Genomic DNA, 115343 nt, shown 5'->3' with positions numbered 1-115343 from the left:
GGTCGAGATTGACAGCTCCAACGATCGGGCATGGCGACAGACCCAGCTCAAGGTGGCGGAGCTGCTGATTGAGCGCCAGCCAGAGGTGGCTATCGGCTATCGGCTGCGTCGTCACGCCATCTGGGCCGGCATCACCACCCCGCCGATAACGGCGCAGGGGAACAAAACCCAGCTGGCCTCAATGTCGGCAGACATGGTGGATGAATATCGCGCCGCCATGGGCACGCCAGATCTGGCGCTCTGGCAGCGCATCGAGCAGAGCCTGACGCTGGCCCCTTACTGGTTCGAGGGGCACAGGCTCTCGGCCGAGGTGGCCCAGAAGCTGGGATATGGCGCGGTGGCGCAGGCGATCATGGCGGAGCTGGATGCGTTTTTGCAGCGCCTGCCAGCGCTGCGGGATCTCACCTTCAGCGATGGTTCCCCGTTTCTCTCCCCCGAGTGCAGCCGCTGGTTGCAGCCTGCCAAGAGCAGTGGGGGCGGCAGCGGACAGGCCGAGCTGGCCGAGGAGGTCGCCTTGCGTCATGGGGAGCAGGGGATTGCCGCCGCGCTCGCCCTGCTTGATGAACGGATGGCACAGATGAAAGAGCCAAGAGCCCGCTTCCATGCCTTGCTGGTGCAGGCGGAGTTGTTGGAGCAGGAAGGCATGGAGGCGCTTGCGCGCCAGCAATATCAACACTTGTGGCAAGAGGCGGAGCGCCTTGGGTTGTCGCAGTGGGAGCCCGGGTTGGTCAGCCGCCTGGCCCCCTATGCCACCCATTTGCCGAAATAAGTGCCGAAATGAGTCATTGAGTCGGAGTTGGATCACATTTTATGTTCAAAACCATTTTTACCTTTCTGCGGCAACAGCTGCCGAAACTGAAACCCTCCTGGCCCCTGCTCGGTGTGGTGCTGTGGGTTGTCGCCCTGCTCCTGGTGTGGTGGCTGGGGCCTCGCATCGAGATCCGTGATGCCAAGCCATTCGAGCCCTTGTGGGGGCGGGTGGTGTTTACCCTGCTCTGGCTCTGGTTGCTGCTGGGGGTACTCTCCTGGCGGGTATGGCGCAAGATGAAGCAGCTCAAGGCCGAGCGCCAGCATGAGGTGCTGCTGGAACAAGATCCGGTCAAAGGGCTCATCGACAAACAGGCGCAGTTCCTCGAACGTTGGTTGCAAGCCTTGAATGAACACCTTGGCAAGGGGGCGCTCTACGCCATGCCCTGGTATCTGGTGCTGGGTCTGCCCGGCAGCGGCAAGAGCAGCCTGATCCACCGTGCCAATCCGGCCAACAAGCTCAATCCCAGACTCGATACCGAACTGCGGGACGTGGCGCAAGGCCAGCTGGTCGATTGCTGGCTGGGGGAGCAAGCCGTGATGCTGGATCCGGCCGGTGCACTGTTGTCACAAGCCGAGCCCGAGCTGGACCCGCAAGCTCGCAAGCATGAGCGGCTCTGGTTGCATCTGCTGAACTGGCTCAACGAGCACCGTCGTCGTCAGCCCCTTAATGGTCTGGTACTGACCGTTGATTTGGCATGGCTGTCTGCGGCCAGCGTGGCCGAGCGCAAGGCGTATGCCCAGCTGATGCGTGCCCGGTTGCAAGAGGTGTCGGCCACCATGAATACCCGGCTGCCGCTCTATGTCACCTTCACCAAACTCGACATGCTGCGCGGCTTTGATGTGGTCTATGAACAGCTGGATAAAGAGGCCCGTGACGCCGTGTTGGGGGTGACCTTCAACCCCAGCAGCAGTCAGGGCAAATCCTGGCAGCAGGATCTGGCGCTGTTCTGGGATCTGTGGGTCGACAATCTCAACCGCAATCTGCCGGAAATGATGCTGGCCCGGCTCGATGCCGCCCAGCGCAACGCCCTCTTCTCGTTTGTTCGTCAATTGGCGGGTCTCAAGGATTATGTGACCAGCCTGCTCGATGAAACCCTGACCATTGAAGAGAGCAAGCCACTGCTGGTGCGCGGCGTCTATATCAGCTCCGTCTATCAGCAAGGTGTCCCGTTCGATGCTTTTGCTCAGGCCGCTTCCCGGCGTTACAGCTTGCCCGAGCCGATCCACTCCGCCCTGCGCGGGGAGTCCAACACCTATTTCGTGCGCAAGCTCTTCTCCTCGATCATTTTCCCCGAGGCCCATCTGGCCGGAGAAAACCGGCTGCATACCCTCTATCGCCGCCGCCGGATGACCATTGGCCTCGGCTGTTTGTCGCTCTTCTCTGCCGCCCTGATCGGTGGCTGGCACTACTTTTATCGGGTAAACGAGGAGGCGGGTCGCAATGTCCTGACCAAGGCGCAGGCCTTTATGGAGACGAATGAGGTGGCCGATGCCCACGCCTTCGGGGTGAGCCAGTTGCCGCGTCTCAACCTTATTCGCGAGGCGACCCTCTCTTTCGGCAACTACCGCGAACGGATGCCGCTGGTGGCAGACCTTGGTCTCTATCAGGGGGATGAGATTGGCCCCTATGTGGAAGGCTCCTATCTGCAACTGCTGGGGCTGCGTTTCCTGCCTGCCCAGATGCAGGGACTGCTGGAGGATCTGAACCGGGCGCCGGCTGGCAGCGAGGAGAAACTCGCCATTCTGCGGGTGATGCGGATGCTGGATGATGCCTCCGGCCGCAACAAGGAGCTGGTGGAGCAGTACATGGCCAGCCGCTGGCAGAAAGCGTTCCCGGGACAGGGGGCGGTCCAGGAGCAGTTGATGGGACATCTTGACTATGCCCTTGATCATACCGACTGGCACGCTGCTCGCGCCGCCCGGGATCAGGCCGCCATCACGGCATTTGTGCCATTCAAGGAGCCAGTGTATGGCGCCCAGCGTGAACTGGGCAAATTGCCCATGTATCAGCGGGTCTATCAGAATCTGGTGGTGAAGGCGGGTGATGTGTTGCCGCCGGATCTGAATGTCCGTGACGAGGTGGGCCCCACCTTCGACACCGTGTTTGCCCTGCGCAACGAGAGTGCTGGTCAGGTGCCGCGTTTGCTGACCTGGCCCGGGTTCAGTGATTTCTTCCTCAAACAGGACAAGGCGCTGATTGATCTCACCGCCATGGATGCCTGGGTGCTGGGCCAGCGCAAGCTGAGCCAGTTGAGCGAGGCCGATCGCAAGGATATCACCCGTCAGGTCAACGATCGCTACGTCACCGATTATGTCAACCAATGGCAAACGTTGCTGACTAACCTTGACATCCAGCCTCTCTCCAGCCCCGAGCAGGCGCTTGATGTGCTCTCCACCATTACCGGTAATGATCAGCCGTTCCTACGGGTGCTGGCTGCGCTGGATGACAACACTCGTATTCGCAAGATCTCCGATGCGGAAGGTGATCCGGCGCAGGCGATCACTGCCCGGATCGGTCGCCCCTTTATGGCCACTAATGGCGTCTTGACTGGCCGTGGGGAACAGGGGCCGCTCATTTCTGAAGTGAACCAGAAGCTGATTGAGCTGCAGCATTATATGGAGCTGATCGTCAATGCCACCGAGCCGGGACAGTCAGCCCTCAAGGCGGTGCAACTGCGTTTGACCAACAAGTACGCCGACCCGGTCTTTGCTCTGCAGCAGTATGCCCGTGGCCTGCCAGAACCACTCAATCGCTGGGTGGGGCAGCTGGCGGATCAAAGCTCGCAACTGGTGGTCGATCTGGCCATGTCATCCCTCAATCAGGAGTGGCAGGCGAAGGTGCTGGCACCGTTCAACAGCCAACTGGCGGATCGCTATCCGTTCAATCCGGGTTCTGCCAAGGATGTGCCGCTCTCCGAGATGGAGCGCTTCTTTGCCCCCGGTGGCACCCTGGACAGCTTCTATCAGGTCAACCTGAAACCCATGGTGGAGGGGGGCTTGATGGAGGGAGAACTGAGCTCACCTATTCAGGCGGAGCTGATCAAACAGCTGGATCGCGCTGCGCGGATCCGCCAGATCTTCTTCAGCCAGCAGGGCAATCTGGAGGTGCAATTTGCCCTCGAGCCCATCGAACTCACCGCCAACAAGCGGCGTAGTGTGCTCAACCTGGATGGCCAGTTGCTGGAGTATGCCCACGGCCGTCGCAACAAGATCCCGCTGGTGTGGCCAAACACCATGCGCGACGGGGCCGAGAGCAAGATCACCCTGGTACCGGCTGCCCGCGAACGTTCACCGCGCAGCGAGGGCTTTGTCGGTCCCTGGGCCATGTTCCGCCTGATGGACAAGGGGGAGCTGACTCAGGTCAACGAGGCCACCTTTGATGTGCGCTTCCCGGTGGATCAGGGTGCCATGACCTATCGGGTCTATACCGACAGCGCCCAGAACCCCTTCACCGGCGGCCTGTTCAGCCAGTTCAGCTTGCCTGAATCCCTCTATTGATCATGTTGGGGGGCGTCATGCCCCCCCGCATTTTGGAATCCGATATGTCACAGAATCAACAAGGCCAGCAGGCATTGAAAGTGGGGCGTGACCCCAGAATGTTGCCGGAGTACGAGGCGCTGCGCGCCGAGATCAACAAGCTTAGCCACGCCTCCCGCCCCGAGGTGGATTGGGTCAGGATTCATCAGCTTGCCAATCAAATCTTTGAAAAGCACGGGGTGGATCTGCAGACCGCCATCTACTTCACTCTGGCGCGCTCCCGCATTCAGGGGCTGAGCGGCTTTACCGAAGGGTGCGAGTTTCTCGCCAACCTGATCGTCACCCAGTGGGAGAGTTTCTGGCCACCGGTGCATCAGGAGCGGGCCCGCATCGAGATGCTCGACTGGTTTATTGCCCGCATCAGCGACGTGATCCGCCAGTACCAGATCAGCCACGAGGACAAGCGGTTGATCTACCGCTGCGAGCGGGCACTGCAACTCATCAGCGAGAAGTTGCACAACGCCGGTTTGAGCCGCATCCCCCGGGTCGAGAATCTGGTGCACTTTATCGAGGGGTACACCCATCTGTTTGACGAGACCGAGATTGTCATCGTCTCCGATGAGCCGGGCCTCAAGGATGAGCTGCAGATCCCGCCGATGGTCTTCTTCAAATCGGACATGGACCACGATCACGGAACGCCGATGGCATCGGTTGCCCCCGCTCTGCCGCAGGGCAGCATTCTGGTGGGGCGCGAGAAGGGGCAGATGAAGCCGACCGTGCTCAAGATTGAGCAGCACCGCAAACAGCGGCCGGCCTGGTTCTGGTTTGGCTGTGGCCTGCTCACCTGCGCCTTGCCCATGATGGGATGGCTTGGTTGGCAACATCAGCAGCAGGAGAAGGTCATCGCGGCGCAACGGTTGCAACAACCCGCTGCAGCGTTACCGCAGGCCCTGAGTTATGACGACATTCGCCAAGCGCGCATCGTGTTGGGGGAGCAGACCTTGCAGGGGATGGAGAGCGAGCTTGTATCGCGTTATCAGGCCCAACTGGATTGGCTGGAGCAGACCTCTCCCCTCTACTGGTACCGTTATGGCGAGGGGCTGCGCAATTCGCTGCAGATGCTCTATCCCGACTCGCTGGCGGTCAAGGCGCTGGACAAGCAGTGGCAGACCGCGCTGGCCGGCCAGCAAGGGGATCTCAACCGGGTGCCGACCTATCTGGAGGCGCGCGCCGGGGTCGATGCCCTGATCGATCAGCTGCTGGAGCTGGAGCGTCAGCGCAAGACGGTCACGATTTCCTACCTCAAGTCTCAGCTCTACGAGGTACAGAAGAACCTGATGCAGGAGGTCCCGTTCAGTTTACGTCTGAGCGAACTGGAGGCGCGAAAAGCGTCGCAGGAGCCTATTACGGCTGCCGAGCTGAAAGGGATAGAGAGTGACTTGAAAGCACTCAACATCCGGCTTTACCAACTGCAACAAGGGCTATCCGGTAGCTGATTGCTCTGTTATGCGCAACCAGTTGCGCATACTACAGATGGTTGCACTGCAGATGCAATATTTTGCAGGGGGATTGCCCAGTTTGCGCAATCCCTTGCGAATGGATAACCCTGTCATCTATCGAAAGAGGTTAACCATTTGATTTTATTTGGCTAATTTCGCCAGCGCTGAATGGCATAGCCTGTGCTGTGGCCTGTTCTGTTTATCCGCTGTTTATCAAAATCGCCTGTGCCTGGTGCGTTCCATCGGGCACAGGGGCAGAGGGATGATGTCTGTGCGTCTACCCGCTCATATGGAGAATGACTATGTGCCCCGCTATCGCACTGCTCGGTGACATCGGCACCGACCACGATGGCTTCCCACCGACCCCGGTGATAGCTGCCAGTCCCGACGTGTTCCTAGATGGCAAGCCTGTGGCTCGTCAAGGTGATCCACTGGCGCCCCATGACAAGCCCAACAACCCGCCGCACCCACGGGCCATTGCCGGTGGTGTTGGCTCTGTGCTGGTGAATGGCAAACCCATCGCCGTCACCGGCACGGCAGTGGATTGTGGTGGCGTGGTGATTGGTTCGGGCAGCGGACAGGCCGGTTAGAGAGAATGGCCACAGTTTGGCTCGGTTATGAGGTAAGGCCGTCAATGATGGCTTTATCTCATCATCGAACCACCAAGTAGCGCGCCGCGGGCGTGCGGTAGCTATGGAGAAGGCACAAGATGGCCAATAGCACAGGATTACAATTCACCGCCAAGGTGGGGGCGTTGCCAGAAACCACCTTCGTTGTCGCTGCCTTTGATTTGCATGAGAGGCTCAGCGGACCGTTTGTTCTGACGCTGGAGCTGGCAAGCAGCCAACCCGATATCGACTTTGGTGCCGTGCTGGACCAGCCGTGCGAGCTGCTGGTGTGGTACAACGGCGAGCTGCAACGCCGGGTCTGCGGGGTAGTGAGCGAGTTTGCCCAAGGGGACAGCGGTTTTCGTCGCACCCGCTATCAGTTGCAAGTCAAACCGGCCATGTGGCGGTTGGGATTGCGCCAAAACTCCCGCATCTTTCAGACACAGAAGCCCGAGGAAATTCTTTCCATTCTGCTGCAAGAACACGGTATCACCGACTACGCCTTTGCCCTGAAAAATGAACATGCCCAGCGGGAATACTGCGTTCAGTATCGCGAAACTGACCTCGACTTCCTCAATCGCCTTGCCGCAGAAGAGGGGCTCTTCTACTTCCACGAGTTTGAAGCAGGCAAACACCGCATCGTCTTTGCTGACGATGCCGCAGCCCTGACTGCTGGCCCCGAGCTCTTTTTCAACCTTGGCAACCGCTCGCTGGAACAAGGTCCTTACGTGCGCCAGTTCCACTACCGTGAGGCGGTACGGCCAAGCGATGTAGAGCTCAAGGACTACAGCTTCAAGACGCCGGCTTATGGCCTCTCCCACAAAAAGCAGGGCGCAGAGCTCGAGCATCAGCGCGATACCTATCAGCATTTTGACTACCCGGGTCGCTACAAGCAGGACGGCAGCGGCAAGGCCTTTGCCCAGCACCGGCTCGATGCCCTACGCAACGATGCAGTGGCGGGCAGCGGCAAATCGAATAGCGCAGCCCTTATGCCGGGGCTGTTCTTCTCACTGACCGAGCACCCCAACGATAGCCTCAATACCGACTGGCAAGTCGTCCATATCCGCCACACCGGCGAACAGCCGCAAGCGCTGGAGGAGGAGGGCGGCAGTGGCCCGACCGTTTATCACAACGAATTTGGCGTGGTGAAGGCGAGCACTACCTGGCGGGCGCGTATCGGCAGCCCAGAGGCGCCAAACAAGCCCATGGTGGATGGCCCGCAAATTGCCATGGTGGTTGGTCCCGAAGGGGAAGAGATTTACTGCGACGAGCACGGCCGGGTAAAACTGCAATTCCCGTGGGACCGCTACGGCAATTCCAACGACCAGAGCTCCTGCTGGGTACGGGTGAGTCAGGGCTGGGCTGGCGGTCAGTACGGCATGATGGCCATCCCGCGTATCGGCCACGAGGTCATCGTCTCGTTTCTGGAAGGAGACCCCGACCAGCCTATCGTGACCGGCCGCACCTACCACGCCACCAACCGGCCACCTTACGAGTTGCCACTCAACAAGACCCGCACTGTGCTGCGTACCGAAACCCACAAGGGTAAGGGCTTCAACGAGCTGCGCTTTGAAGACCAGGCGGGACAGGAAGAGATCTATCTCCACGGTCAGAAAGATCTGAACGTGCTCATCCAGAACGATGTCGTTTGGCATATCAAACACGACGAGCATCGGGATATCGACAACGAGCGGGTCACTCGCATCAAGGCCAACGACCACCTGACAGTCGAAGGCGAGAAGCGCGACCAGATCAAGGCGGACTACTCGCTGACGGTGGATGCCTCCATGCATCAGAAGCTGGGGCAATCGCTGCTGATTGATGCCGGCCAGGAGGTACACCACAAGGCAGGCATGAAGATCGTGTTGGAGGCCGGTGTCGAGCTGACCCTTAAAGTGGGTGGCAGCTTCGTCAAGGTCGATGCTGATGGCGTGACGATAAGTGGTGGCTCCATCAAGATGAACTCTGGCGGTAGTCCCGGTTCTGGCTCCGGTTGGGCTGGGCAGATGCCTATCCTGCCTGATGATGTCGAGGCGGTGCCCCCGCTGCCCCCGGTCGACACGGTTCGCCAGATTGCGACTCTGAAATCGGCCGAGCCGGTCTGCGAGATATGTGAACAGCTGGCCAAGGAGGGCAACTAATGGTATTGCCAGCGCTCACCTTGGCAGAAGGTGAACGTCTTTATCTGTTGCTCGATGGCGGGCAGATCCCTGAGCTCGAACGCCAACTATTTGAGGTCAGCGACTGCCCGGCTTACCAGCCGCTCTATCTCTACGCCCCCTGGGATAGCCTGCGGGAGGTCTCTCCCTGTCTGGTGGAGGCCAGCGAGCCCTTGCTCGGCTGGTTCAAGAGCCTGTCAGCCAATACCGGATGGTTGCTCGCCTCCGCTTTGCCTCTCTTGCCGCTGGCGGATCAGTTGCGCCAGCTTATCGAGGTCGAAAGCCCTTACGGCAGCCGCATCTTGCTCAAACTGGCCGCCCCGGAAACCATGGCATGTCTGATGGTGGATGCAGACCCCTGGCTGTGGCGGAAAATTGCACAAGTCTGGCTGCCAACCCGCACCGGTTGGCGCCATTGGCAGGTCAAAGAGACGCTTGCCGAGCCGATGGGCGACACATGCAGACTCACCGATGTGCAATGGGCCCGCTTGGGCGAAGTGAGTTGGCAAAACCAGTTGGATGCGACTTATCGCCATATGCAGGTGTGGTTTTCTGAGAGGCTGGCGCAGCAGTCCGACCCAAAGGCATGGATTGCCCACTGGGCCAAACAGGCTTATCAACTGGGATTTCAGACCGAACGCGACTTGCTGCTGTTTTTCAATGTGCTGGGCTTCCTGGGCGAGTCATGGTGGCAGGGTGATGCCTACCCGATCGTGAGCAGGTTGTTGACTACCCCCTCGGCACAGACCCCGTCACAGCGTGTTGAACAGGCAGCCAACTGGGCAGAGCAACACGCCATTGCACAGGAAATAACGTCATGAGCACCCCGAACCAAGCAGCTGGAGCTGCCGGCAACAAGGATTGCAAGAGCCCGGTTGGCACCTGCCCCTTTAAAAATAAAGAGATTGCCCTGGTACCGGTGCGCTATGCCCTTGATGAGCCTTTCGCACCTCCTCAGAAGCAGCAGCATCCATTGCCCGCCGGAGCGGGTTTTGTTTCACCGCTCAAGTTCAAGGAGAGTTGTTATGCCCTGCGCCAGCTGCGCGATGGCTGGCTCTATGTCTATGACGAAAAAGCCAAGGTGTTGGATGAATATGAAGTGAAAGATGCCATGTTCATCAGTCAGAGCAAGGGGAGCAAGGGCCATCTGCTCTACCCGGCGACTCATTCGTTGTCCCTCATTTACTCTCCCCAGCGTTGGACCGGGCGTATCAAGAAAGAGATGGAGAAGAACAACGGCTTGCGCAGTGCCTGGATGCGGCAGGTCAAGCTGGGCAGTTTTGCAAGCACCATGAAGGCCGCACATTGTGGTTTGCCTGATGCTCTAGATAAGGTTGCGGATCTCGGTATGCCAAATAACGGCTTTGTGCTCTCTTGCACTCCACTGGCCAAGCCAGCCGAAGAGGATAAGCAAGGTATCAAACTGTTGGTACACAAGCCCGCGGCTTCACCAGCCGCCTACAAGGCGGGAATGCCGGATCCCCAAAGCGCTATGGTAGTGGCTCTGGAGGATCCGTTGGCCGATCTGGCAGACCTTTCCATGAAGGTCAATCAACTGCTGGCCAAGCGCGAAGCTTTGATGGGCAAGGATGAGAAACTGCGCAAGGCAAACACGCACAAGTTGATGATGGCCGAGGTGACGCGCAATCTGGCCCGAGTGCGCCTCGATGAGAAAGAGTTGCCCGCCTCCGTCAGGGGCAATGTAGCCAAGGTTCATGCCTTTGAAGAGGCGCTGGATGATTATCTTGGGAATCGCTATCTAGCCGATATGGAGAACATGACGGCAGAGCCGGGTGTAATAAGGCTGGATTCTCCTCTGGAAAAACAGGCCGAGGCCAAGTTGAAGGTCCTGCGGGAACAATATGGTTTCAATCCATCCCACAAGCAGGTCAGTCAGTGGAAAGAGCGCGCAGCGTTCCAGGACGAGGTCAATTGGAGTGGCCTCAATGCCTTTATCAAGCAGTATCAGGGGCCACTCAATGAACTGGATCTGGCTGTGGGCCGTGCCCATGAGGACTTGCGCAATGGCCTGACCCGCCTCAAAGCCGATCCGCTGCCCTTGGGGCTCGACAACTGCACGGCCGAAGGGCAAGCCTACCTGCAAACCCTGTTCGCCGAGGCGGGGCAGGCTCTCTCCCTCAGTTGCAGCACAGAGGGCAACAAAAAAACGCTGGAAAAACTGCTCGGCGAGAAGGTCAATGACAACTTGCTGGCGCTGGCCCCCTATGGTTTTGATGCGGCGCTGCACAAAGGACTGAGTGAACAGACGGTCGACAATGTCTGGCTCAGCACCTCCTCTGGCGATATGACGGCACTCTTCGGTAGAACGGCCGACCTGGAGGCGCTACTGGGTGATGACGGGCTCAAGCAGAAACCCTGGTTCCAGGCTGCCGAAGCCGTGATTGACGCCATGAAGGCGGCAGCAACGTCATTGGCCAAGGGGGCACATGCCCAGATCATGGCGGCCATCTTGCCCCACGCCTGGAAGAACAGCCTGGCAGGTAATCTGAGGCTGGTGCTGCTGGAATCACTGCTCGGTGATCAGCCGCTGCAGGTCAACAGCGGCTATCGCCTGCTCTCCAACAGCTTCCAGCAGAAGATCTGGTCCATTACCAAACAGATGGCATCCATCAGCTCACCACCGCCAGGCCACAACACCACAGTGCAGGCTATCAACGGCGAACTGCGCAGTCTGCAGCAAAAGCTGGATACCTTGATCGCCCGTGAGATGCCCATGCTGGTGAAACTCAAAGGCGATCTCTACCAGCAGCAGGCCAGGCAATATATCGGCGACTATCTGGCAAGTGTGCGCAGCGGCGTAAATCAGCGCATCACCGCCATGAACGAGAGAGTCCCCAATCTGACGACCTTTGGCGGCTTGGTGGCCCTGCTTAACCTCTGGAATCTGACGGTGGTCATGGCGGCTACGGCGCAAAATGCCCAGTCGGTTGGCCGGTTGCGCGCCAATATACAGCTGGGCTCGGCCTTCGCTTGGACCGGCAATGCCATCGCCGCGCTCTATCAGGGGGTGGTTTGGGAGCAGTTGAAGCCATTGTCAAGAAATGGCGAGCCATTACTTAGGATGTCCTTGAAAGAAGCTGGTGTCGGTGAGCATGCCGCGCTGGTGAAAACCTTCTCGCTGCGTATGCTGGCCTTCTCTGGCCTGGGCATGGCGGCGGCCGGGGCTGAGTTTTGGGATACTTTGCAGGCTAGTAAGGACCCCTTGATAAGCGGCATGGAGAAGACGCTCTTGCAGATGAAAGTGGGCGTATTGGGCGGACAATTCTTAATTTTTTTGGCACAGTTTGCGCAATTAGGCATCAATGGCTTGCTGGGCTATTCATCCATCGCAGCCATCTGTGCAAGCTGGATGGGCATTGGCTTCTTTGTGCTGGGAGCCGCCTATCTGGTCGTGACTGTACTGCTCAATATCTTTAAAACTTCGGATCTGGAAAAGTGGTTATTGCAATCCACTTGGGGCAATAACCCTGCTGGCTGGTCTGCCGAAGAGGAGCTGGCCCGCTTCGAGCTGCTAGTCAATAAACCGGGGGCCAGCCTGAGTGTGGTACGCACGCCCCCCCAGGGGTGGATGGACAGCGGCCGCGCCCAATGGCAATTGCAGCTCTCGCTGCCTGCGCATTTGCGCGGGCAGACCATCGGGCTGAAGGTCATTAGCCAACCGCTCGCCAAGGCTGGCCAGATGATACCTGCCCGCACTAAAGAGGATGTGGCACGCTATCAGGTCGCCATGCAGCCCAAAACCCTGGAGACACAGCGCGGACGTTGGGATGAGCTGGTCTATACCTTGCCGCTGGGGGTCGATATCAATAGCGCCATCAAGCTGGAGCTGGGTTATCTCGGGGGCATGGTGCAGCAAGAATTTATCTTCAAGGGCAGCAGTAGCAGTAGCGGCCCAATCACATTGGCGACAAGCTCCGGCGGCTTGGGTACCATGCCCGCGCTGTTGGTTGGCAAGCAAGGGAACAGATAATGGACAACGCAAACGAAGTCATTGAGGTGAGCGAGCAGGAGACCCCTTTTCATCTGCTACCGCAGGAGGAGCAACAGCGCATTCTCGATGCCAATCAAAAAAGGGTGCGTGAAGCGCCAACCCTCCATGAATGGGATATCAGGGTTCCCACGCCATTAGCCTGGATTATCATCATAATAATGTGCCTCTTCTCGACACTATTTCTCGGGGGGGGAGGGCTGTTATTGACCGCGGGTGAGGATTGGAGCGGGGTATATATTATGTTGAGCGTCTCTGCTGTAATGACACCTTATTTTCGCTATTTGGTTATGGCAGATAAGGATTACCACTACCGGTTAACCACTGAAGGTGTCATCGTTACTTATCAGGATGCGATACCCGAAGCAGCCTATACCATAGTCCGTGGCTTGGCGTGGTTTGGCGTGGTGGTATGTGTGCTCGCGGTCGCCCTACTGGGGCCATTGGCCCTGGTGGGTGCCGGTGGCATGGCGCTTTTCGCTATATTTTTCACTGGTTTCCAGAAAGAGGTAACGACTCTATATCTTGGTTTCAATAAAAACTGTACTTATGTGTGTAAGGTTGTGAAAAAAAAATCTTTGATTAGATTTGAAACGGTTCCTTTCGAAGATGGTGCATTTTCAGATTTACACTGTGAACATAAGGATTTCATCTTCATCCTTAAGCTGCTTATGTCAGAACTTGATTGTAAAGAGTATAGGGAGTTCAATACCGAATTTTCCCTTCGCAGATCCCCTTTAGGCGTCCTTGATGTCGGCCTTAAAAGAAATTTTGATAAATAATGAGCTGTATTGGCAGGGCGAGATATCGAACGTTTTTCAGGCTAATGTCGAGCCAAAAAAACAGAGATGGTTCATCAAATAAGCAGCCCAAAACCCTGGAGACACAGCGCGGACGTTGGGATGATCTGGTCTATACCCTGCCGCTGGGGGGCGATATCAATACCGCCATCAAGCTGGAGCTGGGTTATCTCGGGGGCATGGTGCAGCAAGAATTTATCTTCAAGGGCAGCAGTAGCAGTAGCGGCCCAATCACATTGGCGACAAGCTCCGGCGGCTTGGGTACCATGCCCGCGTTGATGGTCGGCAAGCAAGGGAACAGATAATGGACAATGCAAACGAAGTCATTGGGGCTAATGAGCAGGAGACCCCTTTTCATCTGCTACCGCAGGAGGAGCAACAGCGCATTATCGATGCCAACCAAAAAAGGGTGCGCGAAGCCCCGACTCTCCATGAATGGGATATCTGGGTTCCTACACCATTCGCTTGGCTAATGATTCTAACAGTTACAACAATTATGACGTTGTTCGCTGTGGGTTGCGTATTGCTTGCTGGTGATGGTGATTGGGGGTTTGCTTATCTAGCATTCTGTGTCGCTATGGCAATGACACCGTATTTTCGCTATTTGGTTATGGCAGATAAGGATTACCACTACCGGGTAACCACTGAGGGTGTCATCGTCACTTATCAGGATGCGATTCCCGAAGTGGCCTATACCATAGTCCGTGGCTTGGCATGGCTTGGTGTGGTGGTATGTGTGCTCGCGGCCGCCCTGCTGGGGCCATTGGCCCTGGTGGGTGCAGGTGGTATGGCGCTCTTGGCTGTATTTTTTACTGACTTTAAAAGTGAAGTGACAGAGCATGAAACCATGTTTAAAAAAGAGTGGCCCTACACGCTGTCTATTTCCAATAGGAAAAAAGCTCTGAGATTTGAATCCACCCCCTTTAAATCAGCACATAGCGATAACATATATTGTAAACCTGAGGATTTTGAATGGGTCGTTGAACTGATTAAAGCGCAGATTAGATGCGTCGAGATAAAGTTTATAAAGGGCCATCCTGTCACGTAAAGTTATTCACTAATAACAAGCATAGAGTCGATATGTAAATTAATCTGGGCTTGTTATTTAGATATTGAATGGCGGAGGACAAGCTGGCCCGCTTCGAGCTGCTGGTCAATAAACATTAAGCCATGGGGCAGAGAGGCTGCAATTCAGCTTTTCTGCCCCTTGATTGACCAATAATGGCACTACCTGTAACCGGCCCTGTTTTATTCGCCCCTTTTTCACTCTGCGAAGAATTTCTCATGACCCATCGAGTCCTATGGCTGGCACTGACCGCCAGCATCTTAACCGCCTGCTCTGCCACTGCGCCACGCACTGATACCGAGCTATCCCAAGCCGCAAAGCAGGGGGATGGCCGCGCCCAGTATGAACTGGCCAGACGGCTTGCAACCCAACCCGATTACCCCAATGCCATGCACTGGATGCAGCAAGCGGCCGAGCAGTCTGGCCCCTTGGCCGCCGATAAACAGATCCGCGCCAATGCTGCTTGGCAAGTGGGTGACTGGTATCAGGCCGGGCTCGGGGAGCCCAAAAACCCGACGCTCGCTACCCAGTGGTGGCAGCGCTCTGCTCGCCTTGGCAACAGCAATGCCAGCTATCAGCTGGGCCTGATGTGTCAGGAGCAGCATCAGGGCAAGTTGGTCAGTGAATGCCTCGACTGGTTCGAGAAAGCCGCCAGACGGGATCATGCCGACGCTCAGTTGGTGTTGGCACGGTGGTACAGCACACAACCGGGGGCAGATAGGGACGCCGTCAAGTGGCTTGAGCGTTCTGCAGAGCTTGGCAACCGTGATGCCCAGTACCTGCTGGGCGAGCGCTATGCGCAAGGTAAAGGGGTCGCCAAACGGCCGGATCTTGCGCAGCGCTGGAACGACAAGGCAGCAGCCCAGCAGCAACCGGACGCTTTGCTAAAGCAAGCCAGACAGGCCGCCCCCATCCATGGGTTCGCTGCCTATCAACGGGCGGCCAATGCCGGTTCTGCTGAAGCCGAGCTCTGGCTTGGCCAGGCTTATCTGGCCGGGGAGCTGGTATCAGCAGACCCTGCTTTGGGCCGTTACTGGCTGGAGCTGGCCGCTGCACACGGTTCCCATGAGGCCGAATATCAATTGAGTTTGCAGCAGGTAGACCGGGAGCAGCAGATCCACTGGTTAATGCGTGCTGCTGACGGTGGTGTGACCAGGGCATGGTTAGATCTGGCAGCACTGCAGCAGGAGCAAGGTGAACTGGAGCAGGCCAGAGCCAGCTATGCCAAGGCCGCCCGGCAAGGGAATAGGGCTGCACTCTATGCCTACGGTGAAATGCTGCGTTTGGGGCAAGGGGGCAAAGAAGATTACGCGTTGGCACTCAAGCAGTATCGGCTGGCGGCCCAACAGGGTGATCGTATGGCACAATACCGGATGGGAACCATGCGTGAAGAGGGACTGGGGGCTCCGCGCAACCGGGTACATGCCTATGCCTGGCTGTCATTGGCGGCAACAGAAGGGATGCCGGAGGCGGTGCAGGCTCGTGACGAGCTGGAAGCAGCGATGACCAGGCCGGAAGTCAAACAGGCGCAGAAACTTTCAGAGCACTGGTTTGGCAAGATGCCATCACCGGCGAGGAAAAGCTAAACAGCGTAGCTGCGGGCTCCGGCCTTTTTCTGAATCGAGGTCAGAACGATACGATCGCAGCCCCTCTTCAGCGGGAAGAGGGGCCGCAATAGTGTTCCCAGGCGGGCCGAGTTAGCCGAGGCTGGCCCAGGCCAACCGCAGTTTCAGTCCCGGGCCCGAGCTCCAGCCAGTGGTGGAGCTCACCACTTTACCCTGCTTGATGATGAGGAAGCTGGGGGTGACGCTCACCTGCCAGCGGGCGGCAAGGTCGCCATGCTCATCATTGTGGGTCGGGAAGGTCAGCCCCTTCCTGGCCATCCCCTGCTGCAACCTGGCTTGGTCGCCGGAGCGCAGCGCCACTGTCAGCACGTTTTCGCCGTCTCGCCATAGCTGCTCCACTGTCGGTGTGGTAACACGGCAGACTGCGCACCAGCTGGCCCAGTAATAGATCAGCAGTGGTCTGTCCCGACTCATTGTCTGCAGGTCGGCCAGAGTGCCATCTTGCAGCAGCAGTTGAGGCAGCGGGCTTTCCTCTGGCAGCGCCGGACTGCGCCAGAGGTCCAGCGCTGTCGAGATAATCACCGCCAACAGCAGCAGCCAGAGGGCTTCCTTGCTCCAGCGGCGCAGACGGAGGATCCGGGATGATGTTGCTGTCATGACTCCCCCTTGATGACCAGTGCGTTTTTGACGTTGCGCCCGAGCGCTACATGAGGGAGATCAGCCGATTGCCGATAATTTCCCCCTTGCGCTGCGGGTATGCCCCGCTCTCCCGGCAGGGTCTGTATGAGCAGGATATATCTCATCTTGTTTCTCCTTGAACAGGGGCGTGCGCAGCTTGCTCCAGAGTGGCCAGCAGAGTTGCACGATCCAGCAGCGGAGAGAGGATCTCGCCACCTGGTAGCCCGGGGCCATAGATTTGGTTGAAAGGAATGGCCACACTGCCGCGTTGGCGCAAGAAGCTGGCGATGCTGTCGGAGGGGCGGCTCCAATCCCCGCGCAAGGCCACCACATCGGGGGCACTCAGGGCTCGTTGCACATCATCGCGCAGCAGCACGTTGAATTTGTTGGCTTTGCAGGTGATGCACCAGTCAGCGGTCACATCGACGAAGACCCGCTTGTGTTGTGCCAGTGCGTCCTGGATGGCCAGCTCCGAGAGAGGCTGCCAGTTGACGCTATCCTGTGGTGGTTTGCCCTCCATGGTGAAGGCGCCGCCGAGCAGCAGGGCGGCGACTAGCAAGCAGCCCAGCGCCAGCCCCAGGGTTACACCGCGAATACCGTGGCGCCATACGACAGCCAGCAGCAGGGCCACCGATATCAGCACCATCAGGATCACCACCCTGTTATGGCCGATATGGTTGCCAAGCAGGCTGAGCAGCCAGAGGCTGGAGCCCAGCATCATCAGGCCGAGCAGGATGCGCAGGCGCCCCATCCAGCGTCCCGGTTTTGGCAGCCAAAGCGCGAGACGGGGCAGGGCGGCGATGAGCAGCCATGGCATGCTCATGCCAATCCCCAGTGCGGTAAAGACAAGCCAGAGTTGACCGGATGGTGCCCCGAGCGCAAAGGTGACTGCGGTGCCAAGGAAAGGGGCGGAGCAGGGGGTTGCCAGCAGAGTGGCAAAGCAGCCCTGCAGAAAGTGACCGGCCATGCCGTTGCCACCCGCGGTTGCCAGGCGGGTGTTGACATTGCTGGATAACCTGATCTCGAACAGCCCCAGCAGGTTGGCACAGAACAGCAAGGTCACCACGACCATGAAGCCGATAAACCAGACGCTCTGGAACTGGATACCCCAGCCGACGGCCCCCTGGGTGGCGCGCAGCAGGGTGCTCATCAGTGCCAGCGTCCAAAAGGAGACCAGGATACCTGCGCTTGCCGCCAGGAACTGCAAGCGAACCGGGCGACGCTCACGGGTCTCCAGTTGCAGTACTGATCCCAGCTTGAGGGCCAGCACCGGCAACACACAGGGCATCAGGTTGAGAATAAGCCCACCAAGCAGTGCAGCTCCCAGGATCCAGCGCAGCGAGTGGCCACCAGCGGGTAGTGGCAGGGGATCACCTATGGTGACCTGGCGCTGCCAGGCTTCATCACCATTGACCAGTACCACGCCCAGTTGCTGATGACGGATATCCGGTGCATCCCCTTGCCAGCCATCGCTGACCGGAATGCGGGCAATCAGGGTATTGCCCTGCACCTCCAGGCTGGGCTCGCCAAACTCGACCCCCTCCAGCTGCTGGATGAAAATCTGCGGAGCCCGCCACCCCTCTTGCTGCTTAGCGCTCAGCTGTAGCCGGTTTTGCTGGTAGCCAGCCTGGAGGTTGACGCTCTTGGGCATGGCTTGTGGCAGCTTGCTCATCGCCTGTGCATAGGCAAGATCGAACCCGTCCGGTGCCGTACCATCCAGAGCAAGGGCAAAAGGGTAGTCGGTCAGGATGCAGACGTTGCTGCAGGTTGAAAGGCGTAACGTGCCGGTCAGCTCCTTGCGGTTGCCATGGCCAAGGCTTATGGGAAAGGTAACGGCCTGCTGATACCCCTGGGTCGACATGCCGCTGACCGCGAATCGCTCTGGCACTGGCCAGTGCCATTGTTGAGTGAGTTGGGGATCATCCCAGAGAATTTCAGGGGCAATTCCCCCTTCACCCGGGTTTTGCCAATAGGTTTTCCAGCCGGACTCGAGTGCCAGACTGAGCAGCACCCGGGGCTGTGCCGGATCCCGGCTATCTGCTTGCAGCCGGATTTGTGCGTGATCGTTGCGGGGGCTGGTGAGCCAGCCGGTATCGCTGGCCAATCCGATGGATTGCCACAGCAGGCTGCCCAGCAAGAGGGCAGTCTTGAAGATGTTTGACATGGTGTTGTCTCTTGAAAATGAAAGTCAGGGTTGTTTAAGCCGCGACTGACTCATTCTCGCCAGACACAAAGGGTGAGATGAAGCCGCCGTTCTGGCGGGGAGATATTTCTGGGTGGGGGGAGGGGGGGCGAGCAACGGGGCAGTGGTGCCAGCAGGGCGATCAGGAATGCGATGGCAAAGAAGAGCTGTTCGGCGCATTGCAGGCTGGCGGCACTGAGCCACTTGCCGTTGAGCTGGCAACTGCCGGGTTGCGGCGTTGCGGCGCGGCCATCCTCATCGACATCGATGGCGGAGGATGGGGCGGTCAGCATATGGCAGCCAGCGGCTATCTCCAGCTGAGCCAGCCTGGTCAGCGGCTGGAGTGCACAATTGAGCAGCAGAATGCAGACCAGCAGCAGGAGTCTTGTCGCCACGCGTTGTCGCAAAATCATGTTGCTCCTGCCCTCTTGGAATGGGGCACATCCTATCGATCAATGACAGCCCGGGCAAGCCGGTCGGATGAAGCCCCGTTTCTTGCAACCGGTGAGTCGCCACGTTTGCCCTCGTAGCTGGCCGAGTACCGAGCGTGCTGGCCAGATCAGTCTGCCAATGCTTCGGACAAGGGGGGAGTCGTTCAGCTGCCAATCGCCGATAATGCCCCGCGCATTCCGGCGGTCGGGGCCAACAGCCCCCTCGAGCCCTGAATGGAAATGGGTATATGGGATCCATGCCGCGACGAGGAAGGCCGGGTTGGAGATGGTTCATTTGGTGCAAGATCATCTCTTTAGGTCGTCAAAAATTGAAACCGTTTTCAGAAATCCTTTTCAATTGTGATCCGCTTCAAAGCTTTTTAATACGTCAACCTCTAGCATTGGCCCCACGAATTAGGGGCTAGCGCTCCCGATTTTCCCGCTGTGGGAGGTAACCGGATGATCCGGCTATTTCCTTCGTTACTTTCGACGGTCATCACGGATGGCCGTTTTTTTTTGAGTTATTTCACGGTAAAGGGTCGAGTGGGCGGCGCTTTACCGTTAAAATTCCGCTTTTGCATCTGCCCGTGAGTTTTGATGTCTGCCTCCACCCTCTCTTCGGATAGTTATCTCCTGCTCAGTGCCTTGCAACTGCAGCGTGTCGCCAGTACCCGTCTGTTACAAGAGACGCTCGGCGCGGGCCATGAGCTCGCCGGCCACCTGACCCGGCTGCACGATGCCGGCCTGATCAGATTGCGCGGGGAGCAGCAGTGGAGCCTGACTGCCGAAGGGACGCTGGCGCTGATCCTGGGGGTGCGGGCCGGTCTCTGCCCGGCGCCGGACTGGAGCAGGGTCTCCTCGGTGACCGGCCAGGATCTGGTTCACGGGCTGGTGCGCGAACTGTGTCGGGGCAAGGCGGGGGAGATCCCGGCCTTTTTCTCTTCCGGCGATCTGCTCACCCTGCTCGATACCCCCGATGCCCATCAGCTGCTGGCGGGCTCCAGCCCCGCCTGGCAGCAACTGCTGCTGGAGCACTTCTCGCTGCAACTCTTGCTCGATGCCCCCTATGAAGAGCGCTGGCCGCTGGCCAATGCGCTGGTGCGCTGCGCCCCCGAGGTGCAGACCCGGGCCAAAGCGTTCGAGGCGGAGTGGCGCTGGCTCTGCGGGGATGGCGAGAGCTCCGATTCCAGCCTGTTGTGGCCTGCCCTGCAGGCAGTGGCCTCGCAAGGGGAGTGTGGCCCGCTGGGTGAGCGGTTGCTCACCGCACTGGGCCAGTGGCAGGCAGAGGGTCATGAGGGACAGTGGCCGCGTGCCTTTAGTGCCTTGCTCTGGCTTGGCTGGTTACAGCAGGCCGATCCCGTCATTGCCAGCGAGCAGCGCAAGAAGTGGCAGCGCAGTCTGACTGGCCAGTTCCCCCTGCTTGCCGACTTGCTCAGCCAGTGGGCGGGCGATCGCCACGGTCAGGCGGTCGGGCTGTTCGATACCCTGCAACTGCCGGTGGAGGAGCTCCACTGGGGCTACCTCTGGCTCGATCTCTGCTCGCTGGCCCGTCACGGCGCCCAGAGCGCGCAGGTGGCCATGCTGCACAAGTGGGATCTCTCCCACCTGCTTGACGCCGACCCTCATCATCGGCTGATGGCGTTTTGTCAGGATCTGCTGCGCCTGCTGCTGGGAGAGGGAGCCAAAGGGGCGCCACTTGGCCAACTGCGCAACAGCGAGGCCGAAGACGAAGAGTCAGAAGAGGACGCCGGCGAGGAGAAGGGGGCCGCCTCCGCCAGCTGGCTCAACTGGTTGCAGGGGCTGGGACGCTCCAGTGGTGTACGCAAGCCGCAGGAGCGGCTGGTGTGGCTGCTTCACGCCGACGGCCCCGAGCTGGAGTGCAAGATCCAGAAGCTGAGTACCAAGGGGGAGTGGACGGCAGGCCGCCGGGTCGATCCCACCCTGCTCTCCACCCAGTATGCGGCGCTGCTCGATGAGCACGACTGGGCAGTGGTGCGCACCCTGCCGCGGGTGATGGGACGCTTGCCCCGGGATGTCTGGGCGCCGCTGGCCGATCACCCCCGCCTGTTCAACGCCAAGGGGCAGAAGCTGCAGCTCGCCATCACGGCGCCGCTGCTGCAGATTATCGCGACCGAAGAGGGGATGAGTGCCTTGCTGATCCCAGATGCAGCCGCCCGCGGGGCCCATATCATGCCGCTGGCGCAGGACCTGTGGCAGCTGATCCTCACCCCGCAGCCGCTGCTCGACCGCTTGCCAGCGCTCGAATCCATCCCGCTGCTGCCCGCCGAGGGGCTGGCCGAGCTGCAACGCACCCTGGACGCCATTCCCGAGCTGCCCTGGCACAGTCAGGTTGCGGGGCTTAGCGGCAACGCCGAATTGGCTCCCTGGCCGGGCATTCCTTCGGTGCAACTGGATTGGCAGGATGGTCAGCTGTCGGTCAAGCTGGTGACCCGCTTTGAGGATCTGCCGCCCCAGCCCCTTGGCAAGGGGGAGGCGATCGTGCGGCAGGGGATCAAGGCGTACCACTACTGGCAGCGGGATCTCGGGGCCGAGAAGCTGCAGGCCCAGCTACTGCGCAATCAATTGCCCATCGGCCTGCCCGGCAGCGAGTGGCTGCTGCAGGGGGAACAGGCGCTGGCGCTGGTCAATGCCCTGCCCGAGCTGGTGGATGCCGGTGTGGTCATTCACTGGCATCAGGACAGCGCTCGCCTCAAGAGCCTCGATGAAGCGGCTCTGAGCCTGCGCATCGAGCGGCGGCAGGACTGGTTCCAGGTCGAAGGGGCGCTGGCCCTCGATGAGCACCAGATCCTCGATCTGCGCCTTATTCTGCGCCAGATGACCCCGGGGCAGCGCACCGTTGAGCTCGACGAGAAGACCAGCCTGATGCTGAGCGACAAGCTGGTGGAGCGGCTCACCATGCTGGGGGCCATGCTCGATGAAGAGCAGCGCATCAACAACAAGCTGGCCTATCCGCTCACTCGCCTGCTCTCGGTCATTACCACCGAAGGGGATGCAGCGTGGCAATCCCTGCAGCAGGAGTGGCAGCAGGAGGTATCCTGCCCACCGGAGCTGCTCACCGCGCTGCGGGATTACCAGAAGGAGGGGGTTCGCTGGATGGCGACCCTGGCCCATCACGGTTTTGGCGCCTGTCTGGCCGATGACATGGGCCTTGGCAAGACGTTGCAGGCGCTTATCGTGCTGCGGATGCGCCAGCACCTTGGCCCTGCGCTGGTAGTGGTGCCCAAGTCGGTAGTCACCAACTGGCAGGAGGAGGTGGCCCGTTTCGCCCCCGAGCTGGAGGTGGTGATCTTTGACAATCCCGCCGAGCGCGAGCGCATTATTCGCGAGGCCAAGGCCGGTCAGGTGATCCTCATCAACTACGGCATGCTCGGCAGCCTAGCGGAGTCGCTCAAGTCCCGCCGCTGGTCCAGCATGGTGCTCGATGAGGCGCAGCAGATCAAAAACGCCGGCACTCAGCGCGCCAAGCTGTTGTTCCAGCTGGAAGGGGATTTTCGCCTCGCCCTCTCCGGCACGCCCATCGAGAACCATCTGGGGGAGTTGTGGAGCCTCTTCACCTTTATCAACCCGGGGCTGCTCGGCAGCCTTGGCGAGTTCAAGCGTCGCTTTGGCAAGGCGGTCAAGGATCCCCAGCACATGGCGCTGCTGCGGGCGGTGATCAGCCCCTTTATCCTGCGTCGTCTCAAGCAGCAGGTGCTGACCGAGCTGCCGGACAAGACCGAGATCATTCACCACATCAGCCTCTCCCCCGAAGAGCGCCAGCTCTACGAGGCGACTCGGCGGGAAGTGGTGCAGCAGGTGCAAAGCGCCGATGGCCGCGCCCTGATGCATGTGCTGAGTGGCCTGACCCGGCTGCGCCGCCTCTGCTGCTCGCCGGAGCTGGTGATGCCAGAGTGGTCGCAAACCAGCAGCAAGTTGGACGAGGCGATGGCCCTGCTGGAAGAGGCGATCGACGGCGGTCATCGGGTGCTGGTGTTCAGCCAGTTCGTCGATCTGCTGAGTCTGTTGCGGACCCGCATCGAGCAGAAGTCCTGGGACTACTGCTATCTGGATGGGGGCTGCTCCGCCAAGTCCCGTCAGGACTCCATCCTGCGTTTTCGTCACGAGGAGGTGCCGCTGTTCCTCATCAGCCTCAAGGCGGGGGGCACCGGCCTCAACCTCACCCAGGCCGATACCGTGCTGCACCTCGATCCCTGGTGGAACCCGGCGGTTGAAGATCAGGCGAGCGATCGGGCGCACCGGATGGGCCAGACCCAGCCGGTGACCGTGTACCGGCTGGTGTGCGAGCAGACGGTGGAGGAGAAGATTGTCGCCCTGCACGACGAGAAGCGGGCGCTGGCCGATGGCCTGCTGAGCGGCCAGTCCGAGGTGCGTGGGCTGGATGTGGAGAGCCTGCGAGCCCTGCTGATGGGCTGATTGGCGACGCCGCCTTTCATACCGCCTATCGAGATAGAAAAGGGGAGAACATCCAGAGATGTTCTCCCCTTTCTCGTTTGGGACGCAGATATGGGGTACTCGTTTATCGCGGCAAGGCGGCCCAGCTATTCCTGATCCAGTCACCCCTGATAGAGATAGAGGTGCAGCCGCTCGATGATGGGCTCGCCGCCAATCTTGCGATCTCGCCGCGCCTGCCGGCTCTTGGGGGGATAGTTGCCCAGATGGGTGACTGCAGGCGGGGTATCCGAGCAGAGCAGCAGAGGCAGGCTCGCCTTGATCTGCTGCTTGCGCGGGGTGCGCTCCAGCCAGAGCAGGTTGATCATCGGGTGGGTCTTGACCGGGCGGCGGATCCGCAGCTCGGCATCGGCAGGCAGACGGCGAATGTCGTACACCTCCTGATCCACCATCTTGCTCCACTCCTCGTTGTTGGAGAGGGCCGGTATGTAGCGGCGGCTGCGCTCCAGCATCTCCAGCACCTGTTCGCGGGTGAGGCGATTGATGGTCTGCTTGTCAGCCCAGGTAAAGCCGAGGGATTGCAGCTCCCCCGCCAACAGGGTCAGCTTGCGGTAGACCTGCAGGGTGATCACGCCGGGCAGGGCGGTATGTACCAGCTCGAACTTCTCATCCCGTCCCCCCGCCTGTTGCACCAGCCCCTTGAAATCAAGCTTGCGCTGGTTGATCTCCTCAACCAGCGGCTGGAGCTGCGGGGCGGCGGCGGCAGGAAAGCGCAACCAGCCGGGCAGCCGGTGAGTCGCCTTGGTGGAGCAGCCGGGGCGGGCGCTGTGGTCCCGATAAGCGGCGAGGGTGGCCGCCAGTGCGGCTTCACCGTTGAGATAGCCCACCTCAATTTGCTCGATCGGGTCGTGCTCTTCCCCCTGCGCCACCGGGGGGAGGGGATAGACATGGGCCTCCTGCAGCTCGAGCTGGCCAAGCAGATCGGCCAGCTGGTTGAGAGAGGTTTCAATGGCGGCCATCTGTTGACGCAGGGCGGCGGTAGGGGTAAAGGTATCCATCGATGATCCTGTGGTCTGACCCGCTGTTGACGACATCAGGTATGACATTGCTGCGGGTAGCAAAACTACTGTATAAATAAACATACCAGCATGCGGTTGGAGTGCCAAGAGGCACTTTGAGGAGGGGGCAATGTGCGCCTCTGAATGGGGATGTGGTAATGGTTTTATTTATGTTTCAGAGTGTTAAATAAAGATCACCACAAGATCATTAAATTAACAATCACGTGTAGCTCCGCTGTTGCCAGCTGTTCACACCTTGTCCATCCCTGCATATGTAAAGCAGTAAAATGCATATATAGATGGGTGCCATGCAGCACAATATGCTGTGCGACTCTGCTGGCCAACTGTTAAAATAATTATTTGTTTAAAATCAAAGCGTTAAAATTAAATCCTGCCGTTTTTAGACATTAGATTTACTAATGTAACGTATCAAAATTCGTCAATTGAGTCGGCCCTGTTCCCTGACTAAGCTTTGCGCATCAAATAAAGCCCAGTGCGTAAACAAATATTCAGAGGAGCCACATCATGGCCAACATGGCTTATACCGAAACCGGTTACCAGCATTCCAGCCAATTGAATCTGGTTGCTCGCGTTAAAATGACCGTTCTGACCTGGCTGGAGCGCAGCCGCAGCCGTCGCCAGCTCTCCGAGCTGCCCGAGTACCTGCTCAAAGACATCGGCCTGAACGAAGCTGACCGTTATCAAGAGACCACCAAGCCGTTCTGGCGTGGTTGATCTACCGGGCATGGATGCCTTGTTTTTCTGCTGAGTCGTTTGCTGTTCTGCCCCTGTGGGGACCAACTGCCAGGTCTGTTATTGTCTGTTTTATCTCCCCCCGTTTTCCCCCTGTTATTTGTTGATCCTTTTTCCTCTCCTCTTTATTCCACATCGCTACTGTCATTGCTGTCATCGTTCGATTGTTATCACATTTGTATCGTTAATGTTTGAATTTGTTTAAAAAATGATTTTAAGCCACGATGCCTTGCGTATAATCCGGCCATAGTATTCCAGAGCGAGAGGGTGAGACGGATGATTCCCCAGCACGATTTTTTGGCCTTGACCCGCAGCCATGAGTGGCAGCTTGAGCCCTTTGAATTTGCCCTGCCCGATGGTGCGCGGGTCAGCGTCTGGGATACCGGCGTGCTCTGTCTGGAGCCTGCCCGTGGCGCGGGCGATCAGCCGGGAGGACGCAAGGATATCGTCCTCTCCTGCGGTATCCACGGCAACGAGACTGCCCCCATCGAGATCTGCAACCAGCTGCTGAGCCGTCTGCTCTCAGGCGAGCTGAGCGCCCGCCATCGGGTGCTGTTCCTGTTTGGCAATCCGGCGGCGATGAATCTGGGGCTGCGAGAAGTGGAGGAGAACATGAACCGGCTCTTCTCTGGCGCCCACAGCAAGGGGGAGGGGCTCTGCAATCGGGAGCGGATCCGTGCCATGCGCCTCGAGCAGTATGTTAGCCGCTTCTTTGCCGATCCGGCTCGTCCCCGTTACCACTACGACCTGCACACCGCCATTCGCGGCTCGCGCCACGAGAAGTTTGCCGTCTACCCCTTCCCCCACGAGCGGCCTCACTGCCGCGAGCAGGTGCAGTTCCTCGGCGCCTGCGGGGTGCGTACTATTCTGCTCTCCGCCAGCCCGACCACGACCTTCAGCTACTACAGCTCCCGCCAGCATGGCGCCCATGCCTTCACGGTGGAGCTGGGCAAGGTGCGCCCGTTTGGCGAGAACGATATGACCCGCTTTATCGAAACCCGTCAGGCGCTGCAGGAGCTGGTCACTCAGGATGAGGTGGCACTGGAGCCGTGGCGGGCGGATGATTTCACCCTGTTTGCCATCGATCGGGTGATCACCAAAAAATCGGCGGACTTTCGCTTCCTGTTCGCCAGCGATGTGGACAACTTCACCGAATTCCCCCAAGGGTTCGTGCTGGCCGAGGATGGTGAGCTGCGTTACACAGTCGAGAAGCCGCGTGAGGCGGTGGTCTTCCCCAATGCAAATGTGGCGATCGGTCAGCGCACCGTGCTGATGGTGGTGCCGACAAGGCTCTGGGAATAGCGGTGATAGTTTTGCCTGCAGAGCGGTGATGCATCCGCAGGTGGCGCCAAGCCATTGTTTTAGTCGGCGGCTCAGACACAGCAGCGGTTAGCAGCAGTAATAATAAAAAACGGGGCCAGTCAGATGACTGGCCCCGTTTTTTATCGGGTTCAAGCGGTGAGGCTTAGCTGTTGTTCTTCACAAACAGGGTCAGCTCCTGACCGGGCTTGAGGTAATCCCCTTTATCCAGCTGATTCCAGCGCATCACATCGTTGATGGCCACCTGGAAGCGAGCAGCGATGGAGGAGATGGAGTCGCCACGGCGAACCTGATACACCATCGATTTGTCGCTCTTCTTCCCTTGCTTGGGATAGACCACCAGCTTCATGCCTGGCTTGAGCGCCGACTTGGCATTCAGACCATTCCACTTGGCGAGCTCTTCGTGGGAGACGCCGTGTGCCTGGCTGATGCTCCACAGGTTGTCACCCGAGCGCACCTTGTAACTGACTTTGGCCTTCTGGCTGCTACCACGGCTTGCCAGCTGCTGCGGTTTGCTGGCGGAGCTGGCCTTGCTGCTGACCTGACCGTGGGTCGGGATCACCAGTTGCTGACCGCGACGCAGGTTGTTGCTGCGCAGATTGTTGGCCAGCTTCAGCTCGTTCACGCTGACGCCATGATTCTGGGCAATGCGCGACAGGGTATCGCCACTGGTGACCTGATAGGAGCGGGTTCGAATACGCTCACTCTTGGGCAGATCGGCCAGTGCCAGCTCCAGAGTATCGGCATACTCTACCGGTACCAGCAGGCGGTAAGGGCCACGGGGCGACATCACACCACGGCTCAGGGCCGGATTGACCTCCTTGAGCTGTGAGGTACGCAGACCGGCCAGTTGGGCGGCCACATTCAGATCGATCTGGCTGCCGGTCTCCACCACTCGCAGCTTCGGCTCGTTGGCGAGCACCGGCAACTGGATATTGTACTTGTCCGCATTACTGATCATGTCAGCCATGGCGAGGATCTTGGGCACATACATCCGGGTTTCGCGGGGCAGATCGAGCGACCAGTAGTCGGTCGGTTTGCCTGCGCGCTGGTTACGCTGTATGGCGTTGCGCACCCGTCCTTCCCCGGCATTGTAGGCGGCCAGCGTCTGCAGCCAGTCACCGTCAAAGAAGCGGTTCAGGTACTCCAGATAGTCGAGCGCCGCATTGGTGGAGGCCAGCACATCGCGCCGTCCGTCATACCAGTTGTCGTGGCGCAGACCGAAGTTTCTGCCTGTCGCTGGCACAAACTGCCAGAGTCCGACGGCATTGCTGCGGGATCGGGCATGGGGATCAAACATGCTCTCGATCATCGGGACAGTAATAAGCTCCATTGGCAGCTCACGCCGTTCAATCTCCTCTACCATCAGATAGAGGTAGGGTTCAGCCCGGCTGGCAATGGTCGCCAGATGCTTATCATTGCGCAACAGCCACTCACGTTGCTGGCGGATGCGCGGATTGTCCGGAGTTTCCAGTTGCATATCATCGCTGATACGCACCCACAGATTGTCCGTATCTTCCATTTCGTCCAGCTGTTCATCGCCAAACAGGAAATGGGAAGAGTGTTTTTTATGCGCTTTTTTCTTGACCTGGGGGGACTTGATCGGCTCGATTGCCGTTAGCGCCCGGTCATCCTGATGGCTCAGGTTTTGGCAGCCGCTGAGCAACAGCGCTGCCAATAAGGCCGTTCGTACCTTCATCTCGTTCCGGTCATTTTTAGGAAAAACAGCTCGCATCATAAGGGGCAATGGCCCCCTGATCAAGGTTTGTTCAAAAAACGTCCTTCCACTGACGCAGGATGGTGAAGGTATCTACCGGATTTTCCACGCATTTTAGCCCATGTTTTTCAGCAGAAAATTTCACTGAATCCTGTTCGCATCGCAGAAAAATGTTGAAAGTGCGTTCGTCACCCAGCCGGGTTGGCAGACTTGGCAGCCCTTGTTGCCGCAGTTTGCTGATCAGCCCGATCTGGCGGCGGATCGCCGGATTGTCCGGTTCAACTGCATAGGCAAAGCACAGGTTGGAGAGTGTGTACTCATGGGCGCAGTAGATCAGGGTCTCGTCGGGCAGGGCGGCAAGGCGCTGTAACGAGTGGTACATCTGTTCCGGCGTCCCTTCAAACAGGCGGCCACAACCGGCCGAGAAGAGGGTATCGCCACAAAAGAGCATGCCGTTGCCGTGGTAGGCGATGTGGCCGCGAGTGTGCCCGGGCACATGGATCACCTCGAGGGCGAGGCCGTGCCAGTTGATCTGATCGCCATCTTCCAGCCACTGACCGTGGTGATCCGGCATCGGGTCAAGTTTGGGGCCATAGAGCCGGGCGTGGGGGAAGTGGGCAAGCAGCTCGGTGACGCCCCCGACATGGTCGTTATGGTGATGGGTCAGCAGGATGGCATCGAGCACCAGCCCCAATGCCTCAAGCCGCTCTAGCACGGGTGCGGCATCGCCCGGATCGACCACCAGGCAGTGATTTTCGTGGCGGATCAACCAGATGTAGTTGTCATTAAAGGCTGGAACTGTGATCACTGGATACATGAGTCTGCTTCTCTTTAGGGAGGGTATCTTATATAACAGGATGGCGTTCGAAACCCCGAGTTGAGCCCTATTATGCAGGTGGCACGTACCGAACAACAAATCGAGATCCCGACCAGCTGGTCTGCATTGCCTATGGGGGACTGGGTGGCGGCCGAGATCCAGGAGCGGCTCGACAGCTGGTGCCCCAACTTGTTCGGGTATCACTTGCTCAAGGTCGGAGCCCTGAGCGCCGAGCTCTCCTGCAAATGTTCATCCATTCGTCATCAGGTGGGTGTCGCGCCTGAGGGACGACTGCTGGACATCTATGGCGATCCCCTCGAGCTGCCGGTGCGAACCGGCAGCGTCGATGCCTGTCTGCTGGCTCACTGCCTCGATTTCTCCGCCGATCCCCATCAGGTATTGCGTGAAGCCGAAAGGGTGCTGACCGATGATGGCTGGCTCATCATCAGTGGTTACAATCCGGTGAGTCTGGTGGGAGTTGGCCACTGTATCCCTTTTTTACGGAGCAAGTTGCCCTGGTCTGCTCGGATGTTTACCCCTGGGCGGGTGACGGACTGGCTGCATCTATTGGGGTGTGAAGTGATGTTTGACGAGCGTTTCGGTTACTCGTTTATGGGTAAACAGAGCTGGCACAGCTGGTGGCGGGAGAGTATCGGGCGGGATTATTGCAAGGCGTTTGCGTCGGTATACGTGATTGCTGCCCGTAAACGGCGTTTTCCACTGATCCCGGTGCGGCGGCGCTGGCAACTGCCAAAGTCCCTCGCCACACCGGGCATGGCCCGTCAGGGCTGGTAACCGGTATCCTCGGCCAGATCCTTGCCGCAGGCGGCATCTCTGGCCAACTCGTCGCACCGTTCGTTCTCCGGATGGCCGGAGTGGCCCTTTACCCAGAGCCACTCAATCTGGTGGCGACCCACTTCTGCATCCAACTCCTTCCAGAGATCGACGTTCTTGACCGGTTGCCGGTTGGCGGTCATCCACCCCTTCTTTTTCCAGCCGATGATCCACTGGGTGATCCCCTGGCGCACATATTGGCTATCGGTGGTGAGGCGCACCTTGCAGGGCTCGTTGAGGGTTCGAAGCCCCATGATGGCTGCCATCAGCTCCATCCGGTTATTGGTGGTCAACTTGAATCCGGCGGAAATTTCCTTGCGGTGCTTGCCGTAGACCATCACGGCCCCGTAACCACCCGGGCCCGGATTGCCGAGGCAGGAGCCGTCGGTATAGACATCAATCTGTTTTAACATGAGCAATCAATCTGTTTTAACATGAGGCTTGGGGTAAACTAGCGAGTAAGTAAAGCCGAAGTTTGACATAGATTGGATCATGAACACACCCCAACTGAATCGCCAGATCATTCTGGATACTGAAACCACAGGTATGAATACGGCGGGCGGCCCTGTCTATCTGGGGCACCGCATTATCGAAATCGGCTGTGTGGAGGTGATCAACCGCAAGCTGACCGGTAACCACTATCACGTCTATATCAAGCCTGATCGTCTGGTCGACCCGGAAGCGATCCAGGTGCACGGTATCACCGACGAGTTTCTGCGTGACAAACCGTCGTTCAGCCAGATCGCCGACGAGTTCCTCGAGTTCATCCGCGGCGCCGAACTGATCGCCCACAACGCGCCGTTTGACGTGAGCTTCATGGACTACGAGTTCAGCAAGCTCGGACTCAACTTCAAAACGGCGGATATCTGCACCATCACAGATACCCTGGCGATGGCGCGGGATCTCTTCCCCGGCAAGCGCAACAACCTGGATGCGCTGTGCGATCGTTACGGTATCGACAACTCCCACCGTACCCTGCACGGGGCTTTGCTCGATGCGGAGATCCTGGCGGACGTCTACCTGCTGATGACCGGCGGCCAGACCAAACTCAATCTGGCCACCGAAAGCAACGAAAACGAAAGCAATCAGGACACCAGTATTCGTCGGTTAGAGAGCAACCGACCCGCCCTCAAGGTGGTGCGTGCCAGTGCCGAGGTTCAGGCCCTGCACGAGGCGAGACTGGATCTGGTACAGAAAAAGGGAGGAAGTTGTCTGTGGCGGCAATGAGCAAGTGGTGTGCCGGTCTGCTGTTGTTGCTCTCGCTGGGGGCGATGGCGACCGAGGTATTTGCCCCTTCCGATATTCCGCTGCTGGATAACCGCTTTCGCATCGATTACGGCGTGAAGGAGATCACCTTCATCATCAAGCGCAAGCCGGGCACCCCGTCCGTGATCCTGGTTCGCCCCGATGGCAGCAAGCTTTACGTGGGCAAGGTCAAACCCGCAGATGTGGGTTGGCTGGCGCTGCCGGAGCATGATCTCATTACCCTGCGCAATCCCATGCCGGGCCCCTGGCAGGCGATTGGCGAGGTGGATCCCGACAACCGGGTGCGCATTCTCTCCGATATCCGGCTCGATATCGCCGCCCTGCCGATGCAGCTCTATCAGGGGGAGGTGGTCAAGCTCAAGGCGTGGTTGCTGATCAATGGTCAGCCGCCGAAAGATAAATACTATCTCTCTGATCTTGGCATGACCGTCAAGCTGCAATCGTTCAGCGATGCCGATAAGAAAGAGGTCGTGCTGGATCAAGTACTTGGCCACTATCGCGATGATGGCAAGGGGCTCGACGAAGTGCCGGGCGATGGCATCATGACGGCGGAAGTGACGCTGCATGATATTCCCGGTGGCAAGTACCGCGCCATGTTCAGCACGGGCAATCAGGTTTTTGTCCGTGCCCGTTATCAGGATGTTCTGCTTTACCCCTATCCGTTCAGCTATAACTTGTCGCCGCCTTCGGATGAGCTGGGTGCCAAGCTCTCACTGCTAATCGACCGTGATGAGCTGGATCCCGCCTCCGTGGTGGTCAAGGGGAGTGTGACCAGCAATGTGGGCGGCCTCTACGAGTTCAGCGAGACCGCCAGCGACCCCAAGCTTGATATCGATCTCTCCAACATCAAGGAGGTCGGTCAGCATGAGGTGAAAGCAACCCTCTATGGCACCACTCGCCTCGGCCGTGAGCTGAAAATCGAGTTGCCGGTGAAAACCTTCAATGTCTTCCCGCCACCGCCGCCTCCTGTAGAGGTGATGTCGGCCGCCGCTCAGGCCTCCAGCGCCGAGTCTACCGAAGAGCAGCCTGAAGAGGGAATGGGGTGGCTACTTTGGGTTCTGGTTGGGGGTGGGGTACTACTGGTGTTGCTGGGAGGCGCAGGTTTTGTGGTGATGCAAAAACGGCGTGCTTTTAAACGTGCGCTAGCAGCAGCTCAGGCTGAAAATCAACAAAACGGCCAACCGGCAGCCAAGCTAGATCTCAACTTGCCAGAGCAGTAGCCCAGACTCGGGAAAAACGATACACCAGAGAGAAGAAACCGCCCTCGATAAGCAGGGCGGTTTTTTTAGCTCGACCCCTTAGGATAAGGGATTGGCAGCAATCAGTGATCGCCGATATAGACATCCTTGTTCTGCTCGCGGATTTCGAGGAACTTGTCCAGATTGGCCATCATCAGCTCGACCAACTGGGGGTCGAAATGCTGCCCCTTCTCCTCTTCAATCAGGGCCAGCACCTTGTCCAGCGGCCATGCTTTCTTGTAGCAGCGATCCGAACCCAGGGCATCGAACACATCGGCCAGTGCCACGATCCGTCCTTCCAGTGGGATATCGGCCCCCTTCAAACCGCGGGGATAACCGCTGCCATTCCACTTCTCATGGTGATTGCCTGCTATGGTGGCGCCAATCTGGAACAACGCCAGATCGCTGCCGGAGAGCATATCCTGACCGAGTTGGGCATGAGTTTTCATGATCTCCCACTCTTCCGGGGTCAGCTTGCCCGGTTTGTGCAAAATGGCATCGGGAATCCCCACCTTGCCAATGTCGTGCAGTGGTGAGGCCCGTTTAACCAGCTCGCTCTGCTCTTCGCTCATCCCCAGCAGATGGCAGAAAAGCTCGGTGTAGAGCGCGACCCGTTTGACGTGTAACCCTGACTCCTTGGAGCGGGTTTCGACCAGTTCGCCGATGCGATAGATGATCTCCCGCTGGTTGTCGGCGATCACCTCGTTGAGCCGGATATTTTCCAGTGCCACTATGATGTTTTCGGTAAACAGGGTCAGCAGGCTGGTATCGATCTGACTGAGCTGGCGAGTGGTCTCGATATGAAACAACAGGTGGTGGCGCGGGTTTTGGCAGTAGAGCACCATCTGGTTGGTGTTGTAGATATTGCAGCCCCGGGTCATGGCCTGACGCAGTATCTCGGGTGCCTCTGTCAACCGCACCGGGGGATGACCTGGCAGCAGGGGCTCCAGCAGTTGATCCTTCACTTCGTAGGCATATTGTTTTACATCGTAAATCTGGGTCTCTCCCAGATGGAGCAGGGCGCTCAGCTGCTCTTGGGCGCCTTCGACAAACTGACGCAGCGCCCGTTTCTCAAAGATCCCCTTGGAGGCTTCGATGACTTTTTCCAGCCCTTGCCGGTTGCTTTCCAGGGTGCGGATATCCCGATAGGAGCGCAGGCTGGCCCGCAGCAGGGTGCGCAGCTTCTGGGAGGTGAGCTCGGTTTTATCCTTGTAGTCGTTGATGTCGTAGTTGGTCACCACGTCATCTTCCGGCGCTTGGCCGGGTTGGCCGGTACGCAGCACGATGCGTACCATCTTGTTTTGCAGCTCTTCACGGACATATTTGACAACATCAAGACCGGCGTGATCGACCTCCATCACCACGTCCAGCAGCAGCAGTGCAACATCCGGGGTGGTGGCCAGCAATTTTTTTGCCTCTGCAGCCGAATAGGCATGCAGAAACTCGATGGGACGATTGTCAAACTCGAATTTGTTTAAAGTGATCTTGGTGATGCGATGCACTTCCGGTTCATCGTCAACAATCATCACCCTCCAGCCTGCTTGCTGCGCGTCGGGGAGGGAGAGCTCGTCATCATCAATAATCAGGATCTGGTCATCCATCATACAATCCTGTTTGGCATCCTGTGCTTACATTAACTGCTTCACTAAGGATAGGAAACTTATTGAGAAATAAAATTTGATCTCGAAAAACTATGGTCGAAATAGGCAAATGGAACCCTGCGTGACAGTGTTGTTGTCCGGCTGCTTTCTTCGTCCAATCATGGGACTAGCGTGCATAAGCCCGTTTCTCTGTTCGGGGGCTGATGGTAGTGATTAGTGATGTTTGAGCCGGATAGACGAGAAATAATCGCATTTGATAGTGATTCCCATTTGTGTGTAGCATAGGCAACACACTCAACGAGGAGCCTCATTGTGTCCCCATCTCTGCCTCCCAATCGTCCCCGTCTGCTGACTGTCAAAGCCATTACCCAGATCACCCCCCATTTGCGTCGTATCACCTTTGGTGGCAGCGAACTGGCTGACTATCCCTTCACCTGCGGTGGGGCCCATATCAAGGTGATGCTGGCCCAGCCCCATCAGGTAGAGCCGGTGCTGCCTGCAATGACCCCGAGCGGCCCGCGCTGGAGTGACCCGGCTGACAAGCCGGTGATCCGCACCTACACCATCCGCGCGTTTCGCCGTGATGAGCAGGAAATTGATATCGACTTCGTGCTGCACGGTGACGGCGGGCCCGCCAGCGCCTTTGCTACCCATGCCAAGCCGGGAGAGAAGGTAATCCTCTCCGGGCCGGGTGGTCCCAACCCTATGCTGCAACCGGCCGATCACTACTGTCTGGTAGGGGATCTCACCGCCTTGCCCGCCATCATGGCGATGTGCGAGGTGATGCCTGCCGATGCCAGAGGGGAAATTGCGATTCTGGTGCCGGATCAGGCCGATGCTCAGCCGTTGACGCTGCCGGTCGGGGTGCGCTGTCACTGGTTTGTCGGCGAGCCCGAGTCCAGCGGCCTGCTGGAGCATGTGATTGCTCTGCCGCTGGTGCGCGATGGTGGCTTCTTCTGGCTGGGTGGGGAAGAGGCGCTGGTGCTGCCGCTGCGCCGCCATTTTCGGTCTGTGCTCGAGGTGGATCGCCAGTCGCTCTACGCCGTGCCGTACTGGCGCCGGGGCAAGAGTGAAGAGGCCTATCACCAGACTCGCCACGATGTGATGGATAATTAAGCGAATGCGAAAGAATACCTGATTCACTCTTGCAAATAAAAATGATTTGCATTTAGTATTGCGCCGTCTCGATGTCAGTCGGTACGGCGCTTTTGTTATTGATGGCTGCGAGTGGCATAGCACAACGCAGGGCCTGCCGTAATGCACTGATGTTCGGGGTGATGGGGCATGGACGACTGTTCATGCCAATGAACTCCATCACTTTGCACCGGGTCTGGCGAGGTCAGACAGGGATGTCGGTGGTGTTGGCCTTGGTTGTTTTATGTGGAGTGTTGATGATGCGTACATCATCCCGACGATTTGCAGTGCATCCGCTGGTATTGTCCCTTTTTGCCCTGCCAGTTCTGGCCCAAGGGACTGAGCCTGTCATCGCTCATGAAACTATGGTGGTGACGGCGAGTAAAACCCGGCACAGCGAGCTGACCGCCCCGGCCAGCGTCTCTGTGGTGACCCGGGCCGAGCTCGACAAGCTCAATGTCAATGATCTGACCGGCGCTCTGAAACAGTTGCCGGGGGTCAATATCAGCCCTGCCACCAGCTACGGCCGCAGCGAGATCAAGTTGCGCGGGCTGGAGGGAGATTACACCCTGTTGCTGGTCAATGGCCGGCGTATCAGCTCCCGCGATGCTCTTACCTCCGGTTATGGCAATGATTTCGATCTCTCCGCCATCCCCATGGCGGCCATTGAGCGTATCGAAGTGATCCGTGGCCCTATCTCCTCCCTCTACGGTGCCGATGCGCTGGGTGGGGTGGTCAACGTCATCTTGCGCCAACCCGGGGAGAAGACCGAAGCGGCGGCCACCTATACCTTCAGCGACCCCACCGATGGTCACGGCGGGGATATCAACAAGGCGAGCGCCTATGTGGGCGGGGCACTGATCGACAACAAGCTGCTGGCCAACCTGGTGGTAGAAGGGAACCACCGGGACGCCTGGCAGAGTGAGCAGAGCATCAACCCCAAGGCCGATGCCATCGAGCAGCGTGAAAAGCTGGGGATCCTCTCCAACGTCAAATGGCTTATCGATGATCGTCAGGATCTGGATGTGGGGATGAACTACGCCAAAGACGCTCGGGAGGCCAACTGGAACAACTACGGCCAGACGCCGCGCAATATCCAGCAGATGGAACGACTGGGGCTCAATGCCACCCACGTCGGCCGTTGGGAGCAGTTCGACAGCCGGGTCGGCTATGCCTTCGAGCAGGTTGATCTCTTTGATGACTCCGAGCTGATGACGGCGCTGAGCAAGACCAGCGGCGATGTGAGCCAGACCAACCACACCTTCGATGGGCAGGTGAGCGGTAATCTGGGCAGCCACCTGCTGACCAGCGGTGTCGAGTACCGCATCACCGAACTCAAGCATAACGTCAACCTCAAGGGGGGCGATGTCAGCGTCAACCAGAGCGCGCTCTATCTGCAGGATGAGTTTGGCTTTGGCGATCTGGCGTTGACCCTGAGTGGCCGGGTCGATCACCACGAGACCTATGGCACCGAGTTCAGCCCCCGCGGTTATGCCCTATACAGCCTGACTGACAACTGGGTGGTCAAGGGCGGGATTGGCAAGGCATTCAAGGCGCCGACCATTGCCCAGTCCAACCCGGATTATGCGGTAGCTGCCTGTCGCGGTCGCTGCGCCGTGGTGGGCAACCCGGATCTGAAGCCGGAAACCGCCGTCAGCTACGAGCTGGGCACCGCCTATGATGGTTCGTTCTGGGGCGCCGGGGTTACCGTCTTCCACAACGATATTAAGGACAAGATCCAGAGCGAGGCATGGACCTCCACCTGGCGTCCGGCGGTGATGACCTATCAGAACGTCAGCAAGGCCCGCATCAAGGGGGTGGAGCTGAGCGGCTGGTTTGATATTACCGATGCCCTGACCCTCTCCAGCAACGTCACCCTGATCGACGGGGAGGACAAGACCAGCGGCAAGGATCTCTATCGGACGCCGGAGCATACCGCCAACGCCAAGCTGGAGTGGCAGGTCATCGAGAGCCTGAGTACCCAGCTCGGCTGGAACTACACCGGCAGCCAGATCCTTCCGGTTCCGCGCATGAGCGGCACCACCTATGAGACCACCGCCGGATTCCACACCCTGGATGTCGGGGCAGTCTGGAACGCCACTCGGGCACTGGATCTGAAGTTCGGACTCAACAACCTGACCAATACCAAGCGTGACTGGGTTGCCACCGAGGCCGATCAAATCCTCGACGGGCGCACTGTCTATGCCGGAGTGGCCTACAAGCTGTAATGGCTGAGCGGGAGCTCGCCCTGGCGGGCTTCCGTTGTTGTCAAGGGATCACCTCGGGTGACGGCTTTTATTTCAACCACATGGCATTGCAATCATAAGGAGTTAAAGGGTGCTTAGAGACCAGACCTCGCTGTTCTGGCTGGGATTGTTCCTCCTGTTCATACTGCTTTCTCTTTCGCTCGCCACCGGTGCGGGCGTCTATGGTGCCAGCGAGGTACTCGGCTACCTGATGGGGGATGCCCGCTGGGCTGGCGACGAGAAGCTCGCCATGGTGCTCAATACCTTGCGACTGCCGCGCACCCTCTGCGCCATGGTGGTCGGCGCCTCTTTATCTCTGGCTGCCTCCTTGTTGCAGAGTGCGACCCGCAACCCGCTGGCGGAGCCTGGCCTGCTCGGGGTCAACGCCGGGGCCGTCTTTGCGCTGGTGGTGGGGCTTACCTGGTTCGGGGTGGAGTCCGCCTACGGCTATCTGCTCTGGGCCGGACTCGGCGCGCTGCTCGGCAACGTGATTGTGCTGGGGCTTGGCATGATGATTGGCCGCTCCAACCCCCTCAAGCTCATTCTGGTCGGGGTGGCGCTCTCCGCCACCTTCGGCGGTCTCTCCAGCTTTTTGCTGCTCTCCAACAAGATGGTGCTGGAGCAGTACCGCTTCTGGAACCTCGGCTCCCTGTCGGCGGCCAATCTCGATGCCATCATTGCCGTACTGCCCTTCGTGCTGGCGGCGTTTGTCATCACCTTGCTGCTCTGTCGCCAGCTGACCCTGATGCAGATGGGGGACAGTCAGGCCCAGGCGCTCGGGATCCGCCCTAACCGGGTGCGAATTGGCGTGCTGCTGGCCGCCACTCTGTTTACCGCCAGTGCCATCGCTATCGCCGGCCCCATCGGCTTTGTCGGCTTTCTTGCCGCCTACTGTGGCCGACTGGTAGAGCCGGTGAAGCTGTCGGTGCAGGTCTGTTTCTCCGCCCTGTTCGGCATGCTGTTTCTGCTGTTGGCCGACATTCTGGCGCGCTGGCTGATCCAGCCGTTCGAGCTGCCAAATGGGGTCATTCTGGCCCTGATTGGTGCACCTGTGCTGATCGCCATCGTCCACCGCGGGGGCTTTCGTACCCTGCTGACCGTCAAGTGAGGGGCTGATGCGCACACCTACCGATATGCTCTGCCTGCGGGCCGGCAACCGCTCTTTGCTGATCCATCTGCCAAGCTGGCGCTGGCTGGCTCTGCTGGCCATGGCGTTGCTGGCGCTGGCTCTGCTGGCCCTGAGCGTTGGCGGCGGCAAGCTTGGCTTGGCCGGGGTGGTCAACACCTTGCTGGGGGAGGGGACGCGGCTTGAGCAGCTCACCCTGTTCAAGATCCGGCTGCCGCGCATCCTTGGGGTCGTGGTGGCGGGGGCGGCCATGGGGCTCTCGGGCTGTCTGGTGCAGACGCTGGTGCGCAATCGGCTGGCTACACCCGACATGGTGGGGGTCAACAACGGCGCCTCTCTGGCCATCATCGTCTTCTCCCTCTACCTGACGGTAGGCAGCTGGCCCTGGTGGGCTGCCCCCATCGGCGCCATCTTCGCGGCGCTGGTGCTCTATGCCCTCTGCCGCAAACCGGGTGAGCAAGGCTATCTGTTCGTGGTGATCGGCATCGGCCTCTCCGAGCTGTTCGAGGCGCTCGGCCAGTTTGTGATGTCCACTCAGGCCCTGCTGCACCTGAGCTCCCTCTATCTGTGGAATATGGGCAGCTTTATCGCCGTGGGTTACAGCACCATCACCCCCATCGCCATTCTGTTGCTGCTGCTCTGCCCCTGGATCGTCTATCTCTCCCGCGCGCTGGCGGTGCTGCGCTTTGGTCCCGAGATGGCCAGAGGGCTTGGCGTCAACGGCGATCGGGTACAACTGGGCATTCTGGCCCAGGCCATTCTGGTGGCGGCGCTCGGCACCGCCATCGGCGGCCCCGTGGTCTTTATCGCCATGGCGGCCCCCATTCTTGCCTCCTGGCTGGTGAAAGACCGAGTGGTGCCGCTCTGGCTGGCAGCACTCAGCGGCGCCTTGCTGCTGCTTGCCAGCGATACCCTGGTTCGGGTGCTGGCCAGCCCTCACGAGGTGGCGACCGGCATCATGACCCGCATTCTCGGCGGCCTGTTGCTGCTGTTTCTTCTCGTTAACGATCGCCAGAGGGCTGACTGATGACGCTCACCGTAAATCGCCTCCACTTCGCCTATCAGCAGACCCCAATTTTGCGGGACATCTCTTTCAGCGTGCCGAGAGGCAAGCTGGTGGGGATCGTCGGCCCCAACGGCTGCGGCAAATCGACCCTGCTCAAGCTGCTATCCGGCCAGATGAAAGCCCAACGCGGCGAGATCCTGCTCAAAGGCAAGCCGCTTGCCAGCTACCCCATGAAGGGGCTGGCGCGGGAGCTCGCCTATCTGCCCCAGCGGCCGACCCTGCCTGCCGGCATTCTGGTGGAGCAGTTGGTGCAGTATGGCCGCCACCCTCATCAGGGCTGGTTCAATCAGTGGGGTGAGGAGGATGCCCGCATGGTGCGTATTGCCTGCGAGCGGATGCAGCTTGAAAGCATCTGGCAGCAGAGCGCAGCGTCCCTCTCCGGCGGGCAGGCGCAGCGGGCCTGGCTTGCGATGATCCTGGCGCAGGACAGCGACATGGTGCTGCTCGACGAGCCCACCAGCGCCCTCGATATCGGTCACCAGACCGAGGTGATGGAGGCGATCCATCGCATCACCGCCGAGGGCAAAACCGTGCTGCTGGTGATCCACGATCTGGCGATGGCGGCCCGCTACTGTGACGAGCTGCTCGCCATCGGCGAGGGGACCATTGCCGCTATGGGCCCGGCCCGGGAGGTGGTGACCAAGGATCTAATCGACCGGCTCTACCAGACCAGTGTTGACATTCTTCATGCCCCCGGCGATGGGGCGCCCATTATCGTACCCCGTCGCCACGAACATGGCCGCACCCTGCGTTCGGCGAGTTGAGTCATATGGGCCTGCTCTGTGGGCCCACCGAGTGTATTTACGCGGCCGATTATCCGGGCCGTGCAACGAGAAGGAGTGAGATGATGAAGCGTTTTGCCGCCCTGGCAGCAGCCATCCTGATGCTGGCCGCGCCGCTGGTTCAGGCGCAAGAGATGCGTGAAGTGACCGATGCGTTTGGCCAGAAGGTGCAGGTGCCAGTCCAGCCAACGCGGGTGGTGGTGCTGAGCGAGCTCGAACTCGACAGCACCCTGACCCTGGGGCTGACCCCCATCGGCGCCGTCAATGGCCGTGGTCAACCCACCTTGCCTCGCTATTTGCTGAACAAGGCGGGCATGGGGATCCAGGTGATCGGCGATCTCGACAGCCCCAATCTGGAGTCGCTGATTGCGCTGGAGCCCGACCTTATCCTGATAGGCCAGACCCGTCCCGAGCTGCTGACCTTGCTGGGGGAGATCGCGCCGACCGTGGTGACCAGCAAGTGGGGTGAGCCGTGGCAGGATAGCTTCCGCCGCACCGCCCACACCCTCAACCGCGACCAGCAAGGGGATACTTTCTTGCTGCAGTATGCCGAGCGGTTGACTCAGGCCCGCAGCAAGCTGGCCAAGCATCAGGGGGAGAGCATCAGCATAGTGCGCTGGAACCCCAAGGGGCCGAGCTTTATGTATCAGGGCACCTTTGCCAGCAGCGTAGTGGAGTCGATGGGGCTGGTACGCCCAAGCAAGCAGCAGGGGACTGGCGCACCCCACTCACCGGCGCTCAGTCTGGAGTCCCTCAACCTGCTGGATGCTGACTGGCTGGTGGTCGGTACCCTGAGCGCCAGCGGCGATGCGGTGGATGCCATGCGTCAGGCGGAGCAGACCCCGGCGTTCCAGCAACTGCCGGTGATCAAGGCCAAGCGCTTTGGCGCCGTGGACGGGTCGCTCTGGACCTCCAGCGGTGGCCCACAGGCGGCCCTCAAGGTGATCGAGGATGTGGAGCAGTTGCTGGCAACCCGCAGCTGAGTGCTATCGCGCGCCAGAGGTTGACCACACGAACAGGTTGATCAAAAGAAGAGGGAGGCTGATGCCTCCCTCTTGCGTTGTCACTGTCTATCGTGACCTCTTCGGCGAGCCAGAGCCGTTTATTGCGGTTGGATGGCTGTCACTGTGAGCTTGCCGCTCTGGCTTTCGGCATGAAAGTGGATGGCATCCCCCACCTTGAGCCCTTTGAGCTGGGCCGGATCTGCCACTCGAAAGACCATGGTCATGGCGGGCATCTTGAGATTCTCGATCGCCTCGTGCTTGATGCCGACCTTGCCGCTCCCCTCATCGAGGCGGGTAATGACCCCCTTGGTCATCACCATTGCGGCCTGTTTGCTCATCTCACCCGTCTGGCTCATCTCGTGCCCTTCATGGTGCATCATCTCTTCGGCTTGCAGGTTGGTCTGGGTGGCAAGGCCAAGCAGCAGGGTCAGGGTCAGCGTTTTGTAGTTCATGATGGTTTCCTTATCGTTCAGTCAATATGGATCGTGAAATCGGGTTATTCGGATTGCGGGTACGCGCTCTTGCCAAGGCTGCGACTGCGCCACAGGTAGTAGGCGGCGGGCAGCACCAAGAGGGTCAGCACCAGCGCGCTCACCATGCCGCCGATCATGGGGGCGGCGATGCGCTGCATCACCTCGGATCCGGTGCCGTGGCTCCACATGATGGGCAAGAGGCCAGCGATGATGGTGACCACCGTCATCATCTTGGGGCGTAGGCGCAGGGCGGCGCCGTGGATCACCGCCCGGTGCAGACCCGCCTTGTCCGGCTTGCCGCTGGCCACCAGGTCATCCCAGGCATGGTTGAGGTAGACCAGCATCAAGACGCCGGTCTCTACCGCCACCCCCGCCAGAGCGATAAAGCCCACCCCGACCGCCACCGAGAGGTTGAAGTCGAGCAGCCAGAGGGTCCAGATCCCCCCCACCACCGCCAGCGGCAAGGTGGTGAGAATGAGCAGCACCTCCTGAACGCGGCGAAACGCCAGATAGAGCAGCAGCACGATAATGGCGACCGTCAGCGGCACCACGTAGGCGAGGCGCGCCTTGGCCCGTTCCATGTACTCGTATTGGCCAGACCAGGTGAGGGCGTAGCCCGCCGGCAGCACCAGCTGCTTGCCCACCTCGGCTTTGGCCTCATCGACGAAGGAGCCGATATCGCGGCCGCGAATATCGACGTAGACCCAGCCGTTGAGCCGCGCGTTTTCACTGCGCAGCATGGGGGCTTCATCGCTGATGTAGACCCGGGCTACATCCGCCAGCGCGATGCGAGCGCCACTTGGAGTGACCACCGGCAGCAGCTCCAAGCTGGCTACAGAATCGCGATAGCTCTGGGGGTAGCGCAGGTTGATGGGATAGCGTTCGCGCCCCTCGATGGTTTGGCCAACCTCCATGCCGCCCACTGCGGTGGCGAGCACCGCCTGTACATCGGCGATGTTGAGGCCATAGCGGGCCGCTTTGAGCCGGTCGATATCCACCTTGACGTAGCGGCCACCCGCCACCCGCTCGGCGTAGACCGATGAGGCGCCCTCCACCTTGCCAACGATCTGTTCGAGCTGTTGGCCGAGTTGCTGGATCACCTTGAGATCCGGCCCCGCTATCTTGATGCCGACCGGGGTCTTGATACCGGTGGCAAGCATGTCGATGCGGGTCTTGATGGGGGGCACCCAGGCGTTGGTGAGGCCGGGGAAGCGGATGAGGGAGTCGAGCTCCTCTTTCAGCTTCTCCGGGGTCATGCCGGGGCGCCACTGATCCCGGGGCTTGAGCTGGATGCTGGTCTCCATCATCACCAGATCGGCAGGGTCGGTGGCGGTTTCGGCGCGCCCCGCCTTGCCGAACACGTTCTGCACCTCGGGTACGGTACGAATGAGCTTGTCGGTCTGCTGCAAAATCTCCCGCGCCTTGCCCACCGAGATATTGGCTGCGGTGGTGGGCATATACATGATGTCCCCCTCATCGAGCGGCGGAATGAACTCGGAGCCCAGGTACTTGAGCGGCCAGAAGCCTGCCACCGTCACCACGGCGGCGATGGCCAGGGTGGTTTTCGGGCGGGCCAAGACGGCTTTGAGCAGCGGCACATAGCCTTGGCTCAGCCAGCGGTTCAGCGGGTTGGCCTGCTCCGCCAGTACCTTGCCACGGATGAAGTAACCCATGATCACCGGCACCAGCGTGATGGCAAGCGCGGCGGCCGCCGCCATGGCGTAGGTCTTGGTGAAGGCGAGGGGGTGGAACATCCGCCCCTCCTGCGCCTCCAGCGCAAACACCGGCAGGAAGCTGATAGTGATGATCAGCAGGGAGAAGAAGATGGCGGGCCCCACCTCGATGCTCGCCTCGGTGATGATGCGCCAGCGGTTCTTGTCGGTGAGCGCCTCCCGCTCCATGTGTTTGTGGACGTTCTCGATCATCACGATGGCGCCATCCACCATGGCGCCGATGGCGATGGCGATGCCCCCCAGCGACATGATGTTGGCGTTGATCCCCTGCAGATGCATCACGATAAAGGCCACCAGAATGGCGATGGGCAGGGTGATGACCACCACCAGTGACGAGCGCAGGTGGAACAGGAAGGCCAGACAGACCAGCACCACTACCGCGAACTCCTCCACCAGCTTGCCGGAGAGGTTATCGATGGCGCGCTGGATAAGGTCGGAGCGATCGTAGACGGTGACCACCTCCACCCCCTCCGGCAGGCTGCTCTTCAGCTGAGCGAGCCGCGCCTTGACCCCGTCGATGGTGTGCTGGGCATTCTCGCCATAGCGCATGACGATAATGCCGCCCACCACTTCCCCTTCGCCATTGAGCTCGGCCAGGCCGCGCCGGCTCTGGGGCCCGGTGACCACATCCGCCACGTCGCCCAGCAGCAGCGGGGCGCCGCGCACATTGGTGCCGAGCGGGATCTGCTTCAGATCCTCGACGCTCTTGAGATAGCCGTTGGAGCGCACCATGTACTCCGCTTCTGCCATCTCGATGACGGAAGCGCCGGTCTCCTGGTTGCCCTGCTTGATGGCGGTCTCGATTAGGGAGAGCGGGATGCCGTAGGCGCGCAGCTTGTCCGGGTCGACCCGCACCTGATACTGGCGCACCATGCCACCCACGGTGGCGACCTCTGAGACCCCTTCCACCGTCTGCAGCTCGTACTTGAGGAACCAGTTTTGCAGAGAGGTGAGCTGGCTGAGGTCGTGCTTGCCGGTTCTGTCCACCAACGCGTACTGGTAGACCCAGCCCACCCCGGTGGCATCGGGGCCGAGCTGGGGGCGGGCGGAGGCGGGCAGGTTGGGCGCAACCTGGCTCAAATACTCCAGCACCCGGGCGCGAGCCCAGTAGAGGTCGGTGTTGTCGTCAAACAGCACATAGACGAAGGAGTCGCCGAAGAAGGAGTAGCCGCGCACCGTGGTGGCCCCCGGCACCGCCAGCATGGCGGTGGTGAGCGGGTAGGTCACCTGATCCTCCACCACCTGGGGCGCCTGGCCTGGATAGGAGGTCTTGATGATCACCTGCACGTCGGAGAGATCCGGCAGGGCGTCCACCGGGGTTTGCTTGACCGACCAGAGCCCCCAGGCGGTGAGCATGAGGGTCAATAGCAGCACCAGAAAGCGGTTGCCCACGGACCAGCGAATAATCGAGGGGATCATGGTTGGGCTCCTTGCTCATTGGGTGCAGAGAGCGGAGAGCGGTTGCCTGTCAGGCAGCGAATGATGGAAGGGATCATGATTTCTTCTCCACCTCGGGCATCGCCATCTGATGCTGGCTATGGTCCATGTCTTCCATCTTCTCCATCTCATCTGCCGCAGGCTTGGCGGTGTCACCGCTTGCTGGCGTTTGCTGCTGATGGATGGTGGTGATGCGGTACTCATCCCCCTCCTGCATCACCTGCAGATGGAGGGTCTGTCCCTCGACCAGCTTGCTGATGTCGACTCCTTCGGCGACGGTGAATTCCATCTCCATGGCTGGCCACTGCCACTCGGGGATGGGTTGGTGGGAGACCATCAGGGTACGGTTGGCCAGATCGATGCTTTCAACCTCGCCCTGGGTCCATACCTGGGCAGGGCGCACTGCCGTCATACGCTGGAAGTCTGAATCGATGGCCGACTCGGAGTCGAGCAGGAACTGGGCCGAGCTGACGATGTTATCCCCCGCCTCTACCCCTTCCTTGATGGCCACCTTGTCGCCAAACTGGGGACCCAGAGTGACGGCCACCGACTTGAAGCTGCCATCCCCCAGCGCCAGTACCAGCCGGTCCTGGCTGCCGGTACGGATCACCGCTTCGCTCGGCACCACCGGTTGCGGCTCTCCCTTGCCCGCCTGAATCGTCACCTTGGCGAACATATTGGGTTTCAAAAACTCGTCCGGGTTGGCGAAGCGCAGCCGCACCTTGAGGGTACGGGTGGTGGCATCCAGAGTCGGGTAGAGGTAATCGACCCGGCCCTGCCAGTTGCGGCCGGGGGCGTAGTCGAGGGTCATGGTGACCGGATCCCCCACCTTCAGCTGGGCGGCCTGGCGCTCGAACACCTCTGCACTCACCCACACCTGCTTGAGGGTGCTGATGTTAAAGAGCGCCGCGGCGGGCTCCACATACTGGCCTTCGCGCACCTTCAGCTCGGAGACATAACCGCTGCTGGGGGCATAGATACGCACCGTCTCCTGCACCTGACGGGTGCGCTTGAGGGCCGCTATCTGATCTGCCGGTACCTGCAGGGACTTGAGCTTGCCTTCGGCGGCGCGCAGCAGCAGCGGGTTGGCAGTGTTGAGGGCCAGCAGGTATTCGTGCTGGGCGTTGACCAGATCCGGGGCGTAGAGCTCGTAAATAAGGCTCCCCTTGCTCACCTGCTGCCCTTCGCTCTTGATGGCGAGGGTGCGGATCCAGCCCGCCATGCGGGCGTTGACCGCCTCCAGCTTGTCCTCGTCATAACCGACGTAGCCCACCGTCTCGATCTGCTGGTGGATAGGGAGCTTCTCCACCTTGGCAAGCCGCACCCCCAGGTTCTGCTGGATCTCGGGGCTGATGGTGACAGTGCCCGGTGAGCCGCCCTGTTTTTCCTCATAGACGGGGATAAAGTCCATCCCCATGTTGTCCTTGGCCGGTGCATTGCGCTTGTCGCGCGGATCCATGGGGTTGACCCAGTAGAGCGGCGTCTTCTCCTTGGCCACGGTGCTAGCAGTGGTCTGTTTGGCAGCCCAGTAGCCGCCACCGGCGCCGAGGGCCAGCAGCAGGGCTGATACCAGCAGTTTCTGGCTCATCGCACACCCCCACTTAGTGGCAGGGTGGCAAAGTTCTTGGCGGCGATAAGGCCGGTAACAGGGACAAGTGACATCATATCTCTTCTCTTGTGCAGGCCGCCGGATCGGAGATGGACAAGGCATCACCTAAGGGATTGGCGGCAAACGGGGCGCAGCTGTATCAGCGCGCACGGCTCCCAGTGAGCGGGCCGGTTTGGCCGGGGCACAGGGTCAGGCAAGGCGGCAGGAGACGGGCAAGCCGAGGCTTGCCGCTGCCGCAAGAGAAGATCTTTCTAGTGTCGCAGCACCGACAACATCAGGTGTCGGCGCGGCCAGGAGGGGGGATGGGTACCGCGTGATCGCAGGAAGGGATCCCGCAACCAGTTATCAAGCAGTGCAGTTGCGAAGTTACTGCCAAGTAGCAGGGGGAAGATCAGCAGGGCGACCAATACACCCAGCAGAGCTATCGCGCCGAAGGAGAGGGCATTGACGCCGGTCTGCATCTGGCACTCATCGCCCATGGCCGACCCCTCGTATCCCTGATGGCAGGAGAGGGCCATGGTATCGCTCGGGTGAGACATTGCGGGCATCGCATGAGAGCTCTCGCCATCCGCCATCGCCATGGATGAATCCAACATCACCATTGGCAGGGGGCTGCTTTGGGTCGTCTCGGAGGAGAGGGGAGAACCATGCCAGCTGATGCAGAGGGTCAGATTGCACACGAGCAGCAGAGCCAGCAATAGCCGGGCTAGCAGGGCAGAGGGCAATCTTGTCGCAAGCTGGGTGAGTGACAATCCGGTCATCCTTTAGGATCTGGTATCCAGACTCTAAACCTTGCTTCTGGGAGAAGGTCAAGGCGAGGGCTGGCGCTGTTGTTGCAGATAGATGTCGCTGTATTTCTCCAGCAGCTGATCTATCCACTGCCTCATGCCCGGCGCTTGCAGCATGGGTTCCAGCTGTTCGAGGGTGCCAAGATGGGGAGATTGTAGTGAAACAGAAATATAGAGCTCACCGCGCTGCAGTGGCCACTGCAGATCAACCATTCCGCTGCTCGGGTAATTTTCGCTCAAAAACAGGCGGCCGGAAGAGCGGCCATAGGGAACGAAGTCGACCCGGTCACTGGCCAGCAGGCCAAATACCTGCTTGAGGGAGTTGACCCTGTAGATGCGGGTATTTGCTTGCAAAAAATCATCCATTTCGCTGCCAAGGCTGACGCCTATCATCATGGCTCCCCGCAGTCCGGTCAGATCCTCCCGTCGCTGCAGCAAGCGGCTGCCGGGTTGGCGCACGAACACCGCCATGTCATTGATGGCCATGGGCGTTCGGGTAAAGCGGGAGTAGTGTGCTCTCTCTTCGTTGCGCAGCGCACAGATATTGATGTCGACCTCTCCTTTCGCCACTTTCTGCTGACAGCGGGCCCAGGGGCCCACATAGGAGAGATCCACATTGAAACCCAACCGTTGATAGAGGGTACTGACTACTTCGGCACAAACGCCGATGATCTTGCCATCGCTCAGCCAGTTCCAGGGGGGATAATCGTGATGACCACAGGCGGAGAGGGTAGTGGTCGTCAAGGTCGTCGCGAGCCAGAGCTGAGCCAGCATATCCGGATCCTGTGCAAAAAAGTCTCGATGTGTGTCATTGAAGCACACCGCAGACAAAAAAATACCCCCGCACGGGCGGGGGCAGTTTGTTATCGGTGGAACGCCCGTGGAGAGCGTTACGGCTTGGCGCGTTTTTCCGACCCTTTCATGATGAGGCGGAAGAAGAGCGGGATAAAGAAGATGGCGATAAAGGTGGCCGCCAGCATGCCGCCGATGACCGGCCAGCCGAGAGCGTGACGGCTTGCGGCACCGGCGCCGCTGGAGGTGACCAGCGGCACACAGCCGAGGATGAAGGCCAGCGAGGTCATCACGATGGGGCGAAAACGCAGGCGCGCCGCCTCCAGTGCCGACTCGATAAGACTCATCCCCTCCTCGTGCTTCATCACCGCGAACTCCACGATCAGGATGGCGTTCTTGGCGGCAAGGCCCACCAGGGTCACCAGCCCGATCTGGAAGTAGACGTTGTTGGTGAGTCCTACCAGCCAGGTGGCTAGCAGGGCGCCGAACAGGGCGAACGGTACGGCTGTGATCACCGCAAACGGCAGGCTCCAGCGTTCGTACTGGGCTGCCAGGATGAGGAAGATCATCACAATACCGAAGCCGAACGCCATGCCTGCGCTACCGGCAGAGGCCTTCTCCTGATAGGCGGAACCGGTCCACTCCAGCTTGGCATCGTTGCCAAGGGTGCTGTTGGCCACCTCTTCCAGTGCGGCGATCGCCTGACCCGAACTGTAGCCGGGTGCCGGCTGTGCCATGATCTTGGCCGCCTGGAAGATGTTGAAACGCTCTACCAGCTCGGGGCCAGTGGCATCACGGACCGTCACCAGGCTGCTGAGCGGGATCATCTCGCCGGTGTTGGAGCGCACGTAGACGTTGCGGATATCGCTCTTCTTGGCGCGGTAGTCCGCTTCGGACTGCAACTGTACCCGGTAGGTTCGGCCAAACTGGTTGAAGTCGTTGACATAGACCTGACCGAAGGTGGCCTGCATGGTGTCGAACACCGCATTGATCGGTAGCCCCAGCGCCTTGGCTTTCTCGCGATCCAGGTCGAGATAGACCTGCGGCACATTGGCACGGAATGTGGATGTGACACTGGCAAACTCGGGGCGCTCCTTGGCGGCGGCGAGGAAGCGCTGTACTTCGCCCGAAAACTCCTGGGCACTGCCGGAACCCCGGTTTTGCAGGTAGCCTTCCAGTCCGCCGGTGGTGGACATCCCCTGGATGGGGGGCGGGTTGAAGGAGGCAACAAAGCCGTCAGCCAGCCCCATCAGGCTCATCCCCTGCAGGGTTTTGGCCAGCTCGAAGGAGTCCTGGCCTGTCCCCTTGCGCTCGCTCCAGTCCTTCAGGGTAATGAAGGTGAGACCGCTGTTGCTGATGATGGCGTTGGAGAGGATGTCGAAGCCCGAGAAGGTGATCACATCCTTCACATTGGAATTGGCCATGGCGAGCTTGTCGAACTGATCCGCCACTGCCTGTGTCCGGCTCATGGCGGCGGCATCCGGCAGCATGACGGCGGAGATAAGGTAGCCCTGATCTTCGTTCGGTACCAGCTCGCCCGGCACTTTCAGGAAGAGACCGTAGATGGAGAGCAGCAGTACGGCGATGATGGCAAAAGCGACCCCCACCCGACGGTTCAGGAAGGCCACACCCCGTACATAGCCGCGGGTCAGCTGGTCAAATTTATCGTTGAACCAGACGAAGAAACGGGCCGGTTTGTGATGTCCCTCTTTGAGCAACACGGCGCACAAGGCCGGAGAGAGAGTCAGAGCCACCAGACCGGAGATGGCCACCGAGACCGCGACCGTGATGGCGAACTGCTTGTACATCACCCCTGTCATGCCACCCATAAAGGCGACCGGCAGGAACACGGCGCAAAGCACCAGCACGATGGCGACCACCGGACCTGAGACCTCCTGCATGGCGAGGATGGCAGCCTCTTTGGGCGAACATTTCTTCTCGCTCATGATCCGCTCGACGTTCTCGAGCACCACGATGGCGTCATCCACCACGATACCGATGGCGAGCACCATGCCGAACAGGGTCAGCAGGTTGATGGAGAAACCGAGCACCAGCATGCCGGCGAAGGTCCCGATGAGCGACACTGGCACTGCGATACAGGGGATCAGGGTGGCGCGGAAGTTCTGCAGGAACAGGTAGACTACCACGAACACCAGCACGATCGCCTCGAACAGGGTGTGTACCACCTCTTCGATGGAGATCTTCACAAACTCTGTGGTGTCGTAGGGGATCTGGTACTCGATATCCTGCGGAAAGCGCTCCTTGAGCCGCTCCATGGTGGTGTGCACCGCATCGGCGACTGCTACGGCGTTGGCACCGGGCTGCAGATAGGTAGCGATACCGATGGCCGGTTTGCCGTTGGCGCGGGCCACCAGATCATAATCCTTGCCCCCCAGCTCGACCCGGGCGACATCGCGGACCCGGATCTTGGAGCCATCGGGCATGGAGCGAACTATGATGTTCTGGAACTCTTTCACATCTTCAAGGCGACCCTTGGTCTGCACCGTGTAGGTGAAGTCGATGGGGGTCGAGGTGGGCTGAGCGCCGATCTTGCCTGCCGCAAACTGGGTGTTCTGCTCGCGGATGGCGCTAATCACATCACTCGGGGTGAGTTCGAGCTGGGCCAGTCGATCCGGCCGCAACCAGATGCGCATCGCATAGTCGGTACCGCCAAACAGAGTGGTATCACCGATGCCGGGAATCCGCTTGAGCTCGTCGATGATGTTGAGCAGGGCATAGTTTGACAGATAGGTGGTATCAAACGAGCCGTTCGGCGACTGGAGGGTGACCACCTGCAGGATGGAGGTCGATTTCTTCTTGACCGTTACCCCCTGCTTTTTCACCTCTTCCGGCAGCTGGGCCATGGCGGCCGATACCCGGTTGTTGACGTTGATGGTGGCCTGATCCGGATCTGTGCCGATCTCGAAGTAGACGTTGAGGTTCATCTGGCCGTTGGAGGCCGACCCCGACTGCATATAGATCATCCGCTCGACGCCGTTGATCTGCTGCTCCAGCGGTGCGGCGACAGTCTGGGAGATCACCTCCGGAGTGGCCCCTGGATAGAAAGCGGTCACAGAGACCACCGGCGGGGTGATCTGGGGGTACTGCTCGATGGGAAGCGAGCGCATTGCCGCCAATCCGCCCAGCACGATAATGATGGAAATCACGCTGGCGAAGATGGGACGCTCGATAAAAAACCTGGAAAACATACGAGCTCCTTACTTGGCCGCTGAGTGGCTGACCATCTTGGCGGTGATGGCTTTCATCTCGTCGGCAGAGACAGGTTTCACCACGCTGCCGGGGCGAGCCTTCATCAAGCCTTCGACGATGTAACGGTCACCGGCATTGAGGCCGCTGTCGATCAGCACCCCCTCGGAGACCACCGGGCCCAGTTTGACCGGACGGGGGATCACCTTGTTCTCGGCATCGACCACCATCACCATGCGGTCAGCTTGGGACTGGACGATAGCGCGGGGCGGCACCACGATGGCATTCTTGCGGGTGCCCAGATCGATGGTCATACGGACAAACTGGCCGGGCAGCAGCACGCCGTCCTTGTTATCGAAGATGGCGCGGGCACGGATGGTGCCGGTCTGGGGATCGACCCGGTTGTCGGAGAAGTTGAGCTTGCCCGCTTGTGGGTAGACAGAACCATCGGCCAGGCGGATATGGGTGCGCCAGTTGGTGGCGTCCTTGGCTTCAATGGTCCCTCTCTTGACCGAGTTCTCGAAATCGAGGCGATCCTGCTCCGAGTAGGAGAAGTTGACGTAGAGCGGATCAAACTGGGTGATGGTAGTGAGCAGGCCGTTGTCGCCACTGGTGGAGATAAGGCTCCCCTCGGACTGGGAGCTCTTGCTCGCCATGCCGTTGATGGGGGCAGTGACCTTGGTATAGCTGAGGTTGAGCTCGGCCTCCTTCACCTTGGCCTGAGCGGCCTGATGGCTGGCGATGGCCGCTTCATAGTTGGCGATGGTGTCGTCATAGTCCTTGCGGCTTACCACCTGGCGCTTGAAGAGGGGAATGATGCGATCCCGATCGGCGCGTGCCTTGTTGAGTCTGGCCTGCTCCTGGGCCAGGGTGCCTTTGGCCTGCTCCAGCGCCACCTTGTAGGGCTCGGGGTCGATCAGGAACAGTTGCTGGCCGGCGGTAACCGGTTGGCCTTCCACATAAGTGCGCTTGAGCAGGATGCCACTGACCCGGGAGCGCACATCGATCTCGCGAAAGCCGGCAGTTTCGCCAACCATCTCGGTGGTGAGCGGCACATCGGTCAGGATCGCCTCGTTGACTACCACGGGCACGGCCGGCATGGTTTGCGCCGTCTGGTTTGTTTCCCCGCCACAGCCGGCCAGTGCACCGGCCAGCGTCAGAGCGAGCATCCCCTGTTTGAATAATCCTGCTCTGGTGTTTGGCTCCATCATCATTTCACTCCAGTTGGCCCGATTGCGGCCATCATGCACACCTTTTTTTTCGGCTGACGTGATTAACTTCATGATTACAAATTAACTCATTGGATTATTGAAGTTTTTCAATCATAGAGCATGAACATTGAACCCAAGCTGCTTGATCGAAAAAGTTCTCTCTGTTCTTCACAACAGAAGCCGTTCTGCTGCTGAAAAATGGAGTGAAGAGTATCATATGAGAACGAGGTTGCCGACAGGATAGTGCTTACGATGACAATAGCCAGGAGGAAAAAAAGGGGGGGGAGTATTGTGGCGGGCGAGAGGAGCCCTCGCCCGCACTCAATCAATCAGGCGAAGCAGGCCCAGATGGGAGCGTGGTCGGAGGGTTTCTCGATGCCGCGCAGCTCGTAGTCGATACCGGTCTCGGTCACGCTGTCCTTGAGGGCGTCGGAGGCCATGATGAGGTCGATGCGCAGGCCGCGATTCTCGTCAAAGCCCTTGGATCGGTAGTCAAACCAGGAGAAACGCTCGCACTCGGTAGGGTTGGCTGCGCGGAAGGTGTCGGTGAGACCGAACCCTTTCAGCCGCTCCATCCATTCGCGCTCGATGGGCAGGAAGGAGCACTTGCCATCCCGCAGCCAGCGCTTGCGGTTCGCTTCGCCGATACCGATGTCGAGATCGGTGGGGGAGATATTCATATCCCCGATCAGCACAAGTTGGTCGTCCGGCGTGTGATGAGTTTCGAGATAGTGCTGCAGATCCTCGTAGAACTTCTGCTTGGCCGGGAACTTGGTCTCGTGATCCTGGCTTTCACCCTGCGGGAAGTAGCCGTTCATCACCTTGATGAGAGAGCCGTCTTCGCGCTCGAAGGTCGCCATGATCATCCGGCGCTGGGCCTCTTCGTCATCGGTGGGGAAGCCTTTCTCCACCTTGACCGGCTTCTGCTTGCTCATGATGGCGACCCCATAGTGGGCCTTCTGGCCGTGAAACTCCACGTGATAGCCCATGGCCTCCACATCGGCCAGCGGGAAAGCCTCGTCGTGTACCTTGATCTCCTGCAGGCCGATCACATCGGGTTGGTGCTTGTCGATGATGGCTTGCAGCTGGTGCAGGCGGGCGCGCAGGCCGTTGATATTGAAAGAGATGATCTTCATGTCCGGGATGCTCATGTCATTTTTATAAGTGGCTATTGGACTAGGAATCGGCGGTGGATGCAAGTTCGGGGCGCGGGTCAGCACCAGTGGCCGACCCGCTTGGCAGGGAGAGGCGTCAGCGGGTCATCTTTTTGACGAATACCACCACAAACAGCGCCAGCGTGAAGCTGCCGGTAAAGGCTTCGAAGGCGGCAAAGATCCTGGAGAGCCCGACCGGAGTGAAGTCGCCGTACCCCAACGTGGTGAAGGTGACCACGCTGTAGTAGAGGCATTCGAGCAGGAAGATGGCGTTCTCTTCAAGGGGCGCCTCTGGTCGATAGATAAGGTAGTTACCCGCGAAGTTGAGGCCGCAGAAGAAGTAAAAAATGCTGCAGATAAAGATGAGCAGCAGAGAGAAGAGCACCACCCTCATCGGGGCCTCGCCATAGCCGCAGAAGAGATCGACCACCCAGGAGGTAAAACGCTGGGTCGACCAGAACGGCAGTTGCAGGCGGCGCATGGTGAGCTCCTGCTGGATATAGTTGCCGGACATGGTGAAGATCCCCTGCGCCTCGGAGGCTTTGCGCAGATCCCGGTAGGTCTCTTCCGCCTCCTTGAACCAGATGCGCGCCTGTTTGGGATCCCGTTCGCGGCGCCCCTTGCGATCCTGCATCACCCGTTTGCCGGTCTGCATGTTGTCGAGCCGGGTGTTGTGCCAGCGGATGCCGAGCAGGTTGACGTCATCGAGGGTGGCGCACTGGAGGTTGGCATCACTGAGATCGGCTTTCATCAGGCTGCCGCCCTTCATGCGCAGGCCGTAGAGGTGACCACCGCGCAGGTTGGCGCGATAGAGGTTGCACTGCTCCAGCAAAAATCCCTGATCGGACTCCTTGTTGACCAGATTGAGGCCCGCCAGATTGGCCCGTGACAGCTGCAGGCCGTGGCAGAGTCCGCCAGCGCGAACGTACTGTTCAAGCGCCTCGGCGGTGTGGGCTTCCTGATGGGTATGGTGGGGATCATGCCAGTGGCAGAGATCGTGCTCGCCAGCCTCTTCACTGCAGTGGCGGCCATCGGCCACCAGATAACGACACATCGCCATCTTCGTTTCCCTCGCATTGCCGAACTGGTTTCAGCATAGGCGGGGAAAAGGGGGCACGGCGGCGTCTTAGCTGAACTGGTTGAACTCCTGGCGCAGCTTGCGAAAACGCTCCTGCTGGGCCGGGTTGAGGGGGATGCCGTCGAGTACCTCCAGGGTCTCCTTGCATTCGGCACCAAACTCCGGGCTCTTGCGGTTTTTCTGCATCAGTTGCAGCAACACCTGGATCTTGTTGAGGGCGGCACCGGTATTGGCGGGCGCGCGGCGCAGGGCCTCGCGGAAGTGACCGAGTGCCTGTTCAAGCTCCCCGGCCTGATAGGCTTTGATCCCCAGATCGTTGAGCTGCTGGTAGCGCTGACGCCGCTCCAGTACCGTCTTGTCATCCCGGGTTGCCTGAATACAGGTGGTGAGCAGCCGGTCTTCGTCCTCCGCCAGCAGGCTCTGCAGGCTCTCGGCGTACTCAAACTCGCCGAGCTGATAGAGAGCGAGGATGGTTTCGCCAAGCAGGGCGGGGGGCATGGTGGCCGGTTCGTCGAGCCAGTTCTGGTTGGCGCGATAGAGCATCTTCTTGCCCTTGAGCAGCTCGCCCAGCGCGATCTGTACCCGAGCCTGACAGATCTGCTCGAACACCGGGTAGTTGAACTCCGACATCATCAACGAATCGCGGATGCGCGACAGGGCCGAATTGACCTGCTTTTGCAGGTTGGCGATGTGGTAGCTGTCGTTGCTGTTGAGGGCGTAGAGGGTCAGGGTCTGGATATAGGCCCCCAGATAGTGGGGGGTGCGGTGAATGGAGTTGCGGGACAGGTCGATCAGCGACAGCAACACATCCTTGGCCTGGGCATAGTCGTGGCGCAGCAGGCACACCTCCGCCAGTCGGCGGGAGAGTTGCACCGACTGGGGGGAGATGTCCACCGCCCGCCTGAGCTCTTGCTGCGCCTGCTCGTCATTGCCGAGGGCGAGTTGGGATTCCGCCAGCCAGAGGTGAGCCTCCACCATCAGCGGGGTATTTTTGAGGGTCGCCTGCAGATGGCTGACCGCCTCTTCATGGAGCCCCAGAGTGTTGCACGCCTTGCCCAGCGTCAGGCGGGCCCAGCTGTTCTCCTGGCCGGCCAGCAGCTGGCGCATCAAGGCGCGAGCCTCCTGTGCTTCACCCAACTTGAGGTGGGTATCGGCCTGCAAGCAGCGGCAGTAGTTGGCAAAACGGGGCACCGCATCGGCTCGCTCGGCACAGGCGGTAATGAGAGCCTGGAAGTTGTTGTCGGCCAGGGCGGTGAATACCGGTGCCAGGGCATGACGCCGGGCGAGGGCGCGTCTGAGGCGAAACGAGAACTGCTCCTGGGAGAAGGGCTTCATCAGGTACTCGTCGGGCTCGGCCTCCAGCGCACTCAGCACCATGGCGCGGGAGCTGTCGCTGCTCACCATTATCACCACGCTCTGGGGCGGGATCAGGCTCTGGTCACGCAGACTCTCCAGCAACTGGCGGCCATTTTCGCCGACCCCCAGATCGTAATCGATGAGATAGATGTCGAAGCTGCCCTTCTGGCAGCGACGCCGTGCATCCTCGGCGGTATTGGAGTAGGTGATGTTGCTGATACCCAGATTGATCAGCATCGCCTTCATCATCACCTGAAACGAGCGCTGCTCATTGACCATCAGAATGCGTTGTGGCTTGGCAGGGCTCTTCTTTTCTGACGCGTTTTCCGGTGTCTGCATTGTTCTGGGTCGAGGCGCTACGGGTTGATGGGAGAAAGTGTGCCACCAAAGCGTGTCAAGTGGCAATCAATGTGCTTTTGTCACGCAACTTTCAGTTTCCATGTCACGCTCTGCGCCTGGTGGCCAGGGCGATGTGGTTGATCCATATCAAATAAAGCTCAGATGGGGTGGCAGCACGCGGCACACTTTTTAGACTGATAGAGGGGGCAACGACAAGCCCCGGTCACATATAGGCCCCATCAGGCAGGTATCAGGGCCTGCCTCTGTTAGTCCATGAATCACGGAGGGATCAGAGATGAGTTTGCTACCAAGCCGTACCAGTCTGTTCGATGACCTGTTTCGCGATATGGCGTCCGGCTTCTATATTCGCCCCTTGCACGGGGACCCCTTGCCGAGCCAGATCAGGCTGGATTTGAAGGAGAGTGATGGCAACTATGTGCTGCAAGCCGAGTTGCCGGGGGTTGCCAAAGAGGACATCCATGTGGATATCCATGGTAAACAGGTGACGCTGAAAGCGGAGATCCGCCAGTTTGACAGCCAGAACAAGGATGAGCGAACACTGCGCAGTGAACGCTATTTTGGCAGTGTTTCACGCACTCTGGAGTTGCCGGTCGAGGTGGCGCTGGACAAGGTCAGCGCCAGGTTCGAGAACGGTATCCTCACGTTGCAACTGCCCAAGCAGGTGGAAACGCCAGCCCCTCACCGGGTGACCATCGAATAGCCCGTGACAAGTTCATCATCAACCGTAATGAGAAGGCCCCGTTATCGGGGCCTTCTGTTTATCAGTGCTTTTCTGTCGGTTGCTTCGCCAGATAGTGGGCGAATTGGGGCGTGTACTTGGCCTTGAACCCCTGTTCGGTCTTGATGATGAGATAGACCGCCAGCTTGTGCTGTTTGGCAAATGCCATACCCGCTTCGGGCCCCATCACCATCAGCGCGGTATCGAGGGCGTCAGCCTCAAGCGCGGTCGGGGTGATCACGCTGGCGGAGACCAGCTTGTGGGTGACCGGCTGGCCGGTGGCAGGATCGATGATATGGGAGTAACGCTGGCCATCCAGCTCGTAGTAGTTGCGATAGCTGCCTGCGGTGCTGAGCGCCATACCGTTGGGGATGACGATATCGGAAAACGCTCCCGGCTGATCGGAAGGTTCGACGATGGCCACTCTCCACGGTGAACCCTTGCTGTTGTGGCCCTTGCTGCGCACTGCACCGGCCACTTCGATCAGGTAGTTGTGTACCCCCTTGCTCTCGAGCAGGGCAGCGATTTCATCCGATGCCGCCCCTTCGCCCAGAGTGGAGAGGTCGAGATAGAGAGCCGGGATCGTTTTTTCGAGCAGGAAGTGATCCCCTTGCGGGGTCAGGGTCAGCTTGTCGATGCCCACCTTGTGGCGGGCGGCGGCGATGGCCGCCTCATCGGGTCGCTTGACCGGCCGTTTGTCCGGGCCAAAGCCCCATAGATTGACCAGAGGCCCCACGGTCACATCCAGCTTGCCGTTGGTCAGTTTACCGGCATCCATCCCCTGCTGGACTATGATGGCCATGGCGGGCGGGATGGCGAACGGGGTATTGGCGGGCCCCTGATTGAAACGGGAGATGAGCGAGCCCGGATCGTAGGTGGAGATCTCCTTGTTCATCCGGGCCAGCAGGCTCTCAACATCGCTTTTGAGGGCGGGCTCCCCACCGGGGTAGCTATCGCTCAGGGTCACCACATAGTAGGTGCCCATGGTCTTGCCCTGAATACGGGTCTGGGCAGGCGGGGTGGGCTGGCAGCCGGCCAGCGCCAGCAGCAGGGTCAGCAGCAGGCCGCGCAGGGCCGCCACGGGGGTTATCGCAATCATCCGGCGCTCTCATCTGGAGAAGGTTCATATCGGGGCGCTAGCTTAGCCAAGGGGCGCCCGCCGGGCGAGCCCTGATGGGGGCAATCGGAGGGAAAAGGGCAGAAAAAATTAAACATTTTTGAACCTGTGGCTGGAGCGGGTCGTATTGTCCATCCGTGAGGGAGATAGTGGCGAGTAGAGCACCGTCTGGTGACCTAGCCCGCAGCTTTGGCCAAAACCCATCGCCGATTGAAAACAATTGAGTAAAATGAAGGTCGATTTAGACGGCATCTTTGCGAAGCGTTCGCCGCATCCGCCAAGTCGTTGCCATCCATTGCCAATCAAAGGAGAAGATGATGAAAAAGGCGATTACCCTGCTGTTTCTGAGTACTCTGGCTGCCCCGGTTCTGGCGGATGAGTGTGCACTGGTCATCGAAGGCAATGATGCCATGCAGTACAACCTCAAAGAGATGAGCGTGCCGGCCACCTGCAAAGAGGTGACGGTCACTCTGAACCATACCGGCAAGCTGCCTGTGACCGCCATGGGCCATAACTGGGTGCTGTCCAGCACCGCAGACTATCAGACTGTGGCGACGGCGGGGATGAGCGCCGGGGCCGAGAACGGCTATCTGCCCAAGGATGATCCCCGCGTGCTGGCGCATACCAAGCTGATCGGCGGTGGCGAGAGCAGCAGCGTCACCTTCAAGACCGACGGTCTGGCGGGCAAGGATCTCACCTTCTTCTGCTCCTTCCCCGGCCACTTCGCCATGATGAAGGGCTCCTTCAAGGTCAACTAAGGCGGTTACCGGCATCGAGCCGGTCGCCTGAATAGAAAAAGCCGGGATTGCCCGGCTTTTCTATTGAGCTATATATCTGACAGAATTGGCTGGCATCAGACGAGGTTTTTGTTCTAAAGACGCTGGAAGATACACGGAAATGCAATTAGTAAAATTGGTTCTCAGTTGTTGTTTACTCTTGGTGTGTACCATCGCCTTGGCAGCAGAACCTCCGGTAAAGAAAAGTCGTAGTGGTATATGTCATCCGAAAGGGGGGACTTATTACAACCGAACCAAGCATTATATCCCTTATGACACAATGCAAGCATGCCTCGACAGTGGAGGGCGGGCACCCAAACGTTAATCAAATTAGAGCCAGAGTGAAAACTCAGCCAAGTCATAGCATTTGACATTTTTGGTAGCGCATTTTTTCGCCTCGGATTTTAGCCATTCAAATGCAGCTTTTTTATGGCCTTGGCCTTCAATCAAAATGATGACATTTTGTTCAGGAGCTTTTTTTGCGCTTTGTAAAAAGAAAGGAAATTTACGGTCTACAGAGCCGGAAACTTGTTGCTGATGAGGCTCAATACGAGTTAACCCATCAATTGGATGGTTAATTACAAAAGCACTGATTGCTTTAAGCCCATAGAGATCCTCGTAAGGAACTCTGCATTTGAATGTTTTGGCGTTAACTAATTTATTATCCTCAACATAACCAAATTCATTCAAAATCTCTCTAATTCTTTTCTGTAGTTGTTGATTACTTTTTTCTTCTTCAGTGGTGAGTTCTGGTGGTGTTTCGAATCCATCAAGTGTGTATTGCATAGGATCTCTCATCACAAAAGCCATGAGAGACCCATATTACTCCGAGATATATAACTTTCAATATTCGTGAGTGATTTTTAACCGCGGCAGATCCTATTTGAGAACATCCTGCAGGGTAAAGAAGGCGATGGCGGTCTTCTTCTGGCATTCGAAGTGAATGCTCTCTTCCCCGGTCACCACCAGCGTCTCGTTGATGGCCACCTCTTTGCCCTGCACGGTCAGCTGGCCGCTCAGCAGGTGACAGAGGTAGGTCTTCCCTGGCTCGAGGGTCAGGGTCAGCGGGAAGGGGAGGTTCAGCACCCGCACGTTGGCGCTGATGCGAGCCGGATGGTAGATAAGCCCCAGATCGGTCACATCTTTTTTCAGCAACTCGCAGTGGGTCTCCTCGTCGCCGCTAAAGTGCGCCGCCTCGAAGGTGGCGTAGGGGTGGCCGTTGAGCACAAAGCCAGCCCCGCTTACCGGCAGCAAAATGCGCTGATAGCCGGGAAAGGGGGAGAAGGAGCCCGCGCTCTTGATGGGGGCCGAGCTCAGTCGATAGTCAAAGTCGAGTTTGGCAAGGCTGCTCCCCTTGGGGGAGATGAGGATCTGGCTGGTTGTGCCCTGCTGGTTTTTCCAGGGCATCTTCTGGTGGTCAGACTCTTTAATCAGGGTGATCACGGGCACTTCCTCACGATAAAAAACGCAGGGAGCCGGGGACATCAACCCCGGCTCCCTGATAGAGATTGGCGATGGTAAAGGCGATCAGCCCTGACCATCCAGTGCGGCCAGCCGCGCTTCCATGGCGGCGAGACGACTCTTGAGCTCGCTCACCTCCTGCTCCAGCTCGCTCAGACGGTCGGCGGCAGGGGAGGCATAGGCAGCGGCGGGAGCGGCATCCATCATCGCCTGAATATCCACTTCGCCGCTAAACAGGTGGGCGTAGCGGGATTCGCGCTTGCCCGGCTCGCGCGGCAGCTTGACCACGTAGGGGCCACGTTCGATGAGCTGGGTCAGCACCGCATCCACTTCGGTGACATCATCGAAGCTGCAGAGGCGGTTGGTGCGCGAGCGCAGCTCCCCCGGGGTTTGCGGGCCGCGCAGCAGCAGTTCGCATACGATGCCGAGCTCCTGGGCACTGAATTTCAGCTCGCCAAATTCGGTGTTGCAGAACCTGTGCTGGTAGCGGGGCACCCGGGCGTTGAAGCCTGCAGTGTTGACCACCAGCCGCTTGCGGATCAGCTCGTCCACCACGGCGCGGATATCTAGCTCGGAGAGCTCCAGCACCGGCTCGCGGTTGCTCTTCTGGTTGCAAGCATTGACCAGTGCATTAAGGGAGAGGGGATATTGATCCGGGGTGCAGATCTCTTTTTCAATCAGACAGCCGATGACGCGGGCTTCCAGCGGGCCAAGTACTAACTCCATTTCCTACTCCCTTCCAAATCGAGACATCAAGAGCCCCTATCTTAGTCATGGTCCGCGCCGCGTCTAGCGTTGCGCGCCATTTTTGCGAGCTGATCAGGGCGTTGGCGAAAGGCTCGCCAACGCCGCAGACCTCCGCTTTTTATCGCTGCCCCTGATAGAAGCGCGCCTTATTGGCATACATGACGTCGTCAGCCACCCGGCTCAGCTCCGCCAGCGGGGTCTGGTCGCTGCTGCTCCAGCCGATGGCAAAACGCAGCGGGAAGCTGTGCTCCCCATGCTGCACGATGGCGTGCTGCTGGCTTGCCTCCAACCTGCCTGCCAGCTGCTGGCTGGCGAGGTGATCCGCCTCTGCCAGCAGGACGAACTCGTCGCCGCCGATACGGAAAATCTTCTCATCCTGACGGCAGAGGGTGCGCAGTTGGCGAGCCATCTGGATCAGCAGGGCGTCGCCCGCCTCGTGCCCATACTGGTCGTTGGTGCGCTTGAGGCCGTTGAGGTCGAGCATGAAGAGGGCGAGGTGACGCTCCGGATGGCGCGCCAGCACCGCCTGATAGTGATGGAACATCTCTTCGAACGCCTGGCGGTTGGGCAGGCCGGTGAGGTTGTCGGTGCGGGCGACCCGTGCCAGTTCATCGGTGAAGAGACGCCCCTCGATGCCCACCGCCAACTGCTTGGCAAACAGCCGCAAGATGGCCCTGTCTTCGGACTCCAGCCCTTCTGCGCTCACCATCAGATAACCAAACAGCACGCCGCTTTGGCTACCGGGCAGGGTCATGATCTTCCAGAGAGCGTCATCCCACTGGCATTCGGAGTGTTTGACCTCCTCATCCATCAGTTGAGCCAGTTTCTCCTGCAAGGCATCCCGCAAGGGGGCATCGACCCCCTGGGTCAGGGAGTAGTGAGGCTGGCCATCGCGGCGGATCACCAGTCCCCAGCGGTGGCCGGGATAGAGCTGCGAGAGCTGCAGCAGGGCAGAGCTGGCCAGCTCGGCAATATCGATATCCAGCTGCTGGTGCAGACCGAACTGCAACCAGGATTGCAGGATATGGCGGCTGCGCTCCTCCCGGCTCAGGGCCGAGCGCAGGGCGGTCGTTTGCGAGGCAACCTCTTGCTCCAGTTCGTCGTTGAAGCCGAGCAGCCGCTGGTTGAAGGCCTCTTTCTCGCTATTGGCCTGCTGCAGCTGTTCATTTTGTTGATAGAGCGCCCGCACCTGATCCGAGATGGTGCTGGCCATCTCCTGTAGCAACTGGCGCACCTCGTCGTACTCCACAAAGCGCAGCGGTGCCTGCCGTTGCTGGTAGTTGCCCTTGCCATAGCTGCGCACCAGCGCGGCCAGCGAGCGCAGCGGTCGGGTTAGCCAGCGGGTGAGCCAGACGCAGCCGATGGCCACCAGCAGCAACATAACGGCGATGCTGACGGTCAGCAACTGCTGGGATTTATTGAGCTCGCTGACCCTGTCATTGCTGTAGCTGTAGAGGATGATGGTGGGGGTGATCTCCTGCTCCAGCTGGGGCCAGCCAATGGCCAGGGGCTGCGCCATCTTGCTTGGCTCCCTGTCATCCATGGCGTTGGCGCTCTGGTGAGCCCCTTCGTAGAGACGGTTCTCGCCCTGGGAGATCACCAGATATTCGCTCCCCTTGAGATAGGGTTCCAGCAACTGGGCCATCTGCCGCCAGGGGAGAATGGCCATCACGAAGCCGGAAGGGGTCTGCATCACCCCTGCGCGCTGGTGGTTGCGATAGATGGGGGCTACCAGCGCCAGCCCGCCGCTGCGGTTTTGCTCCATGTCGTCGACCAGCACGGGATCATCGACGGGCAGCAGCAGATGCTTGCCCTGTTTTGCCTCGCGGGTCTTGCCCCAGGCCATCAGCTGCGGCATCAGGTTGCTCGACTCGAGGTGGGAGGCCTGGCCATTGATGTACTCCACCACCAACCCCTTGTCATCGATGAGGTAGGCCGAGGTGAGCAGGCTGTTGGATTTGACAAAGGTGGCCAGCGCCAGCCGGGCATGGCTGGAGAAGAGAAAGTTGTCGAGGGCCTGGTGGAGTACCCGATCCTGGCTGAGCTGATTGAGCTGGGTGCCGATCAGCTCGCTGCGAAAGCGGGCTTCGCGGGTCATGCTGGTGAGGGCTCGCTCCAGCTGCGACTGCTCGCTCTGGGCGATGATCTGGTGCTGGCGGATCAGCAGCACAGTGCTGGCCAGCAGTGCCGGCAGCAGGGCGACGGTGAACAGGATGATGATGAGGGTCGGGCCGAGCCGAAAGGTGCGATGTTTCATGGTGTTTTGACCTGCCGGTACTGCTGATCGGCCAGCTGCTGCATATAGTGGGCGGTGTCGGCGGCACGGATCCCCTCTTTAAAGCGCTCGAACCCTTTCTCCATCGCTTGCCAGGCGATGGACATGGCGCTGTCGGAGGGCATGGGGGTACTGAGGGTGAACTGTTCCAGCAGCACTTTTTCCTGAGGCGTGGGACGGCGGCTGATGGCGGTAAAAGCCTGCTGATTGACCGGCAGCAGCGCCCCCTGATGATAGATGAACTGCTGAATATCCTGACGCTGGATAAAGGCCATCAGTGCCTTGATGACGGGTTTCCGATCCTCATCATCCATCGCCCAGCGGGAGGCTCCCATCACGTAGGCGCCGCTCATGGAGTGCATGGGATGGCTTTGCCAGCGGGGCAGCAGGGCGACGCCCAGCTTATCCCCCATGTTCTTCACCAGATCATTGAAGGCCCAGTCCCCATTGATGAGGTAGGCGCTCTTGCCCTCATTGAAGCGGGCGAGGGCGGTGTCATAGTCGCACTCGGGATCGACCCACTGTTCGCTGGCGACGGTGCGGTAGGCCTCCAGCGCCTGCACCATGGCCGGGCTGTCGAGGGTGATGCGCCCTTCGGTCACCGGCGAGCCGCCAAAGGTGTGTAAAAAGGCGGCGAAATAGTACATATCGTGATAGGGCCAGCTGACGGGGTAGACCCCCTTGGCCTTGAGGGCCGGGGTGATAGCAGTCAGTTGCTGCCATTGGGTCATCGGAGTCGAGACCAGCGCCTTGTTGTAAAACAGCATCAGATGGTTGCCCTGCATCATGGGCATGCCCCAGCGTTGCCGATCCAGGGTGACATAACGCAAGGTGCTGGCCATCAGCGCGGGGGAAAACCACTCGGCCGGTAGGGGAGCGAGGGTCATCTGGCGATAGAGGCCGATAAAATCGGAGGGGATCAGCATCAGATCGGGCAGCCCCCTGGCCTGAGCTGCCAGCAGGAGATCCGCTTTGATCTTGCCCGGCTCAATCTGGGTGACGCGCACTCTGTGGTTCCCCTCCTGATTGAAGCGGGCGATCACGTCGTCGATCACGTAACCGGCTTGCTGGGAGTGCCACAGCTCCAGTTCAGGCTCCTGAGCCTGCAGGGGGTGGCTCAATGCGAACAGGCAAAGCAGCAAGAGATGATAAAAAGATCGTTTTCTGCTCATGTTATCATCACCGTTATTCCCTGAATTCCAAGGGAAAAATGTAACAAACTACCGGCAAGATCGGTAGGCTCGGGTGTTAACTAATTGACTGAAACAACAAAAAGCCCGGCGCGTGGGCCGGGCTGGGGGATAAATTGCTTATCCGCATATTCTTCGAGGCATCTATTGTGGATGTTGTTTGAGGATGTCGTATATCTCCTCTTTCAGTTTGAGTTTCTGTTTTTTCAGATCTCTCACCTCGGCGCTATAGTCGCTGGCGTGATGCTTTTCCAACTTTCTAATCTCCGCATCCAGGTCGTTGTGCAAGTCAAACTTCTTCTGGAAATGGACATCACTGCTCTTCAGTTTCGAGATAAGTTCTCTGTACTCTGGGAACATGTAATGGAGCCTCCTTGGTTTCGTTTGATTGTGCCTGTAAGACCAAAGCTACCCCTTAGTGCCGGGGATAAATGTGATCCTGATCGGATTTGGGGGCAATGATTTGGAGTATTCGGCGGGATATTTATAACTTGTTGAATCAAAACAAGATAAGTGATTTGTCAATCTGAATGGTGAGCCAAACTGTGCGACAAGTCACAACAGGGGCAGTGTTGGCGTGAGGGTGCAGGATCAAAAAAAGGGGCCGAGTGGCCCCTTTTTATGGATGCAGGCAACGTTACTCTTTCTCTTCGTCCGCCTGCTCTTTTTTCTTTTTCTTCTCGGGCAGCGGCTTGCCGTCGCGGTGGATCACCTTGCCCGCCTCAAAGCCAATCTGGGCCGCCAGCTCCTCCAGATCCGCCGACTTGGCCTGATCTCCGATGGCGTAGCGATAGTTGGCGATGGAGAGTTTGTCAGCCACCGGCGTGCCCGGGACGATAGGCTCGCGCCAGCCCTGGCCGATGTGGGCCACCAGGGTGCCGTTCATCAACAGCTCGCCGACGATCTCCTGGGTCGGATTGCCCTTGCCGTAGGTGAGACCCTGCGGGTGCTTCTTGCCGACCAGCGGCTCGTTGCTGGCGGGGATCAGCTTGGTGCGGATCAGCCACTTGGGCTTTTTGGTGTTGCCCACCGCCTTGCCGGTCTGGTACTCGTTGATCTTGATGGTCTTGATCATCTGGGCCATGAAGTCCTTGGTCAGCGCCTTCTGGGCGTCGCTGGTTTCATCGATGGCGATGGGGGCCACATACCAGGTCTGGGTGGCTTGAGCCTTGGGAGCGGCAGGGGCAGTTTGCGCCATGGCCAGGGGGCTGAGCAGGATGGCAGCCAGCAAGAGTCCTATCTTCTTCATTGTGATTCCGCTTTTGTTTCAACAAGAATTTTGTTTTGCCAGCGACGACTGCGCCAGCGCCAGAACATGGCCAGACCGCGCACCCACTCGTCGCAGGCCAGCGCCAGCCAGATACCGACCAGTCCATAACCCTGCATGATACCGAGGAAATAGGAGAGTGGCACGGCAATTCCCCACATGGAGAGCAACGCCATGTAGAGGGGGAAACGGGCATCCCCGGTGGCCCGCAGGGCGTTGATCACCACCAGATTGAAGGTGCGGCCGGGTTCGAGGATAAGGCTGATAAGAAACAGTTGTGCCACCTGGGTGATGATGTCGGCATCATCGGTAAAGAGGCTGATGATGGTGCGGCCGTTGAGGGCCGCCGCCACGGCGATGACGCAGGTGACCGCCAGCCCCAGCTTGAGGCTTTTGAGCAGCTGCTGATAGGCGCGATCGAACTGTCTGGCCCCCGCCAGATGGCCGATGATGATCTCGTTGCCAAGGCCGATGGAGAGGCCAAACAGCAGGATAAACAGGCAGATCTGGAAGAAGTAGGATTGGGTCGCCAGCGCCTTGTCCCCCAGCAGTCCGACAAAGGCTGTCACCACCATAAACTGCAGCATCCAGGAGAGGTTCTCTCCTGCCGCCGGCAGGCCGATATGGAGCACCTTGCCCAGCATCTCCCGGCTGGGGTGGACGATATCGCGCACCACCAGTCGAATGCCGGTCTTGCGGGCTACCAGCCACACCAGCAGCACCACGCCGATCAGTCGGCCCGCGACCGTGCTGATGGCGACACCGGCGACGCCAAGCTGGGGCAGGCCGAACCAGCCGTAGAGCAGCAGCAGGTTGCCGACGAAGGTGATGAGGTTGACGATGAGGGTCACATACATCGCCTGACGGGTGTGGCCGTGAGCGCGCAGGGTGGCTGCCAGACAGAGGGCTGCGGCCTCCGGTAACAGGCAGAGACCGATGATCTGCAAGTAAAGCGTCCCGTCGCTCATCAGGTTGGCAGGCAGGTTCATCAGCGCCAGCATGGTGCTGGCTCCCGCCATCACGCCAATGGCCGCTACCAGACCGATCAGCAGGTTGAAGCCGATGGCGGTGTGGATCACCACCCGACTCTTCTCCCGATCGCCGGCCCCCAGATACTGGGTGATCACCACGCTGGTACCGATGCTGACGAAGCTGAACAATGTGATGGCGAGATCGAACACCTGATTGCCGACCGCCAGCGCCGCCACTCCCTGATAGGAGACGTGACCCACCATGAAGGTGTTGAGGGCACCGGTCAGAAAGTGCAGGGCGAGATCGATAAAGAGCGGCCAGGTCAGCGCAAAGAGGGTGCCCGGGCCTGCGTGGGATTGAGATTGCATGGCATGTCCAACAGCTGGGAGGGTACGGGGGAGTGCCCTCTGGGGGCGCATTTAACACCAAGGCCAAGGCCGGTGCAATCCTTGTGCTGGATTGCACCGGCCAGGGGAGCAGGCCAAGGGATCAGGCAGGCGTGGCGCCCGCCTCCTGTTCGCTTGGCAGGGTGAGGCGCGCCGAGTCGGGCAGGGCATCATCCTGCGGCCAATTTGAGCGGATGGCATCTGTGGTGCTCTCCACCACCACATCATCCTTGAACACCGGCTCGCGGTAGCAGCGGGTCAGGCGCAGCGCCTGATACATATCGGGGCAGAGGATGATCCCCTCGTCGCCCACCCGCACGCCCGCCTGCTTTAGCCAGTGGGTCATCTGGCCGTGGCGACCCGCCATCACCATATGGATGCCGCGCCGTTTCAGATCTTTGTGCAGCTCCCCCACCATGCTCATCACGCTGATGTCCTGATGGGTGAAGCAGGCGACCGCATCGATCACCAGACACTTGGGGGCTCGGGGATCCTGCACCAGCAGGGCCAGCACCCGCCGCTTGAAATAGGGGGCATTGAAGTAGGTGAGCGGCGAGTTGAAGCGATAGACCAGAATACCCGGGATCGCCTTGGCCTGTTCGTTGTCCCCCAGGGTACGTACTACCCCCTCGTCATCCATGCCGAGCAGCTGGTCGGTGGGGCGCATCACATTACGCAGGAACTGGAACAAGCCCAGCAACACGGCGAGGGTGATCCCGGGGATTACCCCCATGGTAAGCACGCTGATAAAGGTGACCAGCGCCAGCCAGAAGGCGGATCGATCGGAGTGGCGCAGGGCCCAGAGACCGCGAAAATCGGTGAGTGACAGGGAGGCCATCACTAGCACCACCCCGAGGGCGGCGGTGGGAATATATTTGAGCGGCGCCGTCAGATAGAAGGTGATGAGGGCGATCACCGCCGCAGCGATGATGGAGACCAGCTGGCTCTTGCCGCCGTTGGCGTCGTTGACCGCGGTGCGTGAATCCGCGCCGCTGATGGCAAAGCCCTGGGAGACTGCGGAGGCGAGGTTTGCCATGCCAAGGGCCCGAAACTCCTTGTCCGCGTCGATTTCGTAACCGTTTTTGGCTGCAAAGCTGCGAGCGGTCAGCATCATGGAGACGAAGCTCACCATGGCCAGGTTAAGGGCGGGCAGCACCAGCTCCCGCATCAGTCCGGGGGGAAATTCCGGCATCTGGAAGGCGGGCAAGCCGGAGCCCACCGTCCCCAGGGTGGCAATATCAAACTGGCCGAGATTAAAGCCCCACACCAGCGCAGCGGTCACCACCATGGCCACCATGGAGGAGGGCCATGCCGGTTTGTAGCGCTTGGCCAGCAGCAGGGTGAGCAGAGCCACCAGACTCATGGCCAGGGTAGGCAGATGGGTCTGGGTAATATAGGTCGCCCCGCTGGCGATCCGCTCGATGAGGTAACGTTCGCTGAAAGTGAAGCCGAAGATCTTGGAGAGCTGGCCCACCATGATGGTGATGGCCACACCATTGAGCAGTCCCATCAGGATGGGGCGGGAGAGGAAGTCCGCCAGCACCCCCAGCTTGAAGCGGCTGGCAATCAGGCACCAGAAGCCGGTCATGGCGGTCATGGTCATCACCAGTTGCCAGTGACGGGTCGGGTCGCCTGCGGCCAGCGGCGTCACCACGGCGGCGATGACCGCACAGGTGGCGGCATCGGGGCCGACAATCAGCTGGCGGGAGGTGCCAAACAGGGCGTAGACCAGCATGGGCAGGATGCAGGAGTAGAGGCCGACGATGGCACCCACTCCGGCAAGCTCGGCATAGGCGATGGCGACGGGCAGCGCCACTGCCGCCACCGAGAGTCCGGCGCGAAGATCTGGCATCAACCAGGCGCGCTGGTAATGCAGCAGGGCGGCGAGGCCCGGTAGCCAGCGTTCGAGAGAGAAGAAGTCGCGCATTATTTAACCCATTGAGTTACAACCAGCTTTTCCCCTAGTGTGCCCAAGGTTATCGAAAGATTGCAATCAGGTTATGGCCAGTTTACCTGAAGGTCAGGCCAGATAGCCTGCCAGCGTTTCTCCTTGATGCGCTGGGTAAAAATCTGTTTGTCCTGGCGACATCTGGGGTTGGCACTCACTTGCAGCGACCAGTTTATGGCAAAGCCGTAGGGGGCGAGCCACTCGAACTCGCCATCCTGATTCAGGCGCACGCCTATGCAGGTGGGCACCTCGACCCAGTGGCTAAGCGCCTCAAGGCTGCTGGCAAATGGCGCCACCAGCTGGCGAGTGTGCATGCGGGCCTGATTGCGCACCTCCCACTGCTGATCCGGCAGCCGCTTTGCCAGCCAGGCTTCATGCGTCGCCTCGGCCAGCCCTTGCGGATCGGTTTTATCGAGATAGATAAGGTCGATATCGTTGAGCGGGGTAGGCACCGCCTTGTGGTGAAGGTAATCCCAGATGAGATTGCGGATAAAGCCTGCTCCCAGCGCCCAGTCGGGCAGATCGAGCTCGGCCGCGGCTTGCAGGCAGGCCATCCGCTGCGGATCGGCCCGCAGCAGGGCTTCTGTTTTGGCTTGGAATTGCTGTTCGAGGACGGTGTTCAGAGGTTCAGTTGTTGGCATTGCGGCGTAACCAGACATCAATGTAGCGGCAGCTCGGCACTATAGTGAGCCCCTCCGCCTGAGTCCAGTTGAAGAAGGCACGCGCCAGCTGATCGGCAATCCCCTGCACCCGCAGCTCGGGGGGCACGAAGGTGCTGTAGGCGTCGATGGTCTTGGCATCGAGCCGCCGGTAGCGCAGTCTCGACTCTTTACCCTCCACCATACAGATGAACTGCTGCTGGTTGGCCTGATGGATGATGTCGCTCATGGTGGGCACCTCTGGCATAAAGTTGGGTCTCTCGGCACAACATAACTGTTAGCCAAGGTATAGAACAGATAATGAGAGCCCGTGGTCAATATCATCCCCCTTTGACAGAGGGCGCATCGATATCGCGATGTAGATCAAGGTGCCCGATGGTGAGTCGGGCACCGCGTTAGTGTCAGCACAAGAGTGCTGGCAAAGGGGAGGGATCAGACCCAGGCTCGCTCCAGCAGGGTGAGTAACTGCTCACGGTCGGCGTCCTTGCGATTGAACAGTAGGGCACCGTCGTTGACCGCCAGATCGCGGATCTCGGTCAGTAGCGAGCGATCGCTTACCCCAGCCTCGCTCATGGTGCGCGGCAGCTTGACCGCTTGCCACAAGGTGTCGCGCAGGGAGCGAATGGCTGTGATGGTCGCCTCCGCCCGCTGATGGGCCGGGGTGGCGGCAAAGCGCTCTGCCCCCACCAGCGGCAACAGCAGCCGGGCCAGCTCGCTATCCACCTCGGGGCGGTTGTAGTCGAGCACGGTCGGCAAAAAGAGGTTCATGCACAGCCCGTGGGGCAGATGGCAGCGGGCTCCCAGACTGTGACCGAGGGCGTGCACCAGCCCCACCATGGAGTTGGAAAAAGCCATGCCAGCCAGCGTGGAGCCTTCCGCCAGTTGCAGCCGCAGCTGTTTGTTTTGCGGGTCGTGGATGATTTGCGGCAGGGCGCTGGCGATCTTCTCCACTGCCATCAGGGCCAGCGCATCGCTCACCGGGTTCTTGGCGGTACCGATAAAGGCCTCGATGGCGTGGGTCATGGCGTCCATGGCGGTGGCGGCGGTGATATTGAGGGGCAGCCCCTGGGTCAGGCGCGGGTCTAACACCGCCAGCTGGGGCAGCAGGAAGGGGGAGGTGAAGGGCACCTTGCGCCCGCTCGCCTCATCCTTGATCACTGCAACCAATGTCACTTCTGATCCTGTGCCCGCTGTGGTGGGCACCACCGCCAGCGGCTTGAGGGGACGGGTCAGGCAACCGGCGCCCGAGTAGTCGAGCAGATGATCCCCCCCCATGGAAGTGAGAATGTTGACTGCCTTGGCGGTGTCGATGACCGAGCCGCCCCCCAGCGCCACCAGACTGTCGCAGTCGAGCTCGCGATAGCGTTTGGCGATCCGCTCCACCACGGCGGTGGAAGAGTCGGCCGGGATCTCGTCCCAGATGGCGGCAACCGGCAGCTCCCCCTCGGCCAGCACATTGGCCAGCAGGGTGGCAAGGCCGGTGGCATTGACCCCCTTGTCGGTCAGCAGCAGCGGGCGATGGGCACCCAGGCTGGCCAGCTCGCTGGCCAGCTGTTCCAGCGCCTGTTCACCGGCCAGCAGTTTGACCGGGCAGAAAAAATCGTAATAGCGGCTCATTTCAAGGCTCCTTGCGCGTTAGCCGGTCACCAGACCCAGATAGATGTTGCAGGCCCGGCCAAGCTTGTTGGTCGGGGCGGGATAGTGGCGCAGCAGCGGCCGCGCGATAAAGGCGGGCAGGATCAGGGACTGCAACTGCTCAAGTCCCCGCACCAGATGCATGGCAACGGTCAGATCCCCCTCCACCAGCAGCCGGTTTTCGCCAAATGCCTGATTGACCCCGAGCCGAAAACTCAGGGCGCGAAAGGCGATATTGGGGTGTTTGAAGCGCACCCGTAGCGGATGGATGGTGGCATGAGGGGCGGCTGGCGCACCGGGATACCAGCGGCCACCCTGCTTGTGCATGTTCATGGCGTAGCCGATGCCGCCCACTTCGAGGCGGATTGCCAACCCGTCCGGCAACGGCGCCAATTCGCGGCGTACCGCCTCATCGGTGCGGGCGGCGCGACAGAGGGTGCGACCCACCACCCAGAGCAGAGTGGTGATCCAGAGGCGGCGACCAAGGGCGGCCGCAGGTTCAAACATCCGTGTTTGCATGGGGATTGGCTCCTGAGATGGCTGACCAGAAGAGGGCGAACGCACTGGCTTGCCAGTAGTCGTCCTCTCCCAGCTCCGGTTGATCGACAAACAGTGATGCGCAGGCGAGGAACTGGCCCTGACACACCTCCAGCAACAGTGGCGCGGGAGCCTGCATCAGCTCGCCGCTGGCCTGCCCCTTTGCCAGCAGAGCAGGCAGAAAGCGCAGGGCATCGTTCAGGATCTGGCTGCGGGCCGGTCTGGCCAGCAGCGGAGAGTGAAAGAAGCCCAGCACAAATTTGAGCTCATTGGGGTTAGCCTGCATCCACTCCATCGCCAGCTGCCAGTAGTGGCGGGTCTGGTCGTACAGCGGCAGGGTGGGATCTGCTTCATGGATGGCGCTCCCCATCCGGGTCTTTACATCCTGATAGAGGGCGAGGATCAGCGCCTCCTTGCTCGGAAAGTGGTGGAACAGAGTGCCGTTGGCCACCCCGGCAGCCTTGGCGATACGGGCGGTGGCGGCCCCCTGCAGGCCATCTTCGGCGCAGAGGGCGAGGGCGGCATCCAGGATCTGGCGGCGCTTGTCGGTCATGGTTTGTGGCTGCGGGATAGCCTGGTTCATGGTCATCTCCATCAGCGCAGGAAGAAGGCCATCATCAGCTTCTGGATCCAGCTGTGGTAGGGCGGATGGATCAGGGAGCCGGTGGTGAACTTGCCGCGGGTCAGCACGGTTTTCGCCTTGGAGAAGGTAAGAAACCCCTCGTGGCCGTGGTAGTGGCCCATGCCGGAGGCACCGATGCCGCCAAACGGCACATCATCGGCAGCCACCTGAAACAGGCTCTCGTTGATCGCCATGCCGCCGGAGTGGGTCTCCCGGGTCACCCGTGCCTGCAACTCGGGATCGAAGCTCATCAGATAGAGGGCCAGCGGGCGGGGCCGTTCAGCCACATAGGCGAGCGCCTCCTCCAGGGTGTCGTAGGGAATGAGCGGCAGCAGCGGGCCAAAGATCTCCTGCTGCATCACCTGACACTGACTCGGCACTCCGGTCAGCAGGTGGGGCACCAGCAGGCGACGCTGGTCGTCGCGGGCCGGGTTGCCACAGGGGTGGAGCTGGGCACCCGCCTGCTCGGCTTCATCCAGCCAGCTGACGAGACGTTGATACTGGCGGTCGTTGATGATGGCGCCGTAGTCAGCACTATTGAGCCCCTGCGGGTAGAGCTTGCTGAAGTGGCGGCGATAGGCGGCGATAAAGTTATCCACCTCGCTGCGGGGCAGCAGCACATAGTCGGGGGCGACGCAGATCTGTCCGGCGTTGAGGCTCTTGCCGAAGATCATCCGCTCGACCGCGGTGGCGACCGGCATGTCGGGGGCGATGAGACAGGGGCTTTTGCCACCCAGCTCAAGGGTGAGGGGGGTGAGCTGGGGCGCGGCGGCGGCCATCACCAGCTTGCCCACCATGGTGGAGCCGGTAAAGAGCAGGTGATCGAACGGCAGTGAGCTGAACGCCGCCGCCATCTGGGCATCTCCCTCGATGATGGCGATCTCGTTTTCGTCAAACACGCTGGTGAGCATGGTGCGCAGCACGGCGTTGGTATGAGGGGTGAACTCGGAGAGTTTCAGCATCGCCCGGTTGCCCGCCGCGATGGCGGTGATGAGGGGGCCGAGGCTCAGCATCACCGGAAAGTTCCACGGCACGATAATGCCGACCACCCCGAGCGGCTGGAAGTGCACCTCTACTTTGGCGGGGGCCAGCAGCAGGCCGGTGTGACGGCGGTGGGGCTGCATCCAGCGCTTGAGCCGCTTCTGGGTGTAGTTGATCTGCATGATGCAGGGCAGCACATCGGCGATCAGGCTGTCGTAGTGGCTGCGCTGGCCATAATCTGCCGCCAGCGCCTTGCACAGCTCTCCCTTGTGGGCGAGCAACGCCTGCTTGAGTTTGGTCAGCTGCGCCCGGCGCTCGGCCAGGGTAGGCATGGGGTGAGCCAGACTCGCCCGCTTGAGCCGCGCCAGCTGATCCGGCAGGGACAATTTGATGGCGAGGATATCCTCAGGAGTGTGTTGAAGCTGCGCCGCACCCATGTTGTTCTCCGCATGAAAAATGACCGACTGATTAGTCGGTCTAAATCTAGCTGTTTGTTACCGGAATGTAAAGCTGGCAAGCTGTCTGCCGTTCACCACGAGCCAGACGCAAGAGAGAACTGTGTGTCTCCCCACACTTTTGTGGTTTGCTCGTTGGTGACTTATCTAATAAGGGGTAGTTTTTGGCTATTAACCTACACGGAGAGAGCACTATGACCAGGGAACTGAACAGCTTGTTGGCCCGGCTTGAAGATGTGGTTGAGCGGATGCCGGATTGCTTCAACACCTACGAATTCGCCCAGAAGCTGGCACTGCAATATCAGCCGGAGTTCTTTGCCGCGGGCCACTCTCTGGCCGAGCACGAGGGCAAGGTACTGCGGGTGCTGCACCAGAAGATCGCCGAAGCGCTGGCAGGCAGCGAGATGGTGATTGAAGGGGCGCTGCTCCCCTGCGTCACCCCCTGGGGGGAGAAGGCGACCTCACCGCGCTGGCACCGCAAGCACTGAGGGTCGGAGTAAGGCAGATCACTGCCAGATAGCAGATAACGAACAACGATAAAGGGCGCGGCGCTGGCAACAGGGCCGCGTTTTTTTATGCAGATTGTCTTCAGCAGCGTGTCGTTGTCGGGAGCAAAGGCTCGCTCTGTGATCCCATGCCGGGATACGAGACCGTCAGCCGGGTAGACTCTCCCTTTTGTCGCAGGGTTTGTTACCGTAGGAATTGCTCATGACCCATAAAATCATTCTGGATACCGACCCAGGTATCGACGATGCCATGGCCATCCTGTTTGCCGAGGCCCACCCCGCCATCGAGCTGCTCGCCATCACCACTGTTTTTGGTAACGCCACCATCGACAATGGCACCCGCAACGCCCTCTGGCTCAAGCAGAAGTACGGCATGAAGGCGGATGTGGCCAAAGGCGCGGCTGCCCCGCTGCTGCGCGAGCCGGTTGGCCCCACCACCATAGTCCACGGCCCGAGCGGCTTTGGCGATATGGAGGCGGGGGAGGTGACTATCGCTCCGGATCCTCGCCCTGCTTGGCAATATATTGTCGAGGCGGTGAAAGCCGCGCCGGGGGAGATCACCCTCGTCACTATCGGCCCGCTGACCAATCTGGCGCTGGCGCTACAACAGGCGCCCGAGATTGTCTCGCTGGTGAAACAGGTGGTGGTGATGGGGGGCGCCTTTGGCGTCAACGGCCATCGCGGCAACGTCACCCCCTATGCCGAAGCCAATATCCACGACGATCCCGATGCCGCCGACCGGGTTTTTACCGCAGACTGGCCGGTGGTGATCATCGGGCTGGACGTGACCCAGCAGAGCTTCTTCAGCAGCGCCTATCTGGATGAACTCAGGGACAAGGCGGGCGAGCCGGGCCGCTTCCTGTGGGATGTCAGCCGCTTCTACCTGCGCTTCTACTCCGAGAAGCTGGGGCTCTCCGGTTGCCACGTTCACGACCCGTCCGCCATCGCCTATGTGATCGATCCGACCCTCTTTACCCTGCGCGAGGGGCCGGTGCGGGTTATCACCAGCGGCCCGGCCATCGGCCACACCCTGCAAAAGTTCGATGGCAAACGCCACTCCCACGATGACTGGGCAGCCTATCGTCCGCAGCAGGTCGGGGTGGCGGTGCGCGATGAAGCCTTGCTGGCGCTCTATCGCGAGACGCTGGTGGGCTGGGGCAAGGATTGCTGAGCAAAGAGGCGCTATTACGTTGAGGCGGGGGCTGTGATCGGCGCCAAACAATCGGAACGCTCGGCCGCTTATACTGCCTTATATCAAGAGCTTGGGAGGGATGAAGATGGCCTGGATTTCCTTGATAGTGGCGATTGCGCTGATCTGGTGGTTGATGAAGCTGGGGCGTGGCGCCCTGTTCGAGATCCGCCTTGCCCCCGGCAAGGTAGTGGTCAAGCAGGGCAAGGTGTCACCCGCCTTTATTGAGCATGCCAAGCAGATCCTGCGCCACGACACGGTGCGCGGTCGCATCGTGGGGCAGCGTGATGGCGATGGCGTGAAGCTGATCTTCTCCCGCTCCATCCCCGAACCAGTGGCCCAGCGGTTTCGCAATATCTTCCCCTATGGCGATTACCGCCAGCCAACGGCGCCACTGCCGGGGCCCAAATCCCGCAAGGGATAAGCACCGGAACCTGGTTCATCAATAGCAAACGGGCCTCCAGTGGAGGCCCGTTTTTTATGGCACTTGGCCAAGAGAGAGCTGGCAGCCCTTACTCCTTGCCGTGCAGCTCGCGCTGGGTCTTGACCGCCGCCGCCTTGACGGCGGTGCCTTCATTGCCCCAGGAGGCGCGCAGGGTGTTGACCAGCTCGGCGAGCCGCTCATCATCCATGGTCCAGCCATAGCCCGGCATGTGGTAGCCGAGATGACCGCGGGTGACCGGGGTCTCGGCCCCGTGCAGCAGCACATTGATCAGGCTCGACGGATCGCTCGCCAGCACGGTGCGGTTGTTGACCAGCGAAGGGATGACGTGGTCATTGCCCTGGCCGTTGACCCCGTGACAGGTGGAGCAGTACATGGCGTAGTCCGCCTTGCCGCTGGCACTGGCGTAGGCGCGGGCCCCTTTCTCCGCCACCGGCTCATCTTTCAGATCGGTGAGGTAGGTGGCGATGCTGGCCAGATCGGCGTCGCTGAAATATTGACTGCTGTGAGTGATCACTTCCCCCATGGGGCCCGCGACCGCTTCATGCTGGCTGCGGCCGGTTTTCAGCAGGTCGATCAGCGCCTGCTTGCTGTAACGGCTGCCGCGAATATCGGGGGCATACCAGCCATCCAGCGCCGCCCCGCTCAGGTAGACGGGATCCGCCTCGGTCAGCGCTTTCTCCTGCATGCCAAGCCCGCGCGGAGTGTGGCAGCTGCCGCAGTGGCCGGCACCCTGCACCAGATAGGCGCCGCGGTTCCACTCTTCGCTCTTGCCTGCGACCGGGGTGAAGCGGCTGTCATCGTGGTAGACCCAGTTCCAGCCCATCAGCGGCCAGCGCATGTTGAGGGGCCAGGGGATGTCGCTCTCCTTGTTGGCAATGGCCAGCGGCTGCACCTCCTTCATCAGATAGTGATAGAGATCTTCGAGATCCTGATCGCTCATCTTGGCGTAGGCGGTGTAGGGCATGGCCGGATAGAGGCGATGCCCGTCGCGGGCCACCCCTTCGCGCATCACCTTGATGAACTCCGGCAGGCTGTAGTTGCCGATACCGTGGGTCTTGTCCGGGGTGATGTTGGTGGCAAATACGGTACCGATGGGGGTCGGGAACCCTTTGCCGCCCGCCAGCGGCTTGCTGGTTTCGCTGGTGTGACAGGCAGCGCAATCGCCGAGCTTGGCCACGTATTCGCCTGCCGACATGGCGGGGGCTGCGTTGGCGGCAAGGGCGGGCAGGGCCAGCAGCAGGGCGCTGGCGGTCAGTGACAGGGCGCGGTTCATTGGGCACCTCCCTTGCTCATGGCTACCAGCTCGTTGACGGCGCGCCACGCTTCGTCGATGGCGGCGTGGGCGTAGGGGCTCCAGCCTGCATCCGAGTTGGCGATGGTGATGTTGCCGATCGGCTGGCGACCCAGTTCAATCCATTTTTCGCACTGCGCTTCGTCATCAAACAGGGTGTTGGTGACATAGGAGTAACCGTGAGACCAGCGGTTGACCGTGATGGCGAGGATGTCCTGCTCATGGTTGAAACCGGCGCTGCCCAGCATCCCCTGCAACTGCTCGCGGATCATCTGCTCATGCTGCTCGAACGGCATGCCGAGGATCATGGCGCGCCCCTTGCGGGACTGTTCGCGGGCCGAGAGGCCGCTGCCCGGCAGGGTCGGCACATAGACCATGTGCAGGCACATCGGCTGATCCGGGCTCTTGGGATGCTCGTAGCCACCCATGCTGACCGGATAGTCGAGCTTGACCCGGCTATAGGGTGCGGCGGGGGAGTAGACCTCGTGTACCCCCAGCTTGACGAAGGCTTGCCAGTTCTTGATCACCACCTTGGTGTAGACCAGCGGCGCCTTGGCATTCTGGCGCAGCGCCTCCTTCTGGGGCTCCGGCATCTCGGGCACCATGTAGGGGATCATCATGTTGTAGCCCGCCATGATCGACTGCTTGGCTCGCACCCGATGCAGTTTCCCCTCCTTGATGTAGGTGACATCCACCGCCAGCTTGCCGTCGGCGAGGCGCACGTTTTTGGCCTGCAACGCCGTGCTGCCAAGGCGCAGTTGCACCTTGTGCTCAGGCAGGTCGAGCTTGCTGTAGTCAAACTTGGCCAGCACTACATCCTGCATGGTGTGACCCGGCGCCACCTGCGGAATGAGCTTGCGTACCATCAGGCGGGTGAGACCGGCGTTGCCATCGGGGAAGTGGAAGATGTAGGGATCGTCCAGCTCCGCCTGCTCCTCGGCATCCAGCGGCGTCAGATTGAGGCCGTCGAAACCCGGCAAGGCGCAGAGGCGCGCATCGGCGCAGGCGGTGGCGTCGATGCCGACCGCCTGGAAGTCGTTGGTGCGCTGCTGGAAGTAACTGATCGCCCGCTCGCTGAGGCCCACTTTATCGCGCAGGAAGGTGGTGTAGCTGTTGCGAGTCACCCACTCATCCTGCTGCTCGCGGGTCATGCCGCTCAGGTAGTCTATCTTCGCTTCGTGCAGGGCCAACAGGGCGGCCTTGTCGGCATCATCGAGGGGGAAGTCACCGATAAACTCTGCCAGCGGACGACCGTTCAGGCGATCGCGGGGGATATCGTCCGCCACGTTGTGGCCCGGATCCCCGTTCACTATCTTGTTGACGCCAAAGTGCTTCTCGTCGAAATAGACGCCGCGGCTCAGCCCCAGATCCGGATAGAAGGTCTGCTGGAAACCGGCGGCCAGCTCGTCGATGTTGACCTCCAGCGCCTTGAGCAGACCGAGCGCCACCGGGCTGTAGACCGAACGCGGTGATTGCAGGGACTCACTGCCACCGTAACCCAGGCGCAGGCCATCGGAGGTGGTGAACTCGTTGCGCTTGGCGTGGCCGCCAAAGTCGTCGTGGTTGTCTAGCAGCAGGATCTTTTTATCCGCGCCGAGCAGTTGCTGATAGAAGCAGGCGGCGGCCAGGCCGCTGATCCCGGCGCCGACGATCACCAGATCGTACTCCCCCTCAAGGGGAATATTGGCAAAATCATATTGCTTGCCGTCACGGGCGATGCTGTGGGCCGGTTCGAAAGAGCCCGGGTGGTTGCCGCGCAGGCCGGTGAGGGCGGGCGGGTAGGCCAGGGTTTTATCCGCCAGCGTGCTGCCGCCTTCGGCAGCCTTGAGCAGATTGATGGGGGCGACGCCTGCCGCAATGGTGATGGCAACGCCGTTGAGAAAATCTCTGCGTGTAATACTCATGGCAATACCTGCTGTATGAAAAATGGAAAAGTACAGAGTGGGGTAGCTGGCCAGCAGCAAGAGGACGCAACCTACCGCCATATTTTTATGGCGTCTATATGGGTTGATAATAACTTATTAAACAGATTGATCAAACGAGTATGGAGTGACATATCTGTTTGGGTTCGAATTGTTAAAAAACAATCCAGCTAAAAAATATCGTGCTGTGTTCTGTTCGTCGCGTTTAATTACGTAAATGATGATGAGTTCAAATTGTCGCAGATCATCAAAGTCGACAGGTGTTTATTATTCATGCTGGAGGATTAATTTTTCGTCATATATACCCATATGCTATGTAAGGTTAGTTGGCGAGATAATGCTCCCTGTCCAATTATAAATTGAGAAGAGAGTGTCATTGATTAATTATGGGAAAAGGCGCCATTAATAGTGATACGGATGCAAAATTAACATTTTTCACATGCTGAGGCCAAGTTTGGCACAATCTTAAGATTAATTTTCCATGTTGTTTACATGTTCCGGTTCTGATCACAATGTTGCCCGTTTTTACAACTTTAGCCTTGCGACCATAAGGACACTGCATGAGACCTTTTGAATTAAAGAGGGGCTTGGGTGCTTTGCTGTTGATCGCATCGGCCAGCTTGCTGACCGGCTGCGACATGGCCTTGATGAATCCCAAAGGGCAGATTGGTCTGGAACAGAAATCACTGATATTAACCGCCTTGGGGCTGATGTTAATTGTGGTGATCCCTGTGATTATTATGGCGGTGGTCTTTGCTCGTAAATACCGGGCATCAAATACCAATGCCAAATATACTCCGGATTGGTCTCACTCCAATAAAATTGAGGCGGTTGTCTGGACCGTACCAGTTATTATCATCGTCATTCTGGCAACCATTACCTGGAAAACTTCCCACGAACTGGATCCCTACAAGCCGCTGGAGTCCACGGTGAAGCCGATCCAGATTGATGTTATTTCCCTCGACTGGAAATGGCTGTTTGTCTACCCAGAATTAGGGATTGCCTCGGTCAATGAATTAGCATTCCCGGTCAATACCCCCGTCAATTTCCGGGTGACTTCAGACACTGTCATGAACTCCTTCTTCATTCCCAAGCTGGGCGGGCAAATTTATGCCATGGCCGGTATGCAGACCAAGTTGCATCTCATTGCCAATGAAGCAGGCGCGTATGACGGTATCTCCAGCAGTTATAGCGGAGCCGGTTTCTCGGGCATGAAGTTCAAGGCGATTGCTACGCAGGATCAGGCCGGTTTTGATGCCTGGGTTGCCAAAGTCAAGGCCTCTCCCAAGATGCTGATCACCATGGATGAGTTCAATGCGCTGGCCAAGAAGAGCGAAAACCACCCGGTAGAGTATTTCTCAAGTGCCGATCCGGCCCTTTTCGTCAAGCTGATCAACAAGTTTATGGGTGACATGGGGCATGGCGAGCACAAGGGGATGACCCATAAAGCCCCCTCAGAGCATGGCGCCGCCATGAATCACGATGACATGGCACATATGCAGATGGACCATGCCGCTATGGCGCATGACGGGCAGAAGGAGCATGCCGGACATATGAACGCGCCGTTGGATAACAAGGCTGTGCAAGCAGGATCCGAGGAATAACCGATGTTTGGAAAATTAACACTCGATGCCATTCCGTTCCATGAACCCATCATCATGGTGACGGTAGCCGGTATCATTTTGGGGGGGCTGGCCGTTGCCGGCCTGATCACCTATTTCGGCAAGTGGCAATATCTGTGGAAAGAGTGGCTTACCTCGGTCGACCACAAGCGTCTTGGGGTCATGTATCTGATCCTGGGTATGGTCATGATGCTGCGCGGCTTCGCCGACGCTGTGATGATGCGTACCCAGCAGGTGATGGCTTCGGCTGGTGGTGACGGCATTTTACCGCCGCATCACTACGACCAGATCTTCACCGCCCACGGGGTCATCATGATCTTCTTCGTGGCGATGCCACTGGTGATCGGTCTGATGAATATCGTCGTGCCGCTCCAGATCGGTGCCCGTGATGTGGCTTTTCCCTTCCTCAACAACATCAGCTTCTGGTTCACCGCCGCTGCCGTGGTGTTGATCAACATCTCCCTCGGGGTCGGTGAATTCGCCCAGACCGGCTGGCTGGCCTATCCGCCCCTCTCTGGGCTGGAGTACAGCCCGGGGGTCGGGGTTGATTACTGGATCTGGAGTCTGCAGATATCGGGTCTGGGCACCTTGCTGACTGGCGTCAACTTCTTCGCCACCATCATCAAGATGCGCGCTCCTGGCATGACCATGATGCGTCTGCCGGTGTTCACCTGGACGGCTTTGTGCTCCAACGTGCTGATCATCGCCTCCTTCCCGATCCTGACCGTTACCATCGCCCTGCTCACCGCAGACCGCTATCTGGGTACCCATTTCTTTACCAATGACATGGGTGGCAACATGATGATGTACATCAACCTGATCTGGGCCTGGGGCCACCCCGAGGTTTATATCCTGGTGTTGCCGGTATTCGGGATCTTCTCCGAAGTAGTGGCCACCTTCAGCAAGAAGCGGTTGTTCGGCTACACCTCGCTGGTATGGGCGACCATTGCCATTACCGTGCTCTCCTTCATTGTCTGGTTGCACCACTTCTTCACCATGGGCTCGGGCGCAAACGTGAATGCCTTCTTCGGCATTACCACCATGATCATCTCCATCCCGACCGGGGTGAAGATCTTCAACTGGTTGTTCACCATGTACCGTGGTCGCATCGAGTTCACCTCACCCATGCTGTGGACCGTCGGTTTCATCATCACCTTCACCATAGGTGGCATGACAGGGGTACTGCTCTCGGTGCCGGCGGCCAACTTCGTGTTGCACAACAGCCTGTTCCTCATCGCTCACTTCCATAACGTCATCATTGGTGCCGTGGTATTTGGCTGCTTTGCCGGTATCACCTACTGGTTCCCCAAGGCGTTCGGCTTCACCCTGAACGAAACCTGGGGCAAGCGTGCTTTCTGGTGCTGGATTATCGGCTTCTTTGTTGCCTTCATGCCGCTTTACGTACTGGGCTTCATGGGGATGACCCGCCGCATCAGCCAACAGCTGGATCCGGCCTTCCACCCCTGGCTGGTGGTAGCAGCATGTGGTGCCGGCCTGATTGCCCTTGGTGTCTTGTGCCAGGTGATCCAGCTGGTGGTCAGCATCCGTGACCGCGAGCAGAACCGTGATGTGAGTGGTGACCCCTGGGGTGGCCGGACGCTGGAGTGGGCGACTTCTTCACCGCCGCCCTTCTACAACTTCGCCATCGAGCCGAAGATCACCGGTCTGGATGCCTTCTGGGATGCCAAGCAAAACGGTTCAGCCTATCAGCAGCCCAAGCAGTATGCGCCGATCCACATGCCCAAGAACACCGGGGCAGGGGTGATCATCGCGGGCTTCAGCGCCATCTTTGGCTTTGCCATGATCTGGCATATCTGGTGGATGGCCATCCTTGCCTTTGCCGCCATGATTGGCAGTTGGATCATCCACAGCTTCAACGATGACGTGGACTACTACGTCCAGGTTGACGAGATCACGCGCATCGAAGATCAGCATTTTGCCAACATCAACAAGGGGGCTTAGTGCTATGACCACTGGCGTTTCATATCACATCCACGTTTACGGTGCCCGGAGGGTATGGGCACCCGAAGGTCAGCATTTTGCCAACATTAACAAGGGGGCGTGACGCTATGGCGACCGACGTTCTACATCACACTCACGAGAGTGCCCATGACCATGAGCACCATGATGCCGGTGCCAACAAGGTGTTTGGTTTCTGGATCTACCTGATGAGTGACTGCATTCTGTTTGCATGTCTGTTTGCAACCTATGCGGTCCTGGTCAACGGCACTGCCGGCGGTCCGAGCGGCAAGGATATCTTCGAACTGCCGTTCGTATTTGCCGAAACCATGCTGCTGCTGTTGAGCTCCATCACCTTCGGTTTTGCCATGTTGGCGATGAACAAGAACCGGATGTCTACCGTCAATGGCTGGTTGCTGGTGACCTTTGTGCTGGGTGCCGGTTTTATCGCGATGGAGATCTACGAGTTCCATCACCTGATCGCAGAAGGTTACGGCCCGGATCGCAGCGCCTTCCTCTCCGCCTTCTTCACCCTGGTCGGTACCCACGGTATCCACGTCACCAGCGGCCTTATCTGGATCATCGTGATGATGGTGCTGGTGGCCAAGAAGGGGCTGACCGATCGCAACCGCTCCCGCCTGATGTGCCTGAGCCTGTTCTGGCACTTCCTCGACGTGGTGTGGATCTGCGTCTTTACCGTGGTCTATCTGATGGGGGCAATGTAAATGAGTCATTCCGTTGATAATCACGGCGCCAGCCACGGCAGCGCCAAGAGCTACCTGATCGGCTTCGTGCTGTCACTGATCCTGACTGCCGTACCGTTCTGGATGGTGATAGACGGCTCCGCCTCCCACACCACCGTGCTGGCCACCGTGGTTGGCATGGCGGTGGTGCAGATCTTTGTCCATCTGGTCTACTTCCTGCACATGAACACCTCGTCCGAGGAGCGCTGGAACCTGGTGGCACTGGTCTTTACCGTGCTCATCATTGCCATCGTGGTCGTGGGTTCCCTGTGGATCATGTACAACCTCAACATCAACATGATGGTCCACTGAGCAGGCTGGCAATGATGAAGCAATACCTGCAAGTGACCAAGCCGGGCATCATCTTCGGCAACCTCATCTCGGTGATCGGGGGATTTCTGCTGGCTTCAAAAGGAAGCCTGGACCTGCCCCTGTTCATGCTGACCATGGTGGGTGTTTCGCTGGTGGTGGCCTCCGGTTGCGTGTTCAACAACTACATCGACCGGGATATCGACTGCATCATGGAGCGCACTAAGAACCGTGCTCTGGTGAAGGGGCTGATCGCCCCCGGCGTATCGCTCTGGTACGCCACCGCGCTTGGCATGGCGGGCATTGCACTGCTCTATTGGGCGGCCAATCCGTTGGCTGCTCTGCTGGCGGTGCTGGGCTTCATTGTCTATGTGGGGGTCTACAGCCTCTACATGAAGCGTCACTCGGTCTACGGCACCCTGGTGGGCAGCCTCTCCGGCGCCGCGCCGCCGGTCATCGGCTACTGTGCGGTGAGCGGCCAGTTCGACTCGGGGGCCTTGATCCTGCTGGCGATCTTCAGCCTGTGGCAGATGCCGCACTCCTATGCGATCGCCATTTTCCGCTTCAAGGATTATCAGGCGGCCAACATTCCGGTGTTGCCGGTGGTGAAGGGAATTTCGGTGGCCAAGCACCACATTACCCTCTACATCCTGGCCTTTATGGTGCCGACCCTGATGCTGTTCCTCGGCGGTTACGCCGGCTACAAGTATCTGGTGGTGGCCACTGCGGTGAGTGTCTGGTGGCTGGGGATGGCGCTGTCGGGTTACAAACAGCTGGTTGATGATGTTCTCTGGGCGCGCAAGCTGTTTATGTTTTCCATCGTCACCATTACCTGTCTGAGTGTCATGATGTCGGTAGACTTCCAGCCAGAGGCCGAGCCTGTGGCGCTGGTGAGCATGTTGCTCCGATAGTGTGCGTTGCTTCCGATTGCATGAGATCCAGAGCCGGGAACCTCCCCGGCTCTGTTATTATGGGGCCGCCCATCGGGTACTTTTCCCCTCTGTCGGGTGTGGCATGGCGCGTGTCGGCCACCCCTTGAGTCTTCCTTTTCCCTGACCTATCGAGGCCATCATGAATGATTTCACCATGACGAGGGGCGAGCGCCGTGCCACCTGGGCGCTCGGCTCCGTCTTCTCGTTGCGCATGCTCGGCATGTTTATGGTGCTGCCGGTGCTGACCACCTACGGCATGTCGCTGGCGGGGGCCTCCGAGGCGCTCATCGGCCTGGCCATCGGCATCTACGGCATGACCCAGGCGCTGTTCCAGATCCCGTTCGGTCTGCTCTCCGACAAGGTGGGCCGCAAGCCCCTCATCGTCGGCGGCCTGCTGATGTTTGCCCTCGGCAGCGTGATCGCGGCGCTGACCCACTCCATCTGGGGCGTCATCGCCGGCCGCGCCCTGCAGGGCAGCGGCGCCATCTCGGCCGCCGTGATGGCGCTCTTGTCGGATCTCACCCGCGAGCAGAACCGCACCAAGGCGATGGCCTTCATCGGGGTGAGCTTTGGCATCACCTTCGCCATCGCCATGGTGACCGGCCCCCTCATCACTCATGCGCTGGGACTCTCCGGCCTGTTCTGGCTCATCGCCCTGCTGGCGCTGGGGGGCATTGCCGTCACCCTCTGGCTGGTGCCGACACCGACAACTCATCTGCTCAATCGCGAGTCCGGCATGGTCAGGGGCGGGATGCGCACTGTGCTGACCAATCCGCGCCTGCTCAAACTCAATCTCGGCATTTTGTGCGTGCATACCCTGTTGATGTCGAGCTTCGTGGCGTTGCCGCCGCTGCTGGAGCAAGCGGGTCTGCCTCGGGACAGCCAGTGGCAGGCTTATCTGGTCACCATGCTGATTGCCTTCGTCAGCGTTGTACCCTTCATCATCTATGCCGAGACGCGCAGAAAGATGAAGTTGGTGTTCCAGATCTGCGTGCTGGTGATGCTCAGCGCCGAAGTGGTGCTGTGGCAGGCTGGCCTGCAGCTGTGGGGCCTGCTCGCCGGCCTGCAGCTCTTCTTCATCGGCTTCAACGTGATGGAGGCGTTGCTGCCATCCCTGATCAGCAAGGAGTCGCCACCGGGTTACAAGGGTACGGCCATGGGGATCTACTCCACCAGCCAGTTTATCGGAGTGGCTATCGGTGGCAGCCTGGGGGGCCTGCTCTACAGTCTGGGTGGTGGCGCCCTGGTGTTTGGCGGCTGCTCTGCGCTGGCCCTTGTCTGGCTCGGGGTCAGCCTCACCATGCAGGAGCCCCCCTATGTGAGCAGTCTGCGCATCCTGTTACCGGAAGGGGTGGAGGCGAGCCCTGCACTGGAGCAGAAACTCCGAGCCTGCGACGGGGTGAACGATGTACTGCTGGCACGGAAGGAACGTTCGCTCTATGTGAAGGTGGACAGCAAGCGGGTCAGTCGCCAGGATCTGGAGCTGCTGGTGATCGACGCCGGACACTGATCGCGCTAAGCTCGGTTCGGATCTGCAACTACTTGTTTTTGAAAACAGTCTGGAGGCGCAATGAACTGGTATATCTCGGTCCTCAAGCAATATGCGGTATTCAGCGGGCGGGCCCGTCGCACCGAATACTGGATGTTCGTGCTGTGCAACGTCATCGTCATGCTGTTGCTCGGCATGGTGGACAAGCTGATTGGCGGCGACAATGAGTTGATCAGCTCCATCTATTCGCTGGCGGTGCTGCTGCCATCGCTGGCGGTGGCGGCCCGTCGTCTGCACGATACCGACCGCAGCGCTTGGTGGCTGCTGCTCGGGCTTATCCCAATTATCGGCACCCTGGTGCTTATCTACTTTATGGTTTGCAACGGCCAGCAGGGGCCAAACCGCTTCGGTGATGATCCCAAAGCGGCCCCCTCGCAGGGCTTTATCGTCAGCTAACGGGCGCGGCTTGGCCAACCATCGGTCAATAAAAAGAGAGGGAGGCATCGCGCCTCCCTCTCTTTTTCGTGTTGATGGCCGATCAACGCTCGATCAGCGGGGCGGAGCGGTAGCTCCACATGCCGTAGGTGCGCAGGGCGTCGCGGTAGATGCCGAGCAGCTCGCTCTCGCTCGGGGTGGCCAGCTCCTCGAGGGGTTTGTCGGGGTAGCTGACGCTCGCCACCTTGATGTTGGCCGGGCCAATCTGGTCGCAGGCGATTTCCAGCACCGTCTGACCGCGGCGTACATGGCTGGCGGAGCTCACCAGCACCGCATAGTCAATCTGGTGGCGGGCGAGGGCATAGGCGCTGTAGAGGGCGTTATCCACCGTGCTGGTGGCGTAGTTCTCTTCAATCAGGCGGCTGCGAGCGATGCCGTGGTTGGCCAGCCAGTCGGCCATCAGCTTGCCCTCGGTCTGGCGGTTCTGGGGCATGCCGCCAGTCAGGATGATCAGCGCTTCCGGGTCGGCCTTGGCCAGCGCCAGAGTGGTTTGCAGACGGCCCAGCAGGATCTTGTCCATGCTGCCGTCGGGATTGAGGGCGTAGCCCAGGGTGACGATGGCGCGTTTGCCCTCCCTGCTGGCCTTGACCTGATCCCCGGTCAGTTCGGTCTGCAGCGGGGCGGCGGTGATCCGCTGCACCCGGGCGATGATCTCCTCCAGATCGGCGGCGCGGCCACTGTTGCGATCAGCCACTTTCGCCAGATAGCTGCGGGAGGCCTCCTTGTTACCCTTCACCAGCTGCCAGATGGCGAGATAGCTGTTGATGTCGAGATCATCGGGGGCGACGGCCTGCGCCTGCTCCAGCAAGGTGATGGCGCGGCTCAGGTTGCCGTTGTAGATCTGGACGTTGGCTGCCGAGATGAGCAGGTCGGTGCGGTAGGGTTCAAGCTGGTAGGCGGCCAGCAGCCGCTCGGTCACCAGCTCCATATTGCTCGGCATCTTGGCGGTAAAACCGGCGTGGGAGATCTTGGCTGGCGACTTGTAGATCTGCAGTGCTTCGCCGAGCAGCATGTCCACCGCCTGGCGCTTGCTGACCAGGGTATTGAGGTCATGCTCCATCTGCATCGAGCTCTCGGCCGCTTGCAGGGCGAGGGGCGAGAGCGCCAGCAGGCCGCCGAGGGTGAGGGCAAGAAGGGTCTGTTTCATCAAAAGGTCCTCTGTCGGGCTGAATTGCACCGTGGTGCGCCAGCGTGTGGGCCGATGGGATAAGGCAAATGTGCGTCAATTCAGTCTGTTAGTGCCAAAGAGAGGGCAATATACCAGTTAACGGTGCGGCAAACTGTGAGTCGGGGCGGGTCGTCGGGTGATGCCACTCCTGTGGCCGCAAAAGTGGCCGCAACGGGTCAGCTGCCATCTGAAAAGGGACAGGGGGAGCGTGACTCCCCCTGCTGGGAGGGGCGTTGGCCCCTCCCTCTATCGCGATGCAAGAGAGATGGGGTGTCAATCCATCTGTTGGCGAGTGTTCGCAGTCAGTTCCACATCGGGGAGATGCGGGCTTCCAGCGTCTCTTGCTGCTCTTCGGGCATATCGCTGAAGAAGTTGAGCTGGGTCTGCTCCTCCACCTCACGTACCGAGACCCGGTAGTCGGCGATCTGGCTGATGGGCACCTCTTGCTGCGGCATGATAAAGGCGATGGCCTGCAGTCTGGCCGGGTCCATCACGATCTTGTAGTAGGCGCTCGGGATCGCCACACCCTGACCGATGGACTCTTCAGAGCCGGTAAAGATGGGGCCGGTGATCACCTGCACATCCTTGCGGGAGACCGCCCACTTGTTCACCTTGTCCTCCAGCACGCGCCACGCCTTCTGGTTGAGCACCCCGATCTGCGGTGTCATGTTGCTCAGCAGGAAGCTCTCTTTCATGGTGTTCTTGTTCGATTTCATGTCCCCCGCCGGGGCCTGATGGCCACGGTCGTAGCCCGAGCCCTTGTAGTCGGAGAGGGTGGCGCGGTAGGCAACCGGGATCTCCCTGTCCTCGGCGAAGGCATCCTTGCGCGGCACTGTGCCCTGTGCGCTCTGGGCGGTCATCCGGTAGGAGACCCAGTCCGCCACCTTGTAGTCGTAGTTGTAGCCGACCGCATACCCTTCACGGCAGAGCTTCTGATCCGATTCGGAGGGCAGACCAAAGCGCACGTGGTCGCCACACGTCCAGTGGGCTGCCAGCAAGGGGGTAGTCGTGAGGGTGAGGGTAACAGCCAGAACCAATTTATTGATTTTTATCATTTTTGTGATGATCCAGTTTAGTAGGCGGAGCCATTTGACATGAGATCTGACTAGCGCTTCAATTGCTGTTTTTTTACACGTCACAGTTCTGTGACGGCTCGCCAAGATCCGTGATGTGACTGGTTAATATGTTTTAAATCAGTGGCTTGGTCGGTGGGATGATATGCGGTTGCTTAGCAGGTAACGAAAAGGGGCCAGTGATGGGCCCCTTGTTATAGGTGGAGTCTGACGGTTATCAGGCGGCGTTTGCCTTGTTGCCCAGCGTGCGGGCCAGCAGTGCTTCCGGATTGTGGATCGCCTCTTTGGTTTTCACATCGATGACCTCGATATTGGTGAAGCGCTCGCGGTTCTTGATGGCCACATCGTGGGCGAAGATGACGCAGCGGGCGTTGGCGACATCCTTGGCGGTGATGCGGTTGATGATGCCGTTGGCGCCCTGGGTCTCGACCTTGATCTTGATCCCCTGCTTGGCGGCGGCCTTCTGCAGGCTCTTGGCGGCGAGGAAGGTGTGGGCCACGCCAGACGGGCAGGCAGTGATGGCCAGTACGTCTGCTTCTCCTTCCGCTTCAATGACTTCGAAGCTGGTTTGGGTGGTAGTGACGTCATCTTCTTCGCTCACCGGCTTCTTCAGCAGGTTGACGATGATGGCGGTGGTCAGGGCGCCGAGGATGGTACCCAAGATGTAGCCCATCTTGCCTTCAACAACCGGCAGGACAATCCAGCCACCCCAAGGGGCGTGGTTGATACTGTGCATCATAAAGCCGGTGATGTTGCCGACGATACCGCCTGCGACGATGGCTGGGATGACACGCATGGGGTCCGCGGCGGCAAACGGGATTGCACCTTCGCTGATACCGATCATGCCCATGATGGCGGCCGCTTTGCCGGATTCACGCTCCTCTTTCTTGTAACGCTTCGGAGACATGAAGGTCGCCAGCGCCATACCCAGCGGCGGCACACAGATGGCGATGCCGACGCCGCCCATCAGCCAGGGCTGGGTGTTGACCTGAGTCTGGGCAAACAGGGTAGCAACCTTGTTGACCGGGCCGCCCATATCGAAGGCGGTCATACCACCCAGAATGGCACCCAGCATCACTTTACCTGAGCCCGCCATGCTGGAGAGCCAGTGGTTCATCCCTTCCATCATGGCGGCGATCGGGGCACCGATCCCCCACATCACGATGCCGCACACCAGAAAGGTACCGATCAGCGGATAGATGAAGATGGAACCGAGGGAGGTCATGGAGTCAGGCAGCTTGATCCGTTTGAGCTGATTGACCACGAAACCGGCGATAAAGCCCACCAGAATGGCGCCGAGGAAACCGGTTTGATAGTGCTGAACGGCAATCCAGGAGCCGATCATGCCCGGGGCCAGGCCCGGCTTGTCAGCCAGCGAGTAGGCGATATAGCCACCCAGCACGGCGGTAAACAGGGTCAGACCGGCGATCCCCATGGTTGCCATGTCTTTGAGGAAGCCCGCTTCCGGCACGGCGCCCTTGCCGCTCATCATCACCGACAGTGACAGCAGCACACCGCCCGCCACGATGAAGGGGATCATGTGGGAAGTACCAAACAGCAGGTGCTGCTTCATGGTATTGAGGCGATCCTTGAAGGTGCGCTCTTCGGGTTCAGCCGGTGCAGTGGCAGCCGGTTTGGCGGCTGGGGCCGGTTTTTGCACTTTCGGGCCTTGCTTGAGCAGGGTCAGCGCTTGCTCGACGGTGGTGGCGGCTTTCATCTGCTCGATAAAGCCCGGTTCCAGCAGACGGGTGGAGAGCTCGGCCAGCACTTCGATGTGGTGGTTGGCGCCGCCATCCGGGGAGGCGATCATGAAGATAAGCTGGGTCGGTTTGCCATCTTCGGCGCCGTACTCGATACCCTGACGGCTGACACCGATGGCTATGGCCGGACGGCTGACCGCCTTGCTCTTGGCGTGGGGCAGGGCGACACCCTGCTCGAAGCCGGTGCAGTCCAGCTGCTCGCGGGCCCAGATATCCTTGACGAATTGCTGTTGATCAGACACGGCGCCATCGCGCGCCAGCATCTGTGCCATCTCGTCGAACAGAGCCTCCTTGCTGGTGGCCTTCAACTCCAGGCAGATGAGTCTGCCGTTGGTCATGGTGGGTAACATCTCACTCTCCTTCCCTGTAAGGGCTAAGTCATGCGTTGCGAATTGGGCTCATTATTGCCCTCACGGGTAGGGTTGGACAGGCGATGAATGTAGCAATAACTGGATTTTTGTTGCATGGTTTTGCTGGTGTGATCCAGCTCGCAAAGTGTTGATCTTTAACTCAATAGTGGTTTTTGTTTAATTAATGGCAGGATGTGACAGCGGTCAAGGTATGACAGAAAAACCCTTGTAATGGGATTTACAGCCATTTTTTGCGGTTTATTGCCCGATTTAAGGCATATTTGAGAAAAACGGGTTAATGGCTGAACCTGGGTTTCCCACTGGAAAATAAAATGGCCCAGCGCTGATTGGATTTTATCAATCCATCTGGCGTGGGCCGTCGGGTATCACAAAGTGACATTTTCGGATTGCGTGCTGAATGTCACTTCAATGCTATCGATCGTTACTTTTGTGGCGGGGTATCGCCCATCACGAAGTGGAGGTTGCCCCCCGGTACAAACTCCTTGTGCTCGAAGAAGAGACCATCCTTGAGCGGTTTGCCATTGATGGTGACCGACTGGACATAGCGGTTCTTGGCGCTGTTGTTATCGGCGATGATGGTGAAGGTTCCCCCCTTGACCGGGATGGTCGCTTTGGCAAATAGCGGGCGGCCAATAGTGTAAACGGGGTCTGCCGCATTCACCTGATAGAAGCCAAGTGCTGACATCACATACCAGGCAGACATGGAGCCCACATCCTCGTTGCCTATGATGCCTGCCGGGGTGTTCGAGTACATGGTGTCGAGGATGTAGTCGACCGTCTCCTGAGTTTTCCAGGGCTCCGATGTCCAGTTGTAGAGGTAGGGAATATGGTGGGAGGGTTCATTGCCGAAGGCCACCTGACCCATCATCCCGGTCATGTCAGCGGTCTCCGACCCCTGACTCTCGGCGGCAAAGGTGGCGTCCAGATTCTGCTTGAAGGCCTCTTCTCCGCCCATCGCGGTTTTCAGACCCTTGATGTCATGGGGCACAAACCAGGTCCACTGCCAGGCGTTGCCCTCGGTATAGTTGCCGGTCTCATGTTCGGTGCCATAGGGATCAAACGGCGTCATGAAGGCGCCATCGATCATCACCGGACGCATGAAACCGGTCACCCCGTACTGGGCGTATTCGGCCGCATTGTGGTCGAAGTAGCGCTGATAGCCGTTAGAACGGGCCAGATAGCGCGCTTCGGCCGCCGGGTTGCCGGCCGCCTTGGCGATCCGGGCGATGGCCCAGTCATAGAAGGCGTTCTCCAGACCGTAGGAGACCGACTCGAGGGTGTAGTCAGCGAAGACGGGCTGACCGTCGATCCGCTGCACTGCCGGGGCAAAGCCGTTCTTTTCGATGTAATCGATGTGGTTGGTCAGGGTCTTGTCCAGCACCGCCTTGTCCCACTCGGTCGCCAGCATGGGGTAGTTGGTATAGGTGGAGGAGTCGATGGCGGCCGTGAGCGCCAGATTTTTCTCCTGCGCAGTGAAGGCATCGGGGTATTTGGTGATGGCGTCGGCAATCACCACTACAGCCGGATAGCCCACCATGGTGCCTGTCTCATCCCCCAGATGCTCCCACTTGGGCAGCAGGCCGCTCTCCAGATACTTCTGGATCAGGTTCTTGGCATACTGCACGGCGCGGGTGGGTTCGGTGATGGTTTTGAGCGGGTGCAGCGCTCGCTGGGTGTCCCACAGTGAGTAGACCGAGAAGTTGGGCTGATCTTCGCTTGCCTGGCCATAGTGGATGGAGTAGCTGCCTTCCCCCTTGGCCTGCGCCCCTTTGCCCATGCCGCGGTAGTTGCCATCCACATCCTGATGGACGATGGGGGCGATCTTGGTGTGGTAGAGGGCGGTGTAGAAGATCTCGTTTTGCTCCTTGCTGCCCCCCTCGATGGTGAAATTGAGGGCGTTGGCCCACTTCTCGCGGGCGTTGGCGCGGGCCTCGTCAAACGAAACATCCCCTTCGGCCTGGTAGTTGTTCCATGCGCCGGTGGCATCGACCGCCGATAGGGCAACTTTGGCGTTCAGTTGGGCTGAGCCGCCCTCTTCAAATTCGACGTAAGCGGTGACATCCGCTTTGGATTTGGCCTTGTGCTCGGCGCTCAAGCCCTCTACCGGTACACCACCAGCGAGGATGTAGACCTCTTTGATCTTCTTGTCGAAGGTCGCGTGGAAGAAGATCTTCTGGTTTTTCGCCCAGCCGGAGAAGTGAGTCGCATCTCGCTCGCCGGTGATGGTGTAGCCATCTTCGCTGACGGTGAGTTTGTTGCGCAGCGAACTCGATCCCCAGTCGCTGTTGAGGATCGAGTTCAAATCGATCTTCAGCCGTTGGGGTTGCCCCTGCGGATAGGTGTAGCGGTGAAAGCCCACCCGCTCGGAGGCGGTCAGCTCGGCCTTGATGCCATTCTCGGCGATGCGCACCGCATAGTAGCCAGGCTCGGCCTGCTCGGATTTTTTGTCCATTTTGACCGAGATGGCTTTGCGGTAATCATCGCTTTGCTCGATGTATTTGGATTTATCTTCGGTAAAGGGCAGGAACAGAATATCCCCCAGCCCCCCCATGCCGGTGCCTGAGAGGTGGGTGTGGGAAAATCCGAACAGGGTATCTTTGTCAAAGTGATAGCCGGAGGAGGAGTGCCAGCCGATCAACTCGGTATCCGGCGAGAGTTGCACCATGCCCTCCGGTACCACAGGGCCGGGAAAGGTGTGACCGTTAAAGCCAGTGCCAACGAATGGGTTCACATATTGCAACACATTGGTTGGCGTTGGCTTTTGATCGTCGTTATTGTCGCTGCTGTTATCTGAATCGCAGCCGGATAACATGGCTACCGTGCTGGTCAGGGCAATGGCCAGAATATTTTTCTTGAACATATTGAGCGGCTCCATCGGGTAGAGGGTGAGCAGTCATGATCTATTTTTATGAGACCGGAGCGATCCCTGAGCAATATTGGTGCTCGATGGCATTGATCCCGGCGAGCACTATTATTCCCATGCCATCTGTTTCATCGACAGAGTAAAAAAGTGTCATTCACTAGACTTTTGTGGCAAGGCGCGCTGTTTGTGATCCGGGTATCATGTAATTGCGTGCGGTATATTTTTGAACATTTTTGTTAGTGAACAAAAAAGAGGCCCAAAGGAAGCTTTGGGCCTGAACATATATTGGCAATGAATGATGGTTATTTATTATTTGACGCGGTCGGTTTCTGTGCCGTCATGATAAATCTCAGTTCACCACCGGCATGAATATCGCTGTGGTTGAATGTCAGGTTTTCCCCCAACGGTTTGCCATTGATGGTGACCGATTCCACATAGATATTTTGGGGGCCATTGTTTTCGGCGAGCACGGTGAATTTCCCGCCATCAATATCCATCGTCACCTTGTCAAACAGTGGCCGACCTATGGTGTAGACCGGGAGCCCCGGCGTGACCTGATAGAAGCCCAGCGCACTCATGATGTACCAGGCGGACATTTGCCCCACATCCTCATTGCCAATCAGCCCTGTGGTGGTCGGGTGGAAGAAGCTGCGCACCGCCTGATCCACATACTCCTGGGTTTTCCACGGCTCCTTGGTCCAGTTATAGAGGTAGGGAACATGGTGATCCGGTTCGTTCCCCATCACGAACTGCCCGATATAGCCGGTCATATCCCCTTGCGAGGTATCAGCGTTGGAGTTGGCGGTGAAGAGGGCATCCAGATTCTTCCGGAATCCCTCCTCGCCCCCCATCACCTCTTTGAGCCCCTCGATATCGTGGGGAACAAACCAGCTCCACTGCCAGGTGTTGCCTTCGGTAAAGTCCTGTCCCCTGTGCTCGGCCCGATAGGGCCAGAAGATGTCATAACGGCTGCTGTCGTTGGTGTCACAGTTTTGTGGTGGTGTAACGGGATTGCCGTTTTTATCGATGGCGCAGGAGGGGTAATTGTTGACCCAGCTGCCATCGTAATTTTTGGGGCGCATAAAGCCGGTCGCGCCATAGTTGCCATATTGCGCCGGGTTGTAGTCAAAATAGGCGCGCCAGGTAGTCGCCCGGGCCAGATAGCGGTTCTCCGCGGATTTGTCGCCAGCCAGTCGGGCCAGCTGGGCGATGCACCAGTCATAGTAAGCATTCTCGACACCGTACGAGACGGATTCGTTGACCAGCTCATCGTACTTGTCCTGGGCCATGCCGCCCTCTTCCGGCTTGAGTTTGACGTTGGCGGGGACATAGCCGTGCTGCTCGGCATACTGGCCGTGACGGGTCATCACGGTGAAGCGCTTGTCGCCGTTCCAGGGATCCTGATAGGGCACCCAGCTTTTGGTCAGCGCGAGGTCAAAGTTGGCGGAGACATTGGCCGCCTGCAGCGCCAGCTTTATCTCTTCCTGTGTGAATGCATCCGGGTATTTGACGATGACGTCGGCGATGATGGAGACCGCCGGGTAGCCGACCATCTCGCCGGTATAGTCGGAGTGCAGCTCCCATTTGGGCATGATGCCGCCGGTTTTATATTTGTTGAGCAGATCGTGCACATAGTCGATGGATCGCTCTTTTTCGATGATGGTCTTCAATGGGTGAGCGGCGCGGAAGGTGTCCCACATGGAGTAGACCGAATAGTTGGTAAAGCCCGGCTTGGCCTGATGCACCTTGCCATCCATTCCGCGATATTGACCATCCACATCCTGATAGACGAAGGGGGCGATGTAGGTGCGATAGAGCGAGGTATAAAACATCGTCTTGTCGGCATCGCTGCCACCCTCCAGGGTGAACTTATTGAGCACTTTCGCCCATGCCTGCTTGTTCTCCTGCACCACCTGATCGAAGCGGTAGTCATGTTCATCGGCGCGCAGGTTGGCCATGGCCCCCTCAATGCCGGTGCCCGAGATGGCCATCTTCATGGTGATGGGCCGTTCCCCTTTGGCAAAGTTGAGCTGGGTCACCACATCCCGTACCCGGGGTCTGGTTTCGCCATACCCGATGTAATCGGCCAACCCCACCTCGGTGTCGTTGCTCAATTTGCCATCGACATAGAGGATCTGATCCACAAACGGCTCGGAAAACTCGGCGTAGAAAAAGACCGTCTGCCACTGCCCCCACTCGTTGCTGGTTCTGGCTCCGGCAATTGCGTTGTCGCTCACCCGCTTGAAGTAAATATTGCGGGAGTGGTTGCCATACTGCTCCAGCAGCTCGTGCTGCAGATCAAGCTGGACTTTGCGATCTTCACCCGCCGGATAGCTGTAACGGTGGAAGGCGACCCGCTGGGTGGCAGTGAGTTCGGCCTTGATGCCGGTCTCCACCAGATCCGCTTTGTAATAGCCCACCTCCGACAGTTCGCCAGGCTTGTTGATGGTGACCGGGTCGGTATTGTTGCCGGTGAAGGGCAAGAAGGCGAAATCATTGAGATCCCCCTTGCCTGCCCCCGAGATATGGGTGCTGCTGAAGCCGGAAAGCTTGGCCAGATGGTGGTGATAGTCGGAAGGGGATCCCTTGCCATTCCAGTTGGCCGGATTCCAGTTGTCCGGGCCCGGCTGGATCATCCCTTCCGGCATGACAGGGGCCGGATTGACATTGCCCAGCCCATCGGTGCCGATCAGCGGATCGACATATTGCAGCACCTGCAGGGCATTATCGGGGCGGCCATTGTCAGTAGTCTCATCATTTGTGTTGCAGCCATAGAGGCCAAGCAGGGCTGTCACCATGATGGCCAGCTTGTGGGGTTTGAACATTGTTGTTCCTCAAATTCCGGAGATGAAAAAGCGGCAAGCCGGGTGGCTTGCCGCTTGTAGAGTTACGGGGTCGGTTGCTGGTTGGTCATCACAAAACGCAGCTCACCACCGGGACGGATCTCGCTGTGGGCGAAGGTGTTGTACTGGTTGAGTGGCTTGCCATTGATGGTGACCTCTTTGACATAGAGGTTGTCCGGGCTGTTGTTCTGCGCTACCACGTTGAACTGACCGTCGGGCAGGTTGATGGTGACCTTGTCAAAGATGGGACGACCGATGGTGTAGGTCGGGTCGCCCGGGGAGATTTGATAGAAGCCCATGGCACTCATGATGTACCAGGCCGACATCTGGCCGACGTCTTCATTGCCGATCAGGCCATCCGGGGTGGTTTTGTAGAACTCCTTATAGACCCGGTCGAGGTACTCCTGCGCTTTCCAGGGCTGGGCGGTGCGATTGTAGAGATAGATGACGTGGTGTGAGGGCTCGTTGCCATGAATGTACTGCCCGATGTAACCGGTCATGTCCTGATGTGCTTCGCCCCCGTTGGGGTCGGCGTTGAACAGGTTGTCGAGCTTGTCGTTCAGTCCCTGCTGGCCACCCATGATCTCGGTCAGCTTGTCGAGATCCTGCATGAAGGACCACTGCCACTGCCAGGCATTGCCCTCGGTGTAGTAGAAGGCATCCGACTTGTAGGGATCGAAATCGGCCGCCGCGTATTTCAGGGCGCACGGGTCACCGTTTTTCAGCTCGGTCGGTACGAAGAAGCCTTTGCCATCGGCATTGCCAGCCTGGGGATCCCAATGTTTGAGCGAATTGTAGGATCGTGCCTTGAACTCCTGATAGGTAGTCATGTCGCCCGCGGCTTTCGCCATCTCGGCGATGGTCCAGTCGTAGAAAGAGAACTCCAGCGAGTAGGAGACCGAGTTCCAGTTGGGATAACGGACGCACTGCTCTTTCTCGTGATAGCTGAGCTGACCGGCCATCAGCGAGCTCAGGATGTCGTCATGGATCTGCGGGTAATCGGCAGGCCGGTAGTGGGCCGATTTGACCGAGGCTTCCAGTGCCTCTTGCGCATCGATCAGCCCCTTGGTCACCGCATCGGCAAGGATGGCCGCCGAGGGGTAGCCAATCATGGTGCCGGTTTCCGAGCCGTGGCCTTCCCATTTGGGCAGCAGGCCGAACTCCACGTTGGATTTGCGGATCAGATCCTTGGCGTAGAGAGTCGCCTGTGGCGGGTCCATGATGGTCCACATGGGGTGAACGGCGCGGAAGGTATCCCAGGTCGAGTAGATGGAGTAGTTGGGGGTATCGCCAGGTTGCAGGGTGCGCAGGGTGCCTTGCATATCAAGATACTTGCCATCCACATCGTAGAGCTCGATAGGGGCGATCATCATGTGGTAGAGAGCGGTGTAGAAATTGGTCTTCTCGGTCTCCGTCCCCCCTTCGGTTTTGAGTGTTGCCAGCTTTTCGGCCCACGCGTATTCTGCGTCTGACTTCACCTTGGCAAAATCAAAGGTGGGGGCTTCCGCCTCCAGATTCTTCTGTGCTCCTTGCCAGCTCACCGCCGAGATACCGACCCGGATCTCGAGCGGTTGGTCACCCTGGCCAAAATTGAGGTAGGCGGTCAGGTCATCCCCTTGATAGACGCTGCTGGGGCGCATCTCCCGGGTGGGCATCTTGTCCTGCTCGCCCAGCATGGCCCTGGCCACAGGTTGGTTGAATTTGGCGTAGAAGAAGATGTTCTGGCCCTGATGGTTCTGTCCCTGGAACCAGCCAGTGGAGGTTTTGCGGCCACGCAGGGTGTACTCATCCACCACTTCGATTTTGTTTTTCAGCGATTGGCCGTTGTTGTTCAGCAGGGTATGACCCAGATCGAATTTCACATTCCGATCAGCTCCTTTGGCGAAGGTGTAACGGTGCAAACCGACCCGTTTGGTGGTGGTCAGTTCAACCTCAATCTCCCCCTTGTTCAGTCTGGTTTTGTAATAACCGGCGCTGGCGTGCTCATTGGTTTTGTCAAAGGCGTTTATCTGGGCGTCGGCCATCTCGGCGTAGGGCAGTACCAGAATGTCGCCCAGATCGGTGGCGCCGGTGCCGGAGAGATGGGTATGGGAGAAGCCGTAGAGCGGAACATCGGTTGCGACGATCTCGCCCGTGAGGTAATTGGAAGAGTCCCAGTAGCCGGAGGCTGAGTGCCAGGGGTTGAGTCCGCTCTCGTGATCGGTATTGGAGCCAATAAAGGTATCCGGCGAGAGTTGCACCATGCCAGCCGGGCGGGTGGCGCCGGGGAAGGTGTGGCCTGATGCGGCGGTGCCTATCATGGGGTCAACGTATTTCAGTACCGACAGATCGACAACCGGAGTTACCGGTTTCTCGATAGCGGTAGACTCGCTCTCACTGTTGCAACCGGCGATGCCACCGGTCAGTGCGGCAATCACCGCAAGAGAAAGAAGATTGCACTTGAACATGGTCATTCCATTTTTGAGTAGTGATGGGGGAGGAAGTCCTCCCCCGAACAGGTGATTAACGGGAACCGGCAGGCAGGTCGCCTTCGTGCAGGAAGGTGCCGATACCTTGCGCGGGCGGCAGATCTTCCGGCTGGCTGCCCCAATTCTGGTTGGGGCTATCGCCCATCACGAATTCAAGCTTGCCGCCACTGAGGATTTCCTCATGGGTGAGGTAGCTGCGATTGAACTCGCTGCCATTGAGGCGAGCGGACTGGATGTAGATGTTGTCGCGGCTGACATTCTGGGCCGTGACGGTGAACTGTTTGCCCGCACCCACATCGAGCGAGGCGGTTTCGAACATGGGGGTGCCAATCTCGTAGATGCCGGAGGAGGCATTGACCGGGAAGAAGCCCAGCGCCCGGAACACGAACCAGGCAGAGAGGGTGCCAAAGTCATCGTTGCCACAGATGCCGTCAGGGGTGTTCTTGTAGCAGACGTTGGTGGCTGCCACGATGGCGGCCTGTCCCTTCCAGGGCTGTCCTACGTAGTTGTAGAGGTAGGGCACATGGATATCGGGCTCGTTGCCCTGCACATGCTGTCCCACGTTGCCGGTGTTGAATACCGGGAACTGGTTGTCGCCAGCGTTGCGATCCGGATAGGTACTCCAATACTCGTCCAGCCGTTTGGCAAACAGTTCGCCCCGTTTGGCCTGAGGATTCTGGGTCTGGTCGAAGCGGGTCATCAGATCGACCAGGCCATGAATGTCATGTTGAACGCTGAAGGCGTATTGCCAGCCGTTGGACTCGGCGAATGACCAGTTGAACATGTCGGGGCGCCAATCCTTGCCCACTGCCCGGCCGGTTTTCGGGTCTACCCAACCGGCATCAATGAAGTTGCCAGCGTAGTCGCGGGCCTTGAACCACCCCTTGTACTGCTTGCCGCCAAAGTCAAACTGCGCCTGCCAGTTCTTGGATCGATCGGCAAACTCCTGATAGCGGGGGTCACTTTCGCCAAATACTGCCTTGATCGATTGGGCGATCGCCCAGTCATTCATGGAGTACTCCAGCGAGTAGGATGAGGTCCAGGCATCCTTGAAGGGGGAGTGAGATTCCCAGTCATTGCCCGGCGGTGTGTCATGCAACTGGGCAGGTACATAGCCTTGCTGCTCGTACTCCTTGATCCAGGCGACCCCCTGGCTGGTGGCTGCGCGGGCGTCGGTGATCATGGCGGTCACCAGTCGCTCCTTGATCTCCTGACGTTCCGCATCGCTGAAGCCCAGCGCGATCATCCGTCTGTCCAGCGAGCCTTTGGAGAGTACGTCGTGGATCACCGGCGTGGAGTGCATCCCCATCATCATGCCGGTCTCGTTACCCTTGAAGGTCCACTCCGGCAATCTGCCCTTGCGCAGGTTGCCCAGATCGTCCATCCACTCCTCCTCGGCGTAGGAGAGCATGGAGAGCACCACATCGGCGAGGCGATCCGGCTCCAGCAGTGACGAGAGGGGTTGTACTGCGCGGTAGGTGTCCCACAGGGAGAAGGTGTCGTAACGGGTAAAGTCCGCTTTGCCATCCCGGTTGGCATCGGCGGTGCGAACCGACTCCTTGAGGGTATCGATCCGCTCGCCCCACGGTGTGTTGCCATCCGGATAGGCGTTGCGCCCCTGATGCACCTGGCGGTAGCGCCCGTCCAGATCAGAGTGAATGGTCTGGCCCAGATAGGTGTGGTAGAGCGCGGTATAGAAGGTCTGTTTGTACTCCTCATCCCCACTGACCCGGATCTTGCCCAGCTCCTTTTCCCATTTTTGGGTCGCAGCCTGACGGACATCGTCAAACGACATATTGGCCACTTCGGTCATGTTGAGTGAGGCGCCAGCGTTGCCATCCCGGCCGATCTCGACGTTGGAGAGGGCTACCTTGGCCTCGACGACCAAGCCCGCCGCCGCGGTATCAAATTCCACATAGGCACGCGCGTACTGATATTTGCCACGGGTCTCGTTGCCGATCTCGGTGGTGCCTTCCGGCAGGTCCAGATAGCGGTTCTGGTCTTTGTCAAAGTAGGCGAAGCGGATGTTTTTGATGGGCTGGTCGAACTCCATCACGAAGAACTCTTTCTGGCTGGGGGCCCAGCCGTCAGAGAAGCGATGGCCCTCGATCCGGTTGTGGGTTTTGTCCCATTTCAGATAGGAGTCGGAGGTGTAGTCCCAGTTGACCTTGAAGCCGAGGTTGACCACGATTTCCGATTTTTTATCTTGCGGGAAGGTGTAGCGATGAACCCCCACCCGATCCGAGGCGGTCAGCTCGGCCTTGATCCCGTAATCCTTCAGATTGACCTTGTAGTAGCCCGCCGTTGCCTCTTCATCCTTGTGGCTGTAGCGGGAGGCCTCCAGATTCAGTGAGGCCGACCCCTCGTTCAGCATGAAATTGGAGCGTGAGTTGATCGGCATCACCAGAATATCGTTGAGATCTCCAGCTCCGGCGCCCGAGAGGTGAGTGTGGGAAAACCCGGCGAGGCGGTTGTCGTGGTAGTAATAGCCGGAGATATATTCCCAGCCATTGGCCCCATTATTGGGCGACAGCTGCACCATGCCATGCGGGGTAGTGGCACCAGGATAGGTGTTGCCTAAATTACCTGTGCCGATGAACGGATTGACGTAACGGGAGACGTTAGTCTCTTTATTGTTATCGACAGCGGTATCCGAGTCATTTTGACAACCGGATATACCAACCAGGCCAGCCAGTACGGCACACGCGAGCAGGGAACGTTTCAGTTTCATATTTGTCGCCACAGGTTAATGAAAGTAGGGTATCGAACGTATAAAAACAGATAATGCAGAACGCCGGGCCAGCCAATGAATATCTGCCGGATGAGAGAGCCATCTGCATGTATTACCCCGACTGTCACTGGATATAGAGGGTGACGGGGGGAATATCAGCCAGATAAAATGGATCTTGAAAACGATCTGGCCATACAGGCGGAAAAATAAATGCGCAGAAAAATAACAGGCACCCAGAGCCTGATTTAAAAAATCGCCCCTTACACTTATGAAATAAGTGGCTGAGCTGTGTTACATCTGGAATATATAAATGCTCTTAAATGTTTTTCCTGCTGCCTGTAAATTAACGGTTTCTATTATTTCGTTGATTAATATCCTGGGACAGAGGAAAAAAATGGCATTAACTGGATTTTTATGACGTGTGGGGAAGGGTGTGAGCTGGCTCGCATAACTGCAGGGTGGCGTGACCAGGGAGGCTAAATGATATTAATCATTATAAGTCAGCGTGTTATTCTTCGATGTTGAGTTAAATGACCGATTTTGTGAGTCGTACCGGGCTCCACATGGTCAGATGAGCTGAAAAAAAGGGCCCTGCTGGGCCCTTTGAACAGAGGGTGATGAGCCGATGGCCCACCAGGATCAGCGGTTGCTGGCGCGGGCAAAACGCCCTTCAGCCGTCACGCGATAATCGCTGGTGCTGGCGGGTACAAATGCAGATTGCCCTATGGTCAGTGTCAGACGCTCGCCATCCTGGCCAATGAGGGTGATGGGCCCATCGATGGCGAACAGGATCTCGGCATTGCCGGTGGTGAGGGCATGTTCGCCTGCGCCATATACGCTGAAGGTGAAATCCGGTACCGGCACGTCGAAGTGCTGTACTGTGCCTTCCATGCGAGGGGTGAGCAGGATCTGGTCGTCCGGTTTGGCGACACAGCGGGTGCAGGCCAGCAGCTCCGGCACATCCATGTATTTGGGGGTCAGACCGGCACGCAGCACGTTGTCGGAGTTGGCCATGATCTCGAGGCCAGTGCCGTGGATGTAGGCGTGGGGGGTCTGGGCGTCGAGGAACATCGCCTGACCCGGCTCAAGTGTTACCACGTTGAGCAGCAACGGCGAGAAGAGCCCCACATCCCCCGGGTACTGGTTGGCCAGCTTGCTGATGGTGGCGAAAGTCTCTTCATCCTGATGGGCGGCGGCATAGGCCAGCAGGCCAGCCAGCGCCTCGTCCTTGCGATCACCGCTGAGGATCAGCAACTGGTGGAAGAAGTGCTGCAGGCCAGCTTCATCCTGTGACTGGCGAAGCGCCGCGGTCAGGTCGACCAGTGCGGGCAGCGCCATGCGATCGAACAGGGCCAGGATGGCCGGGATGGCGCGAAAGCCGTTCATCGCCTGATAGCGGGTGAGGGCAAAGACCAGCTCCGGCTTGTGGTTCGGATCCTTGTAGTTGCGGTTGCTCGCCTTGATATCGATGCCTGCGGCTTCTTCTTTGGCAAAACCGGCTTCGGCCTGTGCCTTGCTCGGATGTACCTGAATGGAGAGGGCTTGCTCGGCGCAGAGCACCTTGAACAGGAAGGGGAGTGAGCCGAAACGAGCCTGGGTAGCTTCGCCCAGCATGGCGACGGGGTTGGCGTCAATCAGGCTGGAAAGCTTCACGGTCTCGCCTGCCAGGGTCACTTCGGAGCAGCCATTGGGGTGAGCGCCCATCCACAGTTCAGCTTGTGGTTTGCCTTCGGGATTTTTGATGCCAAACAGCGTGGTCAGGGAGTCACGACTGCCCCAGACATAATCCTGGATCGGGTTGCACATTAGAAAAAACGGCGGGTAGCTCATGGATGGCTCCTTGTATCAGAACGATTTTTTGGGAATTTCAGTCTGGCGCGGACTATAGCATGGCAGGGGCAGCGCACCGCAATCGGTTGCTCTCTGCATCTTGATCAGGATCATTCATGAGTATCATCTTTACCCAGCTGTTGGACGGCTTTCTAAGTGAGGGGGGAGGCTTTGAGAAGGTGTTGTTTGCCTCTGACAAAGGGGTGCCTCCCTGCTTCAGTTATCAGGTCAATTTTCCGCGTCTCGAGCTGGTATTCAGTGGTCACTATCTCAACCAGATCTGGTCCCCGGAAGGGGATGTGCAGTCGGTACAGATGGGGCCGCGGGAGGCGATGTACATTCCCCCCAACGGCTGGAACAAGCCGGATTGGGACAATGACTGTTCCGTGCTCAGCCTGTTGTTCGGCAAGCGTCAGATAGGGTTCAGTCTGGTGAGCAAGCACAAGGGAGACACCGGCTTCTTCGATGTGCAGAAGCACAGTATTCAGGCCGGTGCCGGACGGGCGCTCGATCATATCCTGCTCTCCCTCAACACCCTTGCGCAGGAGCCGATAAGGGCACCGATGGACAATCACCTGCTGCAGGCGCTGCTCAGTTACTCACGGCAGTTGCTGGTGGAGTCGGAGAGCGGTCGTCCTCGTGGCTCCGATCTTTTTCACGGCATCTGCATCTACATTCAGGAAAATTTCCACCGCCCCATCAGTCGCGAATGCATCGCCGCCCGCTTCAATCTCTCCCCCAGCCATCTCTCACGCCTGTTCCGCCAGCAGGGGCACATGCGGCTAGCGGACTACATCAGCTGGGTGCGGCTGGAGCGGGCCAAGTTCATGCTGAAAAAGTATCGCTTCCGTCTCGAAGAGGTCGCCAATCGCTGCGGGTTTACCGACGTGAACTACTTCTGCCGGGTGTTCAAACAGAAGACCGGCTTGACCCCTTCCCAGTACCGTTCCCTGAGTCAGCCGCAGGCGGCGGCCAGCGAGCTGGAGGGATAACGGGGCTGTGTCGGGAAGGCGTGGTGACGGCGCACTGGCGGGTGGCTACCTCTTTGGTCTGACATGCTTTCTTGTCGTTTTATTATGAAAATGAATGGGCTAAGATGGCCGCGCGCAACAAACAAGTTGATAACAAACGGAAGTTAGGAGATGCCGATGGAAAGCAAAGTAGTAATCCCGACCCAGGGTCAGAAAATCACAGTCGATGCCAACGGCAAGCTGCAGGTTCCCAACCATCCGATCATTCCGTTTATTGAAGGGGATGGCATCGGTGTTGACGTAACCCCTGCCATGTTGAATGTGGTGAATGCTGCGGTCGAGAAAGCCTACAAGGGCGAGCGCAAGATCGCCTGGATGGAGATCTATACCGGCGAGAAATCGACTCATGTCTATGGCGAAGGTGCCTGGCTGCCGGCCGAAACCTTGGATTTCATTCGCGAATACTGCGTGGCCATCAAGGGCCCGCTGACTACTCCGGTCGGTGGCGGTATCCGCTCCCTCAACGTGGCCCTGCGTCAGGAGCTGGATCTCTACATCTGCCTGCGCCCGGTGCGTTACTACGACGGCACCCCGAGCCCGGTGAAACGTCCTGATCTGACCGACATGGTGATCTTCCGCGAAAACGCCGAAGACATCTACGCCGGCATCGAGTGGAAGGCCGACAGTGCCGAAGCGAACAAGGTGATCGCCTTCCTGCAAAACGAGATGGGCGTGAAGAAAATTCGCTTCCCCGAGTCCTGTGGTATCGGCATCAAGCCGATGTCCAAAGCCGGTACCGAGCGTCTGGTGCGTGCCGCTATCGAGTATGCCATCGACAACGATCGCGACTCCGTGACCCTGGTGCACAAGGGCAACATCATGAAGTTCACCGAAGGTGCCTTCAAGGATTGGGGTTATGCTCTGGCTCAGAACGAGTACGGCGCCCAGCTGATCGACGGCGGCCCCTGGTGCTCCTTCAAGAACCCGAAAACCGGCAAGACCATCGTCATCAAGGATGTTATCGCCGATGCCTTCTTGCAGCAGATCCTGCTGCGTCCGGCCGAGTATGACGTCATCGCCTGTATGAACCTCAACGGCGACTACATCTCCGACGCGCTGGCCGCTCAGGTAGGCGGTATCGGTATCGCGCCGGGTGCCAACATCGGCGATGGTGTGGCCCTGTTCGAAGCGACCCACGGTACTGCACCTAAGTATGCCGGTCAGGACAAGGTCAACCCGGGCTCGCTGATCCTCTCCGCCGAGATGATGCTGCGCCACATGGGCTGGGTTGAAGCGGCCGATCTCATCATCAAGGGGATGGAAGCGGCGATCCGCAACAAGACCGTCACCTATGACTTCGAGCGTCTGATGGAAGGAGCCACCCTGCGCTCCTGCTCCCAGTTTGCTCAGGACATGATCGACCAGATGTAATCTGCTGCTTGCCAGAAACGCAAAACCGGCGCCATGTGCGCCGGTTTTTTTATCGCGAAAGAGTGCAGGGGCTTATTGCGCCTGCTCTACGTGTTGCTGATAGCGTTGCTGCCATTTGCTGGTTTCTGCTTCATCACCCTGGGCCTTCCAGAAGGCGCAGATGGTGTTGGCAAGTTCCGAAGCCATCGCATGATCTCCGTCACGTCGACTCATCAGATAATCTCCCAGCCAGCTTTGATATTGTTTCATTACCCGATCTCCTTATCTCATGTGCCCTTGAGGGTGCCCACCTTGACGGGAGCCTGTCGGCTCATCCTGGGGGGAACATCATCAGGCATGATGGTGCAAAGTCACGACCCGGGCAGAGAGCCCGATGGGCAATCTGGCGGCGAACGTGACGCGAGATGTCAAAAAATGAGCGCCATTTTAGCACAAACTGACCAACTTGGGGAAATTGTCGCCATGGACTGCGACAGAACAGCCCCATCCCCTTGTTCTCAAAACAGAAAACCCGCCGTGAGGACGCGGTTGGTTTGGATGAAACCCGGGGAAACAGGGTGGGGAACCCTGTTGTGTCCGGTTGCATCGACGAGCTCGACACTTGGTTCTGGATGAGCAGTGTCATGGACTCAAGAAATGGTAGAGGGGGCATGCAAAAGGGCGTTATGCGGGAACTTGCTATGCGCGAAGCAATAGGGGGCAGCCTTGCTGCCAACAGATGGCTGGCAGCAAGGTGACGGTCGGGATCAGGTGGTCTTTTCCAGATGGTTTTGGTAAATCTGCTGCCACTTGTCCAGTTCGGTTTCATCTCCCTGTTGTTGCCAGAACTCGCAGATGGAACTCGCCATCTCGCATGCCATGGCGTGGTCACCGTCACGGCGACTCATCAGGTATTGCCCCAGCCAGCTTTGATACTGTTTCATTGCACGATCTCCTTATCTATTTAACCCTTGATACTGCAGCTGTGGGCCACTCGTCCGGCAGTGTTGCGCCACACTCCACTTTCGCCGCACGCTGCTTGTTATCGCCTCGCTTGTTGTCAATCAGGACAGAGAGCGTATGAGAAAAAGGCGAAAGTGTTAAAAATTGGCCACCACCTTATCACAAAATGGTGTGATATGCAGGCTTTGGGGCCAATTGAGTTATAAGCGTGGGTTGTGTGTCCCGATATCGCGACAGGGATTGACGGAGAGTATCGGCACGCAACTTGTGTCGCGAGCAGGCGTGTGGCCGGTTACTGGGTCACCCGACGCGCCTGCCAGTAGCGACTGTTCCAGTAGACGTTGTCGAGGCGGGAGCGGATCACTCCCTTGCTGGTGGAGGCGTGAATAAACTCGCCGGCACCTGTGTAGACCCCCACATGGTATTGCTGCCAGCCGGTCTTGAAGAAGACCAGGTCGCCGTGTTGCAGCCGGTAGCGATCCACCGGTTTGCCAATGCTGGCCTGAGATTCGGTGGTTCTTGGCAGGTTGAAGCCCAGCACCTGGCTGTAGGCGAGCTGGGTGAAGGCGGAGCAGTCTAGCCCGGCGCGGCTGGCGCCGCCCATGCGGTAGGGGACACCGCGCCATTGTTGGTAGAAGCCATCGAAGGCACTGCTCTGCCGGGGGGCCGGAGGTGGCTCCTGCGTGCTGGAGCAGGCGGCCAGCAGCAGAGTCAGCAGGGATAGCAGCAGCTTGCGATACATCGGGCTCTCTCCACGGACGGGTCTACCAAACGAGACATTGATCGAACGCCATATCCTGCCAAATCGTTCTGGCGGCAGGAGGGCACGCGACAACTTTTCCATCATAAACAGGGATCTGGCTCCAGACCTAGTCTCCGAGAGGAAAAATGTGGCGGTGAACTGAAAAACGCCAACCCGCGGGAGGGCTGGCGTTTGTTGTCACTCGTTGTGGCTGATCAGCGGTTTAAGCAGCTCGGCCAGCTTGTAGAAGGTCTGTACCCGGGTGGTGCTGGGGCGCCAGACCAGCCCAATCTCGCGATAGGAGGTCTCTCCCGGCAGCGGGATGGCCACCAGATCGGAGTTGGCAAGAATGCCTGCATCGATGGCCATCTGCGGCAGGAAGGTGGTGCCAAGACCCGCTTCCACCATCTGTACCAGGGTGTGCAGGCTGGTGGCGGCGAACGGGTTGATCTTGCTCTTGTCCCGCAGGCGACAGGCGCTCACTGCGTGCTCGGTGAGGCAGTGCTCCCGCTCCAGCAGGAAGATGCTCTGGTTGGGCAGCTCCTTGTAGTCGAACGGGGTATGCAGACCGGCCGCCATGCTGGCGGGCATCACCATGTGGAACGGATCCTGGCCGACGGTCTTGCAGTGAAATCCCCCGATCTCGATGGGCAGGGCGAGGATCAGCAAGTCGAGCTGACCCTGTTCCAGCTGCTTGAGCAGATTGCTGGTGGTGTCTTCACGCAGCAACAATTCGAGGTCAGGATAGGTTTTGCTGCACTCTTTCAGCAGCTTGCTGAGCAGGAAGGGTGCGATGGTGGGAATGCAACCCAGACGTACCGTCCCCTGCATCACGCCGCCCTGATGTTGCCCGAGCTCCATCAGATCCCGTGCATCGGAGAGCAAATTGCGAGCGCGCTCGACGATTTCCATGCCGACCGGGGTCATAATGAAGCTCTTGTGGTCCCGCTCCACCAGTTGCAGGTTCATCATGTCCTCCAGCGTCTGGATCCCGGTACTCAGGGTCGACTGGCTGACATGACAGGCCTTGGCGGCGCGGTTGAAGTTCTTGTGCTCATCGAGAGCGACCAGATATTGCAGCTGTTTGAGGCTGGGCCAACGTTGCATAGAAAAACCCGATTAATGCTATCTATTTAATTTGATTTAACTAATCTACCACCGGGTCTATAGTTTGTCGCTTGAATTAGATGGACTTGGCTCTAGGTAGCCCAATCCTCACCGGATTGTTCACTTCACATAAAGAGGAATTGAATATGGTATTGGTAGGCCGTCCCGCACCCGATTTTACCGCCGCAGCTGTTCTGGGTAATGGCGAGATCGTTGATTCATTCAACCTGTCATCCCACATCAAAGGCAAAGCTGCTGTCGTCTTCTTTTATCCGCTCGATTTCACCTTCGTCTGCCCGTCTGAGCTGATTGCCTTCGATCACCGTTATGAAGAGTTCCAGAAGCGTGGTGTGGAAGTGATCGGTGTTTCCATCGATTCCCAGTTCTCCCACAACGCATGGCGCAACACCAAAGTGGAAGATGGCGGTATTGGTCAGGTCAAGTACCCGCTGATCGCCGACGTGAAACACGAAATCTGCAAAGCCTATGACGTTGAGCATCCGGAAGCCGGCGTGGCGTTCCGTGGCTCCTTCCTGATCGACAAGAACGGTGTCGTTCGTCACCAGGTTGTCAACGATCTGCCGCTGGGCCGCAACATTGACGAGATGCTGCGCATGGTCGATGCCCTGCAATTCCACGAAGAGCACGGCGAAGTGTGCCCTGCTCAGTGGGAAAAAGGCAAAAAAGGTATGCAAGCCTCTCCGGACGGCGTTGCCAAGTACCTGTCCGAGAATGCTGACTCCCTGTAATCGGGCTGCACTCTCCTTGAAGAACCGGCGTCTTGGCGCCGGTTTTTTTATACCTGAGATTTATCCATCCTCTGACATAGTGGCCACACTCTTCTCGTTCCATCGTTCCATCGTTCCATCGCTCTTCTCGCTATTCCAAGCTGCCGTTCGCTGGCGTACTCGTCGTTTCGAAATGAGGTGCTGATCCGTATGGCTGGGTGGGGGATATGCCGACAGACAATAGCCATAAAAAAGCGCGCCATAGGCGCGCTCAGTTCACAAGCGGAGGTGTTATTCCTCAAAGATCCCGAAGTGATCCTTGGCGAAATTGACCCGCTGCTCCACGTTCATCTTCACCTGCCCCAGCTTCTCGATGGTCTTGAGATTGGGCACCAGGCCGCGACCGTTGGCGATCTGGATGGCAAGACCAGGACGGGCGTTGAGCTCCAGCAGCATGGGGCCGCGGAACTTGTCCAGCACCATATCGGTACCAATGTAGCCCAGACCCGACATCTCGTAGCAGGAGGCGGCGAGGGTGAGCAGGGTATCCCAGTGGGGCACCTTGAGCTCATAGAGGTCGAGGCCGGTATCCGGATGGTGGCGCAGCGGATTGCCAAACTGCACTGCCCGCAGGGCACGACCGGTACGCAGGCACAGACCCACCCCCACGGCGCCCTGGTGTAGGTTCGCCTTACCATCGGAGGCGGCGGTGGAGAGGCGCATCATCGCCATCACCGGGAACCCCTTGAAGATGATGACTCGGGCATCGGGTACCCCTTCGAAGGAGTAGCCGTCGAACACATCATCAAAGTTGATGAGGCCTTCGACCAGTGCCACGTCTGGCTTGCCGCCAAGCGAATAGAGCCCCGCCAGAATGTTGGAGACATGGCGCTCCAGATCCTGACCGGTAGAGGCGCTGCCGTTGGGTTTATAGAAGAGGCCATCTTCCTGACGCAGGATCACCAGGATCCCCTTGCCGCCCGAGCCACGGGCTGGCTTGATGCAGAAGCCCGGCCAATCTTTTACCAGCTCGGTGATGCGACCCACATCGTGCTGGGCACGGATGGTACCGATCAGCTCAGGCACGGTAACCCCTGCATCCAGCGCAATTTGCTTGGTCTGCAGCTTGTCATCCACCAGCGGATATAGGCTGCGCGGATTGTAGCGGCTGATGTAGGAGTGGTTGCGCTTGTTCATGCCGAGGATGCCTGATTGGGACAGGCTCCACGGGGTTGTGTATTTTTCCCAGAACCACATCGGTTACTTGTCCTTACCCGGGGTGACGCCAGATTTCATCTCGTCCACCAGCGGCTTGAAGCGCTTCAGTTCGCTCAGCTTGTAGCCGGTGTAGTTACCCATCAACAGCACGGTCGCCATCAGCACCAGCTGCAGGCCGAGGAAGTTGAAGGTGAGGTGACGAATAAGCTCGTTATCCATGGCCAGATAGGCGATGACAGCCACCAGCAGAGAGCCGCCGCCCTGGCGGAACACCTCTTTCGGGCCCTCTTCTTCCCACAGGATGGACATCCGTTCGATGGTCCAGGAGAGGATGATCATCGGGAAGAAGGTGATCTTCATGCCGTCGGTCAGCCCCAGCTTGAAGGCGAACGCCGAGAAGATACCGATCATCGAGATAACCATGATGATGATGGCCGATATTCGGGCGACCAGCAGCAGGTTAAGCCGAGACAGATAGGAGCGGATGATGAGACCGGTGCCGACGATCAGCAGGAAGCCGATGAGGCCGGTGACCAGCGAGGTCTGGATAAAGGCGACCGCGATCAGCACCGGCATGAAGGTACCGGAGGTCTTGATCCCCACCAGAACCCGCAGGAACACCACCATCAGCACGCCGATCGGGATCAGCAGCAAGCCCTTGAACAGGGTCTGCTCTTCCAGTGGTAGGCTGTGGATGGAGAAGTTCATCATCTCTGATTTTTCGAACTTCTGGGCCAGAGCAACGCTGACCGGCTGCTCCTGCTCGATCATCGAGAAGCTGACACGGGAGTTGTGACCACCGGTCACGTCCAGCAGGGCGCCGGAGTTGTATTCCCACAGCAGCAGGTTGGCCGGACGGCCCTGTTCACCGGTTTGCGGGTTGAACAGCTTGTAGTCGGTCGGGCTGTTGAATACCTGCAGGTAATCCACCAGCTCCTGACGACGGCGGCCATCTTCCAGATTCAGGGCATGCACCACGCGGGTGGGGACGTCAGCATTGTTGAGCAGCTCGGCGATCAGGTTGGCGCGGCTCTTGTGCTTTTTCAGCAGCTCGGCGTTCTGCTCCTGCTTCTCGATCTCTTTGATGATCTCGCGAGTCAGGGTGTAGCCGTCGGCAGAGCGCTCCTGGGCCCGCTCGAGGATCTGCTTCATCGCGGTGGCGTAAGGCTCACTCTCGATCTGCTTCTCGATGGCAGGCGGCTGCGGATTGGCGGCCGGTTTGGCATGGGCATCCGCCATCATGTCGACGCGGTAGTAGAGCTCCTGACGGCCGGAGGCGGTGCGGATGGACCACTCGGCGCGGGCATCGCCATCTTTCTCGACAAACGAGAGGCCGTAACCTGGGCTGGCGGCGTTCTCGTTCATCAGGGTGAAACCGGGCTGGGTGCCCGGAATGGCCAGAGAGGCGATCACCGGCTCACCGGTCGCCTCAAACTCCAGCTTGGCTTCGATGGACCAGATCTGGCGCTTTTCACCGGGCGTCAGGGGTACATCCAACGCGATATGGTGATAGATCGTCATCCCCAGGCCGACAATGTACAGCAGGGCTACCAGCAAATAGAACGGCTTACGGGAAACCATGGATTATTTCACATCCTTGAGCTTGGGTTTGGGTTGGATATATTCGCGGGCCACATCAACCACGGCGATGTCTTTCAAAAATTCGCGACCCAGCAGCACAGGGAAGGTCATGTCGCTACGGTCTTTCAGGGTAAATTCGGCTTTCTCGGTCATGTCGCCAATGCGCACGGCCAGACGCACCACCGGACGGCGGTCCAGATCGTCGGCAGAGGCCTGACGCACCCGTACATGGCGTACCAGCGGCGCTTCGATCTGGATCTTGTCGTCCACTTCCTGATGGCTCAGGAAGAAGCGTACCCAGTTTTTGCCGTTGCGCTCGAAAATGGTGATCTCCTGCGCACTGATGGAGGAGGTGGTCGCACCGGTATCGACCCGCGCCTGGAAGGCGTCGTTGGCCGCATCAACCCAGATCCACTCGGCTTCACCGACCATTAGCTTGCCATCGATGGTGTGACCCTGATTGGGGGCCGGGCACTTCTCGGTGGGGATGGCCATCGGCTTGGGCGGCTCGGAGGGGAGGGTGGCGAGCTTGTGGTCTACTTGCTTGACGGACTCTTTCATATTGGTGACATCTGTGTTGAGCTGAACCAGCAGGTGCTGTTGCTGCACATACTGCTTCTGTTGCTGTTCCATGGATGTTTGCAGGCGCAGCTCGCTCTGGCTCAGCTCGCTACGAAGCTCGGCCAGCGTCAGAGCGGGAACCTGAGGCGTTTTTTCCATATTGACACACCCGCCGAGACTGAGCAGGGAGAGCAGGGTCATTCCTTTTAATTTGCTTTTCATGTCATTCATTTAACTGTGCTTCCTGGAATTGGGTCAGTGTAACTTCCACAAGCGCCACCGGCTAGTCTTTGGCCTTGCGGGCAATCAGTACGGCACGTTTCGGCGCCGGGTGTCCTTCTACCGTGAGTGCCGGATTGTCTGGATCCAGATAGTCACTCAGGGATTCATTAATCATCCAGTCGGTACGACGCTGTTCGTCGGTACTGGTCATATTCTCGTCTACTATTCGCACGTCGGTGAAGCCGCAGCGCTCGACCCATAGCTTGAGGGCGCGGCTTGAGGGAATAAACCAGACGTTGCGCATCTTGCCGTAACGATCGGTGGGCATCAGCACGTCGTTGACACCGCCGTCAATCACTAGCGTCTCCAGCACCAGCTCGCCATCATCTTTCAATTGATTGCGCAACTGCTCGATGTGCTCGATGGGGGATTTGCGGTGATAGAGCACTCCCATGGAGAAGACGGTGTCAAAGGCACGCAGCTCCGGCAGCTCCTGAATACCGAGCGGCAACAGGTGGGCACGCTGATCATTGCCCGCGAAGTGGCGAATGGCCTCGAACTGGCAGAGGAACAGCGGACTCGGGTCTATGCCGACTGCAAGCCGAGCCCCTTCACCCACCATGCGCCAGAGGTGGTAGCCGCTGCCGCAACCCACATCCAGCACGTAACGTCCTTCGAGCGGGCTGATATGGGGCAGCACCCGATCCCACTTCCAGTCAGAACGCCACTCGGTATCGATGTGGATGCCGTGCACGGTGAACGGCCCCTTGCGCCAGGGCATGAAGTGGCGCAGCAGGCTTTCGACCTTCTTGCGCTCCCCTTCGCCCAGGCTCTCGGCCGAGCCAATCTCGACCCGGCTTTTCAGCTCGACGTTGCCGGGGGAGACCACCGGCAGCTTGTTGAGAGCGCGGTTCCAGCGCGGCAGGTCGCCATGCTGGTTGTCATGTTGCCAGGCGTGCAGCTGGGCGGGCAGGGTATGCAGCCAGTGGCTCAGCCGGTTTTTGGCAATCAGTTGATAGAAATTGGCAAAGTCGATCATGGCTGGGCGTCGCTGGATTTGATGGCAATCATGGAGCCGAAGTTAAAGCACTGGAACCAGAGATCCTGATGGACGAAACCGGCGTCCCGTAGGCGAGCCTGATGCACCGGCAGGCTGTCGGTGCGCATCACGTTCTCAAGGGCGGTGCGTTTCTGGCTGATCTCCAGCTCGCTGTAGCCATTGGCCCGCTTG

General features: G+C 59.1%; 92 protein-coding genes (2 of these 92 running past the window's edge). 39 read left to right on the top strand and 53 right to left on the bottom strand.

Features of this window, described 5'->3' with window-relative positions:
• The 11 genes from tssA to G5137_RS03690 all read left to right on the top strand — a co-directional run.
• Nucleotides 1-769, top strand: partial view of a type VI secretion system protein TssA gene (gene tssA / locus G5137_RS03740; protein WP_421254943.1) — the 3' portion only. It extends 659 nt beyond the left edge of the window; only the last 769 of its 1428 coding nucleotides appear in the window; its start codon lies off the left edge, out of view; the stop codon is at nucleotides 767-769.
• A 41-nt stretch (nucleotides 770-810) separates the two neighbouring features.
• A complete protein-coding gene (gene tssM / locus G5137_RS03735) occupies nucleotides 811-4308 on the top strand; it encodes a type VI secretion system membrane subunit TssM (protein ID WP_421254942.1) in 3498 nt (1165 codons plus the stop codon).
• A 44-nt stretch (nucleotides 4309-4352) separates the two neighbouring features.
• Complete coding sequence (locus tag G5137_RS03730) at nucleotides 4353-5783, top strand: VasL domain-containing protein (RefSeq protein WP_421254941.1); 1431 nt, start codon at nucleotides 4353-4355, stop codon at nucleotides 5781-5783.
• A 305-nt stretch (nucleotides 5784-6088) separates the two neighbouring features.
• Nucleotides 6089-6376 (top strand): type VI secretion system PAAR protein, encoded by a 288-nt coding sequence (locus G5137_RS03725; RefSeq protein WP_019444936.1) that lies wholly within the window; start codon nucleotides 6089-6091, stop codon nucleotides 6374-6376.
• A 119-nt stretch (nucleotides 6377-6495) separates the two neighbouring features.
• Complete coding sequence (locus tag G5137_RS03720) at nucleotides 6496-8535, top strand: type VI secretion system tip protein VgrG (RefSeq protein ID WP_421254940.1); 2040 nt, start codon at nucleotides 6496-6498, stop codon at nucleotides 8533-8535.
• Nucleotides 8535-9374: a DUF4123 domain-containing protein gene (locus G5137_RS03715; protein ID WP_421254939.1), complete on the top strand. Its 840-nt coding sequence runs from the start codon at nucleotides 8535-8537 to the stop codon at nucleotides 9372-9374. The genes G5137_RS03720 and G5137_RS03715 overlap by 1 nt, the downstream gene beginning before the upstream one ends.
• On the top strand, nucleotides 9371-12544 hold the full coding sequence (locus G5137_RS03710) for a T6SS effector BTH_I2691 family protein (protein ID WP_421254938.1): 3174 nt from the start codon (nucleotides 9371-9373) through the stop codon (nucleotides 12542-12544). Before G5137_RS03715 ends, G5137_RS03710 begins: the two co-directional genes overlap by 4 nt.
• Nucleotides 12544-13344 (top strand): hypothetical protein, encoded by an 801-nt coding sequence (locus G5137_RS03705; protein WP_052451217.1) that lies wholly within the window; start codon nucleotides 12544-12546, stop codon nucleotides 13342-13344. Before G5137_RS03710 ends, G5137_RS03705 begins: the two co-directional genes overlap by 1 nt.
• A gap of 44 nt (nucleotides 13345-13388) precedes the next feature.
• Nucleotides 13389-13667 (top strand): hypothetical protein, encoded by a 279-nt coding sequence (locus G5137_RS03700; protein ID WP_421205333.1) that lies wholly within the window; start codon nucleotides 13389-13391, stop codon nucleotides 13665-13667.
• On the top strand, nucleotides 13667-14410 hold the full coding sequence (locus G5137_RS03695) for a hypothetical protein (RefSeq protein ID WP_421205331.1): 744 nt from the start codon (nucleotides 13667-13669) through the stop codon (nucleotides 14408-14410). The genes G5137_RS03700 and G5137_RS03695 overlap by 1 nt, the downstream gene beginning before the upstream one ends.
• A 236-nt stretch (nucleotides 14411-14646) precedes the next feature.
• Nucleotides 14647-16014 (top strand): tetratricopeptide repeat protein, encoded by a 1368-nt coding sequence (locus G5137_RS03690; protein ID WP_421205329.1) that lies wholly within the window; start codon nucleotides 14647-14649, stop codon nucleotides 16012-16014.
• A gap of 111 nt (nucleotides 16015-16125) precedes the next feature.
• Here G5137_RS03690 and G5137_RS03685 read toward each other — a convergent pair whose 3' ends face one another.
• The 3 genes from G5137_RS03685 to G5137_RS03675 all read right to left on the bottom strand — a co-directional run bounded on the left by G5137_RS03685 (nucleotide 16126) and on the right by G5137_RS03675 (nucleotide 19266).
• On the bottom strand, nucleotides 16126-16650 hold the full coding sequence (locus G5137_RS03685) for a protein disulfide oxidoreductase (protein ID WP_216978388.1): 525 nt from the start codon (nucleotides 16648-16650) through the stop codon (nucleotides 16126-16128).
• 142 nt (nucleotides 16651-16792) lie between these two features.
• Nucleotides 16793-18835 (bottom strand): protein-disulfide reductase DsbD family protein, encoded by a 2043-nt coding sequence (locus G5137_RS03680; RefSeq protein WP_421254937.1) that lies wholly within the window; start codon nucleotides 18833-18835, stop codon nucleotides 16793-16795.
• A gap of 50 nt (nucleotides 18836-18885) precedes the next feature.
• Nucleotides 18886-19266, bottom strand: coding sequence for a hypothetical protein (locus G5137_RS03675; protein WP_421254936.1), 381 nt, complete (start codon nucleotides 19264-19266; stop codon nucleotides 18886-18888).
• Nucleotides 19267-19881: 615 nt separating this feature from the next.
• Here G5137_RS03675 and G5137_RS03670 point away from each other — a divergent pair.
• Complete coding sequence (locus G5137_RS03670; protein ID WP_421254935.1) at nucleotides 19882-23718, top strand: SNF2-related protein; 3837 nt, start codon at nucleotides 19882-19884, stop codon at nucleotides 23716-23718.
• Between the two features lie 140 nt (nucleotides 23719-23858).
• Here the strand turns inward: G5137_RS03670 and G5137_RS03665 are convergent, their stop codons facing one another.
• Nucleotides 23859-24752 carry a DNA replication terminus site-binding protein gene (locus G5137_RS03665; RefSeq protein ID WP_421205320.1) on the bottom strand — a complete coding sequence of 298 codons (894 nt, stop codon included), beginning with the start codon at nucleotides 24750-24752 and terminating at the stop codon, nucleotides 23859-23861.
• Between the two features lie 525 nt (nucleotides 24753-25277).
• On the opposite strand from G5137_RS03665, the gene G5137_RS03660 reads away from it, so the two are divergent.
• Together G5137_RS03660 and astE are read left to right on the top strand one after the other, a co-directional pair.
• The gene (locus G5137_RS03660; RefSeq protein ID WP_158112369.1) at nucleotides 25278-25487 is read left to right on the top strand and encodes a DUF1127 domain-containing protein; all 210 of its coding nucleotides are present in this window, start codon (nucleotides 25278-25280) and stop codon (nucleotides 25485-25487) included.
• Nucleotides 25488-25781: 294 nt separating this feature from the next.
• Nucleotides 25782-26807 carry a succinylglutamate desuccinylase gene (gene astE, locus G5137_RS03655; RefSeq protein WP_416014142.1) on the top strand — a complete coding sequence of 342 codons (1026 nt, stop codon included), beginning with the start codon at nucleotides 25782-25784 and terminating at the stop codon, nucleotides 26805-26807.
• Nucleotides 26808-26970: 163 nt separating this feature from the next.
• Here the strand turns inward: astE and G5137_RS03650 are convergent, their stop codons facing one another.
• Complete coding sequence (locus G5137_RS03650; protein WP_005361719.1) at nucleotides 26971-28524, bottom strand: lytic transglycosylase; 1554 nt, start codon at nucleotides 28522-28524, stop codon at nucleotides 26971-26973.
• Between the two features lie 70 nt (nucleotides 28525-28594).
• Complete coding sequence (gloB, locus tag G5137_RS03645; RefSeq protein ID WP_421254934.1) at nucleotides 28595-29359, bottom strand: hydroxyacylglutathione hydrolase; 765 nt, start codon at nucleotides 29357-29359, stop codon at nucleotides 28595-28597.
• A 72-nt stretch (nucleotides 29360-29431) separates the two neighbouring features.
• Here gloB and G5137_RS03640 point away from each other — a divergent pair, with 72 nt between their 5' ends.
• The gene (locus G5137_RS03640) at nucleotides 29432-30154 is read left to right on the top strand and encodes a methyltransferase domain-containing protein (protein ID WP_416014145.1); all 723 of its coding nucleotides are present in this window, start codon (nucleotides 29432-29434) and stop codon (nucleotides 30152-30154) included.
• On the opposite strand, the gene rnhA is transcribed toward G5137_RS03640, so the two are convergent.
• Nucleotides 30142-30606 (bottom strand): ribonuclease HI, encoded by a 465-nt coding sequence (gene rnhA / locus G5137_RS03635; protein ID WP_005337815.1) that lies wholly within the window; start codon nucleotides 30604-30606, stop codon nucleotides 30142-30144. The genes G5137_RS03640 and rnhA overlap by 13 nt on opposite strands.
• 79 nt (nucleotides 30607-30685) lie before the next feature.
• On the opposite strand from rnhA, the gene dnaQ reads away from it, so the two are divergent.
• Nucleotides 30686-31420: a DNA polymerase III subunit epsilon gene (dnaQ, locus tag G5137_RS03630; RefSeq protein ID WP_421254933.1), complete on the top strand. Its 735-nt coding sequence runs from the start codon at nucleotides 30686-30688 to the stop codon at nucleotides 31418-31420.
• Nucleotides 31417-32679, top strand: coding sequence for a TIGR03503 family protein (locus G5137_RS03625; protein WP_421205315.1), 1263 nt, complete (start codon nucleotides 31417-31419; stop codon nucleotides 32677-32679). Before dnaQ ends, G5137_RS03625 begins: the two co-directional genes overlap by 4 nt.
• A 101-nt stretch (nucleotides 32680-32780) precedes the next feature.
• Here G5137_RS03625 and G5137_RS03620 read toward each other — a convergent pair whose 3' ends face one another.
• Complete coding sequence (locus G5137_RS03620) at nucleotides 32781-34298, bottom strand: HD domain-containing phosphohydrolase (RefSeq protein ID WP_216954328.1); 1518 nt, start codon at nucleotides 34296-34298, stop codon at nucleotides 32781-32783.
• 312 nt (nucleotides 34299-34610) lie between these two features.
• Between G5137_RS03620 and G5137_RS03615 the strand changes: the two genes are divergently transcribed.
• The 6 genes from G5137_RS03615 (at nucleotide 34611) to G5137_RS03590 (ending at nucleotide 41635) form a co-directional block, all read left to right on the top strand.
• On the top strand, nucleotides 34611-35414 hold the full coding sequence (locus G5137_RS03615) for a siderophore-interacting protein (RefSeq protein WP_069526731.1): 804 nt from the start codon (nucleotides 34611-34613) through the stop codon (nucleotides 35412-35414).
• 278 nt (nucleotides 35415-35692) lie between these two features.
• Nucleotides 35693-37660: a TonB-dependent receptor domain-containing protein gene (locus G5137_RS03610; protein WP_421254996.1), complete on the top strand. Its 1968-nt coding sequence runs from the start codon at nucleotides 35693-35695 to the stop codon at nucleotides 37658-37660.
• 109 nt (nucleotides 37661-37769) lie between these two features.
• A complete protein-coding gene (locus G5137_RS03605) occupies nucleotides 37770-38786 on the top strand; it encodes a FecCD family ABC transporter permease (RefSeq protein WP_421254932.1) in 1017 nt (338 codons plus the stop codon).
• 7 nt (nucleotides 38787-38793) lie between these two features.
• Entirely contained in the window at nucleotides 38794-39831 is a 1038-nt protein-coding gene (locus G5137_RS03600) for a FecCD family ABC transporter permease (protein ID WP_204383635.1), read from the top strand.
• Nucleotides 39831-40634 (top strand): ABC transporter ATP-binding protein, encoded by an 804-nt coding sequence (locus tag G5137_RS03595; RefSeq protein WP_304520719.1) that lies wholly within the window; start codon nucleotides 39831-39833, stop codon nucleotides 40632-40634. Before G5137_RS03600 ends, G5137_RS03595 begins: the two co-directional genes overlap by 1 nt.
• Before the next feature lie 83 nt (nucleotides 40635-40717).
• Nucleotides 40718-41635: an iron-siderophore ABC transporter substrate-binding protein gene (locus G5137_RS03590; protein ID WP_150996980.1), complete on the top strand. Its 918-nt coding sequence runs from the start codon at nucleotides 40718-40720 to the stop codon at nucleotides 41633-41635.
• 119 nt (nucleotides 41636-41754) lie between these two features.
• On the opposite strand, the gene G5137_RS03585 is transcribed toward G5137_RS03590, so the two are convergent.
• From G5137_RS03585 to G5137_RS03540, 10 genes are all read right to left on the bottom strand, one after another.
• Nucleotides 41755-42108, bottom strand: coding sequence for a copper-binding protein (locus tag G5137_RS03585; protein WP_421254931.1), 354 nt, complete (start codon nucleotides 42106-42108; stop codon nucleotides 41755-41757).
• A gap of 44 nt (nucleotides 42109-42152) precedes the next feature.
• Nucleotides 42153-45281 carry an efflux RND transporter permease subunit gene (locus G5137_RS03580; RefSeq protein ID WP_421254930.1) on the bottom strand — a complete coding sequence of 1043 codons (3129 nt, stop codon included), beginning with the start codon at nucleotides 45279-45281 and terminating at the stop codon, nucleotides 42153-42155.
• A gap of 73 nt (nucleotides 45282-45354) precedes the next feature.
• Nucleotides 45355-46887 (bottom strand): efflux RND transporter periplasmic adaptor subunit, encoded by a 1533-nt coding sequence (locus tag G5137_RS03575; RefSeq protein WP_421254929.1) that lies wholly within the window; start codon nucleotides 46885-46887, stop codon nucleotides 45355-45357.
• A gap of 272 nt (nucleotides 46888-47159) precedes the next feature.
• Complete coding sequence (locus G5137_RS03570) at nucleotides 47160-47660, bottom strand: hypothetical protein (RefSeq protein ID WP_421254928.1); 501 nt, start codon at nucleotides 47658-47660, stop codon at nucleotides 47160-47162.
• A gap of 57 nt (nucleotides 47661-47717) precedes the next feature.
• Nucleotides 47718-48470: a substrate-binding periplasmic protein gene (locus G5137_RS03565; RefSeq protein WP_058055876.1), complete on the bottom strand. Its 753-nt coding sequence runs from the start codon at nucleotides 48468-48470 to the stop codon at nucleotides 47718-47720.
• A 116-nt stretch (nucleotides 48471-48586) separates the two neighbouring features.
• Nucleotides 48587-51697, bottom strand: a complete 3111-nt coding sequence (locus G5137_RS03560) for an efflux RND transporter permease subunit (protein ID WP_421254927.1) — start codon at nucleotides 51695-51697, stop codon at nucleotides 48587-48589.
• Between the two features lie 9 nt (nucleotides 51698-51706).
• Entirely contained in the window at nucleotides 51707-52864 is a 1158-nt protein-coding gene (locus G5137_RS03555) for an efflux RND transporter periplasmic adaptor subunit (protein ID WP_408082994.1), read from the bottom strand.
• Nucleotides 52865-53235: 371 nt separating this feature from the next.
• Nucleotides 53236-54042, bottom strand: a complete 807-nt coding sequence (gene xthA, locus G5137_RS03550; RefSeq protein WP_100653387.1) for an exodeoxyribonuclease III — start codon at nucleotides 54040-54042, stop codon at nucleotides 53236-53238.
• 115 nt (nucleotides 54043-54157) lie between these two features.
• On the bottom strand, nucleotides 54158-55120 hold the full coding sequence (locus G5137_RS03545) for an ion channel (protein WP_201937181.1): 963 nt from the start codon (nucleotides 55118-55120) through the stop codon (nucleotides 54158-54160).
• Between the two features lie 66 nt (nucleotides 55121-55186).
• Entirely contained in the window at nucleotides 55187-56833 is a 1647-nt protein-coding gene (locus tag G5137_RS03540) for a tetratricopeptide repeat protein (RefSeq protein ID WP_421208669.1), read from the bottom strand.
• 295 nt (nucleotides 56834-57128) lie between these two features.
• Between G5137_RS03540 and G5137_RS03535 the strand changes: the two genes are divergently transcribed.
• The gene (locus G5137_RS03535; protein WP_103250619.1) at nucleotides 57129-57554 is read left to right on the top strand and encodes an Hsp20/alpha crystallin family protein; all 426 of its coding nucleotides are present in this window, start codon (nucleotides 57129-57131) and stop codon (nucleotides 57552-57554) included.
• A 61-nt stretch (nucleotides 57555-57615) separates the two neighbouring features.
• On the opposite strand, the gene G5137_RS03530 is transcribed toward G5137_RS03535, so the two are convergent.
• Nucleotides 57616-58671, bottom strand: coding sequence for an FAD:protein FMN transferase (locus G5137_RS03530; RefSeq protein ID WP_421205298.1), 1056 nt, complete (start codon nucleotides 58669-58671; stop codon nucleotides 57616-57618).
• Nucleotides 58672-59006: 335 nt separating this feature from the next.
• Between G5137_RS03530 and azu the strand changes: the two genes are divergently transcribed.
• On the top strand, nucleotides 59007-59447 hold the full coding sequence (gene azu / locus G5137_RS03525) for an azurin (RefSeq protein WP_227343020.1): 441 nt from the start codon (nucleotides 59007-59009) through the stop codon (nucleotides 59445-59447).
• A gap of 139 nt (nucleotides 59448-59586) precedes the next feature.
• Nucleotides 59587-59790: a hypothetical protein gene (locus G5137_RS03520; protein ID WP_083249997.1), complete on the top strand. Its 204-nt coding sequence runs from the start codon at nucleotides 59587-59589 to the stop codon at nucleotides 59788-59790.
• A 5-nt stretch (nucleotides 59791-59795) separates the two neighbouring features.
• Here G5137_RS03520 and G5137_RS03515 read toward each other — a convergent pair whose 3' ends face one another.
• The 15 genes from G5137_RS03515 to G5137_RS03445 form a co-directional block, all read right to left on the bottom strand.
• A complete protein-coding gene (locus G5137_RS03515; protein ID WP_115521108.1) occupies nucleotides 59796-60251 on the bottom strand; it encodes a PD-(D/E)XK nuclease superfamily protein in 456 nt (151 codons plus the stop codon).
• A gap of 93 nt (nucleotides 60252-60344) precedes the next feature.
• On the bottom strand, nucleotides 60345-60908 hold the full coding sequence (locus G5137_RS03510; protein WP_421254926.1) for a HutD family protein: 564 nt from the start codon (nucleotides 60906-60908) through the stop codon (nucleotides 60345-60347).
• An 84-nt stretch (nucleotides 60909-60992) separates the two neighbouring features.
• Nucleotides 60993-61652 carry a YceH family protein gene (locus tag G5137_RS03505; protein ID WP_005361682.1) on the bottom strand — a complete coding sequence of 220 codons (660 nt, stop codon included), beginning with the start codon at nucleotides 61650-61652 and terminating at the stop codon, nucleotides 60993-60995.
• A gap of 139 nt (nucleotides 61653-61791) precedes the next feature.
• On the bottom strand, nucleotides 61792-63930 hold the full coding sequence (locus G5137_RS03500) for a diguanylate cyclase domain-containing protein (protein ID WP_421254925.1): 2139 nt from the start codon (nucleotides 63928-63930) through the stop codon (nucleotides 61792-61794).
• Nucleotides 63927-65120 carry a sugar ABC transporter substrate-binding protein gene (locus G5137_RS03495; protein ID WP_421254924.1) on the bottom strand — a complete coding sequence of 398 codons (1194 nt, stop codon included), beginning with the start codon at nucleotides 65118-65120 and terminating at the stop codon, nucleotides 63927-63929. Before G5137_RS03495 ends, G5137_RS03500 begins: the two co-directional genes overlap by 4 nt.
• 162 nt (nucleotides 65121-65282) lie before the next feature.
• On the bottom strand, nucleotides 65283-65498 hold the full coding sequence (locus G5137_RS03490) for a YdcH family protein (protein WP_005337763.1): 216 nt from the start codon (nucleotides 65496-65498) through the stop codon (nucleotides 65283-65285).
• 277 nt (nucleotides 65499-65775) lie between these two features.
• On the bottom strand, nucleotides 65776-66387 hold the full coding sequence (locus tag G5137_RS03485) for a hypothetical protein (protein ID WP_005337761.1): 612 nt from the start codon (nucleotides 66385-66387) through the stop codon (nucleotides 65776-65778).
• Nucleotides 66384-67745, bottom strand: coding sequence for an MATE family efflux transporter (locus tag G5137_RS03480; RefSeq protein ID WP_013723595.1), 1362 nt, complete (start codon nucleotides 67743-67745; stop codon nucleotides 66384-66386). Before G5137_RS03480 ends, G5137_RS03485 begins: the two co-directional genes overlap by 4 nt.
• Before the next feature lie 121 nt (nucleotides 67746-67866).
• Complete coding sequence (locus G5137_RS03475) at nucleotides 67867-69690, bottom strand: SulP family inorganic anion transporter (RefSeq protein ID WP_421254923.1); 1824 nt, start codon at nucleotides 69688-69690, stop codon at nucleotides 67867-67869.
• Between the two features lie 71 nt (nucleotides 69691-69761).
• Entirely contained in the window at nucleotides 69762-70352 is a 591-nt protein-coding gene (locus G5137_RS03470) for a nucleotidyltransferase family protein (RefSeq protein WP_421254922.1), read from the bottom strand.
• Nucleotides 70339-70599, bottom strand: a complete 261-nt coding sequence (locus tag G5137_RS03465) for a GNAT family N-acetyltransferase (RefSeq protein ID WP_005337747.1) — start codon at nucleotides 70597-70599, stop codon at nucleotides 70339-70341. Before G5137_RS03465 ends, G5137_RS03470 begins: the two co-directional genes overlap by 14 nt.
• Nucleotides 70600-70802: 203 nt before the next feature.
• Complete coding sequence (locus G5137_RS03460) at nucleotides 70803-71987, bottom strand: iron-containing alcohol dehydrogenase (protein ID WP_374884645.1); 1185 nt, start codon at nucleotides 71985-71987, stop codon at nucleotides 70803-70805.
• An 18-nt stretch (nucleotides 71988-72005) separates the two neighbouring features.
• A complete protein-coding gene (locus G5137_RS03455) occupies nucleotides 72006-72524 on the bottom strand; it encodes a hypothetical protein (protein ID WP_309507286.1) in 519 nt (172 codons plus the stop codon).
• Complete coding sequence (locus tag G5137_RS03450) at nucleotides 72505-73125, bottom strand: TetR/AcrR family transcriptional regulator (protein WP_005337741.1); 621 nt, start codon at nucleotides 73123-73125, stop codon at nucleotides 72505-72507. The genes G5137_RS03455 and G5137_RS03450 overlap by 20 nt, the downstream gene beginning before the upstream one ends.
• Nucleotides 73126-73136: 11 nt before the next feature.
• The gene (locus G5137_RS03445; protein ID WP_421254921.1) at nucleotides 73137-74582 is read right to left on the bottom strand and encodes a coniferyl aldehyde dehydrogenase; all 1446 of its coding nucleotides are present in this window, start codon (nucleotides 74580-74582) and stop codon (nucleotides 73137-73139) included.
• A 212-nt stretch (nucleotides 74583-74794) separates the two neighbouring features.
• Between G5137_RS03445 and G5137_RS03440 the strand changes: the two genes are divergently transcribed.
• The 3 genes from G5137_RS03440 (at nucleotide 74795) to G5137_RS03430 (ending at nucleotide 76719) form a co-directional block, all read left to right on the top strand.
• Nucleotides 74795-75088, top strand: coding sequence for a hypothetical protein (locus G5137_RS03440; RefSeq protein WP_005353197.1), 294 nt, complete (start codon nucleotides 74795-74797; stop codon nucleotides 75086-75088).
• Nucleotides 75089-75308: 220 nt separating this feature from the next.
• Nucleotides 75309-76277, top strand: a complete 969-nt coding sequence (locus tag G5137_RS03435) for a nucleoside hydrolase (protein WP_005337734.1) — start codon at nucleotides 75309-75311, stop codon at nucleotides 76275-76277.
• A 106-nt stretch (nucleotides 76278-76383) separates the two neighbouring features.
• Complete coding sequence (locus G5137_RS03430) at nucleotides 76384-76719, top strand: DUF3634 family protein (protein WP_005353195.1); 336 nt, start codon at nucleotides 76384-76386, stop codon at nucleotides 76717-76719.
• 88 nt (nucleotides 76720-76807) lie between these two features.
• Here the strand turns inward: G5137_RS03430 and G5137_RS03425 are convergent, their stop codons facing one another.
• Nucleotides 76808-78013, bottom strand: a complete 1206-nt coding sequence (locus tag G5137_RS03425) for a cytochrome c (RefSeq protein WP_042056466.1) — start codon at nucleotides 78011-78013, stop codon at nucleotides 76808-76810.
• Nucleotides 78010-79935 (bottom strand): NAD(P)-binding protein, encoded by a 1926-nt coding sequence (locus G5137_RS03420; protein WP_421254920.1) that lies wholly within the window; start codon nucleotides 79933-79935, stop codon nucleotides 78010-78012. Before G5137_RS03420 ends, G5137_RS03425 begins: the two co-directional genes overlap by 4 nt.
• 578 nt (nucleotides 79936-80513) lie before the next feature.
• Between G5137_RS03420 and cyoA the strand changes: the two genes are divergently transcribed.
• The 7 genes from cyoA (at nucleotide 80514) to G5137_RS03385 (ending at nucleotide 87463) form a co-directional block, all read left to right on the top strand.
• Complete coding sequence (gene cyoA, locus G5137_RS03415; protein ID WP_227342352.1) at nucleotides 80514-81557, top strand: cytochrome o ubiquinol oxidase subunit II; 1044 nt, start codon at nucleotides 80514-80516, stop codon at nucleotides 81555-81557.
• Nucleotides 81558-81560: 3 nt separating this feature from the next.
• Entirely contained in the window at nucleotides 81561-83537 is a 1977-nt protein-coding gene (gene cyoB, locus G5137_RS03410; RefSeq protein WP_421208693.1) for a cytochrome o ubiquinol oxidase subunit I, read from the top strand.
• 107 nt (nucleotides 83538-83644) lie between these two features.
• Nucleotides 83645-84259, top strand: coding sequence for a cytochrome o ubiquinol oxidase subunit III (locus tag G5137_RS03405; protein WP_421254919.1), 615 nt, complete (start codon nucleotides 83645-83647; stop codon nucleotides 84257-84259).
• On the top strand, nucleotides 84260-84589 hold the full coding sequence (locus tag G5137_RS03400) for a cytochrome o ubiquinol oxidase subunit IV (RefSeq protein WP_216953247.1): 330 nt from the start codon (nucleotides 84260-84262) through the stop codon (nucleotides 84587-84589).
• An 11-nt stretch (nucleotides 84590-84600) separates the two neighbouring features.
• Entirely contained in the window at nucleotides 84601-85497 is an 897-nt protein-coding gene (cyoE, locus tag G5137_RS03395; protein ID WP_421254918.1) for a heme o synthase, read from the top strand.
• A 160-nt stretch (nucleotides 85498-85657) separates the two neighbouring features.
• A complete protein-coding gene (locus G5137_RS03390; RefSeq protein ID WP_266135111.1) occupies nucleotides 85658-87028 on the top strand; it encodes an MFS transporter in 1371 nt (456 codons plus the stop codon).
• A 60-nt stretch (nucleotides 87029-87088) separates the two neighbouring features.
• Entirely contained in the window at nucleotides 87089-87463 is a 375-nt protein-coding gene (locus G5137_RS03385; RefSeq protein WP_005337730.1) for a DUF805 domain-containing protein, read from the top strand.
• A gap of 82 nt (nucleotides 87464-87545) precedes the next feature.
• Here the strand turns inward: G5137_RS03385 and G5137_RS03380 are convergent, their stop codons facing one another.
• The 8 genes from G5137_RS03380 to manA all read right to left on the bottom strand — a co-directional run bounded on the left by G5137_RS03380 (nucleotide 87546) and on the right by manA (nucleotide 104609).
• Nucleotides 87546-88649 carry an ElyC/SanA/YdcF family protein gene (locus G5137_RS03380; protein WP_421254917.1) on the bottom strand — a complete coding sequence of 368 codons (1104 nt, stop codon included), beginning with the start codon at nucleotides 88647-88649 and terminating at the stop codon, nucleotides 87546-87548.
• Between the two features lie 323 nt (nucleotides 88650-88972).
• Nucleotides 88973-89725, bottom strand: a complete 753-nt coding sequence (locus G5137_RS03375) for a DNA/RNA non-specific endonuclease (protein WP_421254916.1) — start codon at nucleotides 89723-89725, stop codon at nucleotides 88973-88975.
• Nucleotides 89726-89960: 235 nt separating this feature from the next.
• The gene (locus tag G5137_RS03370; protein ID WP_421254915.1) at nucleotides 89961-91853 is read right to left on the bottom strand and encodes a PTS fructose transporter subunit EIIC; all 1893 of its coding nucleotides are present in this window, start codon (nucleotides 91851-91853) and stop codon (nucleotides 89961-89963) included.
• A 442-nt stretch (nucleotides 91854-92295) separates the two neighbouring features.
• Nucleotides 92296-94734, bottom strand: coding sequence for a GH92 family glycosyl hydrolase (locus tag G5137_RS03365; protein WP_421254914.1), 2439 nt, complete (start codon nucleotides 94732-94734; stop codon nucleotides 92296-92298).
• Between the two features lie 305 nt (nucleotides 94735-95039).
• A complete protein-coding gene (locus tag G5137_RS03360) occupies nucleotides 95040-97562 on the bottom strand; it encodes a GH92 family glycosyl hydrolase (RefSeq protein WP_421254913.1) in 2523 nt (840 codons plus the stop codon).
• A gap of 62 nt (nucleotides 97563-97624) precedes the next feature.
• Nucleotides 97625-100027, bottom strand: coding sequence for a GH92 family glycosyl hydrolase (locus tag G5137_RS03355; RefSeq protein ID WP_421254912.1), 2403 nt, complete (start codon nucleotides 100025-100027; stop codon nucleotides 97625-97627).
• Between the two features lie 55 nt (nucleotides 100028-100082).
• Complete coding sequence (locus G5137_RS03350; protein ID WP_421254911.1) at nucleotides 100083-102779, bottom strand: GH92 family glycosyl hydrolase; 2697 nt, start codon at nucleotides 102777-102779, stop codon at nucleotides 100083-100085.
• A 639-nt stretch (nucleotides 102780-103418) separates the two neighbouring features.
• Nucleotides 103419-104609 (bottom strand): mannose-6-phosphate isomerase, class I, encoded by a 1191-nt coding sequence (gene manA, locus G5137_RS03345; protein WP_201991827.1) that lies wholly within the window; start codon nucleotides 104607-104609, stop codon nucleotides 103419-103421.
• Between the two features lie 116 nt (nucleotides 104610-104725).
• On the opposite strand from manA, the gene G5137_RS03340 reads away from it, so the two are divergent.
• Both G5137_RS03340 and icd read left to right on the top strand, forming a co-directional pair.
• Nucleotides 104726-105601 carry an AraC family transcriptional regulator gene (locus G5137_RS03340; protein ID WP_005347181.1) on the top strand — a complete coding sequence of 292 codons (876 nt, stop codon included), beginning with the start codon at nucleotides 104726-104728 and terminating at the stop codon, nucleotides 105599-105601.
• Nucleotides 105602-105757: 156 nt separating this feature from the next.
• On the top strand, nucleotides 105758-107011 hold the full coding sequence (gene icd, locus G5137_RS03335; RefSeq protein ID WP_005347179.1) for an NADP-dependent isocitrate dehydrogenase: 1254 nt from the start codon (nucleotides 105758-105760) through the stop codon (nucleotides 107009-107011).
• A 72-nt stretch (nucleotides 107012-107083) separates the two neighbouring features.
• Here the strand turns inward: icd and G5137_RS03330 are convergent, their stop codons facing one another.
• The 4 genes from G5137_RS03330 to G5137_RS03315 all read right to left on the bottom strand — a co-directional run bounded on the left by G5137_RS03330 (nucleotide 107084) and on the right by G5137_RS03315 (nucleotide 109802).
• The gene (locus tag G5137_RS03330) at nucleotides 107084-107260 is read right to left on the bottom strand and encodes a hypothetical protein (protein WP_005337712.1); all 177 of its coding nucleotides are present in this window, start codon (nucleotides 107258-107260) and stop codon (nucleotides 107084-107086) included.
• A gap of 497 nt (nucleotides 107261-107757) precedes the next feature.
• Nucleotides 107758-107934 (bottom strand): hypothetical protein, encoded by a 177-nt coding sequence (locus tag G5137_RS03325; RefSeq protein ID WP_335862975.1) that lies wholly within the window; start codon nucleotides 107932-107934, stop codon nucleotides 107758-107760.
• A 311-nt stretch (nucleotides 107935-108245) separates the two neighbouring features.
• Entirely contained in the window at nucleotides 108246-108695 is a 450-nt protein-coding gene (locus tag G5137_RS03320; RefSeq protein ID WP_421254910.1) for a C40 family peptidase, read from the bottom strand.
• A gap of 198 nt (nucleotides 108696-108893) precedes the next feature.
• Nucleotides 108894-109802: a hydrogen peroxide-inducible genes activator gene (locus tag G5137_RS03315; protein WP_005337702.1), complete on the bottom strand. Its 909-nt coding sequence runs from the start codon at nucleotides 109800-109802 to the stop codon at nucleotides 108894-108896.
• 146 nt (nucleotides 109803-109948) lie between these two features.
• Here G5137_RS03315 and G5137_RS03310 point away from each other — a divergent pair, with 146 nt between their 5' ends.
• A complete protein-coding gene (locus G5137_RS03310; protein ID WP_005337701.1) occupies nucleotides 109949-110551 on the top strand; it encodes a peroxiredoxin C in 603 nt (200 codons plus the stop codon).
• Nucleotides 110552-110821: 270 nt separating this feature from the next.
• Here G5137_RS03310 and G5137_RS03305 read toward each other — a convergent pair whose 3' ends face one another.
• The 5 genes in view from G5137_RS03305 to cmoA are tightly spaced (at most 52 nt apart) and all read right to left on the bottom strand, a layout consistent with a single transcriptional unit that may run on beyond the window.
• A complete protein-coding gene (locus tag G5137_RS03305) occupies nucleotides 110822-111787 on the bottom strand; it encodes an alpha-L-glutamate ligase-like protein (RefSeq protein ID WP_005353164.1) in 966 nt (321 codons plus the stop codon).
• Between the two features lie 3 nt (nucleotides 111788-111790).
• The gene (locus G5137_RS03300) at nucleotides 111791-113329 is read right to left on the bottom strand and encodes an inactive transglutaminase family protein (protein ID WP_005337699.1); all 1539 of its coding nucleotides are present in this window, start codon (nucleotides 113327-113329) and stop codon (nucleotides 111791-111793) included.
• 3 nt (nucleotides 113330-113332) lie between these two features.
• Nucleotides 113333-114121: an ATP-dependent zinc protease gene (locus tag G5137_RS03295; RefSeq protein WP_421254909.1), complete on the bottom strand. Its 789-nt coding sequence runs from the start codon at nucleotides 114119-114121 to the stop codon at nucleotides 113333-113335.
• A gap of 52 nt (nucleotides 114122-114173) precedes the next feature.
• The gene (gene cmoB / locus G5137_RS03290; RefSeq protein WP_042056497.1) at nucleotides 114174-115151 is read right to left on the bottom strand and encodes a tRNA 5-methoxyuridine(34)/uridine 5-oxyacetic acid(34) synthase CmoB; all 978 of its coding nucleotides are present in this window, start codon (nucleotides 115149-115151) and stop codon (nucleotides 114174-114176) included.
• Nucleotides 115148-115343, bottom strand: partial view of a carboxy-S-adenosyl-L-methionine synthase CmoA gene (cmoA, locus tag G5137_RS03285; protein ID WP_069529805.1) — the 3' portion only. The gene runs 551 nt beyond the window's last position; the window shows 196 of its 747 coding nt (coding positions 552-747); the start codon falls outside the window, past its right edge; it ends in the stop codon at nucleotides 115148-115150. Before cmoA ends, cmoB begins: the two co-directional genes overlap by 4 nt.

The organism is Aeromonas sp. 600282, assembly GCF_049175755.1.
Taxonomy (GTDB): domain Bacteria; phylum Pseudomonadota; class Gammaproteobacteria; order Enterobacterales; family Aeromonadaceae; genus Aeromonas; species Aeromonas veronii_A.
This window is presented reverse-complemented; position numbering and strand designations above follow the sequence as displayed.

Coding starts and splice junctions, on each gene's coding strand:
- tssM (WP_421254942.1), top strand. CDS start 811: ATGTTCAAAACCATTTTTACCTTTCTGCGGCAACAGCTGCCGAAACTG.
- G5137_RS03730 (WP_421254941.1), top strand. CDS start 4,353: ATGTCACAGAATCAACAAGGCCAGCAGGCATTGAAAGTGGGGCGTGAC.
- G5137_RS03725 (WP_019444936.1), top strand. CDS start 6,089: ATGTGCCCCGCTATCGCACTGCTCGGTGACATCGGCACCGACCACGAT.
- G5137_RS03720 (WP_421254940.1), top strand. CDS start 6,496: ATGGCCAATAGCACAGGATTACAATTCACCGCCAAGGTGGGGGCGTTG.
- G5137_RS03715 (WP_421254939.1), top strand. CDS start 8,535: ATGGTATTGCCAGCGCTCACCTTGGCAGAAGGTGAACGTCTTTATCTG.
- G5137_RS03710 (WP_421254938.1), top strand. CDS start 9,371: ATGAGCACCCCGAACCAAGCAGCTGGAGCTGCCGGCAACAAGGATTGC.
- G5137_RS03705 (WP_052451217.1), top strand. CDS start 12,544: ATGGACAACGCAAACGAAGTCATTGAGGTGAGCGAGCAGGAGACCCCT.
- G5137_RS03700 (WP_421205333.1), top strand. CDS start 13,389: ATGTCGAGCCAAAAAAACAGAGATGGTTCATCAAATAAGCAGCCCAAA.
- G5137_RS03695 (WP_421205331.1), top strand. CDS start 13,667: ATGGACAATGCAAACGAAGTCATTGGGGCTAATGAGCAGGAGACCCCT.
- G5137_RS03690 (WP_421205329.1), top strand. CDS start 14,647: ATGACCCATCGAGTCCTATGGCTGGCACTGACCGCCAGCATCTTAACC.
- G5137_RS03685 (WP_216978388.1), bottom strand. CDS start 16,650: ATGACAGCAACATCATCCCGGATCCTCCGTCTGCGCCGCTGGAGCAAG.
- G5137_RS03680 (WP_421254937.1), bottom strand. CDS start 18,835: ATGTCAAACATCTTCAAGACTGCCCTCTTGCTGGGCAGCCTGCTGTGG.
- G5137_RS03675 (WP_421254936.1), bottom strand. CDS start 19,266: ATGATTTTGCGACAACGCGTGGCGACAAGACTCCTGCTGCTGGTCTGC.
- G5137_RS03670 (WP_421254935.1), top strand. CDS start 19,882: ATGTCTGCCTCCACCCTCTCTTCGGATAGTTATCTCCTGCTCAGTGCC.
- G5137_RS03665 (WP_421205320.1), bottom strand. CDS start 24,752: ATGGATACCTTTACCCCTACCGCCGCCCTGCGTCAACAGATGGCCGCC.
- G5137_RS03660 (WP_158112369.1), top strand. CDS start 25,278: ATGGCCAACATGGCTTATACCGAAACCGGTTACCAGCATTCCAGCCAA.
- astE (WP_416014142.1), top strand. CDS start 25,782: ATGATTCCCCAGCACGATTTTTTGGCCTTGACCCGCAGCCATGAGTGG.
- G5137_RS03650 (WP_005361719.1), bottom strand. CDS start 28,524: ATGAAGGTACGAACGGCCTTATTGGCAGCGCTGTTGCTCAGCGGCTGC.
- gloB (WP_421254934.1), bottom strand. CDS start 29,359: ATGTATCCAGTGATCACAGTTCCAGCCTTTAATGACAACTACATCTGG.
- G5137_RS03640 (WP_416014145.1), top strand. CDS start 29,432: ATGCAGGTGGCACGTACCGAACAACAAATCGAGATCCCGACCAGCTGG.
- rnhA (WP_005337815.1), bottom strand. CDS start 30,606: ATGTTAAAACAGATTGATGTCTATACCGACGGCTCCTGCCTCGGCAAT.
- dnaQ (WP_421254933.1), top strand. CDS start 30,686: ATGAACACACCCCAACTGAATCGCCAGATCATTCTGGATACTGAAACC.
- G5137_RS03625 (WP_421205315.1), top strand. CDS start 31,417: ATGAGCAAGTGGTGTGCCGGTCTGCTGTTGTTGCTCTCGCTGGGGGCG.
- G5137_RS03620 (WP_216954328.1), bottom strand. CDS start 34,298: ATGGATGACCAGATCCTGATTATTGATGATGACGAGCTCTCCCTCCCC.
- G5137_RS03610 (WP_421254996.1), top strand. CDS start 35,693: ATGCGTACATCATCCCGACGATTTGCAGTGCATCCGCTGGTATTGTCC.
- G5137_RS03600 (WP_204383635.1), top strand. CDS start 38,794: ATGCGCACACCTACCGATATGCTCTGCCTGCGGGCCGGCAACCGCTCT.
- G5137_RS03595 (WP_304520719.1), top strand. CDS start 39,831: ATGACGCTCACCGTAAATCGCCTCCACTTCGCCTATCAGCAGACCCCA.
- G5137_RS03590 (WP_150996980.1), top strand. CDS start 40,718: ATGAAGCGTTTTGCCGCCCTGGCAGCAGCCATCCTGATGCTGGCCGCG.
- G5137_RS03585 (WP_421254931.1), bottom strand. CDS start 42,108: ATGAACTACAAAACGCTGACCCTGACCCTGCTGCTTGGCCTTGCCACC.
- G5137_RS03580 (WP_421254930.1), bottom strand. CDS start 45,281: ATGATCCCCTCGATTATTCGCTGGTCCGTGGGCAACCGCTTTCTGGTG.
- G5137_RS03575 (WP_421254929.1), bottom strand. CDS start 46,887: ATGAGCCAGAAACTGCTGGTATCAGCCCTGCTGCTGGCCCTCGGCGCC.
- G5137_RS03565 (WP_058055876.1), bottom strand. CDS start 48,470: ATGCTGGCTCAGCTCTGGCTCGCGACGACCTTGACGACCACTACCCTC.
- G5137_RS03560 (WP_421254927.1), bottom strand. CDS start 51,697: ATGTTTTCCAGGTTTTTTATCGAGCGTCCCATCTTCGCCAGCGTGATT.
- G5137_RS03555 (WP_408082994.1), bottom strand. CDS start 52,864: ATGCTCGCTCTGACGCTGGCCGGTGCACTGGCCGGCTGTGGCGGGGAA.
- xthA (WP_100653387.1), bottom strand. CDS start 54,042: ATGAAGATCATCTCTTTCAATATCAACGGCCTGCGCGCCCGCCTGCAC.
- G5137_RS03545 (WP_201937181.1), bottom strand. CDS start 55,120: ATGGCGATGTGTCGTTATCTGGTGGCCGATGGCCGCCACTGCAGTGAA.
- G5137_RS03540 (WP_421208669.1), bottom strand. CDS start 56,833: ATGCAGACACCGGAAAACGCGTCAGAAAAGAAGAGCCCTGCCAAGCCA.
- G5137_RS03535 (WP_103250619.1), top strand. CDS start 57,129: ATGAGTTTGCTACCAAGCCGTACCAGTCTGTTCGATGACCTGTTTCGC.
- G5137_RS03530 (WP_421205298.1), bottom strand. CDS start 58,671: ATGATTGCGATAACCCCCGTGGCGGCCCTGCGCGGCCTGCTGCTGACC.
- azu (WP_227343020.1), top strand. CDS start 59,007: ATGAAAAAGGCGATTACCCTGCTGTTTCTGAGTACTCTGGCTGCCCCG.
- G5137_RS03520 (WP_083249997.1), top strand. CDS start 59,587: ATGCAATTAGTAAAATTGGTTCTCAGTTGTTGTTTACTCTTGGTGTGT.
- G5137_RS03515 (WP_115521108.1), bottom strand. CDS start 60,251: ATGCAATACACACTTGATGGATTCGAAACACCACCAGAACTCACCACT.
- G5137_RS03505 (WP_005361682.1), bottom strand. CDS start 61,652: ATGGAGTTAGTACTTGGCCCGCTGGAAGCCCGCGTCATCGGCTGTCTG.
- G5137_RS03500 (WP_421254925.1), bottom strand. CDS start 63,930: ATGAAACATCGCACCTTTCGGCTCGGCCCGACCCTCATCATCATCCTG.
- G5137_RS03495 (WP_421254924.1), bottom strand. CDS start 65,120: ATGAGCAGAAAACGATCTTTTTATCATCTCTTGCTGCTTTGCCTGTTC.
- G5137_RS03490 (WP_005337763.1), bottom strand. CDS start 65,498: ATGTTCCCAGAGTACAGAGAACTTATCTCGAAACTGAAGAGCAGTGAT.
- G5137_RS03485 (WP_005337761.1), bottom strand. CDS start 66,387: ATGAAGAAGATAGGACTCTTGCTGGCTGCCATCCTGCTCAGCCCCCTG.
- G5137_RS03480 (WP_013723595.1), bottom strand. CDS start 67,745: ATGCAATCTCAATCCCACGCAGGCCCGGGCACCCTCTTTGCGCTGACC.
- G5137_RS03475 (WP_421254923.1), bottom strand. CDS start 69,690: ATGCGCGACTTCTTCTCTCTCGAACGCTGGCTACCGGGCCTCGCCGCC.
- G5137_RS03470 (WP_421254922.1), bottom strand. CDS start 70,352: ATGCCAACAACTGAACCTCTGAACACCGTCCTCGAACAGCAATTCCAA.
- G5137_RS03465 (WP_005337747.1), bottom strand. CDS start 70,599: ATGAGCGACATCATCCATCAGGCCAACCAGCAGCAGTTCATCTGTATG.
- G5137_RS03460 (WP_374884645.1), bottom strand. CDS start 71,987: ATGAGCCGCTATTACGATTTTTTCTGCCCGGTCAAACTGCTGGCCGGT.
- G5137_RS03455 (WP_309507286.1), bottom strand. CDS start 72,524: ATGCAAACACGGATGTTTGAACCTGCGGCCGCCCTTGGTCGCCGCCTC.
- G5137_RS03450 (WP_005337741.1), bottom strand. CDS start 73,125: ATGAACCAGGCTATCCCGCAGCCACAAACCATGACCGACAAGCGCCGC.
- G5137_RS03445 (WP_421254921.1), bottom strand. CDS start 74,582: ATGGGTGCGGCGCAGCTTCAACACACTCCTGAGGATATCCTCGCCATC.
- G5137_RS03440 (WP_005353197.1), top strand. CDS start 74,795: ATGACCAGGGAACTGAACAGCTTGTTGGCCCGGCTTGAAGATGTGGTT.
- G5137_RS03435 (WP_005337734.1), top strand. CDS start 75,309: ATGACCCATAAAATCATTCTGGATACCGACCCAGGTATCGACGATGCC.
- G5137_RS03430 (WP_005353195.1), top strand. CDS start 76,384: ATGGCCTGGATTTCCTTGATAGTGGCGATTGCGCTGATCTGGTGGTTG.
- G5137_RS03425 (WP_042056466.1), bottom strand. CDS start 78,013: ATGAACCGCGCCCTGTCACTGACCGCCAGCGCCCTGCTGCTGGCCCTG.
- G5137_RS03420 (WP_421254920.1), bottom strand. CDS start 79,935: ATGAGTATTACACGCAGAGATTTTCTCAACGGCGTTGCCATCACCATT.
- cyoA (WP_227342352.1), top strand. CDS start 80,514: ATGAGACCTTTTGAATTAAAGAGGGGCTTGGGTGCTTTGCTGTTGATC.
- cyoB (WP_421208693.1), top strand. CDS start 81,561: ATGTTTGGAAAATTAACACTCGATGCCATTCCGTTCCATGAACCCATC.
- G5137_RS03405 (WP_421254919.1), top strand. CDS start 83,645: ATGGCGACCGACGTTCTACATCACACTCACGAGAGTGCCCATGACCAT.
- G5137_RS03400 (WP_216953247.1), top strand. CDS start 84,260: ATGAGTCATTCCGTTGATAATCACGGCGCCAGCCACGGCAGCGCCAAG.
- cyoE (WP_421254918.1), top strand. CDS start 84,601: ATGATGAAGCAATACCTGCAAGTGACCAAGCCGGGCATCATCTTCGGC.
- G5137_RS03390 (WP_266135111.1), top strand. CDS start 85,658: ATGAATGATTTCACCATGACGAGGGGCGAGCGCCGTGCCACCTGGGCG.
- G5137_RS03385 (WP_005337730.1), top strand. CDS start 87,089: ATGAACTGGTATATCTCGGTCCTCAAGCAATATGCGGTATTCAGCGGG.
- G5137_RS03380 (WP_421254917.1), bottom strand. CDS start 88,649: ATGAAACAGACCCTTCTTGCCCTCACCCTCGGCGGCCTGCTGGCGCTC.
- G5137_RS03375 (WP_421254916.1), bottom strand. CDS start 89,725: ATGATAAAAATCAATAAATTGGTTCTGGCTGTTACCCTCACCCTCACG.
- G5137_RS03370 (WP_421254915.1), bottom strand. CDS start 91,853: ATGTTACCCACCATGACCAACGGCAGACTCATCTGCCTGGAGTTGAAG.
- G5137_RS03365 (WP_421254914.1), bottom strand. CDS start 94,734: ATGTTCAAGAAAAATATTCTGGCCATTGCCCTGACCAGCACGGTAGCC.
- G5137_RS03360 (WP_421254913.1), bottom strand. CDS start 97,562: ATGTTCAAACCCCACAAGCTGGCCATCATGGTGACAGCCCTGCTTGGC.
- G5137_RS03355 (WP_421254912.1), bottom strand. CDS start 100,027: ATGTTCAAGTGCAATCTTCTTTCTCTTGCGGTGATTGCCGCACTGACC.
- G5137_RS03350 (WP_421254911.1), bottom strand. CDS start 102,779: ATGAAACTGAAACGTTCCCTGCTCGCGTGTGCCGTACTGGCTGGCCTG.
- manA (WP_201991827.1), bottom strand. CDS start 104,609: ATGAGCTACCCGCCGTTTTTTCTAATGTGCAACCCGATCCAGGATTAT.
- G5137_RS03340 (WP_005347181.1), top strand. CDS start 104,726: ATGAGTATCATCTTTACCCAGCTGTTGGACGGCTTTCTAAGTGAGGGG.
- icd (WP_005347179.1), top strand. CDS start 105,758: ATGGAAAGCAAAGTAGTAATCCCGACCCAGGGTCAGAAAATCACAGTC.
- G5137_RS03330 (WP_005337712.1), bottom strand. CDS start 107,260: ATGAAACAATATCAAAGCTGGCTGGGAGATTATCTGATGAGTCGACGT.
- G5137_RS03325 (WP_335862975.1), bottom strand. CDS start 107,934: ATGAAACAGTATCAAAGCTGGCTGGGGCAATACCTGATGAGTCGCCGT.
- G5137_RS03320 (WP_421254910.1), bottom strand. CDS start 108,695: ATGTATCGCAAGCTGCTGCTATCCCTGCTGACTCTGCTGCTGGCCGCC.
- G5137_RS03315 (WP_005337702.1), bottom strand. CDS start 109,802: ATGCAACGTTGGCCCAGCCTCAAACAGCTGCAATATCTGGTCGCTCTC.
- G5137_RS03310 (WP_005337701.1), top strand. CDS start 109,949: ATGGTATTGGTAGGCCGTCCCGCACCCGATTTTACCGCCGCAGCTGTT.
- G5137_RS03305 (WP_005353164.1), bottom strand. CDS start 111,787: ATGTGGTTCTGGGAAAAATACACAACCCCGTGGAGCCTGTCCCAATCA.
- G5137_RS03300 (WP_005337699.1), bottom strand. CDS start 113,329: ATGGTTTCCCGTAAGCCGTTCTATTTGCTGGTAGCCCTGCTGTACATT.
- G5137_RS03295 (WP_421254909.1), bottom strand. CDS start 114,121: ATGAATGACATGAAAAGCAAATTAAAAGGAATGACCCTGCTCTCCCTG.
- cmoB (WP_042056497.1), bottom strand. CDS start 115,151: ATGATCGACTTTGCCAATTTCTATCAACTGATTGCCAAAAACCGGCTG.